95 protein-coding genes and 3 pseudogenes (2 of these 98 only partly in view) are annotated in these 112284 nt (G+C 62.2%); 36 read left to right on the top strand and 62 right to left on the bottom strand.

The window, feature by feature from the left end; translation table 11 throughout:
- The 7 genes from dxs to ACIN8IBEIGE_RS19955 all read right to left on the bottom strand — a co-directional run.
- Positions 1-1120: the 5' portion of a 1-deoxy-D-xylulose-5-phosphate synthase gene (dxs, locus tag ACIN8IBEIGE_RS19985; protein ID WP_160016189.1), read on the bottom strand. Its footprint begins 779 nt before the window's first position; 1120 of the gene's 1899 nt are visible here — the first part of the coding sequence; the start codon lies at positions 1118-1120; the stop codon falls past the left edge of the window.
- A 280-nt stretch (positions 1121-1400) separates the two neighbouring features.
- Positions 1401-4688, bottom strand: coding sequence for a carboxyl transferase domain-containing protein (locus ACIN8IBEIGE_RS19980; RefSeq protein WP_160016188.1), 3288 nt, complete (start codon positions 4686-4688; stop codon positions 1401-1403).
- A gap of 259 nt (positions 4689-4947) precedes the next feature.
- A complete protein-coding gene (gene ispA, locus ACIN8IBEIGE_RS19975) occupies positions 4948-5835 on the bottom strand; it encodes a (2E,6E)-farnesyl diphosphate synthase (RefSeq protein ID WP_160016187.1) in 888 nt (295 codons plus the stop codon).
- Positions 5832-6077, bottom strand: a complete 246-nt coding sequence (locus tag ACIN8IBEIGE_RS19970) for an exodeoxyribonuclease VII small subunit (protein ID WP_160016186.1) — start codon at positions 6075-6077, stop codon at positions 5832-5834. Before ACIN8IBEIGE_RS19970 ends, ispA begins: the two co-directional genes overlap by 4 nt.
- Positions 6078-6245: 168 nt before the next feature.
- Entirely contained in the window at positions 6246-6701 is a 456-nt protein-coding gene (locus ACIN8IBEIGE_RS19965; RefSeq protein ID WP_160016185.1) for a DUF2214 family protein, read from the bottom strand.
- A 27-nt stretch (positions 6702-6728) separates the two neighbouring features.
- Positions 6729-7757 carry a sensor domain-containing diguanylate cyclase gene (locus tag ACIN8IBEIGE_RS19960; RefSeq protein ID WP_160016184.1) on the bottom strand — a complete coding sequence of 343 codons (1029 nt, stop codon included), beginning with the start codon at positions 7755-7757 and terminating at the stop codon, positions 6729-6731.
- Positions 7744-9114: an MATE family efflux transporter gene (locus tag ACIN8IBEIGE_RS19955; protein WP_160016435.1), complete on the bottom strand. Its 1371-nt coding sequence runs from the start codon at positions 9112-9114 to the stop codon at positions 7744-7746. The genes ACIN8IBEIGE_RS19960 and ACIN8IBEIGE_RS19955 overlap by 14 nt, the downstream gene beginning before the upstream one ends.
- Positions 9115-9302: 188 nt before the next feature.
- Here ACIN8IBEIGE_RS19955 and ACIN8IBEIGE_RS19950 point away from each other — a divergent pair, with 188 nt between their 5' ends.
- Complete coding sequence (locus ACIN8IBEIGE_RS19950) at positions 9303-14228, top strand: alpha-2-macroglobulin (protein ID WP_160016183.1); 4926 nt, start codon at positions 9303-9305, stop codon at positions 14226-14228.
- 193 nt (positions 14229-14421) lie between these two features.
- On the opposite strand, the gene ACIN8IBEIGE_RS19945 is transcribed toward ACIN8IBEIGE_RS19950, so the two are convergent.
- Entirely contained in the window at positions 14422-14715 is a 294-nt protein-coding gene (locus ACIN8IBEIGE_RS19945; RefSeq protein ID WP_090377189.1) for a hypothetical protein, read from the bottom strand.
- Between the two features lie 154 nt (positions 14716-14869).
- Positions 14870-16357, bottom strand: coding sequence for a M4 family metallopeptidase (locus ACIN8IBEIGE_RS19940; RefSeq protein ID WP_160016182.1), 1488 nt, complete (start codon positions 16355-16357; stop codon positions 14870-14872).
- A 349-nt stretch (positions 16358-16706) separates the two neighbouring features.
- Between ACIN8IBEIGE_RS19940 and pbpC the strand changes: the two genes are divergently transcribed.
- From pbpC to ACIN8IBEIGE_RS21315, 4 genes and pseudogenes are all read left to right on the top strand, one after another.
- Positions 16707-19076 (top strand): peptidoglycan glycosyltransferase PbpC, encoded by a 2370-nt coding sequence (gene pbpC / locus ACIN8IBEIGE_RS19935; protein ID WP_160016181.1) that lies wholly within the window; start codon positions 16707-16709, stop codon positions 19074-19076.
- Positions 19077-19168: 92 nt separating this feature from the next.
- Positions 19169-20197, top strand: a complete 1029-nt coding sequence (locus ACIN8IBEIGE_RS19930) for a substrate-binding domain-containing protein (RefSeq protein WP_160016180.1) — start codon at positions 19169-19171, stop codon at positions 20195-20197.
- 131 nt (positions 20198-20328) lie between these two features.
- Positions 20329-21390, top strand: a pseudogene (locus ACIN8IBEIGE_RS21320) (cache domain-containing protein); the annotation flags it as partial.
- A 132-nt stretch (positions 21391-21522) separates the two neighbouring features.
- The gene (locus ACIN8IBEIGE_RS21315) at positions 21523-22260 is read left to right on the top strand and encodes a methyl-accepting chemotaxis protein (RefSeq protein ID WP_372240030.1); all 738 of its coding nucleotides are present in this window, start codon (positions 21523-21525) and stop codon (positions 22258-22260) included.
- 33 nt (positions 22261-22293) lie between these two features.
- Here the strand turns inward: ACIN8IBEIGE_RS21315 and ACIN8IBEIGE_RS19920 are convergent, their stop codons facing one another.
- Positions 22294-23415, bottom strand: a complete 1122-nt coding sequence (locus tag ACIN8IBEIGE_RS19920) for a GGDEF domain-containing protein (protein WP_160016178.1) — start codon at positions 23413-23415, stop codon at positions 22294-22296.
- Between the two features lie 191 nt (positions 23416-23606).
- Between ACIN8IBEIGE_RS19920 and ACIN8IBEIGE_RS19915 the strand changes: the two genes are divergently transcribed.
- From ACIN8IBEIGE_RS19915 to ACIN8IBEIGE_RS21075, 3 genes are all read left to right on the top strand, one after another.
- Positions 23607-24512, top strand: a complete 906-nt coding sequence (locus tag ACIN8IBEIGE_RS19915) for a tripartite tricarboxylate transporter substrate binding protein (protein ID WP_218579711.1) — start codon at positions 23607-23609, stop codon at positions 24510-24512.
- A gap of 164 nt (positions 24513-24676) precedes the next feature.
- On the top strand, positions 24677-25621 hold the full coding sequence (locus ACIN8IBEIGE_RS19910; RefSeq protein WP_160016176.1) for a tripartite tricarboxylate transporter substrate binding protein: 945 nt from the start codon (positions 24677-24679) through the stop codon (positions 25619-25621).
- A gap of 51 nt (positions 25622-25672) precedes the next feature.
- A complete protein-coding gene (locus tag ACIN8IBEIGE_RS21075; protein WP_160016175.1) occupies positions 25673-28405 on the top strand; it encodes an EAL domain-containing protein in 2733 nt (910 codons plus the stop codon).
- A gap of 32 nt (positions 28406-28437) precedes the next feature.
- Here the strand turns inward: ACIN8IBEIGE_RS21075 and ACIN8IBEIGE_RS19900 are convergent, their stop codons facing one another.
- The 5 genes from ACIN8IBEIGE_RS19900 to ACIN8IBEIGE_RS19880 form a co-directional block, all read right to left on the bottom strand.
- Entirely contained in the window at positions 28438-29289 is an 852-nt protein-coding gene (locus ACIN8IBEIGE_RS19900) for a universal stress protein (protein ID WP_160016174.1), read from the bottom strand.
- A 168-nt stretch (positions 29290-29457) separates the two neighbouring features.
- A complete protein-coding gene (locus ACIN8IBEIGE_RS19895) occupies positions 29458-30945 on the bottom strand; it encodes a SulP family inorganic anion transporter (protein ID WP_160016173.1) in 1488 nt (495 codons plus the stop codon).
- A 169-nt stretch (positions 30946-31114) separates the two neighbouring features.
- On the bottom strand, positions 31115-31564 hold the full coding sequence (locus tag ACIN8IBEIGE_RS19890) for a DMT family transporter (protein ID WP_160016172.1): 450 nt from the start codon (positions 31562-31564) through the stop codon (positions 31115-31117).
- Between the two features lie 63 nt (positions 31565-31627).
- Positions 31628-32326, bottom strand: a complete 699-nt coding sequence (locus tag ACIN8IBEIGE_RS19885) for an SDR family oxidoreductase (protein WP_090381450.1) — start codon at positions 32324-32326, stop codon at positions 31628-31630.
- Positions 32317-33189: an MBL fold metallo-hydrolase gene (locus ACIN8IBEIGE_RS19880; RefSeq protein ID WP_160016171.1), complete on the bottom strand. Its 873-nt coding sequence runs from the start codon at positions 33187-33189 to the stop codon at positions 32317-32319. Before ACIN8IBEIGE_RS19880 ends, ACIN8IBEIGE_RS19885 begins: the two co-directional genes overlap by 10 nt.
- Before the next feature lie 99 nt (positions 33190-33288).
- Here ACIN8IBEIGE_RS19880 and ACIN8IBEIGE_RS19875 point away from each other — a divergent pair, with 99 nt between their 5' ends.
- Positions 33289-34188 (top strand): LysR family transcriptional regulator, encoded by a 900-nt coding sequence (locus tag ACIN8IBEIGE_RS19875; RefSeq protein ID WP_160016170.1) that lies wholly within the window; start codon positions 33289-33291, stop codon positions 34186-34188.
- A 6-nt stretch (positions 34189-34194) separates the two neighbouring features.
- Here the strand turns inward: ACIN8IBEIGE_RS19875 and ACIN8IBEIGE_RS19870 are convergent, their stop codons facing one another.
- From ACIN8IBEIGE_RS19870 to ACIN8IBEIGE_RS19845, 6 genes are all read right to left on the bottom strand, one after another.
- Positions 34195-34683: a GNAT family N-acetyltransferase gene (locus ACIN8IBEIGE_RS19870; RefSeq protein WP_160016169.1), complete on the bottom strand. Its 489-nt coding sequence runs from the start codon at positions 34681-34683 to the stop codon at positions 34195-34197.
- A 16-nt stretch (positions 34684-34699) separates the two neighbouring features.
- On the bottom strand, positions 34700-35263 hold the full coding sequence (locus ACIN8IBEIGE_RS19865; protein WP_160016168.1) for a DUF4136 domain-containing protein: 564 nt from the start codon (positions 35261-35263) through the stop codon (positions 34700-34702).
- 24 nt (positions 35264-35287) lie between these two features.
- Positions 35288-35881 (bottom strand): DUF4136 domain-containing protein, encoded by a 594-nt coding sequence (locus tag ACIN8IBEIGE_RS19860; RefSeq protein ID WP_160016167.1) that lies wholly within the window; start codon positions 35879-35881, stop codon positions 35288-35290.
- A 171-nt stretch (positions 35882-36052) separates the two neighbouring features.
- Entirely contained in the window at positions 36053-36802 is a 750-nt protein-coding gene (locus tag ACIN8IBEIGE_RS19855) for a methyltransferase (protein ID WP_160016166.1), read from the bottom strand.
- Positions 36795-37115, bottom strand: coding sequence for a nucleotide pyrophosphohydrolase (locus ACIN8IBEIGE_RS19850; protein ID WP_160016165.1), 321 nt, complete (start codon positions 37113-37115; stop codon positions 36795-36797). The genes ACIN8IBEIGE_RS19855 and ACIN8IBEIGE_RS19850 overlap by 8 nt, the downstream gene beginning before the upstream one ends.
- Positions 37116-37220: 105 nt before the next feature.
- The gene (locus tag ACIN8IBEIGE_RS19845; protein WP_160016164.1) at positions 37221-38075 is read right to left on the bottom strand and encodes a MaoC/PaaZ C-terminal domain-containing protein; all 855 of its coding nucleotides are present in this window, start codon (positions 38073-38075) and stop codon (positions 37221-37223) included.
- Positions 38076-38259: 184 nt separating this feature from the next.
- On the opposite strand from ACIN8IBEIGE_RS19845, the gene ACIN8IBEIGE_RS19840 reads away from it, so the two are divergent.
- Positions 38260-39252 (top strand): AraC family transcriptional regulator, encoded by a 993-nt coding sequence (locus tag ACIN8IBEIGE_RS19840; protein WP_160016163.1) that lies wholly within the window; start codon positions 38260-38262, stop codon positions 39250-39252.
- 184 nt (positions 39253-39436) lie between these two features.
- Here the strand turns inward: ACIN8IBEIGE_RS19840 and ACIN8IBEIGE_RS19835 are convergent, their stop codons facing one another.
- The 7 genes from ACIN8IBEIGE_RS19835 to ACIN8IBEIGE_RS19805 all read right to left on the bottom strand — a co-directional run bounded on the left by ACIN8IBEIGE_RS19835 (position 39437) and on the right by ACIN8IBEIGE_RS19805 (position 48770).
- A complete protein-coding gene (locus tag ACIN8IBEIGE_RS19835) occupies positions 39437-40207 on the bottom strand; it encodes a sulfite exporter TauE/SafE family protein (protein ID WP_160016162.1) in 771 nt (256 codons plus the stop codon).
- A gap of 74 nt (positions 40208-40281) precedes the next feature.
- A complete protein-coding gene (gene hsdR, locus ACIN8IBEIGE_RS19830; protein ID WP_160016161.1) occupies positions 40282-42612 on the bottom strand; it encodes an EcoAI/FtnUII family type I restriction enzme subunit R in 2331 nt (776 codons plus the stop codon).
- Between the two features lie 94 nt (positions 42613-42706).
- Positions 42707-43900: a Fic family protein gene (locus ACIN8IBEIGE_RS19825; protein ID WP_160016160.1), complete on the bottom strand. Its 1194-nt coding sequence runs from the start codon at positions 43898-43900 to the stop codon at positions 42707-42709.
- 407 nt (positions 43901-44307) lie between these two features.
- On the bottom strand, positions 44308-45519 hold the full coding sequence (locus ACIN8IBEIGE_RS19820) for a restriction endonuclease subunit S (RefSeq protein ID WP_160016159.1): 1212 nt from the start codon (positions 45517-45519) through the stop codon (positions 44308-44310).
- Positions 45516-46976: an N-6 DNA methylase gene (locus ACIN8IBEIGE_RS19815; protein WP_160016158.1), complete on the bottom strand. Its 1461-nt coding sequence runs from the start codon at positions 46974-46976 to the stop codon at positions 45516-45518. The genes ACIN8IBEIGE_RS19820 and ACIN8IBEIGE_RS19815 overlap by 4 nt, the downstream gene beginning before the upstream one ends.
- 348 nt (positions 46977-47324) lie before the next feature.
- Positions 47325-47852 carry an inorganic diphosphatase gene (gene ppa, locus ACIN8IBEIGE_RS19810; protein ID WP_160016157.1) on the bottom strand — a complete coding sequence of 176 codons (528 nt, stop codon included), beginning with the start codon at positions 47850-47852 and terminating at the stop codon, positions 47325-47327.
- 78 nt (positions 47853-47930) lie between these two features.
- Positions 47931-48770, bottom strand: coding sequence for a zinc-dependent peptidase (locus ACIN8IBEIGE_RS19805; RefSeq protein WP_160016156.1), 840 nt, complete (start codon positions 48768-48770; stop codon positions 47931-47933).
- Between the two features lie 111 nt (positions 48771-48881).
- Between ACIN8IBEIGE_RS19805 and ACIN8IBEIGE_RS19800 the strand changes: the two genes are divergently transcribed.
- Entirely contained in the window at positions 48882-50480 is a 1599-nt protein-coding gene (locus ACIN8IBEIGE_RS19800) for a SpoIIE family protein phosphatase (protein WP_160016155.1), read from the top strand.
- Between the two features lie 43 nt (positions 50481-50523).
- On the opposite strand, the gene ACIN8IBEIGE_RS19795 is transcribed toward ACIN8IBEIGE_RS19800, so the two are convergent.
- The 5 genes from ACIN8IBEIGE_RS19795 to ACIN8IBEIGE_RS19775 form a co-directional block, all read right to left on the bottom strand.
- Positions 50524-50991: a GNAT family N-acetyltransferase gene (locus tag ACIN8IBEIGE_RS19795; RefSeq protein WP_160016154.1), complete on the bottom strand. Its 468-nt coding sequence runs from the start codon at positions 50989-50991 to the stop codon at positions 50524-50526.
- A 135-nt stretch (positions 50992-51126) separates the two neighbouring features.
- On the bottom strand, positions 51127-51939 hold the full coding sequence (gene eutC / locus ACIN8IBEIGE_RS19790; RefSeq protein WP_160016153.1) for an ethanolamine ammonia-lyase subunit EutC: 813 nt from the start codon (positions 51937-51939) through the stop codon (positions 51127-51129).
- 14 nt (positions 51940-51953) lie between these two features.
- Entirely contained in the window at positions 51954-53348 is a 1395-nt protein-coding gene (locus tag ACIN8IBEIGE_RS19785; protein ID WP_160016152.1) for an ethanolamine ammonia-lyase subunit EutB, read from the bottom strand.
- A 61-nt stretch (positions 53349-53409) separates the two neighbouring features.
- Positions 53410-54858: an ethanolamine permease gene (eat, locus tag ACIN8IBEIGE_RS19780; RefSeq protein ID WP_160016151.1), complete on the bottom strand. Its 1449-nt coding sequence runs from the start codon at positions 54856-54858 to the stop codon at positions 53410-53412.
- Between the two features lie 367 nt (positions 54859-55225).
- Positions 55226-56746 (bottom strand): aldehyde dehydrogenase family protein, encoded by a 1521-nt coding sequence (locus ACIN8IBEIGE_RS19775; protein WP_160016150.1) that lies wholly within the window; start codon positions 56744-56746, stop codon positions 55226-55228.
- Positions 56747-57050: 304 nt separating this feature from the next.
- Between ACIN8IBEIGE_RS19775 and ACIN8IBEIGE_RS19770 the strand changes: the two genes are divergently transcribed.
- The 4 genes from ACIN8IBEIGE_RS19770 (at position 57051) to ACIN8IBEIGE_RS19755 (ending at position 61538) form a co-directional block, all read left to right on the top strand.
- Positions 57051-58949 (top strand): sigma-54-dependent Fis family transcriptional regulator, encoded by a 1899-nt coding sequence (locus ACIN8IBEIGE_RS19770; RefSeq protein WP_160016149.1) that lies wholly within the window; start codon positions 57051-57053, stop codon positions 58947-58949.
- 166 nt (positions 58950-59115) lie between these two features.
- A complete protein-coding gene (gene mpl / locus ACIN8IBEIGE_RS19765) occupies positions 59116-60465 on the top strand; it encodes a UDP-N-acetylmuramate:L-alanyl-gamma-D-glutamyl-meso-diaminopimelate ligase (protein ID WP_160016148.1) in 1350 nt (449 codons plus the stop codon).
- 148 nt (positions 60466-60613) lie between these two features.
- Positions 60614-61246, top strand: a complete 633-nt coding sequence (ubiX, locus tag ACIN8IBEIGE_RS19760; RefSeq protein WP_160016147.1) for a flavin prenyltransferase UbiX — start codon at positions 60614-60616, stop codon at positions 61244-61246.
- Positions 61239-61538 (top strand): YceK/YidQ family lipoprotein, encoded by a 300-nt coding sequence (locus tag ACIN8IBEIGE_RS19755; protein WP_160016146.1) that lies wholly within the window; start codon positions 61239-61241, stop codon positions 61536-61538. Before ubiX ends, ACIN8IBEIGE_RS19755 begins: the two co-directional genes overlap by 8 nt.
- A 5-nt stretch (positions 61539-61543) precedes the next feature.
- Here ACIN8IBEIGE_RS19755 and ACIN8IBEIGE_RS19750 read toward each other — a convergent pair whose 3' ends face one another.
- The 6 genes from ACIN8IBEIGE_RS19750 to ACIN8IBEIGE_RS19725 form a co-directional block, all read right to left on the bottom strand.
- Positions 61544-64150 (bottom strand): EAL domain-containing protein, encoded by a 2607-nt coding sequence (locus ACIN8IBEIGE_RS19750; RefSeq protein WP_160016145.1) that lies wholly within the window; start codon positions 64148-64150, stop codon positions 61544-61546.
- 95 nt (positions 64151-64245) lie between these two features.
- Positions 64246-64857 carry a class I SAM-dependent methyltransferase gene (locus tag ACIN8IBEIGE_RS19745; protein WP_160016144.1) on the bottom strand — a complete coding sequence of 204 codons (612 nt, stop codon included), beginning with the start codon at positions 64855-64857 and terminating at the stop codon, positions 64246-64248.
- Between the two features lie 15 nt (positions 64858-64872).
- A complete protein-coding gene (locus ACIN8IBEIGE_RS19740; protein ID WP_160016143.1) occupies positions 64873-65223 on the bottom strand; it encodes a DUF5629 family protein in 351 nt (116 codons plus the stop codon).
- 28 nt (positions 65224-65251) lie between these two features.
- Positions 65252-65893: an oxidoreductase gene (locus tag ACIN8IBEIGE_RS19735; protein WP_160016142.1), complete on the bottom strand. Its 642-nt coding sequence runs from the start codon at positions 65891-65893 to the stop codon at positions 65252-65254.
- A gap of 61 nt (positions 65894-65954) precedes the next feature.
- Entirely contained in the window at positions 65955-67682 is a 1728-nt protein-coding gene (locus tag ACIN8IBEIGE_RS19730; RefSeq protein ID WP_160016141.1) for a C13 family peptidase, read from the bottom strand.
- Between the two features lie 139 nt (positions 67683-67821).
- Positions 67822-68277, bottom strand: coding sequence for a MaoC family dehydratase (locus tag ACIN8IBEIGE_RS19725; RefSeq protein ID WP_160016140.1), 456 nt, complete (start codon positions 68275-68277; stop codon positions 67822-67824).
- Between the two features lie 218 nt (positions 68278-68495).
- On the opposite strand from ACIN8IBEIGE_RS19725, the gene ACIN8IBEIGE_RS19720 reads away from it, so the two are divergent.
- The 3 genes from ACIN8IBEIGE_RS19720 to ACIN8IBEIGE_RS19710 are packed head-to-tail and all read left to right on the top strand — an operon-like array spanning position 68496 to position 70166.
- Positions 68496-68855 (top strand): CidA/LrgA family protein, encoded by a 360-nt coding sequence (locus tag ACIN8IBEIGE_RS19720; RefSeq protein ID WP_160016139.1) that lies wholly within the window; start codon positions 68496-68498, stop codon positions 68853-68855.
- A gap of 2 nt (positions 68856-68857) precedes the next feature.
- Positions 68858-69568, top strand: coding sequence for an LrgB family protein (locus ACIN8IBEIGE_RS19715; protein ID WP_160016434.1), 711 nt, complete (start codon positions 68858-68860; stop codon positions 69566-69568).
- Between the two features lie 10 nt (positions 69569-69578).
- Positions 69579-70166 (top strand): LON peptidase substrate-binding domain-containing protein, encoded by a 588-nt coding sequence (locus tag ACIN8IBEIGE_RS19710; protein ID WP_160016138.1) that lies wholly within the window; start codon positions 69579-69581, stop codon positions 70164-70166.
- Here ACIN8IBEIGE_RS19710 and ACIN8IBEIGE_RS19705 read toward each other — a convergent pair.
- A complete protein-coding gene (locus tag ACIN8IBEIGE_RS19705; RefSeq protein ID WP_160016137.1) occupies positions 70160-71476 on the bottom strand; it encodes a bifunctional DedA family/phosphatase PAP2 family protein in 1317 nt (438 codons plus the stop codon). The two genes, ACIN8IBEIGE_RS19710 and ACIN8IBEIGE_RS19705, sit on opposite strands and share 7 nt — an antisense overlap.
- Entirely contained in the window at positions 71473-72189 is a 717-nt protein-coding gene (locus tag ACIN8IBEIGE_RS19700) for a DNA-3-methyladenine glycosylase (protein ID WP_160016136.1), read from the bottom strand. The genes ACIN8IBEIGE_RS19705 and ACIN8IBEIGE_RS19700 overlap by 4 nt, the downstream gene beginning before the upstream one ends.
- A 108-nt stretch (positions 72190-72297) precedes the next feature.
- Between ACIN8IBEIGE_RS19700 and ACIN8IBEIGE_RS19695 the strand changes: the two genes are divergently transcribed.
- Complete coding sequence (locus ACIN8IBEIGE_RS19695) at positions 72298-73152, top strand: class I SAM-dependent methyltransferase (protein WP_160016135.1); 855 nt, start codon at positions 72298-72300, stop codon at positions 73150-73152.
- On the opposite strand, the gene ACIN8IBEIGE_RS19690 is transcribed toward ACIN8IBEIGE_RS19695, so the two are convergent.
- Entirely contained in the window at positions 73149-74378 is a 1230-nt protein-coding gene (locus tag ACIN8IBEIGE_RS19690) for an alpha/beta fold hydrolase (RefSeq protein WP_160016134.1), read from the bottom strand. The two genes, ACIN8IBEIGE_RS19695 and ACIN8IBEIGE_RS19690, sit on opposite strands and share 4 nt — an antisense overlap.
- 264 nt (positions 74379-74642) lie before the next feature.
- Here ACIN8IBEIGE_RS19690 and ACIN8IBEIGE_RS19685 point away from each other — a divergent pair, with 264 nt between their 5' ends.
- From ACIN8IBEIGE_RS19685 to lipB, 11 genes are all read left to right on the top strand, one after another.
- Positions 74643-75908 carry a glutamate-5-semialdehyde dehydrogenase gene (locus ACIN8IBEIGE_RS19685; protein WP_160016133.1) on the top strand — a complete coding sequence of 422 codons (1266 nt, stop codon included), beginning with the start codon at positions 74643-74645 and terminating at the stop codon, positions 75906-75908.
- A 13-nt stretch (positions 75909-75921) separates the two neighbouring features.
- Complete coding sequence (gene nadD, locus ACIN8IBEIGE_RS19680) at positions 75922-76581, top strand: nicotinate-nucleotide adenylyltransferase (RefSeq protein WP_160016132.1); 660 nt, start codon at positions 75922-75924, stop codon at positions 76579-76581.
- A gap of 37 nt (positions 76582-76618) precedes the next feature.
- Positions 76619-76990, top strand: a complete 372-nt coding sequence (gene rsfS, locus ACIN8IBEIGE_RS19675) for a ribosome silencing factor (RefSeq protein WP_160016433.1) — start codon at positions 76619-76621, stop codon at positions 76988-76990.
- A gap of 12 nt (positions 76991-77002) precedes the next feature.
- Entirely contained in the window at positions 77003-77470 is a 468-nt protein-coding gene (gene rlmH, locus ACIN8IBEIGE_RS19670; protein ID WP_160016131.1) for a 23S rRNA (pseudouridine(1915)-N(3))-methyltransferase RlmH, read from the top strand.
- Between the two features lie 13 nt (positions 77471-77483).
- Complete coding sequence (gene mrdA / locus ACIN8IBEIGE_RS19665) at positions 77484-79373, top strand: penicillin-binding protein 2 (protein WP_090381349.1); 1890 nt, start codon at positions 77484-77486, stop codon at positions 79371-79373.
- 38 nt (positions 79374-79411) lie between these two features.
- Positions 79412-80515 carry a rod shape-determining protein RodA gene (gene rodA, locus ACIN8IBEIGE_RS19660; protein WP_178124405.1) on the top strand — a complete coding sequence of 368 codons (1104 nt, stop codon included), beginning with the start codon at positions 79412-79414 and terminating at the stop codon, positions 80513-80515.
- Between the two features lie 17 nt (positions 80516-80532).
- The gene (mltB, locus tag ACIN8IBEIGE_RS19655) at positions 80533-81543 is read left to right on the top strand and encodes a lytic murein transglycosylase B (protein WP_160016432.1); all 1011 of its coding nucleotides are present in this window, start codon (positions 80533-80535) and stop codon (positions 81541-81543) included.
- The gene (locus ACIN8IBEIGE_RS19650) at positions 81543-82547 is read left to right on the top strand and encodes a septal ring lytic transglycosylase RlpA family protein (RefSeq protein WP_160016129.1); all 1005 of its coding nucleotides are present in this window, start codon (positions 81543-81545) and stop codon (positions 82545-82547) included. Before mltB ends, ACIN8IBEIGE_RS19650 begins: the two co-directional genes overlap by 1 nt.
- A 121-nt stretch (positions 82548-82668) precedes the next feature.
- Positions 82669-83844, top strand: a complete 1176-nt coding sequence (locus ACIN8IBEIGE_RS19645; protein WP_160016128.1) for a D-alanyl-D-alanine carboxypeptidase family protein — start codon at positions 82669-82671, stop codon at positions 83842-83844.
- 73 nt (positions 83845-83917) lie between these two features.
- A complete protein-coding gene (locus ACIN8IBEIGE_RS19640; protein WP_090255814.1) occupies positions 83918-84193 on the top strand; it encodes a DUF493 domain-containing protein in 276 nt (91 codons plus the stop codon).
- On the top strand, positions 84193-84846 hold the full coding sequence (gene lipB / locus ACIN8IBEIGE_RS19635; protein ID WP_160016127.1) for a lipoyl(octanoyl) transferase LipB: 654 nt from the start codon (positions 84193-84195) through the stop codon (positions 84844-84846). Before ACIN8IBEIGE_RS19640 ends, lipB begins: the two co-directional genes overlap by 1 nt.
- Before the next feature lie 82 nt (positions 84847-84928).
- Here lipB and lipA read toward each other — a convergent pair whose 3' ends face one another.
- The 8 genes and pseudogenes from lipA to leuS all read right to left on the bottom strand — a co-directional run bounded on the left by lipA (position 84929) and on the right by leuS (position 93543).
- Entirely contained in the window at positions 84929-85981 is a 1053-nt protein-coding gene (lipA, locus tag ACIN8IBEIGE_RS19630) for a lipoyl synthase (RefSeq protein WP_160016126.1), read from the bottom strand.
- A gap of 137 nt (positions 85982-86118) precedes the next feature.
- A pseudogene (locus tag ACIN8IBEIGE_RS21310) lies at positions 86119-86553 on the bottom strand (methyl-accepting chemotaxis protein); the annotation flags it as partial.
- A 105-nt stretch (positions 86554-86658) separates the two neighbouring features.
- Positions 86659-87435 (bottom strand): annotated as a pseudogene (locus ACIN8IBEIGE_RS21305) (PAS domain-containing protein); the annotation flags it as partial.
- A gap of 142 nt (positions 87436-87577) precedes the next feature.
- Positions 87578-88861 (bottom strand): lytic murein transglycosylase, encoded by a 1284-nt coding sequence (locus ACIN8IBEIGE_RS19620; protein ID WP_160016124.1) that lies wholly within the window; start codon positions 88859-88861, stop codon positions 87578-87580.
- 72 nt (positions 88862-88933) lie between these two features.
- Positions 88934-89092, bottom strand: a complete 159-nt coding sequence (gene arfA / locus ACIN8IBEIGE_RS19615) for an alternative ribosome rescue factor ArfA (RefSeq protein WP_090381403.1) — start codon at positions 89090-89092, stop codon at positions 88934-88936.
- A gap of 80 nt (positions 89093-89172) precedes the next feature.
- Positions 89173-90207: a DNA polymerase III subunit delta gene (holA, locus tag ACIN8IBEIGE_RS19610; protein WP_160016123.1), complete on the bottom strand. Its 1035-nt coding sequence runs from the start codon at positions 90205-90207 to the stop codon at positions 89173-89175.
- A gap of 39 nt (positions 90208-90246) precedes the next feature.
- Positions 90247-90858: an LPS assembly lipoprotein LptE gene (lptE, locus tag ACIN8IBEIGE_RS19605; protein WP_160016122.1), complete on the bottom strand. Its 612-nt coding sequence runs from the start codon at positions 90856-90858 to the stop codon at positions 90247-90249.
- Positions 90859-90930: 72 nt separating this feature from the next.
- On the bottom strand, positions 90931-93543 hold the full coding sequence (gene leuS, locus ACIN8IBEIGE_RS19600; RefSeq protein WP_160016121.1) for a leucine--tRNA ligase: 2613 nt from the start codon (positions 93541-93543) through the stop codon (positions 90931-90933).
- 226 nt (positions 93544-93769) lie between these two features.
- On the opposite strand from leuS, the gene ACIN8IBEIGE_RS19595 reads away from it, so the two are divergent.
- Both ACIN8IBEIGE_RS19595 and ACIN8IBEIGE_RS19590 read left to right on the top strand, forming a co-directional pair.
- On the top strand, positions 93770-94213 hold the full coding sequence (locus ACIN8IBEIGE_RS19595) for a hypothetical protein (protein WP_160016120.1): 444 nt from the start codon (positions 93770-93772) through the stop codon (positions 94211-94213).
- A 26-nt stretch (positions 94214-94239) separates the two neighbouring features.
- On the top strand, positions 94240-95013 hold the full coding sequence (locus ACIN8IBEIGE_RS19590) for a YdcF family protein (RefSeq protein WP_160016119.1): 774 nt from the start codon (positions 94240-94242) through the stop codon (positions 95011-95013).
- A gap of 27 nt (positions 95014-95040) precedes the next feature.
- Here ACIN8IBEIGE_RS19590 and ACIN8IBEIGE_RS19585 read toward each other — a convergent pair whose 3' ends face one another.
- From ACIN8IBEIGE_RS19585 to ACIN8IBEIGE_RS19555, 7 genes are all read right to left on the bottom strand, one after another.
- Positions 95041-96012: a peptide ABC transporter ATP-binding protein gene (locus ACIN8IBEIGE_RS19585; protein WP_160016118.1), complete on the bottom strand. Its 972-nt coding sequence runs from the start codon at positions 96010-96012 to the stop codon at positions 95041-95043.
- The gene (locus ACIN8IBEIGE_RS19580) at positions 96012-96986 is read right to left on the bottom strand and encodes an ABC transporter ATP-binding protein (RefSeq protein WP_160016117.1); all 975 of its coding nucleotides are present in this window, start codon (positions 96984-96986) and stop codon (positions 96012-96014) included. The genes ACIN8IBEIGE_RS19585 and ACIN8IBEIGE_RS19580 overlap by 1 nt, the downstream gene beginning before the upstream one ends.
- 10 nt (positions 96987-96996) lie before the next feature.
- Positions 96997-97899: an ABC transporter permease subunit gene (locus ACIN8IBEIGE_RS19575; RefSeq protein WP_160016116.1), complete on the bottom strand. Its 903-nt coding sequence runs from the start codon at positions 97897-97899 to the stop codon at positions 96997-96999.
- 10 nt (positions 97900-97909) lie between these two features.
- Positions 97910-98920, bottom strand: coding sequence for an ABC transporter permease subunit (locus ACIN8IBEIGE_RS19570; RefSeq protein WP_090377171.1), 1011 nt, complete (start codon positions 98918-98920; stop codon positions 97910-97912).
- A gap of 130 nt (positions 98921-99050) precedes the next feature.
- Positions 99051-100643, bottom strand: a complete 1593-nt coding sequence (locus ACIN8IBEIGE_RS19565; RefSeq protein ID WP_160016115.1) for an ABC transporter substrate-binding protein — start codon at positions 100641-100643, stop codon at positions 99051-99053.
- 212 nt (positions 100644-100855) lie between these two features.
- A complete protein-coding gene (locus tag ACIN8IBEIGE_RS19560) occupies positions 100856-102427 on the bottom strand; it encodes an ABC transporter substrate-binding protein (protein ID WP_372240029.1) in 1572 nt (523 codons plus the stop codon).
- Between the two features lie 268 nt (positions 102428-102695).
- Positions 102696-103259 carry a cupin domain-containing protein gene (locus tag ACIN8IBEIGE_RS19555; RefSeq protein ID WP_090377162.1) on the bottom strand — a complete coding sequence of 188 codons (564 nt, stop codon included), beginning with the start codon at positions 103257-103259 and terminating at the stop codon, positions 102696-102698.
- A 168-nt stretch (positions 103260-103427) separates the two neighbouring features.
- On the opposite strand from ACIN8IBEIGE_RS19555, the gene ACIN8IBEIGE_RS19550 reads away from it, so the two are divergent.
- Positions 103428-104654, top strand: a complete 1227-nt coding sequence (locus ACIN8IBEIGE_RS19550; RefSeq protein WP_160016113.1) for a Xaa-Pro peptidase family protein — start codon at positions 103428-103430, stop codon at positions 104652-104654.
- Positions 104655-104713: 59 nt separating this feature from the next.
- On the opposite strand, the gene ACIN8IBEIGE_RS19545 is transcribed toward ACIN8IBEIGE_RS19550, so the two are convergent.
- Positions 104714-106312 carry an ABC transporter substrate-binding protein gene (locus tag ACIN8IBEIGE_RS19545; RefSeq protein ID WP_160016112.1) on the bottom strand — a complete coding sequence of 533 codons (1599 nt, stop codon included), beginning with the start codon at positions 106310-106312 and terminating at the stop codon, positions 104714-104716.
- Positions 106313-106688: 376 nt separating this feature from the next.
- Positions 106689-107402 (bottom strand): SIMPL domain-containing protein, encoded by a 714-nt coding sequence (locus tag ACIN8IBEIGE_RS19540; RefSeq protein ID WP_160016111.1) that lies wholly within the window; start codon positions 107400-107402, stop codon positions 106689-106691.
- Positions 107403-107659: 257 nt separating this feature from the next.
- Between ACIN8IBEIGE_RS19540 and ACIN8IBEIGE_RS19535 the strand changes: the two genes are divergently transcribed.
- The 3 genes from ACIN8IBEIGE_RS19535 (at position 107660) to ACIN8IBEIGE_RS19525 (ending at position 110592) form a co-directional block, all read left to right on the top strand.
- Positions 107660-108913, top strand: coding sequence for an ATP-binding protein (locus ACIN8IBEIGE_RS19535; protein ID WP_160016110.1), 1254 nt, complete (start codon positions 107660-107662; stop codon positions 108911-108913).
- A gap of 12 nt (positions 108914-108925) precedes the next feature.
- Positions 108926-109486, top strand: a complete 561-nt coding sequence (locus ACIN8IBEIGE_RS19530; RefSeq protein WP_090377146.1) for a response regulator transcription factor — start codon at positions 108926-108928, stop codon at positions 109484-109486.
- 164 nt (positions 109487-109650) lie between these two features.
- Positions 109651-110592: an AEC family transporter gene (locus tag ACIN8IBEIGE_RS19525; protein ID WP_160016109.1), complete on the top strand. Its 942-nt coding sequence runs from the start codon at positions 109651-109653 to the stop codon at positions 110590-110592.
- A gap of 55 nt (positions 110593-110647) precedes the next feature.
- Here ACIN8IBEIGE_RS19525 and pcaC read toward each other — a convergent pair whose 3' ends face one another.
- The 3 genes from pcaC to ACIN8IBEIGE_RS19510 form a co-directional block, all read right to left on the bottom strand.
- Positions 110648-111022, bottom strand: coding sequence for a 4-carboxymuconolactone decarboxylase (gene pcaC / locus ACIN8IBEIGE_RS19520; protein ID WP_160016108.1), 375 nt, complete (start codon positions 111020-111022; stop codon positions 110648-110650).
- Between the two features lie 23 nt (positions 111023-111045).
- Positions 111046-112134 (bottom strand): calcium/sodium antiporter, encoded by a 1089-nt coding sequence (locus ACIN8IBEIGE_RS19515; RefSeq protein ID WP_090377138.1) that lies wholly within the window; start codon positions 112132-112134, stop codon positions 111046-111048.
- A 100-nt stretch (positions 112135-112234) separates the two neighbouring features.
- Positions 112235-112284, bottom strand: the final stretch of a protein-coding gene (locus ACIN8IBEIGE_RS19510) for a septal ring lytic transglycosylase RlpA family protein (protein WP_160016107.1). 322 nt of this gene lie beyond the right edge of the window; only the last 50 of its 372 coding nucleotides appear in the window; the start codon falls outside the window, past its right edge — the gene reads right to left on this strand; it ends in the stop codon at positions 112235-112237.

Below are 112284 nucleotides of genomic sequence, written 5' to 3'. Positions count from 1 at the left end.
CGTCGAAATAGCGCTCGGGATAGCGCTCGCTGAACGCCACCAGATCTGAGCCTTCCTTCATCGCTGGGGTAATGCCGACCAGGCGCGGGTCCTGCGCGGCCATATCACACAGCCATTGGCCAAAGACGCTGGAATATTTCGGCCCGGCGGCTTGCTTGGGTTGTGCTGCTGGCGCGTTGATCGGCTCCAGCTTGGTAATCGCGTGGTAGCCGATTGGGTCGGCTTCGGCCGGGGCGAAGCCCTTGCCCTTCTTGGTCACCACATGGAGGAACTGCGGGCCATCGAGGTCGCGCATATTGCGCAGGGTGGCGAGCAGGGTCGGCAGGTCGTGGCCGTCGATCGGGCCGATATAGTTCCAGCCCAGCTCCTCGAACAGGGTGCCGGGCACCAGCATGCCCTTGGCATGTTCTTCGGTCTTGCGCGCGATCTCCCAGGCGCCTGGCAGGCGCGAGAGGATCTTCTTGCTGCCCTCGCGCATGCTGGCGTAGGTGCGGCTGGAGAGGATCTTGGCCAGGTAGTTGGACAGACCGCCAACGTTCTTGGAGATCGACATATCGTTGTCGTTGAGGATCACCAGCATATTGGCGTTGACGTCGCTGGCGTGGTTCAGCGCCTCGAAGGCCATGCCGGCGGTCAGGGCGCCGTCGCCGATGACTGCCACGCTCTTGCGTTTGCTGCCTTGGATGCGCGCAGCGATGGCCATGCCGAGGGCGGCGCTGATGCTGGTGCTGGAGTGGCCAACGCCAAAGGTGTCGTATTCGCTTTCCGAGCGGCGCGGGAAGGCGGCGATACCGTCCTTCTGCCGTAGGCTGCCCATCTGTTCGCGGCGGCCAGTGAGGATCTTGTGCGGGTAGGCCTGATGGCCGACATCCCACACCAGGCGATCATCCGGGGTGTCGAAGACGTAATGCAGGGCCACGGTCAGCTCGATCACCCCGAGGCCAGCGCCGAAATGCCCGCCCGTCTGCCCGACCGTATACAACAGGTACTGACGCAGCTCGTCGGCCAGGGTTTCCAGCTCGGCTTCGCCCAAACGGCGCAGCTCGTCCGGCGTATTGGCGCGGTCTAGAAGGGGCGTCAGCGGGCGCTCACGGGGAATCTCGTGGAAGGTCGTCGGCATCAGGCAGATCGTTATAGGTGTAAAAGATGCGGCAGTTTACCCGAAAAAGCGGCTGCAAGCGGCAAGCCTCAAGCTGCAAACCAGGGCAAGCACATGAAACCAGGCGACCCCAAAGCTCGCCGCTGAGGCGCCTCCCACGCATGGGGGCGTCGCTGATCTGGCCAGCGGTGTCACACCTGGCGCTAAAACGTGGGAGGGGCTTCAGCCGCGACACGTGAGTCACCCATATGCGCTAGCCCTGAGCTGCAAGCGCCATCCACTTGCAGCTCAGGGCTTGTAGCTACCAGGTATCGACGCTGCGCTTTTTGCCTTCGCGTGGCGCGGGTCTGGGCGCGGCATTGAGGCCGCGCAGCACCCAGGCGCGGGTTTCCACGGGGTCGATCACTGCATCGATCTCCAGAAAGCTGGCCATATTGATGCCCTTGCCGTTCTCGTAGGCCTTGGCCACCAGCTTGTCGAACAGCTGCTGGCGCGCGGCGGGCTCCTCGACGGCGGCCAGCTCCTTGGCAAAGCCCAGGCGCACCGCGCCTTCCAGGCCCATGGCGCCGAACTCGGCGCTGGGCCAGGCGATGGTAAACAGCGGCGAATGGAAGCTGCCGGCGGCCATGGCCTGGGCACCGAGGCCGTAGCCCTTGCGCAGCACCACGGTAAAGAACGGCACGGTCAGGCTGGCGGCGGCGACAAACATGCGCGACACATGGCGCACCGTGGCCTGCTTCTCCGCCTCCGGGCCGACCATAAAGCCGGGGGTGTCGCACAGCGACAGCAACGGAATATCGAAGGCATCGCACAGCTGCATAAAGCGCGCGGCCTTGTCGCCGGCGACCGCATCGATGGCCCCGCCGAGGTGCGCCGGGTTGTTGGCCAGCAAGCCGAATGGCTTACCTTCGATGCGAATAAAGGCCGTGATCAGCCCTGGCGCAAACTCGCGGCGCAGCTCCAGCACAGAGTCCGTGTCCGCGAGCGTACTGATGACCTGGCGGATATCGTAGACGCGCAGGCGGTTTTCCGGGATCAAGTGGCGCAGCTCGCGCTGATCGGCGCAGGCCCATTCGCTGAGGGCCCCCTGAAAGTAGCTCAGGTACTGCTTGGCCACCTGCACCGCTGCGGCTTCGTCGGCCACCCGCACGTCGATAACGCCATTGGGGCCCTGCACGCTGACCGGGCCGACCTGTTCCGGTTTGAAGCTGCCCAGGCCGCCGCCTTCGATCATCGCCGGGCCGGCCATGCCGATGGTGGCGTCGTCGGTGGCGATAATTACATCGCAGCAGCCGAGCAGGGCGGCATTGCCGGCAAAGCAGCGCCCGGACACCACACCCACCAACGGCACCAGCCCGGAGAGCTTGGCCATGCCGACAAAGGTGTGGCAGTCCAGCCCGGCCACGCCGACAAAATCGGTATCGCCCGGCCGGCCGCCACCACCTTCGGCAAACAGCACCACCGGCAAGCGCCACTGCGCGGCGAGGCCGAGCATGCGGTCGGTCTTCTTGTGGTTCATCACGCCCTGGGTGCCGGCGAATACCGTGTAGTCGTAGGCGATGGCCATGCAGCGCGCCGCCTGGCTGCCGAATGCCTCGGCGTTGACCGTACCGGTGCCGGCCACCAGGCCATCGGCTGGGCTCTGCTCGATCAGCTCGGCCAGCGAGCGCCGGCGCCGTTGCGCAGCAATCGCCAGTGCGCCGTACTCGTTAAAGCTGCCGTCATCAAGCAGGTCTGCCAGGTTTTCGCGCACCGTACGCTGGCCAGTCTTGCGCCGCTTGGCCACGGCGGCAGGACGGCGTACATCGGTGAGGAGCGCGTGGCGTTCGAGGACTTCAGCCAAGTCCGCACGGATATGCTCGAGGTCCAGGCTCTGTTCACTCTGGCTAGCAGCGGCGTCGACTTCGGCAGGTTCGATAAACAGCAGCGCCTGGCCTTCATTAAGTGCGCTGCCGACCTGCACGGCCAGTTGGCGGACGATGCCACTGTGGCTGGCGGTGACGACAAACTCCATCTTCATCGCCTCCAGCACGGCGATGCTCTGGCCGACCGCCACCGCATCGCCTTCGGCCACCTCCAGGCTGACCACCAAGCCGGTGCTATGGGTCAGCAGCGGCAGGCAACCCGTGGGCGCATCCTGTACCGGCTTGGCGCTTTGGCTGGCCGCCTGCGCGCCGGCAAAGAAGTGATGCGGATGGGCCTGGGCTTGCGCGGCCAGCAGTTCACTTAGCTGGCTTTCGACAAAGCGCGTGGTCAGCTGATAGCTCGCCACTTGCGGTAGGCGCAGCAGGTTCTGCAGCAGGTGCAGATTGCTCGCCACGCCTTCCAGACGAAACTCGCAGAGCGCACGGTAGGCACGGTGCAGGGCGCTGGGGTAGTCCGGCGCATGGGCGATCAGCTTGGCCAGCATCGAGTCGTAGCTGGGGCTGACCGGGTAGCCGGCGTAGCCATAGCCGTCTACGCGCAGGCCGGGGCCGCTGGGCGGCTGGTAGGCGGTCAGGGTACCCGCGGCCGGGCGGGTGCTGCCATCGCTGCTCATGCTTTCCAGATTGATGCGCAGCTGTACGGCGCAGCCATTGAGGGCCGGCGGCGTGAGCAAACCCAGCTCGCGCAGGGAGATGCCTGCGGCCAGTTTAAGCTGGGTGTGCAGCAGATCGACACCGGTGACCTGCTCGGTCACGGTGTGCTCGACCTGAATCCTTGGGTTGGCTTCCATAAAGTAGAAGCGCTCGGGCTGCTCGGCATCCAGCAGAAATTCGAAGGTGCCCAGGCCCTGGTAGCGGGCCGCGCCGGCCAGTTGCAGCGCCGCCTCGATCATCCGTTCGCGGGTGGCAGCGGGGAGGTCCGGGCTGGGGGCGATTTCCACCAGCTTCTGCTGGCGACGTTGCAGGCTGCAGTCGCGCTCCCACAGATGGCTGACCGCGCCTGTGCTGTCGCCCAGTACCTGAATTTCGATATGCCGGGCGCTGCGCACCAGCTGCTCGATATACAGCGCGTTATTACCGAAGGCGCTTTGTGCCTCCGATTGGCAACGGGCAAAGGCTTCATCCAGCTCACTGGCAGCGAATACCGGACGCATGCCACGGCCGCCGCCGCCAGCCAGGGCCTTGAGCATGACCGCGCCATGCTCGGCGAGAAAACCATGGGCTTCGTCCAGGCTGATCGGCCGATTGATCCCCGCCACCAGCGGCACCCCACAGCGTTCGGCTAACTCCCGCGCGGCGGCCTTGTCGCCAAACAGTTGCAGCACCTCGGCGCTGGGGCCGACAAAGCACAGCCCGGCGGCCTGGCAGCGGCGGGCGAATTCGGCGTTCTCCGCGAGAAAGCCGTAGCCCGGATGCACGGCATCGCAGCCCTGCTCCTTAGCAATCTCGATCAGCTGCTGCATATCTAGGTAAGCCGCCACGCCCCTACCCTTGAGGGCTACTGCGCTATCGGCCTGGCGCACATGCAGGGAGGCAGCATCGTCTTCGGCGTATACGGCGACCGAGCGGATACCCAACTCACTGGCAGCGCGGGCGATGCGGATGGCGATTTCGCCGCGGTTGGCGATCAGCAGGGCGGCGAAGGGCGCGGATGTAGAGGGCATGGTGGCTCCAGATTTTTATTCTGCAGCCATCTTAGGCGCTCTGTGGGCGAGGTAAACCAAGCCTTAGCGGGTAAGTGTTGAGCTATTGATATGGGTGATAAGGGAGATTGCGGCCATCTGGCGTATGCACAATTTGTAGGAAGGGCTTTCGGCTCTGGCTCCTGCTTCGCTCTACCTCCTGCATCCATGCAGTCGTAGCCGCGACAATAGCGGTACAGCTCGCCGCTAAAGCGCCTCCCACATCGTTACGTGGAGCGGTTTAGCTGCGCCGTTCGACGATATAGCGCGCCAGATCACGCAGCGGCTCGGCGGCCTGGTCGAATGGGCGCAGGGCGTGCAGGGCCTGGTCGCGCAGTTCCAGGGCATAGGCCTTGGCGGCGTCGAGGCCGAGCAGGGCAGGGTAGGTGGGTTTGTCGTGGGCCTGGTCCTTGCCCTGGGTCTTGCCCAGGGTGGCGGTGTCGCTTTCCACGTCGAGGATGTCGTCTTGTACCTGGAACGCCAGGCCGACAGCCCGCGCATAGGTGTGCAGGGCTTTTAGTGCGTGGTCATCGGCCTTGCCACTGGCCAATGCGCCGAGCTGCACACTGGCTTCGATCAATGCGCCGGTCTTGTGTCGATGCATGATTTCCAAGGCGTTCTGGTCGAGAGTCTGACCGACTGAGCCGAGGTCGATGGCCTGTCCGCCGACCATGCCGGCCGGGCCAGCAGCGCGCGCCAGGGTGCTGAGCATGGCCAGACGCAACTCGGCGTCATGCGGGTTGTGTGTGGCATCGCTGAGCACTTCAAACGCCAGGCTCTGCAGGCCGTCACCGGCGAGAATCGCACAGGCTTCATCGAAGGCTATGTGGGTAGTCGGCTGGCCGCGGCGCAGGTCGTCATCGTCCATTGCCGGCAGGTCATCATGCACCAGGGAATAGGCGTGGATCAGCTCCACTGCGCAGGCTGCCGCGTTGGCCCGCTCAGGTTCGCCGCCGAGGGCTTCGCAGGCTGCGTAGGCGAGCAGCGGGCGTACGCGTTTGCCGCCATTGAACAGGCTGTAGCGCATGGCGGCGTAAAGACGTTCCAGTTCCGGACGTGGGCTGCTCAGGAGGTTTTCCAGGGCGGCATCGACGCGGCGTTGGCAGCTGCTCTGGTAGGCCGCAATCATGCCTGCTGGTCCGCGTCGAAGGGGGCTTCCTCCAGCTCGCCGTCGCGCTCCATGAGGATCTGCACTTTCTGTTCGGCCTGAGCCAGGGCAGTCTGGCAATCGCGGGTCAGGCGCACGCCCTGTTCGAAGGCGGTCAGCGAGTCTTCCAGCGACAGCTCGCCGTTTTCCAGACGCTCGACCAGGTTCTGCAGATCGGTCAGGGATTGCTCGAAGTCGAGCGCGGCTTTTTTGCGGGCGGCCATGGCGGATATCTCGGGGTAGATCGGGGAATCGGAACCGGCGCGACACTAGCAGAGCCATGCCGTGCGGGCAAATCAGCGGGCGCTTTCTGGGCTTGTGGGAGGGGCTTTAGCCGCGACATCCGTTTGCCGCTAAAGCGCCTCCCACAGGCTTGCTGGTCTGCTCAGGTGTCAGCCGATCACGCCATAACCGCGTGCCATCAGCACCGCCAGTAATGGGATGGCCAGTAGCAGCAACAGTTCCAGGCGAATCACCATGATCACCATCCGCGCCTTGGCGGGGCTGACCTGCGGCACTTCGCCGGCCTTGAGGCTGTTGCGCCAGTTGAGGAAGACGAAGGTCGGCACCACGGAGATCAGCCCGACCAGGATAAACAGGCCGACTTTGGCGTGAAACAGGCTGTTGCCCAGGTAGTAGTCCAGGCCCTTGCCGTACCAGAGTACGCGCGCCAGACCGGTGAACAGCACCAGGCCGGCGCAGATGCCGTAGGCGATGTCGGTGATAATCAGGCTGCGCGCGCGGCGCAGGTCCAGCGGCAGTTTGAATTGCACATGCTCGATGCTGAGCAGGGCGAACAGCAGGAAGATCGACAGATAATGCAGGTAGGCAGCAAGCGCTTGGCCCATAGGGTTTCCCTTGTCTGGTGTGGAGGGTCAGTTGGCGAGTTCGACTCGGTTGCGGCCATTGCCCTTGGCCTGATACAGCGCCTGGTCGGCGCGGTTCATGGTGGCAGTTGGTGGTTCCTGGGGGCTGCGCAGGGCTGCGCCGATGCTGATGGTCAGGTTGAGCTGCAACTCGTCGATGCTCACCGGCTCCTTATTCAGGGCGCTGCGAATGCGCTCGGCGATCAGCAGCAATTCATGCTGGTCGTGCACCTGCAGCAGCACCACGAACTCCTCGCCGCCGCTGCGCGTCACTACATCCTGAGGGCGTACGGCGGCGCTGATGCGCCGGGCGGTTTCCCACAGCACCTGATCGCCAGCGGCGTGGCCGTGGTTGTCGTTGACCTTCTTGAAGTAATCCAGGTCGCAGAACAGCACGCCGAGTTGCAAGCCCAGGTCGTCGGCCTGTGCCTGCTGCCTGGGCAGAAAGTGGTTGAGGCCGGCGCGGTTCCATAGCTGGGTCAGCGGGTCGAGCATGGTCTTGCGCTGTTCACGGCTCAGCGCCGCGCGCAGCTGCGCGGTCTGCTCGCTGACGTGGCGCAGCTTCAGGTAGCCCTCGACCAGGGTCGCCATGTCGATAAACAGGCGCACCTGCTTGCCCGTCAGCTGCCGTGGGGCTGGGTCGATCAGGCACAGGGTGCCCAGCGGCTGGCCTTCCTGGGAAAACAGCGGTTGCCCGGCATAGAAGCGGATCTGCGGGTTGTTGATCACCACCGGGTTGTCGTGAAAACGCAGGTCGTTATGGGTGTCTTCGACGATCAGTGGCTGGGTGCCGAGAATCGCGTGGGCGCAGAAGGAGATGGTCCGTGGAGTTTCGCTGATCTCCAGGCCGATGCGCGATTTGAACCACTGGCGGTCATGGTCGATCAGGCTGATCAGCACGGTTTTTACCGCGAAGACTTCGCGCACCACCCGCACCAGGGTATCCAGATAGGGGTCGGCAGGGGTATCGATCAACTCGTTGTCATCGAGGATCTGCTGGCGCAAGACTTCATCGCAGGGCATTTCAGGGCTGAGCATAAGGGGCTCCTGATTGGCTAGGGGCGAACCAGTGGTCGGCACGGGTCAGGCGGTAAGCATAGCCACCCAGGCACAGGCTGCGCAGTCCCATAAAGCTCAGGAAGGCCAGCCACAAGCCCTGATTGCCCAGTGGCTGCAGGGCCCAGGCCAGCGGCAGGCTGAGCAGCAGTGCCAGGAGCATGGCGTCGCGCATCTCGCGGGCGCGGGTGGCGCCGATAAATAGACCGTCGAGCAGGTAGCTCCAGACTGCGATCAGCGGCAGCAGGGCGAGGTACGGTAGGTAGACGAATGCGGTTTCGCGCACCGCCGCGATATTGGTCTGCAGGCTGATAAACCAGTGCCCGCCGAGTAGAAAGAACAGCGCAAAACCCAGGCTGGCGAACAGCGACCAGCCGCCGGCGACAATCAGCGTTCGGCGCAGTGCGCTGCGATCACGGGCGCCGAGGGCATGTCCGCACAGCGCCTCCAGTGCGTGGGCCAAGCCATCGAGGGCATGCGCGGCGAGGAGCAGGCCGTTGAGCAGCAGGGCGTTGGCAGCCACCGTGGCATCGCCCAGGCGGGTGCCTTGTACGGTGATCAGAAAGAACACCGCCTGCAGTGCCAGGGTGCGAATAAAGATGTCGCGGTTTACCGCCAGTAGCGGTCGCCAGTTCAACCAGCGACGCAGCGCCGCCCAGTCCAGCGTGCCGGCATAGGCACGCAAGGCGCGGCGGGCCAGGTACAGACCGAGCATCGCACCGCTCCATTCGGCAATCACCGAGGCCCAGGCCGCGCCGGCCACGCCCCAGTGCAGGCTGAGGACAAACAGCAGATCGAGGGCAACATTCAGCAGATTGGTGGTCAGCAGAATGGCCAGCGGCCCGCGCGCGTTCTGCGTACCCAGCAGCCAGCCAATCAGGGCATAGGTGGCCAGCGCTGCGGGTAGCCCGAGCAGGCGGATATACAGATAGCTACGCGCCATCTCATCGAGTTGCGCCGAGGGCTGCATCAGCGCCAATGCGGCACTGCTCAAGGGGATGGCCAGGCTGATCAAAACGAACGCCAGCAGCACGCCGAGCAGCAAACCCTGCAGCAGCACCTGACGCAGCGCGCCGCCATCAGCGCGCCCCGCCGCCTGGGCGCTGAAACCGGTGGTGCCCATGCGCAGAAAACCCACTGCCCAGGTCAGCAGGGTGTACAGGCTGCCGCCTACGGCCACGGCGGCCAATTGGTGGGCGTGCGGTAGATGGCCGATCACCGCACTGTCGACCAGCGCCACCAGCGGCACCGAAAGGTTGCAGAGGATCATTGGCGCAGCCAGTGCCCACACCCGTTTATGGGTAGGCGTGTGCTGCCAGGCATCGCGTACGGCGTTTATCAAATGTGCTCTCAAACTTGATTGGCGATGGTTGCAACGAAATGCGCGGGCGCATGTCACAGGCGGGTTATTAAACACTGATCGACTGGCGTGCGCTGCCCAGCAATTTTGCAGCTGCACACTTAGTGGTCGGTTAGCGCCTCGACTATAGTGTCAGGCCTCTGCACCTACCCTTGTTGGAGCCCGCAATGCCGAAGAATGGACTGCTTCTGGCACTTGTCCTGAGCCTGCTCAGCGCCTGTGATTCATCCACCTCTGGGCCCGCCGAAGTAACGGCGACCCAAGCCACCCCTGTCAGCAGCGAGACGGCCAAACCGACGGTTGACCGCAAGGCGCTGGCCGAGCGTTACGCCGGCCGCGAACTGACTGTGGTGGATGTCTCGGAAGTGCAGCTCGAAGGCGCCAGCACGCTGTCGATCAGCTTCTCGGTGCCGCTTGATCCCGAGCAGAAGCTCGCCGAGCGCATGCACCTGGTCGATAGCAAAAGCGGCAAGGTCGACGGTGCCTGGGAACTGAGCGACAACCTGATGGAGGTGCGCCTGCGCCATCTGGAGCCGCAGCGCAAGCTGGTGCTGACGGTGGATGCCGGGCTGCTCGGGCTGAATGGCAAAAGCCTCGCCGCCGAGCAGGTTACCCGCCTGGAAACCCGCGACCTGCAAGCCAGCGTCGGCTTCGCCAGCCGTGGCTCCTTGCTGCCCACGCGCCTCGCCGAAGGCCTGCCGGTAATCGCGCTGAACGTGGACAAGATCAATGTCGAGTTCTTCCGCATCAAGCCCGAGTCGCTACCGGCCTTCCTTAACCGCTGGGGCCGCTCGAGCAATCTGGATAACTGGGAAGCCCGCAGTCTGCTGCCGATGGCGGACCTGGTCTATGGCGGCCGCTTTGATCTGAACCCGGCGCGCAATACCCGCGAAACCCTGCTGCTGCCAATTGCTGGCCTGGAACCGTTCAAGCAGCCCGGCGTGTACCTGGCGGTGATGCGTGAAGCCGGCAGCTACAACTATTCACAGCCGGCCACGCTGTTCACCCTGAGTGATATAGGTCTGTCCGTACGGCGTTATCAGAACCGTATCGATGTGTTCACCCAGGCCCTGGCCGGGGGGGCAGCGCTGGGTGATGTGCGCCTGGAAGTCCTCAACGCAGAAGGCCAGGTGCTGGCCGAAGGCAAAACCGATGGTGCCGGCCATGGTGAACTGCCGCTGCCGCCCAAGGCCGAAATGCTGCTGGCCCACCAGGGTGAACAGACCAGCCTGCTGCGCCTGAACACCGCGGCGCTGGACCTGGCTGAATTCGACATTGCCGGGCCTGTCGCCCACCCGTTGCAGTTCTTCGTATTTGGCCCGCGTGATCTTTATCGCCCCGGCGAGACCGTGCTGCTCAACGGCCTGCTGCGCGATGCCGATGGCCGCGCGGTAAAAGCCCAGCCGGTAAATGTCGAAGTGCGCCGTCCGGATGAGCAGGTCAGCCGCAAGTTCGTCTGGCAGGCCGATGACGCCGGCCTGTATCAGTACCAGCTGCAACTGGCCGACGAAGCGCCGACCGGGCGCTGGCAGCTGCTGTTCGACCTCGGCGATGGTCGCCAGCAGCTGTATGAATTCTCTGTGGAAGACTTTCTGCCGGAACGTATGGCGCTGGAACTCAAGGGCAGTGAAGAGCCCTATACACCTGCGGAGAACGCCCAGTTCGAGGTCATCGGGCGCTATCTGTATGGCGCTCCGGCAGCCGGCAATCGCCTTAGCGGGCAACTCTATGTCCGTCCGCTGCGTGAGGCGGTGGCCAGCCTGCCGGGCTATCAGTTCGGTTCGGTTACCGAAGAAGAGCTGAGCGAGGACATCGAGCTGGATGAAACCAGCCTGGACGAGCAGGGCAAGGCCAGCCTGGATATCGAAAGCCGCTGGGCCGATGCCAAATCGCCGCTGCGTCTGATTCTGCAAGCCAGCCTGCAGGAGTCCGGTGGTCGGGCGATTACCCGGCGGGTTGTTCAGCCGGTGTGGCCGGCCGAGCGTCTGCCAGGTGTGCGCGGGCTGTTTGACGGCGAAGAAGAAGTGGACGCCGACAGCCTGGCCGAGTTCGAAGTGCTGGTGGCCGATGCCGAGGGTAACAAGCTGGCCGCCGATCAGCTCAGCGTGCGCCTGATTCGTGAACGCCGTGACTACTTCTGGAACTTCTCCGAGAGCGATGGCTGGAGCCATAACTACACCGAGAAATTCCTTACCCTCAACGAGGAAAACCTCAAGGTCGCTGCCGGCGGTACTGCCAAGATCAGTTTCCCGGTGGAGTGGGGCCCGTATCGCATCGAGGTAATCGACGGCCAGACCGGCCTGCTCAGCAGCATGCGCTTCTGGGCCGGCTACCGCTGGCAGGACAACGCCGACGGCGGCGCCGTGCGCCCGGATCAGGTCAAACTGGCGCTGGATAAACCGGCTTATATCGATGGCGACACCGCCCAGGTCACCGTTACCCCGCCTTCTGCGGGCAAGGGCTACCTGATGGTGGAATCCAGCGAGGGACCGCTGTGGTGGCAGGAAATCGAAGTGCCGGCCGAGGGCAAGAGCTTCGATATCCCGATTGCCAAGGACTGGGCACGCCATGACCTGTATGTCAGCGCCCTGGTGATCCGTCCCGGCGAGCGCAAGAACAATGCCACGCCAAAACGTGCGGTCGGCCTGCTGCACCTGCCGCTGGAACGTGCTCCGCGCAAACTGGCGCTAACCCTCACCGCTGCGGAAAAGATGCGCCCCAATCAGCCTCTGAAGGTCAAGGTGCAGGCGCGCAACGCCGACGGCAGCATCCCGAAACAGGCGCAGGTGCTGGTGGCCGCCGTGGATGTCGGCATTCTCAATATCACCGAGTACGCCACGCCCGATCCATTCGCCAACTTCTTTGGCCGTAAGGCCTACGGCGCGGATCAGCTGGATATCTACGGGCAACTGATCGAGGCAGGGCAAGGTCGGGTGGCCAAACTGGCCTTCGGTGGTGACGCGGCGCTGGCCGGTGGCGGCAAGCGCCCGGATACCAGCGTGCTGATCGTCGCCCTGCAGAGTGAGCCGCTGAAACTGAATGAGCAGGGTGAAGGCGAAGTCAGCCTGGCTATCCCCGACTTCAACGGCGAACTACGGCTGATGGCGCAAGCCTGGACCGATGAGCATTACGGTATGGGCGAAGGCAAGACGGTGGTCGCTGCGCCACTGATTGCAGAGCTGTCCGCGCCACGCTTCCTCGCCGGGGGCGATGAAACCACCCTGGCCCTGGACCTGAGCAACCTGTCCGGGCGTGAACAGAAACTCGATGTGCAATTGAGTGCCGAAGGTCAGCTGCGCCTTGCGCAGAACCCCGGTGCAGCGGTAGCACCAATTACCCTGGCCGATGGTCAGCGCACCATCCTGCGCATTCCGGTCACCGCCTTGGGCGGTTACGGCCAAGGGCGTGTCAAGGTCAGTGTCAGCGGCCTGGCCCTGCCCGGTGAGGATCTGCCGCCGTTCAGCCGAGAGTGGACCCTGGGCATTCGCCCGGCCTACCCGGCGCAGCTGCAGCATTTCCGCGCGGTGCTAAAAGGTGACAGCTGGCTGCTGCCGGCTGATGCCCTGAGCCGTTTCGAGGCTGCCGGTCTGGAAGCACGGTTGGCGATTTCCAGCAGGCCGCCGCTGAATCTTGGCGAGCAGATTCGCGCACTCAAGGCCTATCCGTACGGCTGTCTGGAGCAGACCACCAGTGGTCTGTATCCGTCGCTGTACGCCGATGCGGCCACGCTCAAGCGCCTGGGCGTGGAAGCTGAGCCGGATGAGCAACGCAAGCGCTCCATCGAACTGGGCATCGAGCGCCTGCTGAGCATGCAGCGCTACAACGGCAGCTTCGGTCTGTGGGGCGCGGACAGCGATGAGGAGTACTGGCTGACTGCCTACGTCAGCGACTTCCTCCTGCGCGCCCGCGAGCAGGGTTTCGGCGTGCCGGAAGAGGCGCTGAAAAAGGCCAACGAACGCCTGCTGCGCTACCTGCAGGAGCGTCACCTGATCGAGGTCAACTACAGCGACAACGCCAACCACAGCCGCTTTGCCGTGCAGGCCTACGCCGGTTACGTGCTGGCGCGCAGCCAACAGGCGCCGCTGGGTGCCTTGCGTAGCCTGTATGAACGGCGCAGCGATGCACTGTCCGGCTTGCCGCTGGTGCACCTGGCCGTGGCGCTGCAGAAAATGGGCGATCAGCCGCGTGCCGATGAACTGTTGAGCGCCGGCCTGGCCCGTGGTCGTGAGAGCAATAACTGGCTGGCCGACTACGGCAGCCCGCTGCGCGATCAGGCGCTGATTCTGGCGCTGCTCGAAGAGCATGATCTGGCGAAAAATCGCCGTGAAGAGCGGTTGTTCAACCTGGCTGACGAAGTGGCCGGGCAGCAGTGGTTGTCGACCCAGGAACGCAATTCGCTGTACCTGGCTGGGCGCAATCTGCTGAGCAAACCAGAGCCGAGCTGGAGCGCCGCGCTGCAAAGCGGCAGCCTGGCCTTCGAACTGAGCAATGCCCAGCCGGGCCTCAAGCTCGATGGCAGTGATCTGGCGGCGCCGCTGAGCATCAGCAATTCGGCGGAAAAACCGGGCGACACGCCGCTGTATCAGCAGCTGACGCTGTCCGGGTACCCGCGTCAGGCCCCTGCAGCCGGTGGCGAGAATCTCAGCATCTACCGCGAGTACCTGGGCATGGATGGCCAGCCGCTGGATCTGAGCAATCTGCAGAGTGGCGAGCTGGTGCTGGTGCACCTGGCCGTATCCGCCAAGCAGCGCGTACCGGATGCTCTGGTGGTCGACCTGTTGCCGGCGGGCCTGGAGCTTGAAAACCAGAACCTGGCGCAAAGTTCGGCCAGCCTGGACGATGCCAGCAGCGCGGTGAAAGCGTGGCGTGAGTCGATGCAGAACGCGGCGATCAAGCACCAGGAGTTCCGGGGGGATCGCTACGTCGCGGCGCTGGATGTAAACGGCTACGACACCACCCATCTGCTGTACCTGGCCCGCGCCGTTACCCCCGGCAGCTACCGCGTGCCGCCACCGCAAGTGGAGTCGATGTACCGGCCGAACTGGCAGGCCCTGGGTACCACGCCAGGGCGTCTGGTAGTTAAGGAGCGCTAGAACCAGTCTCGGATCTGCTGCGCGTCGGCGATACTGCGTTAAAAATGGCCTCGGAATGCACATTTACAGCACGTAAACTCCGCTTCCTCGGCCATTTTGCCTTGTCTCGCTCTAGCTCGCGGGATCCGAAACAGGTTCTTAGAGAGCACAAGGCCCGCCAAATTGGCGGGCCTTGTTGTTTCGCCTGAGTGACTTAGCTGATCAGACCGCTCAGCAACCATAAGCCGAGCACCAGCCAGATCACCCCGGCAATGATCGAACGGCGGATAAAGGCGCGCACCGCCAGGTACAGCAGCCACAGACCTGCCAACAGAACCACGATGCTGAGCAATGATGGCGTAACCCCCAAGGCCTTGGACATGCCTGTGATAAAGCTGCTGACCGCGCCGCCGAGCATGCCGAAGAAGCCGCTCAAGCCTTCGACGATAAAGCGGATCACCGAACCAACCGCCTCGCCCAGGGATTCAAAAAAACCTTCTACACCCATAGTTCTCGTTCCACTCGACTCTGCGTTGATTGCTGCTGCGCGCCAGTGTGCCAGTCATTGGGCGGAATGACAGCGCTACAGAGCATGAGCTACCAGCGCCGGGCATAGAAAAGCCCCTGCCTCAGCGAGACAGGGGCTTGTGGTGTAGCCCGTTTCAGTTCAGCAGGGTTGGGCAGCTGACACCCACTGCAGCAAAGGCGGCAATGGCATCGGCAGAGCCGTAGCTGCGGTTCTGCGCCGACTGGATCACGCCGCAGGCGCCGCGGTTGAAGTCGCTGGTTTCCGTCCAATAGAAACGGTTGGCGTCGACAAACACTTCAAACGCTTTGCGGGTATTCCAGCCGATTTTCTGGCTGAGCAGGTAGAACGCGCGGTTATACACTCCGCTTGAGTGGTGGACATCCATACCGGCACGGTACTTGTCGGCGTGGTCAATGGAGCGGCCATCACGGCTGGGTTGGTCCATATAGCGCAAGGCGCCGTCACCTTTGAAGATGTCGTAGCCGACCTTCCAGTCATTCTTGCCTTTCATAAAGTATTCGGCCGCTTCGCCAGCCATATCGGAGAACGCCTCATTGATGCCGCCGGACTGGTTGCTGTAGACCAATCCCGAATGCAGCTCGGTAAAGCCATGGCTGACTTCGTGGGCGGAAACGTCCAGCGATACCAATGGGTAGAAGCGATTGCGACCATCGCCGAAGGTCATCGCTTGACCGTCCCAGAAGGCATTTTCATAACCGTTGCCGTAATGCACTTTCATATACAGCTTGCGGTTGAGCAGCGGACGCAGGCCGCCAAACCAGTTGCCATACATCTGGAACACCACGTTGCCGAAATAGTGCGCGTCGTTCAGCGGCGAGAACGCGCCGTTGATGCTCTTGAAGTCGTTGAACGAACAGGCGAACTGGAAGGGCGTGGTGCTGCTGTTGTTCAGGCTGTGGTTGAGGTTGACGGTGATGACATTGCCGCTGTCCATCTGGCATTTTTTGTTGACCGAAAGATGTCCGTAGTCCGTGCCATACAGGTAGCGGCCACTTTTCAGGTTGCCGCCTGGGCCGGTTGCCTGCGCGTGATTGAGGCCTTCCCATTGATCGAGCAGCTCGCCGCTGTTGGCTTCGATCATAAAGAACGGGCGTGAAGGTTTGGTTCCAGGGACAAAGAACGACACCACGTATGCCAGCTGTGCGCGTTGCTGCGCATCGAGCCGCACAACCAGTTCGCTCTGTTCGTTCTCGCTCGGCAGGCCGCTGGCTTTCAGGCTTTTGGCCATTTCCAGGGCTTGTTTGGCGCTGAGCGTTGGCGTTGCATCGCGTACCAGGTCGCTGCTGATGTCACTCACCAGGCGGCCGCTGCGCAGGGGCTGGCTACCGTCGGTAAACTCGGTGATGGCTTCGCCCCACACCCGGATGCCCTTATAGAACTGCTGGTAGCGCACGACCTGGGCACCACCAGGCAGTTGCGCACTCAGGGTGGCGTTCAGCTCATCCGGCTGCAGCCCAAGGTCATCATGGATGTCGCCGGCACCGGCTATACCGGGGCGGATTGGCAGGGTTGAGAGATCAATCAGTTCTGCGGCGAAGGTGCCGGCGGGGGAAACCAGTGCGGCGAGTAGCAAGGTTTTCGGGAAGATCTTCCTGTGCATTGATGTAGCTCCATTGGGTAAGCGGAGGATGGCTCCGTGAATAGCCCGTTGCCTTATGGCGATAACGGTTTTTCACTGTTTTCGGTGCGGCGGGTAGCCAAGCGTTAACAGCGAACCCAAGGTATAGGCGTCAAAAATACGAATATCAAAAAAATGACGCAAAAAGATAACAATGGGCGCAAACAGCTCTAGCACGGTACTTTTGCTCGTATGTTCTGGCGGATATGGCCTGTTCTCCCGGGTGTTGTGCATCTGCGCGTTAGGTCGCGAGTTGCCAGCGGTGGCCAGAAATATTGGGCATTGCCGCGTATAGTGCGGCGCTTCAGGGATGTGTGTTGAGAGAGGCGCTATGCGTTCTGGGCAGGGTCGGTTGATAGCAGCGCGCGCTGTCGTGCTGAGGTGTTTGCGCCGTCCCTGGCTGGCTATTGCGCTGTGCCTGCTGCTGATTCTGCTAGTGGCCGACCGGCTGTTTCCACTGCCTTTGCCAGGCGATGATCTGGCCCGCGTGGTGCTGGCCGAGGACGGTGCGCCGCTGTGGCGTTTTGCTGACCATGACGGCGTGTGGCGTTATCCGGTCAGCCCCAGTGAGGTGTCACCCTATTACCTGGACGCGCTGCTGACCTATGAGGATCGCTGGTTCTATCAGCACCCTGGGGTCAACCCGTTGGCGCTGGGCCGCGCGGCCTGGCAGAACCTCAGTGGCGGGCGCGTGCTCTCGGGCGGCAGCACGCTGTCGATGCAGGTAGCGCGCCTGCTTGATCCGCATGCGCGCAGTTACAGCGGCAAGCTCAAGCAACTGTGGCGCACGCTGCAGCTGGAGTGGCACCTGTCAAAGGATGAAGTCCTCACCCTTTATCTCAACCGCGCGCCGTTTGGCGGCACGCTGCAGGGGGTGGCGGCCGCCAGTTGGGCTTATCTGGGTAAGGCGCCGAGTCAGCTAACCCGCGCCGAAGCCGCGCTGCTCGCGGTGCTGCCGCAGGCGCCCAGCCGTTTGCGTCCGGATCGTCATCCCGAGCGGGCCCAGGCCGCGCGCGACAAAGTGCTCAAGCGTCTGGCCAGTTTCCAGGTGTGGCCGCAATCGGCGATCAATGATGCGCTGGAGGAACCAGTGCTGCTGGCGCCGCGTCAGGAACCACGCCTGGCGCCGCTGCTGGCGCGACGGTTGAACTCCCGCAGCAGTCCGCCGCTGATTCGCACCACTATCGATGCCGGCTTGCAGCGCCGCCTGGAAGACCTGCTGCTGGGTTGGCGTGCACGGCTGCCGGAGCGCACCTCGGCGGCGATTCTGGTGGTCGAGCAGCCAAGCATGGCGGTGCGTGCCTACCTTGGATCGGTGGATATCGGCGATGCCAAACGCTTTGGTCATGTCGACATGATCAACGCCGTGCGCTCGCCCGGCTCGACGCTGAAACCCTTTCTCTACGGGATGGCGCTGGACGAGGGGCTGATCCATTCCGAATCTCTGCTGCAGGATGTGCCACGGCGTTATGGCGATTACCGCCCAGGCAACTTTGCCGCCGGCTTCAGCGGCGCAGTATCCGCCAGTGAGGCGCTGGCCACCTCACTCAATCTGCCTGCCGTGCAACTGCTGGAAGCCTATGGGCCGAAGCGCTTTGCCGGAGAACTGCGCAGCGCTGGGGTGCCCTTGCTGCTGCCACCGCTGGCCGAGCCCAACCTGGCGCTGATTCTCGGCGGGGCCGGCAGCCGGCTGGAGGAACTGGTCAGCGGATACAGCGCATTTGCTCGCGGCGGCATGGCCGCACGCCTGCGTTTTCAGCCACAGGATGGCTTGCATGAACGGCGCTTGCTGTCGCCCGGCTCGGCGTGGATCGTGCGGCGCATTCTCAGCGGTCAGGCGCGCCCGGACCGTGACCCGCGTGCGCAGTTGGTGCAGCGCCCGAGCCTGGCCTGGAAGACCGGCACCAGCTATGGCTTTCGTGATGCCTGGGCGATTGGCGTGGCGCCGCGTTACCTGATTGGCATCTGGATTGGCCGCCCCGATGGCACCCCGGTGTCTGGGCAGTTTGGCTTGGCGTCGGCCGCGCCACTGCTGCTGCAGGTGCATGATCTGTTGGTCAACCGCGACAGCCAGCGCGGTATTGCGCTGCCGATAGACCCGCAGCCGACCTCGGTCGGCGTGGCTGCGATCTGCTGGCCGCTGGGCCAACCGCTGGACAGTCGCGACCCCAACTGCCGACGCCAGCGCTTTGCCTGGACCCTTGACGGCACCACGCCACCGACCTTGCCAGCGCAGGATCAACCGCTGGGTTTGGGGCTGCAGGAGAGCATCTGGGTGAATGCCGCTGGGCTGCGCGTGGATGCCAGTTGCCCGGGGGCGACGGCACAAAGCCTGGCCTTGTGGCCTGCGCCGCTGGAACCCTGGTTGCCGCGCCGCGAACGTCGCAGTGCGCGCTTGCCGGCGGCTGATCCGCAGTGCCCGCCGCGGCATGCGCCAGTCGTTGCGCCGCTGTCGATTGTCGGCGTGCGTGAGGGTGATCATCTGCGTCGCCCGGCCGGCAGTAGCGAAGCGCTGCGCTTGCGCCTGTCGGCACTGGGCGGCAGCGGCCGGCGCTGGTGGTTTGTCGACGGTCAGCCGATTGCCGAAACCAGCGCCGATGCGCTGTTCAATCACGCCTTCGCGCGCAACGGGCAGTATCAGCTCAGTGTGCTGGACGAAAGCGGGCAGACCGCGCGTGTTGAGTTCAGTCTGTCGGACTGAAACGCGCGGCAGGGTGTCCTGGCCATGAGTGACTACGCTGTTAGGTGAAGGTTGGCACAGTCGTCTGCCGACCGGTCGCGCAGGGATATGCGATGGCGAGATATAGATACGCAGCCGCTATCTGCCTTAGTGGGCTGTTGTTCAGTGCACTGCTGATTGCGAGTGAGTGGGCCGGGCCGACACAGGCGCCGCCCGCACGCAGCGGCATGCAGGTGAGTTTTATTGCGGCGGATTTCCGCAACGGTGGGGTCGTCGGCGTGTACCGCAGCTTTGAACGCGCGGCCAAGTTGCTGGGTTGGCGGGTGCATGCGGTGGATGGCCGTGGCGATGTGGTGGAGATCAAGCGGCTGGCCGCTGAGGTGCTTGAGCGTAACCCCGATGGCGTAGTGCTCGGTGGCTTCGAGCCGGGTTACCTGGGGGAGTTGCATCAAGCCTTTCAAGACCGCGAGATCGCTTTGGTCGGTTGGCACGCCGGGGATCGGCCGGGGCCGACAGACAAGCTGTTCAGCAATATCACCAGCGACCCCCTGCAGGTGGCCGACCTGGCTGTCGAGTACGCCATGCGTGACGGCCAGATCGGTGTGGTGCTGTTCACCGACAGCCAGTTCGCCATTGCCACCGCCAAGACCCAACGCATGGTGCAACGTCTGGAAGAGTGCGTGCAGTGCAAGGTGCTGAGCGTCGAAGACCTGCCGATTGCTAGTGCCGGCAAGGGCATGGATGAGCGTGTGCGCTCGTTGCAGCGCCGCTTCGGTGCTGAGTGGAGCCATACCCTGGCAATCAACGATGTCTATTTCGACCATATCAACGTGCCGCTCAATGCCCTCGGGCGTAAGGACATCCGCAATATTTCCGCTGGCGATGGCTCGGCCAAGGCGCTGGGGCGCATCCACTCAGGGTTGTCCCAGCAGGTCGCCACCGTCGCCGAGCCGTTGGGCATGCAGGGCTGGCAGCTGGTGGATGAACTGAACCGAGCCTTTGCCGACCAGCCGCCGAGCCTGTTTGTCACACCGCCTCTGCTGATCACCCCGCAGGTGCTGCAGGAGTCGGACGACCTCAGCATAGAACTGGACTTCAGCCATGAAGATGCTTATCTGCGGCTTTGGCGGCAGGTGGACTGAGTTGTTCCCGGCGCTAGTTAAAGTCAGCAGCCGGTGCAGCCGATAGCGGTTATACGTCGCCGGATAATTGAGTTTGTATACAAAATTGTATTCAATCTGTGGTTTCAAATAATAACTAGAAGGTAATCTCCATGGGCTTGTGGAAACGCAGCATCCAGTGGCAGCTAATTCTCAGCATGGGCGCCGCCCTGCTCGCCAGCATTCTGATCGTGGTAGGCGTCTACTCCGCAGTGGTCAATCGCCTGACCGAGCGCTTCCTGGTCGAAGAGGCCTTGCCGGCGCGGGTGCTGGCGATTCGTAACGATCTGGAGCGGGTGCTGACCGCACCAATCACCGCCAATGCCGGAATTGCCGGCAACGCCTTTATCCAGGACTGGTTGGCGGCCGGCGAAGAGGAAGGCCAGCGCGATGCCGTGGCACGTTACCTGGAGGGCGTGCGCGAGCAGCAGAACGCCCTGACCACTTCGATTGCCGTGCTGGACAGCGGCAACTATTTCACCGGTGCGGGCCTGGCTCGGGTGATCAGCCGTGATCAGCCGGAGAACCAGTGGTTCTACAAACTGGTCGACAGCAGCCGCGACCAGGTGCTGGAAATCGACATCGACAAGGGCACGCGCCTGCCGACCCTGTTTATCAACCAGCGGATCAAGCAGGGCGGCAAAACCCTCGGCGTTTCCGGATTGGGCTTCAGCCTCAAGGCCATGTCGGAAATGATCCGCGACTTTCGTTTTGGTGAGCGCGGTCAGGTGTTTCTGATTGATGCCCAGGGCGAGGTCAAGGTGCACCCACAGGCTGACCTGAGCGGCAGTGGCCGCCTCGCCGAGCTGTTTGGCAAGGCGCCGGCTGATGAGCTGTTGGGCAGCGGTGGCAAGGCGGTACGCTTCGAGCGTGATGGTGAAACCTATCTGGCGGTGGCGCAGAAGCTCTCCAGTTTGGACTGGCTGTTGGTCAGCGAGGTGCCGGAAGCGGAAATCTATGCCGAGGCTCGCCAGGCGCTGCTGATGACCAGTGCTATCGGGGTGGGCGTGGCCTTGCTGTTCCTCGGCTTGGTGGTGCTACTGGCGCGTGGTCTGGTTCGGCCGATTCGTCAGGTGACCGCTGCACTGGTGGAGATTGGCGGTGGCGGTGGCGATCTGACCCGTCGCCTGGATGAGTCCCGCGAGGATGAACTGGGCGATCTGGCCCGTGGCTTCAACCGTTTTATCGGTGGTCAGCGCAGCCTGATCAGCGATGTGCTGGCGACCAGTGAGCGTTTGCGCGCGTCGGTCAGTCAGGTGGCGCAGGTGGTCGACAACACCGCCGGGCGCTCCAGTCAGCAACAGGAAATGACCGATATGGTCGCCACGGCGGTGCACGAGATGGGCCTGACCGTGCAGGAAATCGCCCGGAATGCCAGCAGTGCCGCACATGCCTCGCAGTCGGCGCGTGATGAAGCGCAGCAGGCGCGCAAGGTGGTTGGCCAGTCGATCAGCCATATCGAGAGTATGTCCGCCGATATCGGCGGTGCGGCGGCGGCGGTCAGCGAGCTGGCCGAGCAGGTGGCCTCGATTGATCAGGTGCTGGCGGTGATTCGCGGGATTTCCGAGCAGACCAACCTGCTGGCACTCAACGCCGCCATCGAAGCGGCGCGGGCCGGTGAGATGGGCCGTGGTTTTGCCGTGGTAGCCGATGAGGTGCGCACCCTGGCCAGTCGCACGCAGAGCTCCACCGATGAAATCCAGCAGATGATTCAGCGCCTTAAACAAGGCGCGGAAACGGCCGTGAGCTCCATGCACGCCGGGCAGAGCGCCACTGGCACCGGGGTCGAGGCCAGTCAGCGCACCGGGCACTCACTCAGTGCGATTACCGAGCAGGTTGAGCGTATCAGCGATATGAACACCCAGGTGGCCGCTGCTACCGAGGAACAATCGTCGGTGACCGAGGAAATCAACCGCAACGTGCAGGGTATTGCCGACCTGGCGCATGCCACTGCCGGTGAGGTACAGGTGTGTAAAGAGGACTGCCAGACCCTGCGCGGCCTGGCCGATGACCTGGCCAAGCAGATGAGCAGCTTCCGCCTTTAGGTGTTATCCGGCGGCACGTTTGTGCCGCCGCATTCAGGCCAGTTCCAGGCGATTGCGCCCGGCCGCCTTGGCCTGATACAGCGCATCGTCGACCCGCTTGAAGAACGCTTCGGCACTGCCGTCGCGCAGCATGTCATAGCAACCCACCCCCAGGCTCGCGGTCAGCGGCAGAATCGCTCCCGGTACATTGAAGCCTTCACGTTCCAGCTCCAGACGAAACTGCTCGGCCAGCAGACGTGCCTGTTCCAGTGGGGTGTTGGGCATCAGAATGCCGAACTCTTCGCCGCCCAGGCGCAGCAGCGCGTCGCTGTCGCGGCGGAAGTTCTGGCGCATGCGTTCGGCAAAGTCGCTCAGGCAGCTGTCACCGCAGGCATGCCCGTACTCGTCGTTGATCCGCTTGAAGAAGTCGATATCCAGCAGTACCAGCGACAACGGCTGGCTCTGCCGCTGGGCGTTGGCCACCATCACCGGGAACAGGCTGTTGAACTGATAGCGGTTACCCAGCTGGGTCAGGCTGTCGGTGCGGCTGAGGTGTTCGAGGCGTTCCTGCTGGTCGAGCAGCTGCAGTTCCATGGCCAGGGTGTTGTGGTACTCGCGGTGGCTGCGGTTCAGCACCAGCAGCAGGTAGCTCAAATAGAAACTCAGGGTGATCAGGATGGCGTACTGCTCGCGCCATGTCAGTGCCAGGGTCAGCAGCCCCGGCAGATAAATCAGCAGCAGAGCGAGCATTGCACGCTTTTTGCGCATAGCGAAGTTGAAGACCAGTGCGGTACTGAAGGCAATGGTGCTGAGGGTGGCGATGATCACCGAGCTGCTGAACAGCGGATTGTGCTGCGCCAGGGCGTGGGCCAGCCCCCAACCCAGCGCGGTGATCAGAATCAGGCTCCAGTGCAGGTTAAGCCAGCGACTGAGTGCTTCGTTGCTCTGCTCCTGAGGCAGGCGATGTAGCACGCGCAAGGCCAGCAGCAGGGCAAACAGAGCGATGCCGACAACGCCCGGCAGCACCAGTGCGCCTGGAGCATCGCTGAACATCCAGGTCAGCAGCCACGCCAGCAGGTAATAAATACCGCCAAGTGGCGAGCGGATGCGTGTGTCCTGCGCTTCGCGCCAGAGGGCGAAGGCGTCTGGCTGGCGGGGGACTTGGGCTTCAGTCATGGTCTGTGATCACAAAATAACGGCTTGATCGCAGCATAACCCTTTGCTTTTGAAAAAGCTGTCAGATTGCTATCGCGCCCCTGTGGGCTAAAACCATAGAACGGGGTTACAGCTTTTGCGACCTGCGTGCGGTATTGCCAGGTGTGGAGGTGGTGGTGATGAATAGACGCAGTTGTTGGGCGGTGTTGTGTATGTTTTTGGCTTTGAACAGCCAGGCATCGACCTTCCCTGAGCGGCCGCTGACCATGATCATTGGCTATGCCGCTGGTGGCAGCACCGATATTCAGGGGCGGGTGCTGGCCGACGTGCTGGCGGAGCAATTGGGGCAGCCGGTCAGGGTGAACAACCTGCCTGGTGCTGGCGGGGCGGTGGCGGCAGCCATGCTGGCCAGTAGCGCCGAGCAGGGTTATGTCTTCCAGTACGGTATTTCTTCGACCATCAGCTTTTCCCCATTGCTCGCGCCGACCTCCTACGATCTCGACAGCTTTACCTATGTAGCCGGCTTGTCACTGGATCAATCAGCCTATGTCACGGGAGGACAGAGCGGTTTTACCGATTGGCCGAGCCTGCTCCAGCACCTGCGTGATAACCCTGGCCAGGTGTATGTCACGCAAACTGCCGAGGACCGCTTGTTGACCCGCGCCATTGCCAAACGCGAGGGGTTGCAGCTGCGCATTGTGCCCACCTCTGGCGGTGCGGGCATGGCCCCGCTGGTGATTTCCGGCGAGGTGTTCTTTGCCTACAGCGGGGGCACTCATACCGGCTATACCGAATCGGGACAGATGCGGGTGCTGGCCAGCCTGGCCGAAGAGCGTCTGCTGGGCTATCCCGATGCACCAACCCTGCGCGAACTGGGCTATGACCTGGCCTTGCATGCGGTGCGAATTGTCACCGTACCGGCCGACACACCAGCGGAACAGGTGAGCATCCTGTTCAATGCTCTGGCGGCGGCGGTACGTGACCCGCGCTTTATCGAGGTGACCGAAACACGCATCCGCCAGCCTATTCGCTTTATGCCGGGCGGCGAGGTCAAGACCATGCTGAGTCAACAGGTGCAGGCTTATCGGCAATTGATCGAGGAGGTCGGTGCTCAGTAAAAGCCTGGCTGATGGGCGCGCAAGTTGCATCGCCTGGCGTACTGATCGTGCACCAACGGGCCTGCGGGTTGCTGGCCGATGTAAGGGCTGCAGGGTGCACCAAAAAGGTGCTGGGCGTGTTCCTGGCTGAGCGGGTGGTTGTTGATCAGTGCACGAGGTGAACCATGGCATTACTGCGTTTTCTGTTGTTGAGCGGCTGCCTGGGGTTGTTGCCGTGGCAGGTTCAGGCGGCAAGTTTTCCGGAGCGACCGCTGACCATGATCATCGGTTATGCCGCAGGTGGCAGCACCGATTTGCAGGGGCGGGTGCTGGCCACCGTGCTGGAAGAGCAGTTGGGGCAGAAGATCACCGTCAGCAACATTCCCGGTGCCGGCGGCGCGGCCTCGGCGTCGATGCTGGCCAGCAGTATTGAGCAGGGCTATGTGTTCCAGTTCGGCGGCTCGTCGGTGGTCAGCATTGCGCCGCTGCTGTCGCCAGCCTCTTATGATCCGGACAGTTTTACCTACGTGGCAGGGCTTTCGCTGGAGCAGCCGGCTTTTGTCACCGGTTCTAAGCGTGGCATCCAGGATTGGCCTGGGCTGCTGGCCTATCTGCGCGCCACGCCGGGGCAGATCTATGTCAGCCAGGCCGCGGAAGATCGTCTGATTATCCGCGCCCTGGCCAAGCGCGAAGGGCTGGAGTTACGCACTGTGCCGACCTCGGGCGGCGCTGGGATGGCACCCTTGGTGCTTTCCGGCGATGCCGTGTTTGCCTACAGCGGCGGCACCCATACGGGTTACACCGAGTCTGGCGAAATGCGGGTACTGGCCAGCCTGGCCGATACCCGCCTGCTGGGCTACCCCGATGCGCCGACTCTGCGCGAGCTGGGTTACGACCTGGGCCTGCATACCATGCGCATCGTTATGGTGCCGGCCAATACCCCGGCCGAGCAGGTTGAGATACTGGCCGATGCCCTGGCGGTCGCGGCCAAGGACCCGCGTTTTATTGAAGTCACCGAGCAACGCATTCGCCAGCCGGTGCTGTTTATGCGCGGCGATGAGATCAAGCCTATGCTGGTTAGGCAGATGCAAGAGTACCGAACACTGATTGATGACATCGGATTGCAGTAGGCACCGACAGGGATTAGCTGACTGTGTTGTGACCCTGAGGCGCGGATGCAGATGAGTAGTCGCAAGAATCACATGCCGAAAGCGGCACGTTGGGAGCTGAAGTTCTCGACGCGGATTGCCTTGCTGTTTGGCATGCTCGGCATGGTGGCGATCACGGTGGTGATGGTTTACGCGCTGCGCACGGCCGAGGCCAACCTGCAGAGTGAAATCCGCAATAGCTTGGCGCAATACCAGCGCACCACTGTCAGCCTGATCAATAACCGCCTGCAGCTGCTTGAGGTGTATCTGCACAGCGCTTCGGCGCGGCGTACCGTCAGCGCCTTGTCCGAGCAGGTTATGCCGGTTGAGAAAATCGCCGCAGACGTGGCCTTTATGTTTCAGGACGCCAACATTGATGCGCGCCTGGAGGTGTTCTTCCTGCTTGATCCGACCGGCAAGCTGGTGATGGATGCCGGCCTACCGCTGCATGACATCAAACCTTTGGTGGCGTCGTTACGCTCGCCGATTCATTACGCCCACGGCTGGACACTGGTGCAGGCCGGGGAGCAGAGCGCCTTGATCAAGGCCACGCCGATCTTCGATCCGGCCACCGTGCAGCTGCGCGGCTATCTGTTCGTCGGCCTGGCCCTAGGGCAGAACCGCACGTTTATTCGCGAGCTGAGTGCCAGCACCAAGCTCGATCTGCTAGTGCTCGGGCACGCCCAGCAGCCGTTGGTCTGGCAGGGCGACAGCGAGCTTGGGCTCACTGGTGATAAAGCCCTGGATGATCTGGCGCGCGATGGCCAGGGGCTTTATGTGCAGCGGTTTCCTATCCGCCTGGCGGGTGTCGAAGAGCCGTTCTGGCTGGTGCTGGGGGTTTCCGACAGCCGCTTTGCTTCGATCTACGACAGCTACCTGCAATCGTTTCTAATCCTCAGTGGCGGTTTTCTACTGCTGCTGCTGGCGGCCGCCTGGCTGCTGCGCATCAGCCATGATCGGGCGATCAACCAGTTGCTCGGCTTTATCGAAGCCACCCAGGCCGGCGGCCGGGGGTTGCGCTTTCAACCGACCGGCATCTATGAATACAACCGCGTTGGTGTGGCGATGCAGCACATGGTCGAAGACCTGCACGTCGCTGCCACGGTGTTCGAATCGGCCGAAGGCATGGTGGTCACCGATGCCGAGCATGTGGTGCTGCGCGCCAACCCGGCGTTCACCCGCATGACTGGCTACAGCGAACGTGAGGTGGTCGGCAGCACCCTGGATTACATGCTGGCGCAGGGCAGTTTCGACATCGTGCGTGATGCCATGCTCGCCGCGTTGGCGCATGACGGCGCCTGGCAGGGGGAAATGCCCGGGCGGCGCAAGAATGGCCAGGAATACCCGCAGTGGGTGAGCATTGCCGCGGTGCGCTGCGGCGCCGATGGGCAGCTGATCAACTACGTGATCACCCTGACCGATACCACCCAACGCAAAGCCGCCGAGCAGCGCATCGAACAGTTGGCCTATTACGATCCGCTGACCCATCTGCCCAACCGCCGTTTGCAACGCGAGCGCCTGGAGTACGCCTTGCTGGCCAGCCAGGACAGCGAGCAGCGCGGGGCGGTGCTGTTTATCGACCTGGACGACTTCAAAACGCTGAACGATGCTCGTGGCCACGATATTGGTGACCAGTTGTTGCAGCAGGTCGCCGAGCGCCTGACCAGCTGCGTGCGGCAAAGCGACAGTGTGGCGCGCATCGGCGGTGATGAGTTTGTCATCCTGCTGGAAAACCTCGGGCAGGAGCCGGTGCATGCGGCGCAGCAGGCCGAGGCGATTGCCAGCAAGATTCTGCTGGCCTTGCGGCAGCCGTTCCGCATGGGTGAGATCGAGCATTTCAGCACCCTGAGTATCGGCATCGCCATGTTCAACGGCACCGGCGAACCCTTGGATGACCTGCTGAAACAGGCTGACCTGGCCATGTACCAGGCCAAGGCGCAGGGGCGTAACACCTGCTGTTTCTTTGAACCGCAGATGCAGCTGCGGGTGGTGCAGCGCGCCAGCCTGGAAAGTGACCTGCGCCAGGGGCTGCTGAAAAGCGAGTTTGTGCTCTATTACCAGGCGCAGATCGATCAGCGTGAGGGGTTGCAGGGCGCGGAAGTGCTGCTGCGTTGGCAACACCCGGAGCGCGGCCTGTTGGCGCCGGGGGAAATCATTCCGGTGGCCGAGGGCAGCGGTCTGATTCTGCCGTTGGGCGAATGGGTGCTGGAAACTGCCTGCGCGACGCTGGCGCAGTGGGGGCGACGGGCGCAAACCCGGCACCTCAGTCTGTCGGTGAATGTCAGTACCAAACAGCTGCAGCAGGCTGATTTTGTCGAGCAGGTGTTGCATATCGTGCAGCGCAGCGGCTGCGACCCGAGCCGGCTAAAGCTGGAAATTACCGAGAGCATGCTGCTCGACGGTCGCGCGGCGGTGATCGCCAAAATGGCCCGACTCAAGGCTCACGGCGTGCGCTTTTCCCTGGACGACTTCGGTACCGGCTACTCGTCGCTGTCCTACCTCAAGACCCTGCCGCTGGATCAGCTGAAGATCGACCGTTCGTTTGTCTGCGACCTGTTGAGTGACCCGCTGGATGCGGATATTGCCCGCACCATCGTCTCGCTGGCCCATGCGCTGAAACTGGATGTGATTGCCGAGGGGGTGGAAACCCTGGAGCAGTCCGAGCGCCTGAGCAGCTTTGGCTGCACGCGCTTTCAGGGTTACTACTTCGGTCGTCCAGTGCCGCTGGAACAGTTGTTTGCAGGGCAGCCGGTCAACGCCAGCTAGGCGACTGGAAGCGGCCGCCCATTGCGCAACACCTAGCGCAGAATCAGCAGCGCGCTGTTGCTGGTGCGCAGTAGGGTACTGGTGGTGCTGCCGACCAGGAACTGGCGAATCCGCGAGTGGCCATAGGCGCCCATGGCCAATAGATCAATGCCTTGCTCGAGCTGGTAGGTGTGCAGGGTGGGTTCTACCTCTCCGGCGCGAATCGCCAGATACACTGCGCTGGCCGAGCCTTGCACGACACGTTCAGCGGCCTTGAGTTGTTCCCAGGCATCGCTGGTATCCGCGCCGATCATCACCAGATGGCACGGCAGGCCTTTGAGCAGCGGGCTGGCGGCAATCATTTCCAGGCTCTTGCGCGCGGTGGCGCTGCCGTCATAAGCCAGCATATAGCTTTGCGGTGCCTTGAATTCGCCGCAGCTGACCAGAATTGGTCGGTGCAGGGTTCGGATAACGTTCTCCAGATTGCTGCCGACCAGCTGGCTGAGGCTGTCGCTGGTCTTGCCTTGGCGGCCGATCACCAGCAGGCGGATATCGCTCTCCAGCTCGTGCAGGCAGTCGACCAGATCGCCATGGCGCTGGCGCAGTTGTGCCGGCTCCACACCATCGGCCTGCACTCGCTCGTGGGCTGCTTCGAGCATCAGCCGGCCTTGTTCCATGGCCAGCTTGTGACGTTGCTGATCAAGCTTGGCCAGCTCCTCGAGCAGGTGCTCGCGGCTGCCCAGGCCGATGTTGCCGGACAGGTCCGGGTTGGTTGGGTACTGCACCTCATCCAGCACGTGCAGCAGAGTCAGTGGCGCACTCAGACGCTGGCTGGCCCAGGCGGCGTAATCGCATACCGCGCGGGTGGATTGCGAACCATCAATGCATGCCATTACTTGGGTCATTGCTGTTCTCCTTGATTAGAGGGATTTAGAACCGTAGCGCGATGGTCAGGCAAGGCGAAATCAGCCGTAAAAGCGGAGTGTACGCGTCGTACATGAGCATTTTGAGACGCCGTGTCTCGGGCTGATTCCAACGCGGCATGGCCGAGCGCAGTCGCTTGTAAACCCCTCTTAGTGGCCGGACAGCAGGTCGGTGGCGTTGTCTTTGTCATGCACGCCGAAGCGGTCGATGATGGTCGCGCTGGCTTCGTTCAGGCCCAGCACTTCGACTTCGGTGCCCTCGCGGCGCAGCTTGAGTACGACCTTGTCCAGGGCGGCGACGGCGGTGATGTCCCAGAAGTGTGCGCGCGACAGGTCGATGATCACCTTAGCCACTGCCTCCTTGAAGTCAAAGGCGGCGATGAACTTGTCGGCGGAGCTGAAGAACACCTGACCGATCACCTTGTAGGTGCGCTGGCTGCCATCACTGTCAGCTTCGGAATTGATATAGAGGAAGTGGCCGATCTTGTTGGCAAAGAACATCGCCGCCAGCAGCACGCCGACAAACACGCCGTACGCCAGGTTGTGGGTATAGACGGTGACCGCCACGGTGGCGAGCATGACGATATTGGTCGAGAGCGGGTATTGCTTCAGGTTGCGCAGCGAGTCCCAGCTGAAGGTGCCGATCGACACCATGATCATCACCGCTACCAGCGCGGCCATGGGGATCTGGCGGACCCAGTCGCTGAGGAACACCACCATCAGCAACAGCACCACGCCGGCCACCAGGCACGACAGCCGGCCACGGCCACCGGATTTCACGTTGATCACCGATTGACCGATCATCGCGCAGCCCGCCATGCCGCCCATCAGGCCAGCGGCGATATTGGCTACGCCCTGGCCTTTGCATTCGCGGTTCTTGTCGCTGTTGGTGTCGGTCAGGTCATCGATGATGGTGGCGGTCATCATCGATTCCAGTAGACCAACCACGGCCAGGGCGGCGGCGTAGGGGAAGATGATCGCCAGGGTTTCAAACGTCAGCGGCACATCCGGCCAGAGGAAGATCGGCAGGGTATCTGGCAACTCGCCCATGTCGCCGACGGTGCGGATATCCAGGCCGAAATACATGGCCACTGCGGTCATCGACAGGATGCACACCAGCGGCGAGGGAATGACCTTGCCCAGCTTCGGCACGTAGGGGAACAGGTAGATGATGCCCAGGCCGGCGGCGCACATGGCGTAGACCTGCCAGGTGACGTTGGTCAGCTCCGGCAGCTGGGCCATAAAGATCAGAATCGCCAGGGCGTTGACGAAACCGGTGACCACCGAGCGCGAGACAAAGCGCATCAGCGAACCCAGCTTCAGGTAGCCGGCGCCGATCTGCAGCACGCCGGTGAGCAGGGTGGCGGCCAGCAGGTATTCCAGACCGTGGTTTTTCACCAGGGTGACCATGACCAGAGCCATGGCCCCGGTGGCAGCACTGATCATGCCTGGGCGGCCGCCGACAAAGGCGATTACCACGGCGATACAGAAGGAGGCATACAGGCCGACCTTGGGATCGACGCCGGCGATGATCGAGAAAGCGATGGCTTCCGGGATCAGCGCCAACGCCACCACCAGACCGGCGAGCACATCGCCGCGGATGTTAAAGAGCCAGGTGTTTTTCAGGCTTTGCAGCATGGTCAATTCCAAAGGCTGGGGCGCAGTGGCTAGCCAATAGGCACAACCGCGCCGGACGATGAGTCGGGCACATGACGGTTGGTATAGGCAGGGCAGGCAAGGCGCAGGGTAAAAACGCCGCGCACTTTAGCACAGCCGGTCCGCGCCCACGGCGCGCGGCGCTGGGCGGCTAGCTGCGGTGGATCAGCCAGATGCCGGCGACGATCAGCAACAGGCCGCCGATTTTGCCCGCGGTAATCGGTGCTTCGCGAAAGCCGGCCCAGCCGAAGTGGTCCAGGGTCAGGGCCATGCTCAGCTGTCCGGCGATCACCAGCACCATAAACAGCAGGGCGCCGACGCGTGGGCCAGCAAAGGCGGCAGTGGCGATAAACATCACGCCCAGCAGGCCGCCACTCCAGTGCCACCAGGTCAAACCTTTCAGCGCGCCGAAGCTGGGGAACTCGCGCTGCACCAGCACCAGAATCAGCAGCGCCAGGGTGCCGACGGCAAAGGACACCAGTGCGGCGGCCAGCACGCTGGACACCTGCTTGGCCAGTTGCCCGTTGATCCCGGCCTGCAACGGCAGGCAGGCGCCGGCAACGAAGGGCAGGGCCATCAACCACCAGATCGGGGCAGGCATGGGCGTATCTCCAGGCGGGCAGGGCGGGCGATTATGCCGCAAATGCGCAGCGCGCCGTCAGCCTTACCAGGGCAAGGTCTGGCCTTGGTAATCGAGGAATGTGCAGCGTCGGCGACCCAGCTCAGCGGTGATCACCTGATACAGCCCCGCGGCACTGTCCGCCACACTCAAGGGGGCATCCGCGCCGCCCATGGCTGTGCGCACCCAGCCCGGATGCAGAGCCAGCAGGCTCCAGGGCAGCTCGGCATAGTGGCTGCTCCAGCTCAGCAGCAGGCTGTTCAGCGCGGCCTTGCTGGCACCGTACAGCGGCATGTCGAGAGCGCGGTTGAGCTGCAGGCTGGCCATCTGCGAGCTGATAAAGGCCATCACGCCTCCGGCCTCGACTCGCCCGGCCAATTGTTGCGCCAGGCTGATCGGCGCGACCGCATTGGCCAGAAACAGCTGGCCGACCTCTGCGCTGTTGGCCTGGCGCGGATCCTGATGCATTGGGCCGTAGATGCCCGCATTGAACAGGGCGCAGGTCAGCGGTTGGTCACCCAGCGCGCGGTCGATCAGTTGGCCAGCCTCGCGCTGTAGCAAATCGCACTCAATCAGCTGCAGGCGTTGGCCATGTTGCGTGGCCAGCGTCCGCAGTTCGTGGCTGCTGGCCAAGTTGCGGCTCACGGCGTGCACTTGCCAGCCCGCCTGCACAAAGGCCTGGGTCAGACCCAGGCCAATGCCGCGTGAGGCGCCGGTGATCAGGATGCGGCGGCTTAGGGCCACTGCATTTCACCCTTGAGCACCTTGGCGCTCAGTTCCAGGCTGCTGGCGTCGAGCAGCTGCGGGTACTTGGCGTTCATGCTGTCGATCAGCGCCTGACTGTTCTGGGCGTTGGGCAGGGCCGCTTCCAGGTCATTGAGGTAGTTGCGGGTAAAGCGCAGGTCGTCCAGGTTCAGCGCCGGTTGGCCCATAAAGTGCCCAGGCACCAGGGTTTTCGGTTGCAGCGCTTGCAGCTCATCCAGCGATTTCAGCCAGGATTTACGTGCCTCTGCGGTTTGCGCATCGGCAATCCAGGGGTGGATGTTGGCGTAGGTCAGCACGCCGCCGACCACCGCCTTGATGCTCGGAATCCACAGGCTGGTGTGCTTGGGATCATGGCCGACCAGCTCGATGCGCTGGCCTTCCAGGCTCAAATGGTCGCCTTGCAGGGCGTGTGGCACCACTGTGCGGGCCGGGGCGCTGTCCTTGAGGATCGGGCCCCAGTAGGCCAGCTTCGGTGCGCGGCTTTTCTCGATATAGGCGATGGTCTGCGGCGTGGCCAGCACCTTGGCCTTGGGGAAGGCGCGGGTCAGGGTGTCCAGGCCAAAGTAGAAGTCCGGGTCGCCGTGGCTGATAAAGATGGTGGTCAGGGTCTTGCCGCTGGCCTGGATACGCTCGACCAGTTCATGCGCTTCACGGGTGGAGAACTGCGCATCGACCAGGATGGCCTCGCGTTCGCCACTGATCAGCGTTGAAGTTACCGAGAAGATGGCCTTGTCACCTGGGTTGTAGACGTCCAGGGTCAGCGGTTGGGCAAGGGCGGTGGTGGCCAGGGTCAGCAGGCTGGCGCTGGCGAGCAGGCCGCGCAGATGAGTGATGATCGACATGGGGAGCTCCTGTTGAGTGATTGAGCCCATCTTAGTTGCTTTAAATCGATCAAAAAGCCCCGTAATCTGCGCATATTTGTTGCATTAAGTGGGCTAATCATGGATCGCCTGACGGCAACTAGGGTCTTTGTCGAAGTGGTGGAGCGCGGCAGTCAGACCGCCGCCGCTGATGCGCTGGAGATGTCGCGGGCGATGGTGTCGCGTTACCTCGGCGAGCTGGAAACCTGGGTCGGCGCGCGCCTGCTGCACCGCACCACGCGCAAGCTGAGCCTGACCGGTGCCGGCGAGCAGTTGCTCGGTCAGTGCCGCGAGATGCTGGCCATGGCCGATGCCATGCAAAGTGTCAGCCGTACGGACGAGGCTGCGCCGCGTGGCACCCTGCGTATCGCCTGCAGCCAGTCGCTGGCCCAGGCCTGGCTGGTTTACGCGCTGGATGACTTCACCCGGCTGTATCCGCAGGTCAGTATCGACCTGCTGGTGGGCAGCCAGGCGGTCAATCTGGTGGAGGCGCGCATCGACCTGGCGCTGCGCATCACCAATCAGCTCGACCCCAACCTGATCGCCCGGCAGTTGGCGGTGTGTCGCTCGGTGGTGTGCGCCACCCCTGCGTATCTGGCCAGGCATGGCACGCCACTGCGGCCCGATGAGCTGGCGCAGCACAACTGCCTGAGTTACGCCTATTTTGGCCGTAGCATCTGGGAATTTACCCGCGCCGGTGAGCCGCATGCCGTGGCGGTCAGCGGCAACCTCAGCGCCAATGAATCCATGGTGCTGCTGGAAGCCGGGCTGGCCGATATGGGCATCAGCCTGCAGCCGCGCTATTCAGTCGGCGCGCATTTGCGTTCCGGGGCGCTGGTGCAGTTGCTGCCTGACTACGAGCCGCAGCAATTGGGTATTCACGCCCTGTATGGCACGCGCCGGCAAATGCCGCCGGCACTGCGCGCGTTGCTGGATTTTCTGATTGAGCGGTTTGCGGACCGGCCGGACTGGGATCTGTAAGCCGGCCTACAGCGGTTTGTTGAACTGGATCAGCGCAACGCGCTGGCCCTTGGGGTCGCGGCGCTCGACCACGCCACTTAGGGTATAGCCGAGCTTTGGGTAGAGCAGCAGGCCGGCACTGTTGGCGTTGAAGCACGATACCTGCATGCGTTTGGCGTGGTAATGCTCGCGCGCCAGCTGCTCCATCACCGCCACCAGATAGTGCGCCACGCCGTGGCCACGGGCCCAGGGGGCGACCATCAGATTGCCGAGGGCGCAGTGGTCGTCGTAGTGCCACTGGTAGAAGTTGGCAAAGCCAGCCACTCGGCCATCGAGCAGCACCACCGTGCTGTCTCGGCGTTCGGCCATGGCGGCGGCCAATTGACCGACACTCAGCGGCCAGTCGGCCTTGGGATAGCAGAAGAACAGCTCATCGGCGTTTTGTGGAAAGCCGACGATCTCGGCCAGGTCAGCCGCCGCTGCGGGGCGATGGCTGAGGTGTGGGGTGGGGTTCATGCAACATCCTTGTCGGTCAGCGGGGCGGGTATTGGCTTAATACGTCGGCGACTGTACGGCGTATTGCAGTCTCGCGCTCGCTGGGGCTGGGTTGGCGGCTGCGCAGGACCTGTTCGGCACTGCCACGCCAGACCAGTTTGCCGTCCTTGCCGTCGAGCAGGTCGATCTGCAGGGTGCCGACCTGATAGTCCAAAGTGCGGGTTTCCACATAACTCGGGCCGCCCCAGAAGCCACCGCCCCATGGGTCACCCCAGGTGCCGCCAAAGTGGGTGCTGACCTGCTGCTGGCGATTGTCGACGATCATCCACACCTGCACCTTGAGATCGCCTGTGTTGTTCGCTGGCGCGGGGCGCAAGCCGCGCTGGTCGAGCTGCTCGCTGACCGCGCTGCGAATGCGCTGGCCGGTGAGGTCGCTGTTGATGCGTGGGTCGTCGGGCTTGTATTGCACGGCCGGTTCCTGCCAGCTCCAGCTGCGGTAAGCAGCAAAGTCCCGATTGGGGTCGAAGTCGCGCTCCAGCTGCGGCGTCTGGCATGCGCTGAGGATCAGCAGCAGAGGCAGTAATAGCAGTGATGCACGCATGGGTGCTCTCCTCGGGTTCAGCAATCAGTGTGGCGGGTACGCCGCCAGGGCCTGTTGTAGCGCATTGCGTAATGCGGCGGCGCGTTCACTCTGGCTGCCGCTGCTGAGGGTTTCGGCGCTGGCGCTCCAGACCGGCTGACCATCCTGACCATCGAACAACTCGATGCGCACCACCATGACTTCTTCGGTATAGCTGCGCACCAGCGGCGCGCTACCCCACATGCCGTACTCATCGCCATAGCGACTATGACCGTAATGGCTGCCGTAGCGTTCGGTAACCTGGCGCAGGCGTTGCTCCAGGCGCAGCTCGGCGCTGACCTTCAGGTCGCTGGTTTTGCCGGCGCGATGTGGGCGCAGGCCACGTTGGTCGAGGGCATTGCTCAGGGCTTCCTGCACCTGCTCGGAACTGGCCCAGGCGCTGCCAGCCGGTAGCTGCTGCCAGCTCCAGGTGCGGTAGCGGCCATAGTCGCGTGGCGCGGCCGGGTAGGCGCTGCGATCCAGCTGTTGTGGCGAGTGCGCAGGTGCCGGCGGCAGCGGTTTGCTGTCGGCGACATAAGGATTCTGGCTCTGGCAGGCCGCGAGGGTGGCCAGTAGCAGTAAAATCCAGAGCTGTTTCATGCACTACTCCTGCTACTCGAATAGGGGCATGGCAGGCCGTTGAGAAACGTAGGCGAGGCCGGCAAGACAAGGCAAAAACAGGCGAGGAAGCGGAGTTTACTGTTGTAAATGAGCATTCCGAGCCTGTTTTTAACGCAGTATTGCCAACGCAGGTAGTTTTTCAACGGTCTGTCAGCGTGGCCGGCAGATCCAGTGTAAATAACGGCCCAGCCCGGCAAAGCTGGGGTGGCGACGGTAGGCCAGTTCCATTTCCAGCAGGTCGAGCAACTCGGCCTTGGCCTGGAAGGGTTGCGGCATATAGTCGTGAAATACCCGTACGCCACTCTGGCTTTCGACCTGCCAATTGGCTTCAAGTTGCGCCGCCAGCTCGCGCGGATCAAGCGGCATCTGTGGGGTCAGGCTCTGTTTTTCCCCAGCGAATTCGGCCTTGCGCAGTTTGCGGAAGTGGCCCTTGAGCAAATTGCGGTAGATCAGCGCATCCTTGTTGTAGAACGCCAGCGACAGCCAGCCGCCGGGCGCGCACAGCTGGTGCAGCACGGGCAGGATGCTGTGCGGCTCGGCCAGCCATTCCAGCACCGCGTGGCAGATCACCAGATCAAAGGGCTGCTCCAGCTGGCCGAGTAGGTCCTGCCAGGGCGCCTGGATAAAGGTGGCGTGTTGCCCTGCGGCGGCAAAGCGCTCGCGGGCGCCGGTGAGCATCGGCTCGGCGGGTTCGGTCAGGGTCACCTGGTGGCCACGTTCGGCCAGCCACAGCGACATATGGCCAAGGCCTGCACCAATATCCAGCACCCGCAGCGAGCGCTCGGGTAGCGCTTCGGCCAGGTCGGCCTGAAGCACGGCCAGGCGAATTGCGCCTTTGGCGCCGCCATAGATCTTCTCGGCAAAGCGCGTGGCCAGCTCATCGAAGTGCCGATCACTCATGGGCTGCGCTCCCGAGAAAGCGCTGTTCGTTGTCGGCCAGCTTGGCGCGCACCACCTGTTCCATGTCCAGGCCCAGCTCGCCGCACAGCAGTACCAGATAGAGGATCACGTCGCCGATTTCCTGGCCGGCATGGGTCAGTTTTTCCGGCGGCAATTGGTGTGATTGGGCCTCAGTCAGCCACTGGAATATTTCCACCAGCTCGGCCATTTCCACGCTGGCCGCCATGGCCAGGTTCTTCGGGCTGTGGAATGGCCGCCAATCGTTGTGGTCACGAATGGCGTGCATGCGGGTGGTCAGTTCGGCGAGGTTCATCAGGCGCTCCAGCAAAGAGGAGCATAGCATCGGGGGTTCATCTGCACTGTGCAAGCGGCTGCCGGACAGTTACCGGCAGCCGTCTGCTTTATTTCCGACGAGATTTCACTCCAGTGGCCGCCAGCTGCCGCTCATATGCACCAGCTCATCCTGGCCAAGCAGGCTGAACTGGCCATGGCTGCCGGGCTCGCTGGCCAGCAGGCGCACCTCGGCCGGCAGCAGCACCGGTTTCTGAAAGCGCACACTTACCGCATAACCGGCTGCGGGCAGGCGCGTGCCGAGTTCAGCCAGCGCGCGGCCCTTGTTCCACAGACCGTGAGCAATAGCGCGGGGAAAACCGAACAGCTTGGCCGTGGCGGCAAACAGATGGATCGGGTTGTAGTCACCGGCGATGCGCGCATAACGGCGGCCGATATCTGCCGGGGCGCGCCAGTGCACCAGGGTGGTTTGCGCAAGTGCGGTTTCGGCTTCGCGTTCGGTCGGCTTGCCGTCCAGGCGCAGGGCACGGCAGAGGATGCGGCTGTCGCCTTCCCAGAGCAGGCCGAGCTGGTCGTGCAGCTGGGTGATCAGGCTAAAGGTCACGCCCTTGTCATGGGGCTGCAGGTTCTGCACCTGCACGCTGACGGTAAACGGCCCGAGGCCGCCGAGCGGGCGCAGCACGCGAATATGGTTTTCCAGATGCACCAGGCCGAGCAGCGGAAAGGGGAAGCGTTTGTCGGTGAGCAACTGCATCTGCAGGGCAAACGCCAGAATATGCGGGTAGGTCGCGGGTAGCAGGTGATCATCGGCAAAGCCGCAGATCTGCCGATAGCGCGCCAGGTGTTTGGGGTCAACCGTAACCTGGCAGCGCACGCCCAGCTCAGGCAGGCTGCGGCCGGTCACACGGCGGCGCAACGCCGCGCGGGCAAACAGGCCAGGCAAGGCAGGTGGGGCGGGCAGGTCGAGCCAGTCGGTGGCCATGGGTAAACTCCTCAGAACGGTGGCAGCAGCTTAGTCGGCCACTCGCCTGGTGCATTGGCCGGCTCGCCTGGCTGTGCGGCAGGCCAGTCAATAGACCCGCGCAACACTGATTCACGCCTTGAGCGCAGAGCCCAAAGCTGCCTAAGATGGCCGCGCCTCGCGGATAACAAGAAACCAGAAGAATATGCGTGATCTAACCGACGACGTGGCGCTGATGCGCCCGGTGATCGACGCCTTGCGTGCCAGCGGTAACGACCCCGATCGGGTGCTGGCGCGTGTTGGCCTACCGCCCGGTGGTTTGCCTGCCGGACGCTTTCCCCATGCGGCCCAGGCCATGTTCTGGAAGGCCGCTATCGATGAATGCGGCGAGGAGCATGTCGGCCTCTATCTGGCCCAGCACCTGCCGGCCTTCCACGGCCTGTTGTTGGAATACCTGTTTCTCTCCAGTGAAACCTTTGGCGATGGGCTGCGTCATGTGCTGCGCTACGTACGGCTGCTCTCCGATACCCTGAATGCCAAACTGGACCTGCAGGGCGAGCGCGCGGTGCTGGTGCTTGGGTTGATTCCCGGAACGCCGCGGCACTTTCCGGAGATGCTTGCCGGTGCAGTGATCCGCCTGTTCGATGCGCTGACCGAGGGCGATTTCACGCCTTTTGAAGTGCAGTTTATGCATGCTTCTGGCGCGCCCGCCGAGTTGTATCAGCAGGTCTATGGCTGCCCCGCTCAGTTGGGTGGCGAGCGTTACGCGCTGGTATTCAATGCCTCGGTACTGGAGAAAACCTCGCGGCATGCCGCGCCAGAATTGCTGCGCATGCATGAGTCGCTGGCGCGTCGGCAACTGGCCGAAGTCGAGCGGCTGGACCTGGTGCGCAAGGTGCGTGAGTTGATCGGCGAGTTACTGGTCGACAGCGGTGCCACCCTGGAACAGGTGGCGGCACGGCTGAATATGCCGGCGCGGCGGCTGCGTGAGCGGCTGGCCATGGCCGGGGTGCGCTTCAATGATCTGGTCACCGACTACCGCTGCCGATTGGCCAAGGACCTGCTGCTCAACACCGATGAGCGCATCGAGGTCATCGTCGAGCGCACCGGTTTCTCAGAGCCGAGCACTTTCTATCGCGCCTTCAAGCGCTGGGTCGGCGAAACGCCCGTGGAGTTTCGCAAGCGCGGCAAAAACTGAGGGTCATCAATGCTTGTTGGCGCAGGTTGGGCACATCGTCGTTGATTCCGTTGGGCTTCGTCGCAAGCTCCTCAACGCCAACCTACAGCTGAAAGCCATTCGTAGGTTGGTGTTGAGCGTAGCGAAGCCCAACAGACGTTACATATGTGTCTGATTCGTCCGGTTCACTCACCGCCTGAGCAGGCTACTGGGCGAAATAAGTCGCCCAGAAGTAATACAGCGTCATGCCGCTGCCCACGCTGATCACTAGCAGACGCAGGAACTTGGCCGGCAAACGCTGGCCCAGCGCGCCGCCGACATAGCCGCCCAGGGTGGCACCCACCAACAGAATCACCAGCTCATACCAGCTGACTCGGCCGGCGATGATAAAAGTCGCCGTGGCGACGCTGTAGATCACCGCTGAAATCAGGTTCTTCAGGGCATTGGCGCGGGCCAGCGGGTGGCCTTCGATGGAGAACGCCGCCAATTGCAGGATGCCCATGCCGGCGCCGAAGTAGCCGCCATAGATCGATACGCCGATATGTGCACCCAGCGACAGCGGGCTGTGCGGTGGTTGTGCCGCCTCGGCGCGGCGCGCGGCCAGCCAGCGACTGAGCCAGGGGCTGGCGGCAAACAGCGCGGTGGCGGCCAGCAGCAGCCAGGGAATCAGCTTGGCAAACACCGCATCACCGCCAACCAGCAGCAATAGCCCGCCCAGCAAACCACCGGCCAGCCCCGCGGCCAACAACGGCAGCAGATAACGCCCCAGCGGCCGCAGCGAATCCCGCGCCGCCCAGGCGCCAGCCAGGCTGGCCGGCCACAGCGCCACGGCATTGGTGGCGTTGGCCGTCACCGGCGGCAGGCCTGCCGTGAGCAAGGCCGGAAAGGAGAAAAACGTGCCGCCGCCGGCCAGGGCATTCATTCCGCCGGCAGCAAAACCGGCGAGTACCAGCAGCAGAATCTCGAACACAGGCATGGCAAAGGCTCGGGCAAAAGGTCAGCAGCTTAACCAGCGCGCGCGGTGGGGCCAAGTCGACCAAGGTCGCTCGTCTACGGGTTTTGCCGTGTTGGCCCCTGGTACAGGTATTTCTGGAAGCCAAAGAACAGGTTTTTGATCAGATCGGGTTTGCCCAGGTCAGCGACCGCATCGGCGATGGCGTTGTTGTACTTGAGCTTGAGCAGGGGCGAGAGCTTTTCGCCATCCAGCTCGTCCACGCCTTCCTTCACGTAATGCGCCAGCACGAAGTCGATAAAGGCCTCCTGCTTGCTGCTGAACTGACCATGCAGACTGCTGCTGGCTTTGCTCGCGCGCTCTTCGCGGGTCAGTGGGTCACTGGCGAAGGCGGCATAGCTCAGCACGTCGAACAGATCGCTGTTCTCTGCGTCGATAATGCGCTGCATCTCCACCAGCACCTCGCGGCTAAAACCTCGCTCGGCCAAGCCTTGCAGCAGCGCCTTGCGCGTATCCGGCGCACTCCAGATGCTGCGCAGCTCGTCCTCGTCCTTGAAAAATTCAGGCAGGTTGCCAAACAGGTTTTCGAGGAACTGCGCCGCCGACATCGGCCTGCCATCGGCGCCGAGAAACAGGGTCGCCATCATGTTGCGGATACGCCGTACCGAGCCATTGCTCAGCTTGATCTCGACCACCTCGGGGCGTGGCGGACGCGGTGGCTTTGGCTCCTGCGGGTCGCCCTCATAGCCACCACGTTCTTCGCCAGTGCCAACACCGCCGGGTGTGGCGGGGTCTTCCGGTTCGCCATCCCACTCCGGGTCACTGAACAGGTGATGGGCTTTGACGAAGTCGTAGACGGTGAAATAGTCCTTGCCGTCGAACAGCCGCGTACCGCGCCCGATGATCTGCTTGAACTCGATCATATTGGTCACCGGGCGCAGCAGCACGATATTGCGCACGTTGCGCGCATCCACCCCGGTGGAGAGCTTCTGCGAGGTGGTGAGGATGGTCGGGATGTGCTTCTCGTTGTCCTGGAAGTAGCGCAGATATTCCTCGCCGCGCGCGCCATCGGCGGCCGTTACCCGCACGCAGTAATCCGGCTCGCGACTGCGCTTGTTCTGGTTGATCAGGTCGCGAATTTCCAGCGCATGCTGCTGGTTGGCGCAGAACACCAGGGTTTTATCGTTTGGGTTGATCTGCTGCATAAACAGCCGAACCCGATAGGCCTCGCGCTCGGGGATTTTGATCACGCGGTTAAAGTCGCCTTCAAGGTAGCGCCGGCCCGCTTCCACCTCGCCCTTGACCACCACACCATCGCCCGGCACATGCAGGTACTCGTCCAGCGTGGTGGCGATCTGCTTGACCTTGAACGGGGTCAGAAAGCCATCGTTGATGCCTTCCTTGAGTGAGTACACATACACCGGCTCGCCAAAGTAGGCGTAGGTGTCGACGTTATCCTTGCGCTTGGGCGTGGCGGTCAGGCCCAGCTGAACTGCCGGCGCGAAGTAATCGAGGATGCCGCGCCAGTTGCCTTCATCGTTGGCGCCGCCACGGTGGCATTCGTCGATGATGATGAAGTCAAAGAAATCCGCCGGGTACTCGCCGAAGTAGGGCGTATCGTTCGGCCCGCTCATAAAGGTCTGGAAGATGGTGAAGAAGATGCTGCCGTTCTTCGGCACCTTGCCCTTCTTGCGAATATCGGCCGGGTCGATGCGTACCAGGGCGTCTTCCGGGAAGGCGGAAAACGAGTTGTAAGCCTGGTCGGCGAGGATATTGCGGTCGGCGAGAAACAGAATACGTGGCTGGCGCTGGGCATCACGCTTGAGGTTCCAGCGGCTTTTGAACAGCTTCCAGGCCAGCTGGAAGGCGATAAAGGTTTTGCCGGTGCCGGTAGCCAGGGTTAACAGGATGCGTTGGCGCTCGGCGGCGATGGCCTCCAGCACGCGGCTGATGGCGATGTCCTGGTAGTAACGCGCGCCCCAGGTGCCGCCCTTGTCCTCGAAGGGGATCGCGGCGAAGCGCTCGCGCCACTCATTCTGCTCGCTAAAGGTCTGCTCCCAGAGCTGCTCGGGGCTGGGGAAGCTGGCCACATCGCCTTCGGCGCCACTGCGCATATCGATGGCGTAGATCGCCTGGCCGTTGGTTGAGTAGGTAAAACGCACCGCCAGCTTTTGCGCATAGCCTTTGGCCTGCGCCACACCTTCGCTGTAATGCTTGCCCAGGGCCTTGGCTTCGATCACCGCCAGCTTGGTGTTGCGGTACACCAGCACATAGTCGGCAATCTCCGCCTTGCCGCGCTTGCCAGCCCCCTGGATACGTCCATGGGTGATCGGATATTCGCGCTGGATACGGCTGCCCTCGACCATGCCCCAACCTGCTGCGCGCAAGGCCGGGTCGATCAGTTCGGCACGGGTTTCAGCTTCGTTCACGGCAATATCCTTTTGGCATCATGGCCGGATAGTAACCGTTGCCGCTGCGCGAGTAGAAGGCCAAAGCGCAGCCACGACGCAACGGCCGCAGGCCCTAGATAAACCGCCGATGCAGATCGGGGAAAATTTCCTGGGCAAACCATACCGGCAGGCCGGGCTCCACGTCCCGTGACTTGGGTGTTGGGCTAAGCACAATGCCCAGCTCGATCAGGCGCTTGAGTTCTTCAATCGCCAGGCGCTCGCTCAGGCCGAGAAAGGTCTTGAAGGTCGCGCGCGGCATGCTGCCCATACTCAGCAATGCATGCACCGCCGCCGCCGAGCCGGGGCGGATTTTCGCGGCGCTGATGCGCTCATGGTGTTTAAACAACCGCTCGATGCGTTCGCGCATATTGGCTGGGTCAACCGCCTCGGTCATATAGTCGATCTGGTCGATACACACATCCAGCATAAAGCGGATAAAGCCTAGGTAATGCTTGAGCGAGAGCTGGCCGCGACCGTCCAGATCGCCTTCGCGCGGCCGGTCGGCATTAGCCATCACCGCGTAATACTCGGTTTGCCGCCGCGCCAGGCCCCGTGACAGCGACCACAGGTTGGGCCGCAAATCCAGATACACCAGTTGCAGATGGGTAATCAGCCGTACCAGCCGGCCATTGCCATCCATAAAGGGGTGAACCCAGGCCAGGCGATGGTGGTAGGCCAGGGAGGCAATCAGTCGGGTGCGCGGGTCGTTGTAGCTGCCCAGCTGCTGTTGCAGTAACTCCAGCATGGGTTGCACCACCTGGGCGTCGGGTGCCAGATGGTTGCCTACCACTACCTGCTCGTCCGGCTCCGTGCGTAATTTGCCTGGCACTAAATAGCGCTCACTGTTATGCAGTTTGAGCTGCTCTACAGGCGCGTATTTGAACAAGGCCCGATGCGCCTGCTGGGCGAGCCAGGGGGAAAGCATCGCCGGCCATGCAATATCCGCATCCCAGCGCTGCATAAGGCGTTCAAAGCTGGTTTGCACGCCGAGCTGCTGCATAGCCAGATCGGCCAGCTGTTTGCGCTCGCGTTTCGGCGCTGCCTGGGCGCGCTGCATATCGGCTGGGGCCGAATACTGCCCTTCGATCAGATTGGAGTAATAGGTATTGGTCACCTCCAGCAGTGCGGCCAGCCTGGCTCGGGTGGACGGTGCCAAACGGCCATCGAGAAACGCCGCCTTGGCCGGCAGCAGCGAGGCCTTTTGCAAAATATCCGCTGGCAGCTCGCCGGGTAGTGCCGGGAGCAGGTAGTTCTTGTCGCTAATCATCGCTGCCTTCTGCACATTTTTCTGCAGATTGTGATAACCCGCAGAAGCCTTGCAAAGACTAGCCTAAAGCAGAAAGTGCGGGCTTTGTTTTAAGCTGTTTTTGCACATTTTTCTGCAGATTATGTCGAGTTTGCCTGGCGCGGCTAGGCAAGGGCCATTGGCAGCGGCGCTGTTCGGGGAAGTGGATGCTGGATTATGTGGGCGGGGTTTTAGCCGCGGCGGCCTGGAATGCCCTGCAAGGATCGCGACTAAAGCCCCTCACACTTAGCCCTGAGGCGGCTTAGCGGCGATCTGCCTATTACCAGAAGATCGAGTGGCGGGCATTTTGTAGGCGCACGCCATGCGTGCGAAATCTCGCGGGCATGGCCCGCTCCTACGCCAAGCGACAGTGCGACGGTAATGCTGCGCTAGAGATTACCGCTAAAGGCCTGGTGCAGCAGGGACTGCTTTAGCTCGTCTAGGGCGTCGAGTTTTTGTTGGTAGATGGATTCGAGGCGTTGGACCTCGGCATTCAAGTCACTCAACTGGCCAACAATCTGTTTTTGCACAGTTAAATCAGGGAAGTAGAAGGGTTCGTTTTCAAAGGTGGCGAGATTGATATTGTCCTGTGCGCTGCCTTTACCTTTGGCTTTCAAACTGGCTTTTACCGACTGCAATAGGTATTCAAGAAAGCTATTGCTGGTCTGTTTCGGATCAACCACAACACCAATGACGCTGTCTGGAAAACAACTGTCAAAACCCAAAATGCCAGTCTCAGCAATATTCGCTGCGATGGTTATGCACAGTGTGCCCTTTGGCCACAGTTTGCTTTGGGCAAGGCCGGCCTCACTGTAGGTCTGGTTGAACTCGGTGATCAGATGTTCACATCCGCGAACATCTCCAGTTTGAATAAATGGGTAAGGTCCACCATAAAGTTTCGGATCATTACGAGGGCGATGCTTTGATTTCCCACGGCCAAAGTCCAGAGAAACCTGTCTGAGTGTTTTTCCTTCCCAGCCGGGCTGCTTGGCAAGTTTTGATTGCAGGTGGCTTTCAAACAAGGTACGGGCGTTCTGGAGGTTCTTTTCGGCGATGGTGCGGGCCTTGGCTATGCCATCGAAGGCTTTGTTGAGGATGGCTACGATACGGTGCTGTTCAGGAAGCGAGTCAGGGAACTCTATAACGAACTCCTGAAGCTGAGCCTTTGTAATCGCCTGACGGGTTGATCCACCTTCTTCGCCTGTGTGCAAGAGGCGGCCCTTGTAGATATTTGATATCAGAAGGTAGTGGAGAAAATCAGGGTCGAGCTTCTCTTTAATGGGGCGGATGATTGAAACGTGCTGATTCACGCGGGCAGGCAAGAAGTCAGCTGGCACACGGCAGCATCGGGCAATTGATGCTCCAGTGATGTTCAATAGCACGTCGTGTGATTCGACAACGACATTGGAGAGATCGGCGGCTTGTTCATCATCGATACGCGCCAGCTTCGCTTCGCGGAAGCCGCCGTCATAGACATTCAAGCTGCGGATTAGTGAGATGCCCTCTGCTTTGTAAGACTCGCCACCTCCACGAGGAGTAGCGCCACTACCGATTTTTGTAGTCACCTCGCAGAGGCGCCTTGTCAGCCACCCCTTCTTCATAACAACGCCCTGATAGTCGCCAGTACTTCCGTACTTTCAGCATCCAGTACTACGATCTCGTCCATGATCTCCTGTGGACGGCGATGGATGACTTCTTCGCCCCCCTTCGGGTTCTTCACAGAAAGGTCGTAGGTCGCTGTATCGATCGTGGCTATATCAACGATCCAGCTTTTATCGGTATCAGCCCTAGTCTTTTGCAGCTCGATAAATTCGGCCAGATCGGCGTCATTAAGTGGGTTGGTTTTACCCATATTGCGGCCGGGGTCGAGCTGGTAATACCAGACCTGTCGCGTCGGCGCGCCCTTGGTAAAGAACAGCACCACGGTTTTAACCCCGGCGCCTTGAAAGGTGCCGCCGGGGCAGTCAAGCACGGTATGCAGGTTGCAGCTTTCCAGCAGTTGCTTGCGCAGGCTGACTGCTGCGTTATCGCCGTTGCCGTTACTGAGAAAGGTGTTCTTGATCACGATGGCGGCTTGGCCGCCGGCCTTGAGCATCTTTATAAAGTGCTGGAGGAACAGAAAGGCGGTTTCCCCGGTTTTGATCGGGAAATTCTGCTGCACCTCTTTGCGTTCCTTGCCGCCAAAGGGCGGGTTGGCCAGCACGATGTCGTAACGGTCCTTGTCCTGAATATCCGCCAGGTTTTCGGTCAGGGTATTGGTGTGGATGATATTGGGCGCTTCGATGCCATGCAGAATCATATTCATGATGGCGATCACGTAGGCCAGGCTCTTTTTCTCCTTGCCGTAGAAGGTGTGCTTTTGCAGGGTTTCCTGCTGGCGTGTGCTAAGGCCGGGTTGGCTGCTGAGGTAGTCGAAGGCTTCACACAAGAAGCCGGCCGAGCCTACTGCGCCGTCATAAATACGCTGGCCAATCTGCGGTTGCACCACCTGGATCATGGCGCGGATCAGCGGGCGCGGGGTGTAGTACTCGCCGCCGTTGCGCCCGGCGTTGCCCATATTCTTGATCTTGGCTTCGTAGAGGTGGGACAGCTCATGCTTCTCGGTCTGCGAGCGAAAGCGCAGGCCGTCGACGATTTCCAGCACTTCGCGCAGGTTGTAGCCGCTCTGGATCTTGTTGCTGATCTCGCCAAAGATCTCGCCGATCTTGTACTGGATGGTGTCCGGGCCTTCGGCCTTTTCTTTGAAACCCTTCAGGTAGGGAAATAGCTTGAGGTTGACGAAGGCCTTGAGGTCATCGCCGGTCAGGGCGTTGTCATGGTCGAAGTTGCCATCGGCCTTCTTCGGCGCGGCCCAGCGTTCCCAGCGGTAGGCCGGGTCGAGGATATACAGGTAGTACTTGCCTTCCAGCTCGGCCTCCATGGCCTTGTCCTGCTCCAGGGCATCGAGGTATTTGAGAAACAGCAGCCAGGAGGTTTGCTCGGTGTAATCCAGCTCGCTGCTGGCACCGGCATCCTTGTGCAGGATGTCGTCGATGTTTTTGAAGGCTTGTTCAAACATGGCGGACTTCTTATCCCTGGCGCGGGCGGCTAAATGGTTTGGCGGGCGGCATTATGCTTTTTTGCGCGGGCTGGCGCACGCGGCGCATGGTGGTTGTCTGCGCCGGGTGTGCTGCGGCGTTTTATATGCGGGTTGCCTTAAAAAGACGATGCCCGGTTGGCTGCTCGCCCCTGTAGGAGCGGGCTTGCCCGCGAATCGCGGTCAGCAGAAAAGCATCGCGGACAAGTCCGCTCCTACGGGTTTCGTAGAGCCAGCAAGCGCGGTTGTAGGCACGCAATTAAGACTTAGCCATAAATCGCAGACATAAAAAAACCGGCTTGTGGCCGGTTTTTAGGGGGTGGGCACTACTTATTTTTGGTAAGCAGCGACCGCCTTGTTAATCAGGTTGCGGGCCTCGTCGGCGCCAGCCCAGCCTTCAACCTTGACCCACTTGCCCTTCTCAAGATCCTTGTAGTTCTCGAAGAAGTGCTTGATCTGCTCGATCAACAGCGGGGGCAGGTCGGTGTATTCCTGTACGTCTTTGTACAGCACGGTGAGTTTGTCGTGCGGTACGGCAACCAGCTTGGCGTCGCCGCCGGCTTCGTCGCTCATCAACAGTACGCCAACTGGACGGGCGCGGATAACCGAGCCTGGTGCCACTGGGTATGGAGTGACAACCAGCACGTCGAGGGGGTCACCGTCGTCAGCCAGAGTGTGCGGGATAAAACCATAGTTGGCCGGGTAGAACATCGGGGTGGCCATGAAACGGTCGACCATCAGGCAATCGCTGTCGTGGTCGATTTCGTATTTGATCGGCGCGTGGTTGGCCGGGATCTCGATGGCGACGTAGATGTCGTTCGGCAGGTCTTTACCGGCTGGGATCTTGCTGTAGCTCATGGGGCGACTCCCGAGGGGTGGGCCAAAAAAGTGGCGCGATTATAGGCATATTCCCCTGGTGTTGCTACGGCGGGATGCCTAGCCATTGGTCGCGAACTCACGGTCTTCGGTTCTGACCTGATAGTCCGGGTTGCTCGCCTGCAACTGCTGCAGGCGGGCCAGCGGGTCCTGCCGATAGAACAGCGCCAGTTGCGCGTACACCGCCGGGAAGGCGCCGGCGAGCAGGTCCGGGGCGCTGAAGAAGTATTCGCTGGTGACGGCGAAGAATTCTGCCGGATTTTCCGCCGCATAAGGGTCGATGGCGGTTTCGGCCTCGGGGTTGGCATCCAGTTCTGCGTTCAGCTGATCGAAGGCGCTCTGCATGGCCTTGGCCCACTCCTGCACGGCCATGTTGCTGTGCAGCGGCGGCAGGCCGTTGGCGTCGCCGTTAAGCATGTCCAGCTTGTGCGCCAGCTCGTGGATCACCAGGTTATAGCCATCCCATTGGCCGCTGGCCTGCACGCCGGGCCAGGCGAGGATCACCGGGCCTTGCTGCCAGGCTTCGCCGCTGTGCTCGGCGTCCCATTCGTGCACTACGCCGCTGGCGTCACGGTGGCGCTGCGGGCTGACGAAGTCATCCGGGTAGAGGACGATTTCATGAAAGCCCTGATACCAGTTGAGGTCGGCCAGGTGCAGCAGCGGCAGTTCGGCCTGTACCCCCAGCAGCAGACGCTCCTGGGTGTCCAGCTCCACACCGGGCAGGGCGCTGAGGTGTTTGTGATGCAGAAACAGCACGGCACGTTCGCGCAGGCGCTGCTGTTCGGCGTCATTCAGGCCGTCGAGGATCGGCAAGTGCTGCAACACCGCCTGCCATTGGGCACTGCTGACGGGATGACGGGCAAGGATGCGCTGGCGACGCCAGGCGCGGAGCGACCACATGGACTCTGCTCGGACGGTGGAAAGCGCCCACCATAAGCCGGGTGTCAGTGCTGGGCAAGTCGGCACAAAGGCTGCAACGGCATGCTTATCCTCGACCTGGGAGGGCTGCCAATGTCGATCGAACGTCTGCATCATCCCACCGTGCAATTGCTTTGCGGTCATGGCCTCGACCTGCCAAGCCAGGCCGCACGGGCCCGCGCGACCTGGCTGCCGGGGCGGGAAGGACGGCCGGCGGTGCTCCTGGTAGCGCTGCTCTGGGCGCGTGAATGCACCGATGTGGTGCGCACCCTGGACTCCTACCTGGATGGCCTGCTGGCCGATTGTTGTTGCACGCCTGGTTGCTGGAGCGAAGCTCAGGCGGCGCGGCAGGTGCTGGCAGCATTCAACCAGCAGTTGTTTCGTCAACGTCAGGCTGGACGCAGCATTGCGCAACTGAATGCCGGCTTGTTACTGCTGCAGAACGGCGAGGCGCAGTTTCTTCAGGCTGGGGCCATCGGTTTGCGGCGCTACCAAGGCGGCACCACGCAGAACCTGATCGGTCGCGATGGCTTGCAGTTGGGGGCGCAAGCCGAACTGGCGCTGGTGCAGCACAGCCTGACCCTGAGCCCTGGTGAGCTGTTGCTGCTGGCTCCACAGCCGCTGCTGGATGTGGCGGACTTGCAGGGCTTTCACGGTGCGGGAGATGGGGCGGGAAGTGATCCATTACCGGTGCTGCTTGCACCCTTGCTGCAAGCCCCCGGCGCAGCTGTTTTATTGCTGCCGGGCGAGGTGGATAGCGCGCCTGAATTGGCCCCGCGCAAGCCCTGGCGCGCGGTGGTCAATCCGCAACCTGGTTTGCAGCTGGATGGCTGGGTACTGCTCTCGGCCTGTCCCTACGGCCCGCCGGGGCGGGTGTTTCGCGCCACCGATGCGCGGGGGCGTGAGGCCATGCTGTGGCTGGCCGAACAGGATGCCGACGAAGCTTTCTGGCAGCGCGAGTGGGTGCTGCGGCGCAGTTCGCTGACCAGCCTGGCGCAGGTGATGTCTTCGCATCAGCCGCGTGAGCATGCCTTCTGGCTGTTCGAGCCTGCGGGCAAGGGCATGCGCAGCCTGATTGACTGGGTGGCGGCCCACGGCCCGGTCGATGGTTTGACGGTACTGGCCGTGCTCGAACAGTTGATCGCCGCCGTGCGCGGTTTGCAACGGCGCGGCATGCAAGGGCTGTGGCTGGACCCACGGAATATCCTGGTAAGTGACGGCGGCCGTGTGCTGCTGTTGCCTGAGCATGCTGCGCTGATTCCCGGTGTCGCGCAGCAGGCGCTGCCGGCTCAGGCCGTGCCGCTGGCCCCCGAGGCGCGTGCTGGGAGGGTGGTGGATGGTCGCGCCGATCAGTTCGCTTTAGCGGCGCTGGCTTACTGGCTGCTTTGTGGGCGCTGGCCTGAGGCGGCGCAGGCGGATGCCGACGGTCATAGCCGTTATGTGCCGTTGGCGCAGTTCAGTGTGCAGGTGCCAACCGGCTGGGATGGTGTGCTGGCACGGGCGCTGGCGCCGAGGCCTGACGCGCGCTTCGAGGCACTGTCGGAGTTTGCGCAGGCGCTGCGTCAGCCGTTACTGCATCAGCCGGCCCCCTTGCGTCGCACACGGCACTATCGGCAGAGCTGGCATCTGGCGGCGCTGGCTCTGCTGGTGCTGCAACTGGGCTTGGGTTTGTGGCTTAGCCTGGAAGGCTGAGGGGCTGAGCCAGCGACGCGCTGTGCGTTGCTGGCTGGGCAGGTTACGGCGCGGTGAAATCTTCGGTGATCGGCAGGACAAAGCTCTTGAACTCGGTGTCTTCCTTGAAACCGATGGACTCGTAGAGCTTGTGGGCCACCTCGTTATCAACGCTGGAGGCCACGCGCAGGCGTACGGCGTTGGTTTCCTTGGCCATCTGCTTGGCGGTCTGGATCAGGCGGTCGGCCACCAGCTGGCGGCGTGCGTCCTGGCAGACGTAGATGTCGTTGAGAATCCACACGCGCTTGAGCGACAGCGAGGAGAAACTCGAGTAGAGCTGGCAGAAGCCGAGAATCTTGTCCTCGTCATCGGCCATGGCCAGGTAGATCACCGACTCCTTGCGGCTGATGCGCTTTTCCAGAAAGGCACGCGAGGAATCAGGGTAGGGCAGCTGGCCGAAGTGTTCGCGGTAATTGACGAACAGGGGGGTCAGTTGATCCAGATGCTCCAGGGTCGCTTGGACGATGCGCATGGTGAGCCTCTACTTAAAAGTCATGTGGATGGCTTCGGCAACACGGCAGCGCTGCCTGCGAACGATCCCGATGCTGCCTAAAGCTTTTGGAAAGTGCAATCCAAACAAGCGTTTGCCCGTAATGCCGCGTCGCACTTAGCCCAGCAGGAAGTTTTCGCGCTGCGCGCCACCTGTTAGCAGCGGCACTTCGGCTTCATCCTTGAGGTTGACCCCCGACAGCTGGCGGCGGCAGGCCTCGCGCATCAGATACAGCAGGCGGTGGCTGGCCATGGCGTAGCTCAGGCCTTCCTGGCGCACGTTGGAGATGCAGTTGCGGTAGGCATCGGTCAGGCCGACCCTGGGAGCGTAGGTGAAATACAGGCCCAGGCTGTCCGGTGAGCTCAGGCCTGGGCGTTCACCAATCAGGATCACCACCATGCGTGCGCCGAGCAATTCGGCCACTTCATCGGCCACCGCCACGCGGCCCTGGCTGACCAGGGCGATGGGCGCCACGCTCCAGCCTTCGGCAGCAGCGTGTTCCTCGATATGCGCCACCATGGGCAGGGCATTGCGGTGTACGGCCAGGGCCGACAGGCCGTCGGCGATGACGATGGCCAGGTCGTAGCCATCCGGGTTGTTTTCGCGGTGCTGGCCCAGCAGCTCGGCAGATTCGTGACTTAAGCGCCGACCCAGATCCGGGCGTTGCAGGTAGGTGTCGCGGTCCTTGGCGGCGCTGTGCAGCAACAGGCTTTGCCGATGCTGGTGAGTCAGGCCTGCGGCCAATGCGCCGTGGTCAAATGGCAGATGAACGGCATCGCGGGCCTGGGCGTGGGCGAACTGGAAATCCAGCTGCGCGCGGGTCGGCATACTGGTGCCGGCGCGACCCAGAGCGATACGCGCCGGGGTGAGGTTGCGCAGTTGCTGCCAGGGATTCTCGCTGGCGCCACTGAGTGAGCTGTCATCGTACATAAGTGGCTCCCTGATCAACCAAGCTGCGCCAGCGCCTGACGAAACGCCGGCGGCAGGCTGTTACCCATGCGCGGGCGACCATCGGCCTGGGTGAAGATGCCCATGCGCTGCAGCCAGGTTTCGAACTCGGGGGCCGGTTTCAGCCCCAGGCTCTGCCGGGCGTACAGCGCGTCGTGGAAGGAAGTGGTCTGGTAATTGAGCATCACGTCGTCGGAACCGGGGATGCCCATGATGAAGTTGATCCCGGCCACACCGAGCAGGGTCAGCAGCACGTCCATATCGTCCTGATCGGCTTCTGCGTGGTTGGTGTAGCAGATGTCGCAACCCATCGGCAGGCCCAGCAGCTTGCCGCAGAAGTGGTCTTCCAGGCCGGCGCGGATGATCTGCTTGCCGTTATAGAGATACTCCGGGCCGATAAAACCGACCACGGTGTTCACCAGAAACGGTTTGAAATGCCGCGCCACTGCATAGGCGCGGGTCTCGCAGGTCTGCTGGTCGAGGCCATGGTGCGCGCCGGCGGACAGCGCGCTGCCCTGACCGGTTTCGAAATACATCAGGTTGTCGCCGAGGGTGCCGCGTTTGAGGCTCAGGCCTGCGTCGTAGCCTTCCTGGAGAATGTTCAGGCTGACGCCGAAACTGGCGTTGGCTGCCTCGGTGCCGGCAATCGACTGGAACACCAGATCCAGCGGTACGCCCCGGTTGATCGCCTCGATCGAGGTGGTGACGTGGGTCAGTACGCAGGCCTGGGTGGGAATTTCATAACGCTGGATGATGCCGTCGAGCATCTTCAGCATGTCGCAGATCGAACTGATGCTGTCGGTGGCCGGGTTGATGCCGATCATGGCGTCGCCGTTGCCATACAGCAGGCCGTCGAGAATGCTCGCGGCGATGCCGGCCGGTTCATCGGTCGGGTGATTGGGTTGCAGGCGGGTGGACATGCGCCCGCGCAGGCCGACGGTGTTGCGAAAACGGCTGACCACGCGGATTTTCTGCGCCACCAGCACCAGGTCCTGCACGCGCATGATCTTCGATACGGCCGCGGCCATTTCTGGCGTCAGGCCCGGTGCAAGGGCGCGCAGGCTGGCTTCATCGGCGCTGTCGCCGAGCAGCCAGTCGCGAAAGCCGCCGACCGTGAGGTGGCTGACCGGGGCAAAGGCCGCCGCATCATGGCTGTCGATAATCAGCCGGGTGACCTCATCAGTCTCGTAAGGAATCAGCGCCTCGGTGAGGAAATGCTTGAGCGGAATATCGGCCAGGGCCATCTGCGCCGCGACCCGTTCGCCGGCATTGCTTGCCGCCACGCCCGCTAGATAGTCGCCGGAGCGTGCCGGGCTGGCCTTGGCCATGACCTCAGCGAGGCTGTCGAAACGGTAGGTTTCACCGCCTACCGTATGCTGAAAACTGGACATTGCGTGTCTCCCAAACGTCACGTTGGCGCAGCACGATCATGCTGCGCCAACGTGACGGGTATTACTTGAGCGCGGCCTCGGCTTTACCGATGGCGACGAATTCTTCTTCCGGCGTACCGGCCACCAGGTGATGGCGACTGTACAGGGCGAAGTAGGCGATCAGCACGGCGTAGATAATCGCGGCACCAATCACCACCCGTGGGTCGACCAGGAAGCCGGCCACCACGGCCACGCAGGCCAGCACCAGGGCGATGCCCGAGGTGACGATGCCACCTGGGGTGCGATACGGGCGATGCATTTCCGGACGGCGCACGCGCAGGGTGATGTGCGCGGCCATCATCAGCACGTAGGAGATGGTGGCGCCAAACACCGCGACCAGAATCAGCAGGTCACCCTGGCCCGTCAGCGATAGGGCAAAGCCGATCAGGCCGGGCACTATCAGCGCCAGCACCGGGGCCTTGTTCTTGTTGGTCAGCGACAGCGAGCGCGGCAGGTAGCCGGCACGTGACAGGGCGAAGATCTGCCGGGAGTAGGCGTAGATGATCGAGAAGAAGCTGGCGATCAAACCGGCCAGGCCGATCAGATTGACGAAGCTGCTCATCCAGGTGGATTCGCCGTAGGCAATGGTCAGGGCTTCCACCAGTGGGTTGCCCGACGCCATCAGCGCCTTGGCGCCGGCGCCGCCTGGGCCAATCAGCAGAATCAGCAGGGCAAAGGCCAGTAGTACCAGCATCGCGCCGATTAGCCCGCGTGGCATGTCGCGCTGCGGATTGCAGGTTTCTTCAGCGGCCAGTGGTACGCCTTCAACCGCGAGGAAAAACCAGATCGCATAGGGGATCGCCGCCCACACGCCGACATAGCCGAACGGCAGGAAACTGCTGGCGCCTGCGGCTTCGGTCACCGGAATGTCGAGCAGGTTGGCCACCGAGAAGTGCGGCACCATCGCGACGATAAACACGCCGAGGGCAATCGCTGCCACGGCGGTGATGATAAACATCAGCTTCAACGCCTCACCGACGCCGAAGATATGGATGCCGATAAACAGCACATAGAAGGCCAGGTAGATCGCCCAGCCGCCAATGCCGAACAGCGACTCGCAGTAGGCGCCGATAAACACCGCAATCGCCGCTGGTGCAATGGCGTATTCGATCAGGATCGCCGTGCCGGTAAGAAAACCGCCCAGGGGGCCGAAGGCGCTGCGGGCAAAGCCGTAGCCGCCGCCTGCGGTGGGGATCATCGAGGACAGTTCCGCCAGGGAGAAGCACATGCACAGGTACATCAGTGCCATCAGCAGGGTGGCGAGAAACATACCGCCCCAACCGCCCTGGGCTAGACCGAAGTTCCAGCCGGCATAGTCGCCGGAAATCACGTAGGCCACGCCCAGACCGACCAGCAATACCCAGCCTGCTGCGCCCTTCTTCAATTGCCTGCTTTGGAAGTAATCGGCATCGACCTGCTCTAAATCGGTGCCTTGCGGTAGACCTACCGCACTGATTTGTTCTGCTGCCATGGGAATTCCTTATCAACACGCTGGCCGCAGCGCAGGCCCGGCCAGGCGTGTAGCTATTTGAGGGAAGAGTGTTACCCAGTGGATCAGCAACCGCTGTGCCAACTACGCCTCTGGTCTAGACCTGGGCGCGGGCTGGCAGGCCGATGTCGTTTCCGAGCATCGGCTGCGGTTGCGCAGCTTCTCGTAGGGTGGGTTAGGCGCATGACCACGGGCTATCTGTCGATGCCTAATCCGTTGCGCCGTAACCCACCAGCGGTGCCAAGCCGATTACCGCTTGGTGGGTTACGTGGCGCACAGGTTCTGCAGTGCTTCGCTAACCCAACTCCGCGCCACTAACCACCCTACAATTGCTGCTTGCACGGCATGCCTAGAAAAAGCCGAGTGGGTTGGTGTCGTAGCTCACCAACAGGTTCTTGGTCTGCTGGTAGTGGTCGAGCATCATCTTGTGGGTTTCGCGGCCGACGCCGGACTTCTTGTAGCCACCGAAGGCAGCATGGGCGGGGTAGAGGTGGTAACAGTTGGTCCACACGCGACCGGCCTTGATCGCCCGGCCCATGCGGTAGGCGCGGTTGATGTCGCGGGTCCACAGGCCGGCGCCGAGGCCGAACTCGGTGTCGTTGGCAATCGCCAGGGCTTCGGCTTCGTCCTTGAAGGTGGTGACGCTGACCACCGGGCCGAAGATTTCCTCCTGGAACACGCGCATCTTGTTGTGGCCCTTGAGCAGGGTCGGCTGGATGTAATAACCGCCGTCCAGAGTGCCGCTGAGTTTTTCTACGCTGCCTCCGGTAAGCAGTTCGGCGCCTTCCTGCTTGGCGATTTCCAGGTAGCTGAGGATTTTGTCGAACTGCTGCTCGGACGCCTGGGCGCCGACCATGGTGTCGGTGTCCAGCGGGTCGCCGCGTTTGATCTGCTCGACCTTCTTCATCACCTCTTTCATAAAGGCCGGGTAGATCGATTCCTGCACCAGGGCGCGGGATGGGCAGGTGCACACCTCGCCCTGGTTGAAGAAGGCCAGCACCAGACCTTCGGCGGCTTTTTCGATAAAACTTGGCTCGGCCTGCATGATGTCTTCGAAGAAGATGTTCGGCGATTTGCCGCCCAGCTCCACGGTGCTCGGGATGATGTTCTCGGCGGCGCATTTCATGATGTGCGCGCCCACCGGGGTCGAGCCGGTAAAGGCGATCTTGGCAATGCGCTTGCTGGTGGCCAACGCTTCGCCGGCCTCCTTGCCAAAACCCTGCACCACGTTGAGCACGCCCGGCGGCAGCAGGTCGCCGATCAGCTCCATCAGCACACTGATGCCCAGCGGCGTTTGTTCTGCGGGCTTCAACACCACGCAGTTGCCGGCGGCCAGGGCCGGGGCGAGTTTCCAGGCGGCCATCAGCAGCGGGAAGTTCCACGGGATGATCTGCCCGACCACGCCCAGCGGCTCATGGATGTGATAGGCCACGGTGTTGCCGTCGATCTCGGCAGCAGAGCCTTCCTGGGCGCGCAGGCAGCCGGCGAAGTAGCGGAAGTGGTCGGCGGCCAGCGGGATGTCGGCGTTCAGCGTCTCGCGCACGGCCTTGCCGTTGTCCCAGGTTTCGGTGATGGCCAGTACTTCCAGGTTGGCTTCGATGCGGTCGGCGATCTTCAGCAGGGTTAGCGAGCGCTCCTGCACCGAGGTGCGGCCCCAGGCATCGGCGGCGGCATGGGCTGCGTCCAGCGCCTTGTCGATATCCTCGGCGGTGGAGCGCGGGAACTCTGCAATCGGCAGGCCGTTCACCGGCGAGGTATTGGTGAAGTACTGGCCTTTGACCGGCGCAACAAACTCACCGCCGATGTAGTTGCCATAGCGGGATTTAAAGGAAACGAGGGCACCTTCGGTACCGGGATGGGCGTAACGCATGCTGAATATCTCCTGGTTCTTATGCTTGTTCTGGTGATGCAGCGAACGGCGCGCTGTGGCGCTTGTGCAGAGACAGAGCAAGGGCTGGGCCAGGCGTGCGTGATTCCCGTTTTAGAGCGGTTGCGTGATGTGCGCTGGGAGGTTGTGCTGCACGGGTTGTGTCGCCCCTGAGACAGCTCGCGTGACACTGTGTACCAGGAGCGATACAGCGCGGTGACTCGCCGGTCAGTGCGTCTTGCAATGGCCGGAAAGCTGGTGGATGCTCGGTTATCACGTGCACCTCCTAGAGCGGAGAACAATAACAATGCACAACCCAGCAAGCCGCCACGCCCAGCAGGTGCTGACCGTGGCCCAAGGCCGTGGACAACACGCTGGCCCCGCTGCCGATTCCTCGGTGGCACGCTCCTGGCTGCGTTGCCTGCAGCAGCATCACCTCGACCCTGCGCAGAACATGCCGCCGGCGGTGATCGAGCATGCGCGCATGCTTGAGCGCCGCGAGCAGTTGCAACAGGTGCTGGAGATTTCCAGCAACGAGATGAACAGCCTGCACCGCCAACTGGCCGGTTCTGGCCATGCCGTGTTGCTCACCGATGCCCGTGGGGTGATCCTCAACTGCGTCACCGAGCAGGCGGAGAAACGCACTTTCGAGCAGGCCGGGCTGTGGCTTGGCGCCGACTGGAGCGAGGCCTGCGAAGGCACCAACGGCATCGGCACGTGTTTAGTCGAGCGCCAGCCGTTGACCATCCACCAGAATGAACATTTCCGCAGCCGGCATACCGGGCTGACCTGCTCGGCCAGCCCGGTATTCGACCCGCATGGCGAGCTGCTGGCGGTACTGGACGTGTCCTCGGCGCGGCATGACGTATCGCGGCAGAGCCAGTTCCACACCATGGCCCTGGTCAACCTGTCGGCCAAGGCCATCGAGGGATGCCATTTCCTGCGCAGCTATGAAGGGGAATGGTTGCTGCGCTTCCACGCTCAGGCCGAATACATCGGCCAATTCAGCGAAGGCCTGCTGGCCTTCGATGGCGATGGCCGCGTCAGCGCGGTCAATCAGAGCGCGATCAACCTGCTCGGCCTGTCGCGGCGGCAACTGCTCGGGCGCACCTTGATCGAGGTATTTGACTGCCGCCTGGATGACCTGCTGGGCCGCGCTTCGGCGCAGCCCAGCGCCAGTTGGCCGCTGTATACCCAACGTGGCCAGTTGCTGTTTGCCATGCTGCGCGGCCAGCCGCGGCGCAGTGCTCAGGCGCTATCTGCGGCGAGCTTGGCAACGCCGGGGTTGTGTCTGGCTGATCCGGGTTTGCAGAGTGATTTCCGCCGCGCCCTGCGTGTTTACGAGCGTGATGTACCGCTGCTGATCGGCGGCGAAACCGGCACCGGCAAGGAGGCCTTCGCGAAGGCCTTGCATCAGGTCAGCTCGCGCGGCGGCAAGCCCTTTGTCGCGCTGAACTGCGCGGCGATTCCCGAGAGCCTGATCGAGAGCGAGCTGTTCGGCTATCGCGGTGGCAGTTTTACCGGCGCGCGCAAGGAAGGCATGCGCGGCAAGTTGCAGCAGGCCGATGGCGGCACGCTGTTTCTCGATGAAATCGGCGATATGCCGCTGGCGCTGCAAACCCGCCTGCTGCGCGTGCTGGAAGAGCGTCGGGTCGAGCCAATTGGCGGTGAAGCCCAGGCCATCGATGTGCGGGTGATCAGCGCCAGCCACCGCGACCTGAATGAACGAGTGGCCAACGGCGAGTTTCGTCAGGACCTGTTCTATCGCCTCAATGGCCTGGTGATCGAGCTGCCGCCATTGCGTGAGCGCAGCGACAAGCTGGCGCTGCTGGATTTCCTTCTTGGTGAAGAGGCGCGCGGGCAACTCGTGCGCCTTGATGATGCGGTCCGCGAAGCGCTGCTCGCCTACCCCTGGCCGGGCAATGTGCGCCAGCTGCGCAATGTGCTGCGTACCCTCTGCGCGCTGTGCGAAAACGGCGTGATCAGTCACGCCGACCTGCCCGCCGAGATTCGCCATACACGCTCCGCATTTGCCCTATTGCCTGCGGCTAAACCCGACCAGCTGGGCGACGCCGAACGCACCGCGCTGCTCGCGGTCCTAGAAACGCAGCACTGGCAGATGAGCCGCAGCGCCGAACAGCTGGGCATCAGCCGCAATACCCTGTACCGCAAACTGCGCAAGCACGGGATTGCCCGGCGAGGCTAAAGCCGTAGGTTGGTGTTGAGCGTAGCGAAGCCCAACAGGCTGCCCGCGTTGTTGGGCTTCGGCGCACGACCCAACCTACGGAAATGGCCAAGGGGGCTGTGCTAATCTGCGGCCAGTTTTTATCCCGCCTTATTCACCGGCTCTGACGACGCCTGCAAGGTAAATCATGCATATCCATATTCTCGGCATCTGCGGCACTTTCATGGGCTCGCTGGCCGTGCTGGCCAAGGAACTCGGCCACCGCGTGACCGGTTCCGACGCCAACGTCTATCCGCCCATGAGCACCCAGCTGCAAGCCCAGGGCATCGAATTGACCCAGGGCTATGACGCCGCCCAGCTCGACCCCGCGCCGGATCTGGTAGTGGTCGGTAACGCCCTGTCGCGTGGCAACCCGGCGGTGGAATATGTGCTGAATAAGGGCCTGCCCTACGTCAGCGGCCCGCAGTGGCTGGCCGACCATGTGTTGCAGGGCCGCTGGGTGTTGGCGGTGGCCGGTACTCACGGTAAGACCAGCAGTTCGAGCATGCTGGCCTGGGTGCTGGAACATGCCGGCATGAGCCCGGGCTTTCTGATTGGCGGCGTGCCGCAGAACTTTGGTATCTCCGCACGTTTGGGCGGCACGCCGTTCTTTGTGGTCGAGGCCGACGAGTACGACAGCGCCTTCTTCGACAAGCGCAGCAAGTTCGTCCACTACCGGCCGCGCACCGCGATCCTGAACAACCTGGAGTTCGATCACGCGGACATCTTCCCGGATCTGGCAGCGATCGAGCGGCAGTTCCATCATCTGGTACGCACCATTCCGGGCGAAGGCCTGATCATTCATCCGACCACCGAGCCGGCGCTCAAACGGGTAGTCGAGATGGGCTGCTGGACCCCGGTGCAGACCACCGGTGAAGGCGGCCAATGGCAGGCCAATCTGCTGAGCACCGACGGTTCGCGCTTCGAGGTAAGTTTCGAAGGCAAGGTGGCTGGCACGGTGGATTGGCAACTGACTGGCCAGCACAACGTGGCCAATGCCCTGGCGGTGCTGGCGGCGGCGCGGCATGTTGGTGTAGTGCCGGAGTTGGGCATCGCCGCGCTGTGCGGCTTTATCAACGCCAAACGGCGCATGGAGAAGGTTGCCGAAGTGAATGGCGTGACCATCTTCGATGACTTCGCTCACCATCCAACTGCGATTGCCACCACCCTTGATGGCCTGCGCAAACGTATCGGCGGTGCCAAACTGATCGCCATTGTCGAGCCGCGCTCCAATTCGATGAAGCTCGGCGCGCATCGCGATGGTTTGCCCGAATCCGTGGTGCAGGCGGACTCGGTGTACTGGTACGCGCCGCCGAATCTCGGTTGGGACCTGGCCGGCACTGTGGCCACCTCGACCGTACCGACCCAGGTTTGCGACTCGCTGGAAGCGATCATTGCCGGGGTAAAGGCCGAAGCCGCACCCGGCACCCAGGTGGTGGTAATGAGCAACGGCGGCTTCGGCGGCCTGCATGGCAAGTTGGCTGCGGCCCTTTTATAGAGAGCCAAAATTCGCGCTCAAAGCGTCGCGAGCGCAGATTAGGCAAGGCGAAAGCCTGCGAGGAAGCGGAGTTTACAGTTGTAAATGAGCATTCCGAGCAGGCTTTCAACGCAGCATAAGCAAGCGCAGCAGCTTTGAGAGTGAATTTATGAGCGGTCCTGAACGTATTACCCTGGCCATGACCGGCGCCTCCGGCGCTCAGTACGGCCTGCGCCTGCTCGACTGCCTGGTGCAGGAAGAGCGCGAGGTGCACTTTCTGATTTCCAAGGCCGCGCAGCTGGTGATGGCCACGGAAACGGATGTCAGTCTGCCGAGCAAGCCGCAGGCCATGCAGGCGTTCCTGAGCGAGTACACCGGCGCTGCAGCGGGGCAGATTCGCGTGTACGGCAAGGAAGACTGGATGGCTCCGGTGGCCTCCGGCTCCGGTGCGCCCTCGGCGATGGTGGTGGTGCCGTGCAGTACTGGAACGTTATCGGCGATTGCCACCGGGGCCTGCAATAACCTGATCGAACGCGCTGCTGATGTCGCCCTCAAGGAGCGTCGTCAGCTGATTCTGGTGCCGCGTGAAGCGCCGTTCTCCAGCATTCATCTGGATAATATGCTCAAGCTGTCGAACCTGGGGGCGACCATCCTGCCGGCCGCTCCGGGCTTCTATCATCAGCCGCAGACCATCGATGATCTGATTGATTTCGTGGTGGCGCGCATCCTCAACTGCCTGAATATCCCCCAGGACATGCTGCCGCGCTGGGGCGAGCACCATCAGATCACCCCGGATGAATAAGCCTCTGGCCCGCGCGGCCGTCTGCCTGCTGCTGAGCCTGACCCTCAGCGGCTGCGCTACGGTGCGCACCCTGGATGCCGCCAAGCCCGAGGCGCCGGTGGTGTATGCGGGTACGCGGCTGAACCTGTATGCGTTGCAAGGCGGTTGCTGCGCCACTGAGCGCTTCGGCGCCGAGGCGCCGGCTTACCCGGCCGCCGATCTGCCGGTTAGCGCATTGCTCGATACCCTGTTGCTACCACTGTCTCTGGCCACCGCCATTGGCCTTAATCTGGGCATCAGCGGCGGGTTGTAAGGGCGTCAGGCGTCCGGAATGCTGGTTTCTTTACCCTGCCAAGTCGTTGCCAAGGGCCAATGCTCAAGGTTCTGCGCCGGCCCCGGTTTGGCAAACAGGTAGCCTTGGAAGCGCCGGCAGCCCATGCGCTGCAGGGCGTCGTACTGCTCCTGGGTTTCCACCCCTTCTGCGGTGACCGCCAGGTTGAGGTTGGCGCCTAGCGCCAGGATGGTGCGCACGATGGCGGCGTCGCTGGGTTGCTCGAGCAGGTCGCGAACGAAGGACTGGTCGATCTTCAGTTGGTCCAGCGGCAGGCGTTTGAGGTAGTTGAGCGAGGAATAGCCCGCGCCGAAATCGTCCAGCGCCAGGTGCACGCCGCGCGCTTTCAGTTGGCTCATCTTGCCGATAAGCACTTCAACATCTTCCACCAGCTGGCTTTCGGTCAGCTCCAGTTCCAGGCGTTGCGGGTTGGCGCCGCTTTCGGCGAGGGTGGCGAAGACGTCTTCGACAAAGTCGGGATGGTGGAACTGCCTGGCACTGACATTCACCGCCAGGGTCAACTGCGCCAGTTGCGGGTGCGCGGCCCAGGTCACCAGTTGCTGGCAGGCGCTGTGCAGGATCAGGCGGCCCAGGGGCAGAATCAGCCCAGTACTTTCTGCCAGCGGAATAAACTCTCCCGGCGGCACCAGCCCGCGTGTGGGGTGTTGCCAGCGCACCAGTGCTTCGGCGCCGACCAGCTGTCCTTGAGCATCCACCTGGGGTTGGTAGTGCAGGATAAAGTCGCGCTGGCCGAGGCTCTGGCGCAGATCGCTTTCCAGGCTGGCGCGGGCGCTGACTTCGGCCTGCATCTTCGGGTCGAAAAAACACATGGCGTTGCGGCCGGCGCCTTTGGCTTGATACATGGCCATGTCGGCGCGCTTGAGCACTTCATCGACCGTGCTCTGCTCGTTGGGGAATAGTGCGATGCCGATGCTGGCCGTGCTGATATGGCTGCGGCCTTGCAGGGCATAGGGCGCGGCCAGCGCCTTGATGATCTTTTTGCCGACGCTCTCGACCTGCTGGCCGGCCTGCACAGCTTTCAGGCTAAGGCCTTCAAGCATCAGCACAAACTCATCGCCGCCGAGGCGGGCCAGAGTGTCTTGGGCGCGCACGTGGCTGCTCAGGCGCTCGGCGACCTGTTTCAGTAACTGGTCGCCCATGTCATGGCCGAGGGTGTCGTTGAGGTCCTTGAAGTTATCCAGATCGATAAACAGCAGCGCACCCTGTTGCAGGCCGCGCGCATGTTTGGCCAGAGCCTGTTGCAGGCGGTCGAGTAGCAGGCGGCGATTGGGCAGGCCGGTGAGCGGATCGTAGAAGGCCAGCTGGTTGATCTTTTCCAGGTTCTTCTTGTGTTCGGTGATGTCGGTGGAGATGCCGCACAGCGCGTAGATCTTGCCATGGCCGTCGCGCAGCGGCAGCTTGACCGAGAGGAAGGCGTGCTGGGTGCTGCCATCCAGGCTGCGGTTGATCTCCTCGGTCTGTACTCGTTCACCGAGTTTGAGCACGCGGCGGTCGTTATCGTGCAGGTTGGTCGCTGTGTCGATATCGAAGAACTGTTCATCGGTCTTGCCGATCACCTGATCCAGGCTCTGGCCGAACAGTTCGCAGACCTTGCGGTTGGCGTACTGGTAACGCAGCTGCGCATCCTTGATGTAGATATAGGCCTCGACGCTGTCGAGGATGGTATTCAGGCGTTCTTCGCTGGCCAGCAGGTGATGGGTTTTCTCGCGTACCTGGCGGCGCAGCAGCAGCGCACCACCGAGTGCGGCGATCAGCAATAGGGCGAGGGTGCTCAGTCCCCACCAGACGCTGGTGGGGATCAGCAGGCGTGGCCGTTCACCGCCCCAGCGTTGCAGGCTCTGGTAGTAGATCGAGGAGGGCGAGTCCTGCCAGCTCGACAGGTGTTTGTCTATGGCGCTTAGCAAGTCGGCGTTCTGTCCCTTGCGTGTGGCATAGAACAGCTGCGCCGGTTGAAACATGATTGAGGAGCTTTGCAGTTGATAGCTTGGCGCATGGAAATCGCCAAAACGCTGGTTGGCCACCACTGCGTCGGCCTGCCCGCTTGCCACTAATTCAAAGCCCTGAGGCAGGCTGGGTACGCCGATCAGCTGGGCTTTCAGACCAAAACTGGTAAGCAGCCCGCGTAGGTATTCCTCCTGCACCGAGCCTTGCAATACGGCAATGCGCAGGCCTTTGAGTTCAAGTATCGATTTGAGCTGCAGGTCTTCGCTGCTGTAGAGCTGCGACCAACTGAAGAGCGAGGGCACCTTGTGAAAATCGAGTACCTGGGCACGGCTGTCGTTGTAGGCCACATCCGGCATCAGGTCGATTTCACCGCTCTGCGCCAGTTCCAGGCACTCCTGCCATTCGCATGGCCTGGGACGCAGTTGCCAGTCTTCCTGGCGCGCGATTTCATTTAGCAGTTCGCCGAGGATGCCGGAGAGTTTGCCGTCTTGGCCGAGGAGGATTTTCGGTTCGTTGGCGTAAACCCCGACATTCACTTGGCGCGATTGTGCGTTGCTCAGCGTGGCGACCGTGAGGGCTGAAGTGGCGAGTAGAACGGTGGCGAGGTGGCGAAATGACAGGCGCTTCATGCGTGGCCAACTTCCATACGAGAGTCCATGAACTAACGATAGCCAGAATATGGAGATGGCGCCGGCTGGTAATGGCGATTGGCTATTTCTGACCGCTAGTCAGCCCAGCCCTGGTAGATATAGGTCATGGGCCGAGGTCCCTTGAGGTAGCGATTGCTTAGTTCGCCAATCTGAAAACCGCCTGCGGTGATCAGCGCCTGGATATCGCGATTGAGGTGACAGCCGCCGGCCAGTGGTTTCCACAGCGGCGTCAGGCGGTTCTGCCAGCGCAGCACGGGCAGCTCCGGAGCCAGGCCGTGCTCGCAGAACAGCAGGCGCCCGCCGGGCTTGAGCACGCGGCGCATTTCCTTCAGCGCCGCCACGGCGTCGGGGATGGTGCACAGGGTAAAGGTGCAGACGATGCTGTCGAAGCTGGCGTCGTCGGCCTGAATCTGTCCCAGTTCGAGGGCAATCATTTCCACTGGCGTGCTGATCGCGGCGGCCCGTTGCCTGGCCAACCTCTGCATATCGGCGCTGGGGTCGACACCGATGATCACGCTGACCTTTGCCGCGTCATAGAACGCCAGATTAAGGCCGCTGCCGATACCGATTTCCAGCACCCGGCCATGGGCCTGGGGCACCAGTTGCGAGCGGGCTTTCATCACCGCGCCCATGCCGCAGGCGAAGTCGATCAAATGCGGCAGCAGATAGCGGTCATACAGGCCCAAGAATTTTTCCTCGCGCTACTCCGCGTCGTTGCTGGCGTCGTCTGGCAGGTCGCTGTTGTCACCGCTGACGGCGGCAAAGCACTTGATCAGGTGATTTCCAGCAGTGCCGCTGATGTTCCAGGCGTCGGCTTCACCGTCAAAGCGCGCGGCCATGACCTGGGCCAGGCTGAAGTGCCATTTGCGCAGGGCGCGGCCATCCATGCATTCGATGCTTAGCAGCGGCGCGTCGTCAGCAGGCGGGGTGCCTGTCTGGTGCTGGGCCAATTGTTCCGTGTTGAGGTTGAACTGCCAGGCATGCAGGTCGTCGATTTCCAGCATGTCGGCTTGGCTCAGGGCGCTGATCAGGTCGTGCGGGGTGGTGCTCATAGGTCGATGGCTTCTTGATTAACAGCAGTTAGCGGCCGAGGCGGCGCAGTTGGTCTGATTCGATTACCCGAGTGCCGGCATCTTCTTCTAGGGCCAGACGCCACAGGGCGCGGGCTAGGACGGTGGCTTCGATGCCACGGTACTTGCCCGGCAGCCAGCGCATAAAGGGCGCGGCCAAGCGCTCGCCAAGGCGGAATTCCTGGCGTGCGCCAAGCAGTAACGAAGGGCGGGCGATGGTTAGCTGCGGCCAGCCCTGCGCGCGCAGGGCCTGCTCCATTTGGCCTTTGACCTTGTTGTAGAACACGGTGGAATTGGCATCCGCGCCGAGGGCGCTGATCACCAGCAGGTGACGTGCACCGAGGGCGCGGGCGCGCTCGGCGAAGGCGATCACCAGGTCATGATCGACCGCGCGAAAAGCCTCTTGCGAGCCGGCCTGTTTGATCGTGCTGCCCAGGCAGCAGAAAGCTGTATCGACCTTGCCCGTCAGTTGCGGCAGCAGGGCCAGCAGTTCGCCCTGCGGGTTTTCCAGGTGTGCGTGCGCGGCCAGAGGGCGGCGGCTGGGGGCCAGTACGCGAGCGACGGTGGGCTCGTTCAGCAGGCGGTCCAGCAGGTGCTCGCCGGTCAGTCCGGTGGCGCCTGCGAGAAGGATGTGCTGTGGCGTCAAATACATAGTGTGAAGTTCTCCGCTGATATCAATCAGCTTATCAGGCCGTTGGTGGCGTGCATGGCTGTTATGGGTTGACCGCAGATTGCGCCTCAAGTGCATTGTTCAGGGCGCGCTCGGCCTGCTGTTCGCGCAGCTTGCGCCACTGTGCGAGCACCGCCTTGGCTGGCCAGATCTGCGGCTCGGAGGCTTCGAAACCGTCGGCCTTTTCGCGTTCGGCAACACTGGTCTGGGCCAGCTTGAAGGCGCGCTGCAGGTCATCGGTCTGCTGCAGGGCTTCGGCAAACAGCGCACGGCCGAAGTAGGTGAAGTCGTTTTCCTCCGAGCAACCGAAGGACACCCGATCGGCCCGTGCGGCAGTGATCACCAGAGTCTTGTCATCCTGCAGCTTGGGGATAAAGCCACCGGAGTAGCAGGCTGAGATCACCAGCACCTTGTGGCGATCTTTCAGCGGCTCGAGCAGGGCAGCGAGTTCACTGGCGGGCAGGTCGTTGAGCTGCAGGCGCGGCTGGTCGAGGTTTAGCTCGTGTCGAGCCGAGCCGTGGCTAGTCAGGTAAATAAAGATCAGGTCTTCCTCGCCGCTGCGTTCGGCCAGGGCCTTAACGCTGCGGCCCAAGCTGGCGCTGGTGGCCAGCGGACGATCCGCCAGGTGGTCACGGTGGTTGACTAGGGTAATCAGGCCATGGGCGGCGAAGCGATCCTGCAGCAGGTTGCCGACATAATCGGCCTCACGCATAAATACGCTCTGCTTACCGTCGCCGGCCAGGGTCAGGGCGTAGAGTTCGATGTCCGGGGTCGAGGCAGGCAGCTTGGCGATGGCGGTATCGAGCAGCCGGCCTTGTTCCAGCAGGCCGGTGGCCAGATCGTCGGGTATGGCGTTGCCTTGAGCATCACGTGTCAGTCGGCCGTTCTGCCAGGTGCCGCTTTGCTGGCTGCCATCGACCAGCGTCAGGCTGCCGGTACCCTGGTATTGGCCGTAGGCAAAGTTGCCTTGATAGATGCTGCCATCGGCCAGGCTTAGGCGGCCTTCGCCGTGGTAGCTCCAGTCGCTGAACTGGCCAGCGTAATGGCTGCCGTCGCTGCCCTTGAATTCGCCTTTGCCGGTGAGGCTGCCATGGGTGAAGCGTCCGCTCCAGACTTCGCCATCGGCACTTTGGTAGCGACCCTTGCCGTGGAATTGGTTGTCACGGAACTGGCCACTGTAGAGGTCGCCGTCGAGATTCTTGAAGCTACCCTGGCCATTAAGCTGGCTGTTGTCGAAGGTGCCGGTGTATGCATTGCCTTCCGCGTCGGTCAGTACGCCCTGGCCGTCGGGTTCGCCCTTTTTGAACTGGCCCTGGAAGCTGGCGCCGTTGCTCCACTGCAGCTTGCCCAGGCCGTTGTATTGACCTTTGCTAAATTCGCCGCGGTATTCCAGCTGGCTGCTTTTCAGGTGGCCTTCGCCGCTGGGCATGCCGTTGACAAAGCCACCCTCGTAACGGCTGCCGTCGCTGTAGGTGAGGTTGCCCTGGCCGTGGAAGTCGCCGCCTTGAAACTCGCCGCGGTAGAGCTCGCCGTGCTTGCTGCGCCATTCCCCCTGGCCGTTGAACTGGCCGTCCTTGAATTGCCCCTGGTAGTAGCTGCCGTCGTTGTAATCCAGGCGACCAGGACCTTGCAGCAGGCCGTCGATAACTTCGCCACGGTAGCGCCCACCATCGGGTAGCACGGCATCCGGTGGCAGCAAGGGTTCGCCATCGCCACAGGCGACAAGCAGCAGGGCGAGGCTCAGTGGAGCCAGAAGGGAGAGGCGGCGCATGCAGAAAATCCAGGCTGGAAGGTCGTTGCCGAGTATGCCTTAAAGTGCTCGAAGTGCCGTGATTGAGCGCACCGGCGCAAGCATAAAAATAAAAAGGCGCACTGGCAGATGCCTGTGCGCCTTTGTCCAGTGGCTGCGATCAGACGAAGCAGAGGGTCAACGGTTCGGCGATATAGGCGGGTTTTTCCGAACCTTCAATCTCCAGCACGACCTTGGCCTTGAGCAGCCATTGGCCAGGGTTCTTCTCGTGGGCGTCGGTCAGGCTGACCACCAGGCGGACGTTGGAGTTGACCTTCACCGGCTGGATAAAGCGCACGCTGTCCAGACCATAGTTGACGGCCATCTTCAGCCCTTTGGGCATGATCATGATGCCTTCCATCAGCTTGGGCACCAGCGACAGCGAGAGGAAGCCGTGGGCGATGGTGGAGCCGAACGGGGTGAGCTTGGCTTTTTCCGGGTCGACGTGGATGAACTGATGGTCGCCCGTGCATTCGGCGAACTGGTTGATGCGTTCCTGGTCGATGGTCAGCCATTCGGAGCGACCGAGTTCTTTACCGATATAGCTGGGCAATTCGGCGGCGGGTACTGATGTCATGGTTTCTCCTTGAAGACGCAAGTGTTGTTTTTTTTGGGGCGTAAATCCTTCTGCCCTAAGATCATCATGGGTTTGCCGCAGGGTCAAGTGCCTATTGCGGGCTGCGTCTGTGCCCGGCTTGATCTTTCGCGACCGCTGTAAACCGGCCCTTGCCGGGCGCTTCTGCTTATAATGCGCGGCACTGTGTCTGGGATCATACGATTCGGAGATTACCCATCATGCTGCTACGCGGCCTTTCCTGGCTGGTGCTGTGCCAGTTGCTCGGCACTGCGCTGAATGTCCTGCTGATCCCGATCCTGCCGGGTCCGATCATCGGCATGCTGCTGTTGTTCGGCTTTCTGCTGCTGCGCGGTGAGGTGGGCGAGCCGTTGCATCTGGCCTCCACCAGCCTGTTGAAATACCTGCCGCTGTTGTTGGTGCCTCCAGCGGTGGGGGTGATGGCCTATGCCGAGGATATCTTTGCCGACTTCTGGGCGATTGCCGGTGCGCTGCTGCTGTCGCTGCTGATCTCCATCGTGTTCGCCGGCTGGTTGATGCAGAAGTTGATCGATCGTCAGCAACGTCGGGAGGACGCATGACGCTGGAATGGCACGCCGCCTGGCAGGCGCTGATTCACCATCCGTTGTTTGGCGTGGGCATCACCCTCGGTGCCTACCAGCTGGCGATTGCCGCCTATGAGAAAACCCGCTGGGTGTTTCTGCAGCCGGTGCTGCTGTCGATGCTTACGGTGATCGGCATTCTTCTGGCCTGCGGTTTGACCTTTGCCGAGTACAAGGACAGCGCGGCGGCGCTGACGCTGTTCCTCGGGCCGACCACGGTGGCGCTGGCGGTGCCGCTGTTCCTTAATCTGCGGCGAATTCGCCAGCTGTTCTGGCCGACGCTGATCACCCTGCTGGTGGCCGGCGTGGTTGCGACTGTATTGGGGATTACCCTGGCCTGGGTCTTCGGTGCCGAGCAGATCATGCTGATGAGCATGGCACCCAAATCGGTGACCTCGCCGATTGCCATGCTGGTGGCCAATCAGATTGGCGGGATTGCCGCCCTGGCGGCGGTGTTTGTGATGATCACCGGGATTATCGGCGCGATCATCGGCCCGGCGCTGCTCAAGCGCTGTGGCGTGCAGCACCCGGCTGCGCTGGGCATGGCCCTGGGCCTGACTGCGCACGCGGTCGGCACCGCCCGCGCGCTGCAGGAAGGCGAGGAGTGCGGCGCGTTCTCCGCCCTGGCAATGAGTCTGATGGGCGTATTCACTGCCGTGTTGCTGCCGCTGGCTATTCTGTTGTGGTTATAAGGAGGCGCCTGTGACCCTACCGCTATTTCCACTGAATACCGTGCTGTTTCCTGGCTGCATGCTCGACTTGCAGATATTCGAGCCGCGTTATCTGGACATGATCAGCCGCTGCATGAAGCAGAGCCAGGGCTTTGGTGTGGTCTGCATTATTGACGGCGCTGAGGTAGGCGAGGCCGCCGGGCAGTTCTCGGCGATAGGCTGCGAGGCATTGATCCGTGATTTCCAGCAGCGCCCCAATGGCCTGCTGGGGATTCGCGTCGAGGGTGGTCGACGCTTCCGCGTGCAGCGCGCGCAGGTGTTATCGGATCAACTGACCGTGGCGGAAGTCGAGTGGCTGGACGAGCAACCAGAACAGCCGCTGGAAGCTGAGCATGCTGACCTGGTGGCATTGCTCGGTGCGCTAAGCGCTCACCCGCTGGTGGCGTCGCTGGGCATGTCGAGCGAGCCGATGGGGCAGGAGGCATTGGCTAATCAGCTGGCCTATCTGTTGCCGCTGGACGCCGAGCAGAAGCTGCAGTTGCTTGAAACCCCCGAGGTGCAGCTGCGTCTGGAGCTGCTGCAGCTGCTGCTGGAACTGCTGCAGGGCGAGCGTCAGTAACGGTACAGCAGCACCCCGGCGGACAGCTGCCAGGTGGTGATGCCGCCGAGCAGGGCGATAATCGCCGGCAGCAACAGCCACCAGACTTTCCCCGACAGCGCCGGCAGTGGCGTGCGCCATTGCACCAGGGCCAGGCTCAGCGCACAGAAACAGGCCGCCAACATGGCCCCGGCGATGATGTCGCTGGGCCAGTGCACCCCCAGGTATATCCGCGAGCCGGCAATCGCTGCGGCTGGCAGGCAGGCCAGCAGCAGCCAGGTCAGGCGCATACGTGTCGGTTGCCCGCGGCCGGCCAGCACCCCGAGTAGCAGAAAGAACGCGAAGGCCGCCGAGCTGTGCCCACTGGGAAAACTGAAGCTGTTCAGCGGCTCCAGCAGCACGTCGGGGCGGCTGCGGGCGAAGAATGCTTTCAGCGCGCCGTTGGCCAGGGCGGTGCCGAGCAGGCTGCCAATCGCCAGGCAGAGCGCGCGCCATTGCCGGGTCGCCAGCAGAATCAGGCACAGCAACACGGCCGCCGCCAGTTGCGTGCGCATATCGCCGAGGCGGGTGACCAGCACCATCAGGGTGTCCAGCGCCGCGCTGCGATGCTCCTGCACCAAGGTCAGCAGGCCTTGATCGAGCTGACTCAGGTGTGGCCAGCTGAGCATCAGGCCCATCAGCAGAGCCAGGCTTGCCGCCGCGGTCAGCAGGCTGGCGTGCCGTTGTCCACGCAAGCTGCCTTGCACGCTGATGCCCACTACCAGTGCCACACCGGCGGCAATGGCCCCGGCCTGGGTCCAGAACCCTTCTGGCAGCGGCAGGCGCAGGGCTGCACCCGTGGCCCAGCCGGGCAGCATATAGGCGATGGACCAACCAACCCCAGCCAGCAGGCTGACGCTAAAAAAACGCACGAAGGGCATGTCGAACATGCCGGCGACCATCGGCAGCATGGGTCGCAGTGGACCGATAAAACGCCCGACCAGCAGGCTGGCGACGCCGTAGCGCACAAAGTAGCCGTGGGCGCTGTTCAGCCATTGCGGGTGATTACGCAGTACCGGCAGTCGGCCGATGTCCTGATGAAAATGGCGCCCCAGTCCATAGGACAGGCAATCGCCCAGTAGCCCGCCGCAAAACGCCAGCAGCAGGGTTTCACCCAGGCCCAGCGCGCCGTTACCGGCCAACGCAGCGACGGCGAACAGCAATACGGTGCCGGGTACGAGAATGCCGACAATCGCCAGGCATTCGCCGCAGGCCAGCAAAAAAATCGCCAGGCCCAGCCATTCGGGGTTGGCGCTTAGCCAGAGGGTCAAGGTGTCGAACCATTGGCTCATTGGTGGTCATCCATGGGGGTTAGCAGGTGATAGTCCTGGCCGATCAGCTGTCCGCGTCGTAACGGGTTGCGGGTGCAATGGCGGGCAAAGGCGGCGTCGACAAAACGGTAGGGCAGCTGTTCGTCACGGCCGTGGGGGATGCCCAGGCGCGCACATTGCACGATTTGCCGCGGGCGCTCACTGAGGTCTTCGACAAACAGGTGTTGCTCATCGAATGCCTGCGCATCCCAATCCGGTACTTTCAAACCAAGCGATTTGCACAGCAGGGTTTGCCCGGCACAGAGGGTTTCGCGGCGGCGTGGTCTGCCCTGGGCGTCGGGGTTATTCGCCTGCATCTGCGCCACGGCATCTGCACCGCTGTGTTCGTCCTGCCAGGGATAGGCGGATTTGATCAGTACCGCATTGCCGGGGCCCTGGGCGCTGAAATTCAGTGAATCGCCGCCCCGGGCGTAATACATATAGATGTGTCCGCCATCCATAAACAGTGCGCGGCGTTTATGGGTGTAGCCAAGGGAGGCATGGCTGCCTTTCTCGCTCAGGTAGTAAGCCTCGGTCTCGATAATTCGCGCGCTCAGCCAGCGCTCGCCCTGTTTATGGCGGATCACCTTGCCGAGCAGCTCGCGTGCCAGCAGGCGCGCGTCGCGGTCAAAGAAGCTTGCCGGCAGTGCGCGGCATTGAGGCCAGGGCAAACTTAGGTTGGGATCGGCTGGCATGCGGTGTTGTGCTTACTCGGCAGGGCATAGGCTGGGGCTGTTGCCGTTTCGGGCACTCAGTTGAGCGTCGTTAAGCGGCCAGTGATCATAACAATAAGAGTCTGAATCATGTCTGAACGTGCCCGCGTCAGCAGCGCCCATATCAGCCCTAGTGCCCATTACACCGGCTATATCTGGTATCGCCACCAGTTGGCAGATGCGGCTTTTGCCACCGGTTTCGGGCGTTTTGTGCATGGTCTGCTCAGCCCCATTACCTGGGGCGCGCGGGTCGGTTTCGGCCTGGATATTGAGCAATTTCTGCTGCAACGGCATCTGCAGATTGATGCCCAGCTGACGGCGGCGATTGAGCAGGGCGGCGTGTCTCAGGTGGTAGAGATCGCCTGCGGCCTGTCGCCGCGTGGCCGCCGGTTTACCGCGCGGTACCCGCATGTGCGCTACGTCGAGGCTGATCTGCCGGTGATGGCCGCGCGTAAACGCCTACTGCTGAATGCCGAGGGCTGGCTGGGCAGTCAGCATCAGGTGCGCGCCGTGGATATCCTCGCCGAGGAGGGTGGCAAAAGCCTGGCGGCGCTGTTCGCCGAGCTGGATCACGGCAAACCGGTGGTGGTGATTACCGAGGGATTGGTGAATTACTTTGAGCTGGCGCTGATCGAGTCGTTCTGGACGCGCCTGGCCGAGCAGCTGCGCGAGTTTCCCCAGGCCGCCTACCTGACCGAACTGTACCCGGACCTGCGCGAGCACCCACGTTACCGCCAGTTGCGCTGGGGCGTCGGCCTGATCGGCCGGCTGACCCGTGGCAACTACCCGCTGCATTACCGTAATGACCAGGAGATTGTGCAGGGCTTTGAGAAGTGTGGCTTCAGTCGGGTTGCAGTATTTGACCCGAGCCGTACGGCCCAGGCGCTTGGCCTGGCGCCATCGCGCAATGCCGGGCTGGTGCGGGTGATCGAGGCGCGGGTTTAAGCGCAGGCCGCTGCTGGTAGCGGCTGCAGCTGGAACTGTGTCGCTAGCGCCTGGCTGGCCTGCTGATCGCTGTGCGGGAAAACGAAGGCCAGGCCGTTTGGATCCTGGCGCAGGGGTAGCAGAGGCTGGGCGGGTAGATCCTTGCACAGCAATTGCCAGCCACGCGTGCCGCTAATAGCCGGCAGATCAGCGTGCAGCAAGCCGCCAAAGAAACCCAATTCGCTGAGCTCTACCGTCCATTCCCCACCATCACGATGCTGCAGGCGAGCGTGGCGCTGGCTGGGCGGCAGGCGCGTTTCATGGCGTTTTTCAAGCTGCAGCAGTTGCGATTGGGCTAGCAGGCTACTGCCTGGACTGCGGCTTGGCAGGGCGTCACCGCGCAGAAACGGGTTGTACAGATTGGCGCAGGCGTCGCGCTGTTCGAATTGCGCGAGGTGATCGGCGTTGTGGATCAGGGCGCAACTGGCCTGGGCGCAGGCGGCAGCAAAGTGTGCGTGCTCCCAGGGTTGAGTGAAGTGGTCATACTCGCCTGCCAGCACCAGGGTCGGGCAGCTGGAGTGTTGTTGGAAACCCTGGAAGTCCAGCAGGCGCTGGCTGTTCTGCCGGTAGCGTTCGATATCGGCGGCTGACAAGCGCTGGATCTGCCGCAGCAGTGCCTTGCGAAATACCGGGGCTACGCCAGTCTGTTCCAGGCGCAAAGGGTTGAGCAGGCCGGTCAGCGCACCATGGGCAAAGGCCTCGCAGCGCCCTTCGGCGAGTAATGCCAGGCCCTCCTGCAGCAGCAGGCGTGCACCGGGGCGGCCGAAGGCAGTGATCCCGGCCAGCAATACGCGGGCGCAGTGCTCGGGGTGGCGGGCGGCGAACAGCGCGGCCAGGGCCGAGCCGTAGGACAGGCCGATTGGCATCAAGGGCGGTAGGTCGAGTTCATCGGCGAAGGCGGCAATCAGATCAGCCAGCTGTTCCAGGCTCAGGTCGGGCACCAGTTGCAGGTTGCCGCCTTGGCTGGGCAGGTCGAGCAGGATCACCGGGTGTTCGCTGAGCAGCTCGCTGACCTCGGCGGCAAACGAGCGAAAGCTCTGGAACGCGCCACCCAGCAGCAGTACCGGCGGGCGCGGGTCATGGCTGCGGCAGGCGTAGGCCTGGTAGTGCAGGCGCAGGTCGCCGAGGTGCAGCACCTGTGGGGCTTCGCTGAGTTGTGCGGAGCAGTAGTCGGTACGGTAATGCATGCTGATCCCACCCCGGCGGTCGGCCGTCTGTCTTGCTTTTAATGGCAAGGTAAACATTCGGACGGTTTTTGTTTACCTAACCTTCGGGCGGCTGATGCTCTGTGGTGTCACTGTTTCTCGGTGCGGCTGATGGGGCGGCGTTTGCCGGCGTTACCACAGGATGCGGCGAACGCGCTGTATACCGTCCGCCGCGCAGCGCTGGGCGTGGAGCGGCGCGACCGTTATACTCAGCGACTTTTTTCAACCGCCAGACCTGCCAAGACCATGACTGAGTCCGTGCTCGACTATATGACCCGCCTGGGACAGGCCGCCCGCAGCGCTTCGCGCGTGCTGGCGCGTGCCAGTACCGCGCAGAAAAACCGTGCCCTGCAGGCCGCCGCAGCCGCGCTGGATGCGGCCCGCAGCGATTTGACTGCCGCCAACGAGCTGGACCTGGCCGCCGCGCGCGCCAATGGTCTGGAGCCGGCCATGGTCGACCGTCTGGCGCTGACGCCGGCGGTGATTGACTCGATGATCGAAGGCCTGCGTCAGGTCGCCACGCTGCCCGATCCCATTGGCGAGATCCGCGATATGCGTTACCTGCCGTCGGGTATTCAGGTCGGCAAGATGCGCGTGCCACTCGGCGTGATCGGCATCATCTATGAGTCGCGGCCGAACGTGACCATCGACGCCGCGAGCCTGTGCCTGAAGTCCGGTAACGCGACCATCCTGCGTGGCGGCTCCGAGGCGATTCACTCCAATCAGGCGATTGCTCGCTGCATCCAGCTCGGCCTGGCCGAAGCCGGATTGCCCGCCAGTGCCGTGCAGGTGGTGGAAACCACCGACCGCGCCGCCGTTGGTGCGCTGATCACCATGCCGGAATTTGTCGATGTGATCGTGCCGCGTGGTGGCAAGGGCCTGATCGAGCGCATCAGCCGTGACGCCAAGGTGCCGGTGATCAAGCACCTGGATGGTGTGTGCCACGTCTATATCGACGTCGCCGCCGACCTCGACAAGGCCATCCGTGTTGCCGACAACGCCAAGACCCAGCGCTATTCGCCGTGCAACGCCATGGAAACCCTGCTGGTGCATGCCGCCGTGGCCGCTCAGGTGCTGCCGCCGTTGGTCGCCATCTACCGCGACAAGGGTGTTGAGCTGCGTGGCGATGCCGCGACCCGCGCGCTGCTGGGCAGCGATGTGCTGGAAGCGAGCGAAGATGACTGGTTTGCCGAGTACAACGCGCCGATTTTGGCGATTCGCATTGTCGACTCGCTGGATGCGGCCATTGAACACATCAACCATTACGGCTCGCAGCACACCGACGCGATCATCACCGAGAACTTCAGTGATGCGCGGCGTTTCCTCACCGAAGTGGATTCCGCCTCGGTGATGGTCAACGCGTCGACCCGTTTCGCCGATGGCTTCGAGTACGGTCTGGGCGCGGAGATCGGCATTTCTACCGACAAGCTGCATGCACGTGGCCCGGTCGGCCTGGAAGGCCTGACCAGCGAGAAGTACGTGGTGTTCGGCGACGGGCACATTCGTACCTGATGGGGCGTACCTGATGGCCCGACGCAGCGACGCCCGACGCATCGGTCTGCTTGGCGGCACCTTTAATCCGGTGCATATCGGCCATCTGCGCAGCGCCGTGGAAGTGTCCGATGCGCTGCAGCTCGATGAGTTGCGCCTGATCCCTAGTGCGCGGCCGCCGCACCGCAGCGCACCAGAGGTCAGTGCCGAGGATCGCCTGGCCATGGTTCGGCTGGCGGTAGTCGATGCCGGGGTGCTGCAGGTGGATGATCGCGAGCTGCTGCGCGACAAACCGTCCTACAGCATCGACACCCTGGAGTCGCTGCGCAGCGAGTTGGCAGTGGACGATCAGCTGTTTCTGCTGCTGGGCTGGGATGCTTTCTGCGGTTTACCCAGCTGGCAGCGCTGGGGCGAGTTGCTGCAGCACTGCCATATTCTGGTGCTGCAACGGCCCGATGCCGACAGTGAAGCGCCCGAGGCGCTGCGCAATCTGTTGGCGGCGCGCAGTGTGAGTGCCCCGTCGGCCCTGAGTGGGCCGAGTGGGCAGATTGCTTTTATCTGGCAGACACCTCTGGCGGTGTCGGCTACCCAGATCCGTTCGCTACTGGCGAGCGGAAAGTCGGCACGTTTTCTGGTGCCTGACGCGGTACTGGCCTATATCCATGCCCACGGACTGTACCGTGGCGCGAATTGAACACGAGGCAAACGAGTTACTTATGACTAAGGCAAAAATGCAGAGCGAAGAGTTGGTCAAACTGGCCATCGCAGCCCTGGAAGAGATCAAGGCGCAGGACATCACCACCATCGATGTGCGCGGCAAGACCAGCATCACCGATTTCATGCTGATCGCCAGCGGCACCTCCAGCCGCCACGTCAAGTCGCTGGTCGACAACGTGCTGGAGAAGGTCAAGGAGCAGGGCGTACGGCCGATCGGCACTGAAGGCATGGATACCGGCGAGTGGGCACTGCTCGACCTCGGCGACATCGTGGTTCACGTGATGCTGCCAACCGCTCGCCAGTTCTATGACCTTGAGCGTCTGTGGCAAGGTGCTGAGCAGAGCCGTGCGCAGTTCAGCGCCGAGCCTGGCCCTGAACAGGAATAAGGACGCGCAGCGGTGCGGATCAAACTGATCGCCGTCGGCTCGCGCATGCCACGTTGGGTGGAAGAGGGCTGGCAGGAATATGCCAAGCGCATGCCCAGCGAGTTGTCCCTGGAACTGGTGGAAATTCCGTTGACCACCCGCGGCAAGAATGCCGATGTGGCGCGGATGATTCGTCAGGAAGGCGAGGCCATGCTGGCCAAGGTTGCACCAGGGGAACGCATTGTCACCCTGGAAGTCGAAGGGCGACCCTGGAGTACCGAGCAGCTGGCGGTCGAGCTCGACAAGTGGCGCCTGGATGCGCGCACCGTCAACCTGATGGTCGGGGGGCCGGAAGGGCTGGCGCCCGAGGTGCAGGCGCGCAGTGAGCAGCGCTGGTCGCTGTCGCCGCTGACCTTGCCGCACCCCTTGGTGCGGATTCTGATTGGCGAACAGATGTATCGTGCTTGGACCGTGTTGTCCGGCCACCCCTACCACAAATAACCAGCAGCCATCGATGCCGCAACCAATCCGCCTCAAAGACCACGAGAAAGACGGCCGCCTGATCCGCAAACGCGCGGTGGTCGGTGCTGTGGTGGTTTTGCTGCTGACCTCGGTGCTCGTGGCGCGCATGTATTACCTGCAGGTGGTGCAGTTCGAACATCACACCACCCTGGCGGAAAACAACCGCATTCACGTGCAGCCGATCCCGCCGAACCGCGGGCTGATCTATGACCGTAACGGGGTGATCATCGCCGATAACCGGCCCAGTTTCAGTCTGACCCTGACCCGTGAGCGCGCCGGTGACTGGCCGCAGGTGCTCGATGTGATTGTCGAAGTGCTGGAGCTGGGGCCGGATGAGCGTGCGCTGTTCGAACGGCGTGTGCGTCAGGGGCGGCGACCGTTCGAACCGGTGCCGGTGCTGTTCGAACTGAGCGAGGAGCAGATCGCGCGCATCGCGATCAATCAGTTCCGCCTGCCTGGCGTTGAGGTCTCCGCGCAGCTGGTGCGGCATTACCCGCAGGGCGAGCATTTTGCCCATTCGGTAGGCTATGTCGGGCGGATCAACGAGAAAGAGCTGAAAGAGCTCGATCCGGTGGCCTACAGCGGCACACACCATATCGGCAAGACTGGTATCGAGCGCTTCTATGAAGACGAGCTGCACGGTGAGGTGGGGTACGAGGAAGTCGAAACCAATGCCCGCGGTCGCGTGCTGCGTGTGCTCAAGCGCACCGACCCGTTGCCCGGCAAGGACATCGTACTGAGCCTCGATATTCGCTTGCAGGAGGCCGCCGAAAAGGCCCTGGCCGGTCGTCGTGGCGCGATTGTGGCGATTCAGCCGCAGACTGGCGAAGTGCTGGCGATGGTCAGTCAGCCGAGTTTTGATCCCAACCCCTTTGTTACCGGTATCGGCTTCAAGGCCTATGCCGATCTGCGTGATTCGATCGACCGGCCGTTGTACAACCGAGTGTTGCGCGGCCTCTATCCGCCGGGCTCGACGATCAAGCCGATGGTCGCGGTGGCGGGGCTGGATGCTGGTGTCGTCACGCCGCAGACCCGGGTATTCGACCCCGGTTTCTATCAGCTGCCCAATCACAGCCACAAGTACCGCAACTGGAACCGTAGTGGCGACGGCTGGGTGGATATGGACCTGGCGATTGCCCGCTCCAACGACACCTATTTTTACTCGTTGGCGCACAAGATGGGCATCGACCGCATGCATGACTACATGTCCCGCTTCGGCCTGGGGCAGCGCGTTGCGTTGGACATGTTCGAGGAAACGGCCGGGCTGATGCCGTCGCGGGACTGGAAGCGGGCGCGTTACCGTCAGGCCTGGTACCCCGGTGAAACGCTGATTCTCGGCATCGGTCAGGGCTATATGCAGACCACGCCACTGCAACTGGCTCAGGCCACGGCGCTGATGGCCACACGCGGCAAGTGGATTCGCCCACACCTGGCCAAGACCATTCAGGGCCGTGCGCCAGTCGACCCGAACCCGCTGCCGGATATTGTGCTGCGTGATCCGGCGTTCTGGGATAACGGCCGTCATGGTATGGAGCAGGTGATGCACGGCCCGCGTGGCACCGCGCGCAAGGTTGGCGATGCCGCGCTGTACCGGATGGCCGGCAAGAGCGGTACCGCCCAGGTGGTGGCGATCAAGCAGGGTGAAAAATACGACCGCAGCAAGGTCGCCGAGCGCCACCGTGACCACGCCCTGTTCGTCGCCTTTGCGCCTGCGGATAACCCGCAGATTGCCGTGTCGGTAATGGTCGAGAACGGCGAGTCCGGCTCCGGCGTTGCCGCGCCTGTGGTCAAACAGGTGATCGATGCCTGGTTGCTGGATGAAAACGGTCAGTTGAAAGCCGAATATGCTCCGCCTGTGGCGGCTGAGGTCGCTGCGCCATGAACAGTAATTTTGACCGCAACCTGTCTTCCGAAGACCTGCTGCGTCGCCGCGCGACCATCCTGCAGCGTCTGCATATCGACGGCATTTTGCTGCTGTTGTTGCTGGTGCTGGCCACTGGCAGCCTGTTTATCCTGTATTCGGCTAGTGGCAAGAACGTCGACCTGCTGATGAAGCAGGCCACTTCCTTCGGTATCGGCCTGGTCGGTATGTTTATCATCGCCCAGTTCGAACCGCGCTTTATGGCCCGCTGGGTGCCGCTGGCCTATGTCGGCGGTGTGGCCTTGCTGGTGGCCGTGGATGTCATGGGGCATAACGCCATGGGCGCCACGCGCTGGATCAATATCCCCGGAGTGATCCGTTTCCAGCCCTCGGAATTCATGAAAATCATCATGCCGGCAACAATCGCCTGGTACCTGTCCAATCGCAGTCTGCCGCCGCGCCTCAAACATATCTGCATCAGCCTGGCGATGATCATCGTGCCCTTTGTGCTGATTCTGCTGCAGCCTGATCTGGGCACGTCTTTGCTGATCATCGCTTCGGGTGGCTTTGTGCTGTTTATCGCCGGCCTGCAGTGGCGTTGGGTGATCGGCGCGGTTGCGGCGGTGGTGCCGATTGCCATCGGCATGTGGTTCTTCGTCATGCATCAGTACCAGAAACAGCGCGTGCTGACCTTCCTCAACCCGGAAAGTGACCCGCTGGGCAGTGGCTGGAACATCATCCAGTCCAAGGCGGCGATTGGATCGGGCGGAGTGCTCGGCAAAGGCTGGCTGCAGGGTACTCAGTCGCACCTGGATTTTCTGCCGGAGAGCCACACCGACTTCATCATCGCCGTGTTGGCCGAGGAGTTCGGCCTGGTTGGCGTGTGTTTGTTACTGCTGGTGTACATGCTGTTGATCGCGCGTGGCCTGGTGATTACCGTGCAAGCGCAGACGCTGTTCGGTAAGCTTCTCGCCGGCGCGCTGACCATGACCTTCTTCGTTTATGTCTTCGTCAATATCGGTATGGTCAGCGGCCTGCTGCCGGTAGTGGGTGTACCGCTGCCATTCATCAGCTATGGCGGCACTTCGCTGATTACCTTGCTGGCGGGATTTGGAATTTTGATGTCGATCCACACTCATCGTAAGTGGATGACACAGGCTTGATTGGGATTATGAATTCAATGCAAAACGCGCGTGGTTGGATGGTACGTACTGCACCTTGGCTGGCGTTGGCCGGGGTGTGCGCAGTGGCTCAGCCCGCGCTGGCCGGGGATTATCAGCAGTCGCCGCAGGTAGCTGAGTTTATCGGCGAAATGACCCGTGACTATGGCTTTGCCGGCGAGCAGCTGGTCGAGCTGTTTGCCCAAGTCGAGCGCAAGCAGGCGATCCTTGATGCCATCTCGCGTCCGGCAGAAAAGGCCAAGCCGTGGAAGGATTACCGGCCGATCTTTATCACCGACAAGCGCATCAGCAAGGGCGTCGAGTTCTGGAAGCAGCACGAGGAAACGCTGGCCCGTGCCGAAGCCGAGTACGGCGTGCCAGCCCAGGTAATCGTTGCGATCATCGGTGTGGAAACCTTCTACGGCGGCAATACCGGCAGTTGGCGTGTGATGGATGCACTGTCGACCCTGGCCTTCGATTACCCGCCGCGTGCACCGTTCTTCCGCAAGGAGCTGCGCGAGTTCCTCCTGCTGGCCCGTGAAGAGCAGGTTGAGCCGCTGAACATGACCGGCTCCTATGCCGGCGCCATGGGGCTGCCGCAATTTATGCCGAGCAGCTTCCGCGCCTACGCCGTGGACTTTGATGGCGACGGCCATATCAATATCTGGAATAACCCAGTCGATGCCATCGGCAGCGTCGCCAGTTACTTCGAGCGCCACCACTGGCAGTCGGGGCAACCGGTAGTCAGCGCCGCCACCATCAAGGGGGAGCAGGCTGAACAGGGTCTGACTGTTGGCCTGGACCCGGTGAAGAATGTCGGTGAGCTGCGTGCGTTGGGTTGGGCCAGTGCCGACCCGCTGGCCGACGATTTGCCGGTGACTGCCTTCCGTCTGGAAGGTGCTGATGGCGCCGAGTACTGGTTGGGCCTGCCTAACTTCTTTGTGATCACCCGCTACAATCGCAGTGTTATGTATGCCATGGCGGTCAATCAGCTGGCCGAGTTGCTGGTTGATGCACGGGGTAAGAATTGATGTCGCGTTTGCCTTTCAAATTAGCTGCCTATGGCAGCCTGGCGCTGTTGCTGGCCAGCTGCTCGTCCACCCGTGCGCCGCAGCCGGTTGCGCCAGTGCAGCCTGGCGGGGCGATTTCCGGGCCGGGTGATTTCAGCCGGCCGCACAAGGACGGCGCGCCCTGGTGGGATGTTGATGTATCGCGGATTCCCGATGCGGTGCCGATGCCGCACTACGGCCCGGTCAAGGCCAGCCCCTACACCGTATTCGGCAAGCAGTATTACCCGATCCCCGATGCTCGTCGTTATCAGGCGGTTGGGCCGGCGTCTTGGTATGGCACCAAGTTCCATGGCCAGGCCACCGCCAACGGTGAAACCTACGACCTGTATGGCATGACCGCCGCACACAAAACCCTGCCGCTGCCGAGCTATGTGCGTGTGACCAACCTGGAAAACGGCAAGAGCGCGATTCTGCGGGTCAATGACCGCGGGCCGTTCTATTCCGACCGGATTATCGACCTGTCCTTTGCTGCCGCGAAGAAGCTCGGCTATGCCGAAAGCGGCACCGCGCGGGTCAAGGTCGAAGGCATTGATCCGCATGAGTGGTGGGCTCAGCAGGGCCGCCCAGTGCCGATGGTATTGGCTGCGCCGCAGCAAGTCGCCCAGTCCCAGCCGGTGGCACAGCCTATCGCGCAGCCGGTTGAGCACTATTCACCTCCCCCGCAGCAGCATGCCGCCGCGGTGCTCCCCGTGCAGATTGACGCAAAAAAAAACGCTTCAGTCGGAGCCTCTGGCCTGTATCTCCAAGTGGCCGCCTTCGCCAATCCGGACGCTGCGGAGCTACTCCGGTCGAAGCTGAGCGAAACAGTGGCTGCGCCAGTGTTCGTCAGCTCAGTGGTGCGCAACCAGCAGATATTGCACCGCGTGCGTCTGGGGCCGCTGAGCAGCCAAAGCGAGGCTGAGCAGCTGCAGAGCAGCGTGCGTCTGGCCAATCTCGGTGAGCCGACCCTGGTCAAGGCAGACTGACAGGGCACTTATGCTTCTTCTGCGTGACTAAACAAACAACTCCGGCCAGCCAGCGGTTGGCCGGGGGATCAGCACCTTATGCCCACTGGGCCTGTTCACCATCAGCAATCTAGAGAGACGGATGAATATCACCAGCTTTACGCAACGCGTTTTCCTATCACTTTGCCTTCTCAGTGCATCGACTGCCTGGGCCAGTCAGCCAGCAATTCCTTCGGCACCACAGTTGGCGGCCAAGTCCTATGTGTTGCTGGATGCCGCCAGCGGCAAGGTGCTGGTGGAAAACAATGGTGATCAGCGTCTGCCGCCTGCCAGCCTGACCAAGCTGATGACGGCGTATATCGCCACCCTGGAAATCCGCAAGGGCAAGATTGGCGAGCAGGACCTCGTGCCAGTCAGCGAGCACGCCTGGCGTACCGGTGGTGCCGCATCCGGTGGCTCGACCATGTTCCTGCCGCTGAACAGCCAGGCAACAGTGGATGATCTGTTGCATGGCGTGATCATTCAATCCGGCAACGACGCCAGTATTGCCCTGGCCGAGTACATCGCCGGCAGTGAAGATGCCTTCGCCGACATGATGAACGAGACCGCTGCGCGTCTGGGCATGAGCAACAGCCACTTTATGAACGCCACCGGTCTGCCGCATCCGGAGCATTACTCCAGCGCCCATGACATGGCCATTCTGGCTCGCGCCATCATCAACGAAGACCAGCAGCACTATGCGATCTACGCGCAGAAGGAGTTCCTCTGGAACAACATCAAGCAGGGCAACCGCAACCTGCTGCTGTGGCGTGACAAGACCGTTGACGGCCTGAAGACTGGCCACACCGAAGAAGCCGGCTACTGCCTGGTGGCTTCGGCTGTACGTGATGGCGCGCGGATGATTACCTCGGTATTCGGCACCGTCAGCGAGTCGGCTCGTGCTGCAGAAACCCAGAAGCTGCTGACCTATGGCTTCCGTTTCTTTGAGACCCGCACCTTCTACAAGCAAGGCCAGGAACTGGCCCAGGCCCAGGTGTGGAAAGGCGCTGTGCGTCAGGTCAAAGCCGGTCTCGGCGCTGATCTGAGCCTGACGCTGCCGAAAGGTCAGCTGGAAAAACTGCAGGCCGGCATGATGCTCAACCCGCAGCTGACCGCCCCGATTGCCCAGGGTGATGTGATCGGCAAGGTTGAAGTGAAACTGGGTGAAGAAGTGGTGCACAGCGCCGATCTGATCGCTCTTGAGGCTGTTGAGGAAGGTAGTTTCTTCCGCCGCCTGTGGGATAGCATCAGCCTGTTCTTCTTCGGATTGTTCAACTGATAGCGTGACCAGCGCGCCCTTGCCGACCTGCAGGGGCGTTGTTGTTGCCACGGCTTACGAGGCCGTTACTGCCATGAATCAACCAGACGTCAAATCGCACAAAATCGAATTCCCCTGCGCGGACTACCCGATCAAGGTCGTCGGCGACAGTGGCGACAACTACAAAAGTACGGTGATCGAGATCCTTAGCCAGCACGCCAAGGTCGATCTCAGCACCCTGGCCGAACGCCAGAGTAGCAACGGCAAGTACACCACCGTACAGCTGCATATCGAAGCCACCAGCGAAGATCAGTTACGCGATATCAACAGCGCCCTGCGCGCGACCGGTATCGTGCACATGGTGCTGTGATGGACCTGCCGCTCGGCTTTCGTGAGCTGGGCCAGGTCGACTATCAGCCTACCTGGCATGCGATGCAGCGCTTTACCGACAGCCGTGGCGCGGATACGCCTGACGAAATCTGGCTGCTCGAACACTCCCCGGTATTCACTCAGGGCCAGGCCGGTAAGGCCGAGCATGTGCTGTTTCCCGGGGATATTCCGGTGGTGCAGGTCGATCGCGGTGGGCAGGTGACTTACCACGGTCCGGGTCAGCTGGTGGCTTACCTGCTGCTGGATGTGCGCCGCAGCGGCATTGGTGTGCGCGAACTGGTGAGTCGTATCGAACGCAGCCTGATTGATCTGCTCGCCAGCTATGGTGTCAGCGCCAACGCCAAGCCGGACGCGCCGGGCGTGTATGTGGATGGCGCAAAGATCGCCTCGCTCGGCCTGCGTATTCGCAATGGCCGTTCCTTTCATGGTCTGGCCTTGAACGTGGATATGGATCTGCAGCCGTTCCAGCGTATCAACCCCTGCGGCTATGCCGGTATGGCCATGACTCAGTTGGCCGATCAGGTGGCGGGGCCGATAGAGCTGTCCGAGGTCAGCGCGCGGCTGCGCGAACAGCTGGTCAAGCACCTTGACTATGCACAGCAGCAGAACTTGGCGGGCGCAATAGACTGCTAGAGCTGGCAGGGCAGAAAGGCAGAGCAGATACACAAACGCCTGACCGCAGGCAAAGCCCAAGGTCAGGCGTCGTGTGGCTCAATCAGTTCAGATTGAGGGCGGGAATCAGGCTGTTATCGAGCGGTTGGCCCGGCACGGGCACCGGGGCTGCCAGGCCTAGGTTGTTTTTCTCGAACACCTTGTCGGCGCGATAGCTGGAACGTACCAGTGGGCCGGCGGCGACTTCCATAAAGCCCTTCTGCAGGCCGATTTCGCGCAAGCGATTGAACTCTTCCGGGCTGACCCAGCGCTGCACCTTCAGGTGGTTGCGGGTCGGTTGCAGATATTGGCCGAGGGTGAGGATATCGACGTTGATGGCACGCAGGTCATCCATGGTTTGGATAATCTCTTCATCCGTCTCGCCAAGGCCCAGCATCAGGCTGGTTTTGGTCAGCACATCCGGGCGGTGACGCTTGGCGTGAGCCAGCACGTTCAGGGTTTTTTCATAGCCGGCACGCGGGTCACGCACTACATGGGTTAGGCGTTCAACCGTTTCGACGTTTTGCGCGAACACCTCAAGGCCGGAATCCACCACGCGTTCGATGGCCTGCAGATCGCCGTCGAAGTCGGGGGTTAGGGCTTCCACCACCACATGTGGGGTATTGTCCTTGATCGCCCGTACGCAGGCCGCGTAGTGGCTGGCGCCGCCGTCATCCAGATCGTCGCGATCCACCGAGGTCAGCACGATATAGCGCAGGGCCATCAGCTCCACCGACTTGGCGGTGTTCTGCGGTTCTTCCAGGTCCAGCCAGCCATTGGGGTTGCCGGTATCCACCGCGCAGAAGCGGCAGGCGCGGGTACACACCGAGCCCATCAGCATGATGGTCGCGGTACCGTTGGACCAGCATTCGCCCATGTTCGGGCAGTGGGATTCCTGGCACACGGTGCTCAGACGGTGTTCGCTGACATTGCGTTTGACCGCCTCGAAGCGGCTGCCGCCAGGCGCCTTGACCCGTAGCCACTTGGGTTTGGGCTCGAACACCTGAGGCTCACTGGAGGCGCGGCGCTTTTGCCCGTCCTTGATCGCGGTGATGCCTTGGGTGGTACGGAATTTTTCGCCACTGGCGACGGTTTTAGGCGGGGAGGTATCGGACATCGGCAATCTGGGCTCCGCTAGAGGCTCCGTGAACGAGGCGGCTTGTGGCCGCCGCGCAGCTTATCACAGAAGCTGACCGTTCAGTCCGGCGGGCGCCGTGCGGTTCAGGCGGGCGGCTCGCGGGCAGCTGCAGGGGGTTATTGCTGCAACTGGTTGGCGAACTGTTCAACGGCCTGTACCACCTGCTTGGCGCCTTCCTGAATCTCCACAATGACCGTGCCCGCCTCATTGGCCAGGTTCAGGCCTTGCTCTGCCTGCTGGCGGCTGCTGGCCATACTGCTCACTGCCTGCTGGGCCAGGCTCTGGTTTCTTTGCACCACGTCGACGATTTCCTCGGTGGCCTGACTGGTGCGGCCTGCCAGTTGACGGACTTCATCAGCCACCACGGCGAAGCCTCGGCCCTGATCACCGGCTCGCGCGGCTTCGATGGCAGCGTTCAGGGCCAGTAGATTGGTCTGTTCGGCAATGCCGCGAATGGTCTGCATGATGGTGCTGATCAACTGCGACTGCTTGTCCAGGGCCTCGATGCCTTCGCTGGCGTCCTGCATTTGCCGGGCAATGCGCTGCATGACTTCGACGGTTTGGCTGACCACGTTGGCACCCTTGTTGGCGCTGGCGTCGGTTTGTTGTGAGATGCTGTAGGCCATGTTGGCGGCATTGGCCACGGCCTCTTCCTGATTGACCTGGTCGGTGATCACGGTGGCAAACTTGACCACTTTGTAGAGCTTGTTGTGGTTATCGACGATGGGGTTGTAGGAAGCTTCCAGCCAGACCGTGCGACCTGCACTGTCGATGCGCTTGAAGCGTCCGGCGATAAACTCGCCGCGGTTAAGCCTGGCCCAGAAGGCTTGGTAAGCCTGGGAGTTGTACTCCTCGGCTTCGCAGAACTGGCGATGATGCTTGCCTTTGATCTGCTCCAGGCGATAACCCATGCCATCGAGAAAACGCTGGTTGGCGGTAAGTACTTCGCCGGCCAAGTTGAATTCAATCACTGCGGTGGAGCGCAGCAGTGCATCGATCAGGCCTTCGTGCTCGCGCGACGTGGTGATGGTACGGGTCAGGTCGGTGGCGAGACAGGCGAAATAGAGCAGCTCGCCACGGCCATTCAGTACGGGCTGCCAAACGGCGCGGAGCCAGGCTTCCTGACCATTGCCGCGGAGCAAGCGAAAGGCTCCGTTGAGGTGTTCGTGCTGGCGCAAGGCCTGCTGCAGGCTCCGGTAGTTGGGCTCGTTGTGGAACGATGCAGGGATCAGCGATTCCAGTGTACGACCCAGCAGGGTGCTGCGCTCGTAGTGCATTTCGCGGAGAAAATCGTCGTTGGCGTGGCGAATCGTGCCATTCGGGTCGATCTCTATTACCAGCATTTCACTGTAAATCGAGTCGCGGATCTGCCTCAGGCTGGCCAGCTCTTCACGCAGCTCGGCCAGTTCTTCTTTCAGTTTGTTGTTGAACATCGCAAGGCACCTTGTAAAAAGGTTGGCTGACCCCTGAGTGAATTGGGCATGTCATTAGCGGTTGTCGGCAGCAGGCGCCGCTACTCAAGTGTAGTTGAGCAGCGGATTGCCGCGGACTTAGCGTCTTGCGTTGCGCGGGTGCTTACCTGAGCTGCTGCAGCAGCTCATGGCTGGGGTAGCCATCGGCAGGTTGCCCCTTGGATTGCTGAAAGGCGCGTACGGCCTTGCGCGTGTTGGCGCCGATAATGCCGTCCGCCGGGCCTGGCTCGTAGCCTTTGCTGGCCAGCAACTCTTGCAGTTCGATGCGTTCGCTACGCCCCAGCTGACGATCATTGCGTGGCCAGGCGGCCTGAACGCCGGGGTTACCGTCCAGGGCGTCACTGAGCAGGCCGATGGCCAGTGCGTAAGCGGTGGAGTTGTTGTACTTGAGAATGCTGCGGAAGTTATTCAGCAGAAGGAACGCGGGACCGCGATAGCCGGCAGGCAGAAACAGCGTGGCCTGGCTTTGCTCGTTGGCATCAATGGCTCTGACCGGGTTGATCCCAAGGGTACGCCACTGCGCCAGGCTGCGGCGCACTTCCGGGTCGGCCAGGGCATAATCGAAACCCTGCGGTAAATTCACTTCAAAGCCCCAGGGCTGACCATTTTCCCAGCCAGATGCCTGTAGGTAATGTGCGGCAGAGGCTAGGGCGTCAGGCGTTGAGGTCCACAGGTCACGGCGGCCATCGCCATCAAAATCCACGGCATGCTGGTTAAACGTGGTTGGCATAAATTGGGTTTGTCCCATGGCGCCCGCCCATGAACCGATCAGTCCCTGTGTCGGGGCGTCGCCGGCTTGCAGGATCTGCAGTGCGGCCAACAGCTGGCTGCGCCAGAACACCTGGCGGCGGCCATCGTAGGCCAGGGTGGCGAGGGAGCGGATGACGTTATGGCTGCCGATATTGCTGCCGTAATTGCTTTCCATGCCCCAGATCGCGATCAGTACTTCGTGGTCCACCGCGTAGGCGCTACGAATGGCTTTCAGGGTTGGCCGATGCTGTGCCTTGAGCAGGCGGCCCTGGGCGATCCGCGAGACGGAAACGGCGCCATCGATGTAGTCCCACACCGGGCGGGTAAACTCCGGCTGGCTGTTGTCGGAGGTCACCACTCTTGGGTCCAGGGTGATGCCGGCGAAGGTGCGATCGAACAGATCGGCATCGATACCGGCGGCGATGGCATCGCTGCGTAGCAGCATGCGCCATTCATCGAAGCTGAGTAGCAGGGTTGGGCTGCTGACCACGCTGGCGGTTGGGACTGCAGGGGCTGTGCTGGTTGTAATTGGCGCGGCTGCAAGCGGCTGGGCCGGCGCTTCGGCGCAGGCAGTCAGAAGCAACAGGATGCAGGCGGTGGCGCTATGGGACAGGCCCCGAAGAAGCAGGTAAGGCATGGTGGTCTCGGCACATTTTGCAGGCCGTAACCTTAGCATGATTGAGGCGCTATGCGGGCTGTGGCGGGCTTTTCAGGCCGCCAGAAAGTATGAAGCCTCCCAGTTTTGCTGGGAGGCTTCGCGGCGGTAGCTGCCTTTGCCTTTGCTGGGTGTTTCCTGGCGTGAGCGAAACAGCGGTTGGGCTATCAGGGATTTGGCCTTGTTAGGGCCGCGTTTGGCTTTCTTCGCCATGACGTTTCCTCGGCAAATGACCTGCACGTCGCAGGCGGGCGAAGCATGATCCGCACACTGCCAAAAGTCCAGAGTCTGCGCTAGCGGGATAGACCCAGGCGTTGGCCACAGATGGCTAGCGTCAACAGGCTCAGGCCGCTCCAGGGGTCGCCGGCCGCCTGGCCTTTGATCTGCGCATCGATCTGCTGTGCATCCTGCAGCAGCGCTGCCCAGCGGTTGGTTGAGAGTCGTTGCAGGGCTTTGCTGACCAGGGGGCGGCGTTTGTCCCAGACCGGTGGACGGGCGGAACTGAAGGCTTTATCCAGCGGCATGCCCTGGCTGTACTGCTGGGCGATGGTGGCCAGCAGGCGAATTTCCCGGGCCAGGGCCCAGAGAATTACCGGAGGTTCGACGCCTTCACCGCGCAGCCCTTCGAGCATGCGCAGGGCATGGGCGGCTTCGCCATTGAGGGCCGCATCGATCAGGCCGAATACATCAAAGCGTGCACTGTCGGCGACCGAGGCATGTACGGTGTCGACGTCAATCTGTGTGCCTTCGGCCAGCAGTTTGAGTTTTTCGACTTCCTGGGCGGCGGCGAGCAGGTTGCCTTCGACGCGCACGGCAATCATGTCCACAGCTTCGGCGCTGGCGCTGAGGCCCGATTGCGCCAGGCGCTGACGAATCCATTGCGGCAGCTGGTTTGCATCCACCGGCCAGATCTGCACGAACTGCGTTTGCGCGCCTTCGATCAACGCCTTGCCCCATTTGGTCTTCTGCGCGCTGCCGTCGAGTTTCGGCAGGCTGATCAGCAGCACGGTGTCTTCGGCGGGGCGGGCGAGGTATTCCAGCAGCGCGGCGGCACCCTTGTCGCCGGGCTTACCGTTGGGCAGGCGTAGCTCCAGCAGGCGTTTGTCGGCAAACAGCGACAGGCTGGCACCGGCTTGCAGCAGGTTGCCCCAGTCGAAGTTGTTGTCGGCGTTGAACACCTGGCGCTCGCTAAAACCCTGCTGGCGGGTGGCGGCGCGAATAGCGTCGGTGGCTTCCTGGCAGAGCAGCGGCTCATCGCCACTGACCACATAGACCGGGCTCAGGTTGCCCTGCAGGTGTTTGCCGAGTTGTGCGGAATTAAGTTTCATGGAGGCGCAGAGCGGGGCCGCTGGCGCGGCCCGGCGAGCTTACTGGGCGGGAATCGGCAGCTGAATCGGCGACTGCTGCGGTTGCGCGGCCTGTTGCTGGCGAGCGGCCTCCAGGGCATCGGCTTCGGCCTGAGCCTTGGCTTCTGCGGTTTGCTGCAGTTGGTCCAGTTGCGCTGGGCTGATCTGCTGCAGGCGCTGGACCAGTTGCTGGATCAGTTCGCGGTTCATTTCCTGGCGAATCTGCGCGGCTTCCTGGTCACCGCCAATCAGGTTGTTGCCGTCCTGGGTGTAGAAGCTTTGGGCTTCCAACTTGTCGCTGATCAGCAGCAGGTCTTTGCTGCCACGGATCTCGTATTCGAGGGTTTTGTTCAGCTCGTACTCGGCGGTGCGGGCCGAGCTGGTAAAACTGGCGGCGCGGCGATTTTCCTGCTCGTTACTCAATACCAGACGGTATTGTGCGCCTGGGTAGACCTTGACGCCGTTGTTCTGCAGCACGTCGCGTACTTCGTTGACGGTTTCGCCATAGGCGTTGCGTGCGCTGACATGCAGTTCCTTGAGGGCGAACTGCACGTCACCGGTGCCGCGCAGCTGGAAGCCGCAAGCGCTGAGCAGGGTAGCCAGGCCAATTACCAACAGATTCCGTTTGATCATCTTTTATCCCCTTGGCGTGTCTTGCGGCGCGCCGTTGTGCGGTCGCGCCGAGCTTAATCAGTTGGCGACTAGTCAGTTGGCAACAATGTTGACCAGTTTGCCTGGCACCACGATGACCTTGCGAATGCTCAGGCCCTCAGTAAAACGCAGCACGTTCTCGTTGCTGCGGGCACTGGCTTCGACATCTTCGCGGCTAGCACTGGCCGGCACTTCAATCTGCCCGCGCAGCTTGCCGTTGACCTGGATCACCAGGGTCAGGCTGTCCTGTACCAGGGCAGATTCATCCACCTGTGGCCAGGTGGCGTCGATGATGGCTTCGTCGTGGCCCAGTTCCTGCCATAGCTGATGGCTGATATGCGGCGTGATTGGCGCCAGCAGCAGAGCCACGGCTTCCAGACCTTCCTGCAGCAGGGCACGGTCTTGTACTGTGGTTTGTGCGGCTTTCTCCAGCACGTTCATCAGCGTCATCACCTGGGCGATGGCGGTGTTGAATTTGTGATGCTGGCCAATATCGAAGCTCGACTGTTTGATCGCCAGATGAATCGCCCGGCGCACGGCCTTCTGCTCGTCATTCAGGCTGGCCAGGTCGAGTGCACCGGCGATGCCCTGGTTGACGTGGTTTTGCGCCAGGCGCCAGACGCGGCGCAGGAAGCGGTTGGCGCCTTCAACGCCAGCGTCAGACCATTCGCAGCTCATGTCCGGAGGTGAAGCGAACATCATAAACAGACGGCAGGTGTCGGCGCCGAACTGATCAATCATCGACTGCGGGTCGACGCCGTTGTTCTTCGATTTGGACATCTTCTCGGTGCCGCCGATTTCCACCGGCAGGCCGTCGCTCTTCAGTTTGGCACTGATGACCTTGGCTTTTGCATCACGCTCCAGCTCGACGTCGGCCGGGTTGAACCAGTCCTTGCCGCCGTTTTCCAGGGTGCGGTAGTAGGTCTCGGCGACCACCATGCCTTGGGTCAGCAGGTTCTTGAACGGCTCATTGGAGGACACCAGGCCTTCGTCACGCATCAGCTTGTGGAAGAAGCGCGCGTACAGCAGGTGCAGGATCGCGTGTTCGATACCGCCAATGTACTGATCCACAGGCAGCCAGTGGTTGGCCGCTTCAGGGTCGACCATGCCGCCGTTGTAATGTGGCGAGGCGTAGCGCGCGTAATACCAGGACGACTCGACGAAGGTGTCCATGGTGTCGGTTTCACGCTTGGCCGGTGCGCCGCATTTCGGACAGCTGCATTCGTAGAACTCCGGCATACGCGCCAGCGGGCTGCCGGCACCGTCCGGCACTACGTCTTCGGGCAGTACCACCGGCAGCTGGTCTTCCGGTACCGGTACGTCACCGCAGCTAGTGCAATGGATGATCGGGATCGGGCAGCCCCAGTAGCGCTGACGGCTGATGCCCCAGTCGCGCAGGCGGAACTGGGTCTTGCGTGCGCCGTGGTCGTTGGCTTCCAGATCGGCGACGATGGCGTCGAAGGCGGCGCTGAAGTCGAGGTTGTCGTACTTGTCAGAGTTGATGCTGGTCAGCCCGGTCTTGTCGCCGTACCAGTCATGCCATTGAGTGGCGTCGTACTCTTTGCCTTCGCCGGTGTAGACCTGCTTGATCGGCAGGTCGTACTTGCTGGCGAACTCGAAGTCGCGCTCATCGTGCGCTGGCACGGCCATGACTGCACCTTCGCCGTAGCCCCACAGCACGTAGTTGGCGACGAATACCGGCAGCTTGTCGCCGGAAAGCGGATGAATAACGTATTGCCCGGTGGCTACGCCCTTCTTCTCCATGGTGGCCATGTCGGCCTCGGCCACGGAGCCGGCTTTGCATTCGGCGATAAAGGCAGCGATAGCCGCATTACTCTCGGCAGCGCGCTGGGCCAGCGGATGCTCGGCGGCGACGGCGACGTAGGTCGCGCCCATCAGGGTGTCGGGGCGGGTGGTGTAGACCTTGAGCTGGCCATCGATACCGACACTGGCCTGGTCATAGTCGAACACCACATCAGCGCCGAAGCTCTTGCCAATCCAGTTGCGCTGCATGGTCTTGACCTGTTCCGGCCAGCCATCCAGTTCGTCCAGGCTACTCAGCAGCTCTTCCGCATAGGCGGTGATCTTGAAGTAGTACATGGGGATTTCGCGCTTTTCGATCACCGCGCCCGAGCGCCAGCCGCGGCCGTCGATAACCTGCTCGTTGGCCAGTACGGTCTGATCCACCGGGTCCCAGTTGACGCTGCCGTTCTTGCGGTAGATCACGCCTTTTTCGAACAGGCGGGTGAACAGCCACTGTTCCCAACGGTAGTAATCGGGTTTGCAGGTGGTGACTTCGCGAGTCCAGTCCACGGCCAGGCCCAGCGACTTGAGCTGGGTCTTCATGTACTCGATGTTTTCGTAGGTCCACTTGGCAGGTGCGACCTGATTCTTCATCGCGGCGTTTTCTGCCGGCATGCCGAAGGCGTCCCAGCCCATGGGCTGCAGCACGTTCTTGCCGAGCATGCGCTGATAGCGGGCGATCACGTCACCGATGGTGTAGTTGCGCACATGGCCCATGTGCAGCTTGCCGCTCGGGTAGGGGAACATCGACAGGCAGTAGAAGGTCTCCTTGCCCGGCTGTTCGCTCACTACAAAGGATTTCTGCGCGTCCCAATGGGACTGCGCGGCGGCTTCGATTTCACGGGGCGAGTACTGTTCTTGCATGGCTACCGGCGCTGGGAATAAGGGCTTGCGGGAAACGCCGTAGCATACATGAGCCCCGCTTATTCAGGGAAACCCTGATTGCGCCGCGCGCCAGTGATGGCGGCCCGGTCATGCTCGTCTGCGGCGCCTGGCTGGCTAAGCCGTTTGTCGCGAGGTACTGCCGGTTAAAGCGCGAACGCTAAGCTTGCTATATGGAGCGGCAGCCTGCTCCGGGGCGAGGTGAAGGATGGCGGAGTTTCGGCGTGGTGCAGCGGGGGGCGGGCTCTATGAGCGGCTGCTGCAGCGTCTTGCCATGGCGTTGGATGAGGCGGATAGCGTGAGTGCGCTGTCCGCACAGCCGCCGCTGGAACTGGAGCTGCGCGGCCTGACGGCGGCGGAAATGGAGTTGATTCGCGCCTATCTGAATCGCGACCTGGACTGGCTGCGTGGCTGGCATGCGGCCGCGCAGGAAATGGCGCAAATCGAACAGCTGCCGAGCTCACGCAAGGTCGGCCGCACCGGTCATAAACCCACGGCGGCGCTGCCCAACAAGGTCAAACCCCTGCTAAAACGTCGTTTACAGCTTTGCTGCGCCCTGTGTGGCACTCTTGCGGGCTGGCAGTCCGGCAATGGCGTACAGGCCTGTAAAGCCTGCGGCTCGCAGTTGTTTCGGGCGAGTAATCATCGGTAGGCTGCGCGCACCCATGGAGGTGCTCAATGCCGATTCGCTACATCCTCAAACAGTTCTTTCTGCCGCCAGGCCTGTTCCTGCTGTTGCTGCTGGTCGCCTGGTGGCTGCGTCGGCGCTTCCCGCGCTTGGCGGCGGCTTGCCTGGTCGTTGGCTTGGGCGGTATGTGGCTGTTTAGCCTGCCGGTGGTGGTCGAATACTCGGCGCGAGTGCTGGAAAGCGAGCCGGCATTGGATGAGCGGCAATGGGCTGATCTGGCTCGGCAGGCGGACGTGATTGTGGTTCTGGGGGGCGGGCGTGAGCTGGCTGACCCCGGTTGGGGCGCAGATCAGCCCAGCCTGCTGGCGTTGGAGCGGGTGCGTTTCGCCGCTCGTCTGGCTAAGGCCTCGGGTCTGCCACTGCTCACCAGTGGCGGGCTGCACTTTGGCGCACCGCCCAGTGAGGCGGCCTTGATGGCCGAGGTGCTGGCGCGTGATTACGCTTTGCCGGTGCGTTGGCAGGAGGGCGCAAGCCGCACCACCTGGGAGAATGCGACCCACAGCGCTGAATTGCTGAAGCAAGCAGGTATTACCCGCGTGGTACTGGTGACCCAGGCCTGGCATATGCCCAGGTCTCGCTGGAGTTTTGAGCAAGTGGGTTTGCAGGTGATCAGCGCGCCCATGGGGTATCTCGGCACGCCCAATGGCCGGCCGGCCGGCGGCTGGTTGCCGGAAAGCAAGGCCGTCTGGCAGAACGGTTTGCTGCTTAATGAGGCTATTGGTTTGCTGGCTTATCGGTTGTTCTACCGGGCTGCGCAGGAATAAGCCCCGGCTGGCCGGGGCTTGCATACTTCAACTGTTGATCTGCTCGGCATGGTGACACGCCACTTGCCGCGCATCGAGCAGGCGCAGCGCCGGCTGTTCAGCTTTGCAGCGTTCGCTGGCATGTGGGCAGCGCTGGTGGAAGGCGCAGCCGCTGGGGGGCGACAGCGGGTTGGGCAGCTCGCCGCTGATCTTGATCTTCGGTTTGCTCGGGTCAGGGTGGATGGTCGGTGTCGCTGACAGCAGTGCCTGGGTGTAAGGGTGCAGCGGGCGGTTGTAGATCAGCTCGCTGGGGCCCATTTCCACTGGGCGGCCGAGGTACATCACCAGTACATCATCGGCAACGTGGCGCACCACCGAGAGGTTGTGCGAGATAAACACGTAGCCGGTGTTGAACTGCTCCTGCAGGTCCATAAACAGGTTGAGCACCTGGGCCTGGATCGACACGTCCAACGCCGAGGTCGGCTCATCCGCCACCAACACCTTGGGTTGCAGCATCATCGCGCGAGCCAGGGCGATGCGCTGACGCTGGCCGCCGGAGAACATATGCGGGTAGCGCTGGTAATGCTCGGGGCGCAGACCGACCTGCTGCATCATTGCCTGCACCCGCTCGCGCCGTTCCGGCTGCGACAGCTGAGTATTAATCAGCAGCGGCTCGCCCAGCTGGTCGCCGACCTTCTGCCTTGGGTTGAGCGAGGCGTAGGGGTTCTGAAAGACCATCTGCACATCACGGCGCAGCTGCTTGCGCTGCGCCTTGTTGGCGCCAGTCACTTCCTGCCCGGCGATCTGCAGCGAGCCTGAGCTGGGTTGCTCAATCAGCGTCAGGGCGCGGGCCAGGGTGGACTTGCCGCAGCCGGACTCGCCGACCACTGCCAGGGTCTTGCCCGCCTGTAATTCAAAGGACACGCCATTCAGCGCCTGCACCTGGGCATTGGGCTGAAACAGGCCGCGGGATATTTCGTAGTGACGGGTGAGGTCGCGAGCAGTCAGGACGGCGCTCATCAGGCCACCTCCGCAGTCAGGTTGAGCGGGTAGAAGCAGCGCGCCGCGCCACGTTCATGGGCATCCAGGCTCGGCCGTTGTTCACGGCAGTGGGCCTGGGCGTAGGGGCAGCGTGGTGACAGCAGGCAGCCTGTCGGGCGGTCATAGCGGCCGGGAACGATACCGGGCAGGGTGGTCAGGCGGCGCTGGCCCTGGCTGTGCTCGGGGATCGCCTTGAGCAATGCTTCGGTATAAGGGTGTGTTGGCGCATTGAACAGCTGCGGCACGCTGCCGATTTCCACCGCCTGGCCGGCATACATTACGCAGACCCGTTGCGCGGTTTCGGCGACCACGGCCAGGTCGTGGGTAATCAGTACCAGGCCCATGTCCTCTTCGCGTTGCAGGTTGACCAGCAGATCCATGATCTGCGCCTGAATGGTTACATCCAGCGCCGTAGTCGGTTCGTCAGCGATCAGCAGCTTGGGCTCGGCGGCAATTGCCATGGCAATCGCCACCCGTTGGCTCATGCCGCCGGACAGCTGGTGCGGGTAGGCATTCAGGCGGCTGGCAGCGGCAGGGATTTCCACCCGGTCGAGCAGCTGCAGCGCGCGCTGACGGGCAGCCTGGCCTTTGAGGTTCAGGTGCTGGCGCAATACCTCCTCAATCTGGAAGCCCACGGTAAAGCTGGGGTTGAGCGCGGTCATCGGGTCCTGAAAGACCATCGACAGGTCTTTGCCGACGATATGCCGACGCTGGCGGCCCTTGAGACGCAGCATATCGGTGCCGTCAAACTGCAGGCTGTCGGCGGTGACGATGCCGGGGGCGTCGATCAGGCCCATCAGCGCCATCATGGTCACCGATTTGCCGGAGCCGGACTCGCCGACAATCGCCAGCACTTCACCCTTTTCCACGCACAGGTCGAGGCCGTCGACCACCGGGATTGCAGTGGCGTCGCCGAAGCGCACGCTGAGGTTTTTGATATCTAACAGGCTCATGCGGGGTTCCTCACTGCGCATTCTTGAGTTTCGGGTCGAGTGCATCGCGCAGCCCGTCGCCCATCAGATTGATCGCCAGCACGCTGAGCAGAATGGTCAGGCCCGGCAGGCTGACCACCCACCAGGCGCGCTCGATATAGTCGCGCGCCGAGGCCAGCATGGTGCCCCACTCAGGCGTCGGCGGTTGTACGCCGAGGCCGAGAAAGCCCAGGGCAGCGGCATCGAGAATCGCCGAGGAGAAGCTCAGGGTGGCCTGCACGATCAGTGGAGCCATGCAGTTGGGCAGCACGGTGATAAACATCAGTCGTGGCAGGCTGGCGCCGGCCAGGCGTGCGGCAGTGACGTAATCGCGGTTCAGCTCGCCCATCACCGCGGCGCGGGTCAGGCGCACATAGGACGGCAGCGAGACGATGGCGATGGCAAAGATGGTGTTGATCAGCCCTGGGCCGAGGATGGCGACGATGGCCACCGCCAGCAGCAGCGAGGGCAGGGCCAGCATAATGTCCATCAGGCGCATGATCGACGGGCCGAGCAGGCGCGGAAAGAAACCGGCGACCAGCCCGAGAAGAATGCCGGGGATCAACGACATCAGTACCGAGGCCAGACCAATCAGCAGCGACAGCCGCGCGCCATGGATCAGCCGCGACAGCAGGTCGCGGCCCACTTCATCGGTGCCCAGCAGAAACTGCAGCTGGCCACCTTCCAGCCAGGCCGGTGGGGTGAGCAGAAATTCGCGGTATTGCTCGCTGGGGTCGTGCGGGGCGATCCACGGCGCAAACAGCGCGCAGATCACCAGCAGGATCATAAACGCCAGCCCGGCGACTGCGCCCTTGTTGTGGGCGAAGGCTTGCCAGAATTCCTTGAGCGGTGAGGGGTAGAACAGCGATTGGTCGAGTGTGGCTTGCGTGGTCATTGGGCTCTCCTTAGCGCTGATGGCGGATGCGTGGGTTGGCCAGGCCGTAGAGGATGTCCACCACGAAGTTGACCAGAATCACCAGGCAGGCGATCAGCAAAATGCCGTTCTGCACCACCGGGTAGTCACGCGCGCCAATCGACTCGATCAGCCATTTGCCGATGCCCGGCCAGGAGAAGATGGTTTCGGTCAGTACCGCACCTGCCAGCAGCGTACCGACCTGCAGGCCGAACACCGTGAGTACCGGGATCAGTGCGTTGCGCAGGCCATGCACGAACACCACGCGGGCCGGCGACAGGCCCTTGGCGCGTGCAGTGCGCACATAGTCCTCGCGCAGTACTTCGAGCATCGCTGAGCGAGTCATCCGTGCGATGACCGCCAGTGGAATGGTGCCGAGCACGATAGCCGGCAGGATCAGATGGCGCAGGGCGTCGACAAATGCACCCTCTTCGTCGCTGAGCAGGGTGTCGATCAGCATAAAACCGGTGACTGGCGGGATGTCGTAGAGCAGATCGATACGCCCGGACACTGGCGTCCAGCCCAGCCACACCGAGAAGAACATGATCAGCAGCAGACCCCACCAGAAAATCGGCATGGAGTAGCCGGCCAGCGAGATGCCCATCACCCCATGGTCGAACAGTGAGCCCCGTTTCAGTGCAGCAATCACCCCTGCGATCAGCCCCAGGGTGCCGGAGAACAGCAAGGCGGCGAGGGACAATTCCAGGGTGGCGGGAAACAGCGTGGTGAATTCATCCCAGACGCTGGTGCGGGTGCGCAGCGACTCACCCAGGTCGCCCTGGGCCAGCTGGCCGATATAGTCGAAATACTGCGCATACAGCGGCTTGTTCAACCCCAGGCGTTCCATGGCCTGGGCGTGCATTTCCGGGTCGACCCGGCGTTCGCCCATCATCACTTCCACCGGGTCGCCGGGGATCATGCGGATCAGCGCGAAGGTCAGCAAGGTAACGCCGAAGAAGGTGGGAATCAGCAATCCCAGGCGGCGTGCGATAAAAGCAAACATGGGGTTTTGTTACTCCGCATCAGTTCATTCGCGCCAACGGCTACGTGGGCCGCTGGCATATTGTGTCGATCTGCTACTGGCGCGCGGCTGGTGCGCGGCAGTAGCCCTGTTTTGAGTGCTGCTTGCAGAATCAGTGCCGCTTTATCTTGGCGTAATTGTTCGAGCCCATGGGGCTGAGGGTAAAACCCTCGACATCACGGCTGACCGCGCTGAATTGCTTGGGGTGAGCCTGGGGAATCCACGGTGCTTGTTGGTGGAAAATCGCCAGTGCCTGGCGGTAGAGCGCAGCGCGCTGCTGTGGCTCGGTGGTTTCCCGGGCCTGGATGATCAGCCGGTCGAACTCGGCATCACACCAGCCGGCCTGGTTCTCGCCGCTCTGCGCGGCGGCGCAGGACAGGTTGGGGGTGAGGAAGTTGTCCGGGTCGCCGTTGTCGCCGGCCCAGCCCATAAAAACCAGGTCATGCTCGCCATTTTTCGCCCGTTTGATCAGCTCGCCCCACTCCATCACGCGGATGTCGGTTTTGATGCCGACCGCTGTCAGGTCGGCTTGCAGCATCTGTGCGCCGAGTGATGGGTTGGGGTTGGTGGGGCCGCCGCCTGGGCGGGTCCAGATCGACAGGCTGATGCCATCCGCGTGGCCAGCCTCTGCGAGCAGCTGACGGGCGCGCTGAGGATCATGGGGCCAGCCCTCAAGCTGATTGTCATAGCCAAGCAGTGTCGACGGGTAGGGGGCGATGGCCGGGCTGGCACCCTCGGCGCCGAATTGCGCGCCGAGGTAGGCCTGCTTGTCGAAGGCCAGGTTGATCGCCTGGCGCACGCGCACATCGTCCAGTGGTTTGTGGCGCACGTTGAGGGCTACGTAGGCGGTCAGCAGCGAATCAAGCTCCAGCACCTTCAGCTTGTCATCGGCCTTGAGCGCCGGAATATCGAAGGGGCGTGGATACAGGGCAATGTTGCAGGCTCCGGAGCGCAGCTTCTGGATGCGCACATTGGGATCGGTGGTAATGGCAAACAGCAGCTTTTCCGAAGCCGGTTCGCCATCCCAGTAGTCCGGATGGCTGGTGTAGCGCACTTGAGCATCCTTGGCGTAGCGCTGCAGCACGAATGGCCCGGTGCCGACCGGTTGGCTGTTGAGCAGTTCCTGCTTGCCGGCTTTGAGCAGCTGCTCGGCATACTCGGCGGAATAGATCGAGGTAAAACCCATGGCCAGATCGGCGAGGAAGGGCGCCTGCGGCTGATTGAGTACAAAGCGCACGCTGTGCTCGTCGAGTTTTTCGATGCGGTCAATCAGCTTGCCGAACTCCATGGCCTCGAAATACGGAAAGCCGCGGTTGGCCTGAGCATGCCAAGGGTGCTTGGGGTCATGCTGGCGCTGGATGCTCCACAGCACATCATCGGCGTTCATCTCGCGGCTGGGGGTAAACCAGGGCGTGCTGTGGAATTTCACCCCTTTGCGCAGGTGAAAGGTGTAGCTCAGTCCGTCCGGGCTTATGTCCCAGCGCTCGGCCAGGGCCGGTTCGATTTCGGTGGTGCCGGGCTTGAAGCGCACCAGGCGATCAAACAGTGCTTCAGACGTCGCATCGGCGGTTACCGCCGTGGTGTATTGCACGATATCGAAGCCTTCCGGCGCTGCCTCGGTGCACACCACCAATGGTTTTGCCTGGACGGCCGCGCAGGCGAAGGCGAGGCTCAAAACAATGCTGGCGCGAAGGGCGAATGTCATCTGTTGGCTCCTGTAACGGCTTTTGATCAGGCAAGGAGTGCTTTGCAGACTATCTGTCGCCGGGGCGAAACAGCCTCGGCAACACTTGGGAAGCGCACTCTTGCTAACGTTTTGGCAGCTACGAAACACTCAGCCGGTGGTTGCCGGAGGAGGAATACAGTCGTTCTTATTAGGTGTTCGGCGGGCGCTCAGGCCCGCCGTTGATGCCACTCTCAGCGCGTGTTGCTGACGCCGTAGAAGCTGTTGCGCCCGAAGGGGCTGATCTCGAAGCCTTTTACGCTGTTGCGCATGGGCTGGTAGACCGTTGAGTGCGCGATCGGGGAGATCGGCAGTTGTTGCAGGATGATCTGCTGCGCCTGCTGATACAGCTCGCTGCGGGCGTTGCGATCGGTAACGGCCTTGGCCTGCTTGACGATCTTGTCGTAGCCGGCATCGCACCATTTGGAGAAGTTGTTGCCATTGACCGAATCGCAGCCATACAGGGTGCCCAGCCAGTTGTCCGGGTCACCGTTGTCGCCGGTCCAGCCGATCAGCATGGCGTCGTGCTCGCCGGCATGGGCGCGCTTGATGTACTCGCCCCACTCGTAGCTGACGATCTCTGCCTGGATGCCGACCTTGGCCCAGTCGGCCTGGAGCATTTCGGCCATCAGTTTGGCGTTGGGGTTATACGGGCGCTGTACGGGCATGGCCCACAGGGTGATCTTGGTGCCTTCGGCCACGCCAGCCTGCTTGAGCAGGGCCTTGGCTTTTTCGATGTCTTGCGGGATGGCATTGATGCTTTCGTCATAGGACCACTGGGTCGGCGGCATGGCGTTGACCGCCAGTTGCCCGGCACCCTGGTAGACCGCGCTGATGATCGCCGGTTTATCGATGGCCATGTCCAGCGCCTGACGCACTTCGACTTTGTCGAATGGCGCGCGGGTCACGTTGTAGGCGATGTAACCCAGATTGAAGCCAGGCTGGCTGGGCACCTGCAGGTTAGGGTCTTTCTGCAGTGCGGCGAGATCCGCCGGGCGCGGGTTCAGGGTGATCTGGCATTCGCCAGCCTTGAGCTTTTGCGCGCGCACCGAGGCGTCGGTGTTGATGGCGAAGATCAGGTTGTCGATCTGCACATCTTCCGGCAGCCAGTAGTCCTTGTTGCCCTTGAAGCGAATCTGCGCATCTTTCTGGTAGCGGTTGAAGACAAAGGGGCCGGTGCCGATTGGCTTCTGGTTGATGTCGGCGGCTTTGCCGGCCTTGAGCAACTGGTCAGCGTATTCGGCGGAGTGGATGGCGGCGAAGTTCATCGCCAGGTTCTGGATAAAGGCCGCGTCCACATTGTTCAGGGTGAAGCGCACGGTGAGGTCGTCGACCTTCTCCACCTTGGCGATGTTCTTGTCCAGGCCCATGTCGGTGAAGTACGGGAACTCGGTCGGGTAGGCCTTACGGAACGGATGATCCTTGTCGAGCATGCGCTGGAAGGTGAACACCACGTCATCAGCGTTGAAGGTGCGGCTGGGGGTGAAGTACTCGGTGCTGTGGAATTTCACCCCAGGCCGCAGCTTGAAGGTGTAACTCAGACCGTCTTCACTGGCCTGCCACTCGGTAGCCAGGGCCGGTACGGCCAGGGTGCTGCCGCGCTCGAACTGGGCTAGGCGGTTGAACAGGGTTTCCGAGGCGGCGTCGAAGTCGGTGCCGGTGGTGTATTGGCCTGGATCGAAACCGCCGGGACTGCCTTCGGAGCAGTACACGAGGTTGCTGGCGGATGCGTATGTCGAGCCGAGAAGCAGTCCGGCGACGAGCATGGCCTGGATGGACGTGTGAGTGCGCATGAGTACCTCATTTATTCTTTTTTTGGGCGTCATTGAGGGTCAGCCTCGTGGGCTGTGATCAGCACCGCTGCGTTCCGGCCTATTGGGTGAAGAGGCCGGCCCAGAGCTGCGGTGGAGCGAAATCGCTCAGCAACCTGTCGCGCTCGAAATTAAGTCATGCTGAAATTGAGGTCAACAAAAATTAAGCGCTACTAACATTGGTTGTCGCGACATTGTGCTAGAGCAGTAGCAGTGCGCGGGGTCAGGGCGTGCTGTGGTCGTCGAACAGGCTCAGGGTGGTGATGGCCAGCATTTCCGCTACGTCGCTGCCGACATTGGCCAGGCGGTGGGCTTTGCCGGCATCGAAGTGCACCGAGTCGCCGGCGCTCAATGGGTATTGGCGGCCGTCGATGGTGTAGAGAATCTTGCCGGACAACACGTAGGCAAATTCGGCACCTTCATGGGCGATCAGTTCGGATTGATAGCCGACTGGCATGCTCATTTTCACCGCGTTCAACTGGTTGCCTGGAAAGCTGCTGGACAGCCGCTCATAGGCCAGGGGCTGGCCTTCGATGGTGTAGCGCACCCGCTCGCCCTGGTGGGAGTCGGGCTCGGGTTGCGGCGGTTGGTCGAACAGCACATTGAGCGGAATATCGAGTGACTTGGCGATGCTGGCCAATGAGGAAATCGAGATGCCGGTCAGGTTGCGCTCGGCCTGGGAGAGGAAGCTGGCGGTAAGCCCCGACTCGCTCGCGACTTCATTCAGGGTCTTCTTCGCGGCCCGCCGATAGCGGCGCAAACGTTCTCCGATGCGATCTGCGGTCATAACCCTGGCTCATGCTGAAAGAGCGTCAGTATACCGTTCGGCATCGTGCAGGAAAGTCGTCGGACAATGCTTTGGAATTTAAGTGTTACTAAAATAATCGTTGCGCTCTATTTAAGTCGGACTTAAATTTCGCGCAGCCAAATCACAATCCATACAAAGGAGCGCGAGATGACCCTCGGTGTCGGAGGTTGTACGCCGCAACAGGCGCTTGCCGGGCTGCACAACATGATGGATGGCGCGCAACCCATCGCGCTTGGTGAATACCAGGCACGAGTGAGTCGTGCCCAGGCGCGGATGCAGGCCGAAGGTATTGCCGCGATGTTTATCAATGCCGGTAGCAATCTGCAGTATTTCACTGGTGTGCGCTGGCATCCCAGTGAGCGCATGGTGGGGGCCATCCTTCCCGCTGATGGGCCGTTGGAGTATCTGGCCCCGGCGTTCGAGGTCGGGACGATTCGCGATTTTCAGGTGCTTGCTGGCGACATCAATACCTGGCAGGAGCACGAAAGCCCCTATCAGTTGTTGCTCGACACTCTGCGGCGGATGGGCATCACGGCCGACCCAGAGCAGCCAGTGAAAGTCGGCCTCTGTCCTACCCTGGCGTTCTTTATGGTCGATGGCATACGCCGTCTGGCCCGGGGCTACGAGTTTGTCGATGGCGCGGTGATCAGCGCTTACTGCCGGCAGCGCAAATCAGCGGCGGAGCTGGCCCTGATGCAGCGTGCCAAGGATATGACCCTCGAGGTGCATAAAGCCGTCGCCAGTATGCTGCATGAAGGTATCAGCACCACGGCGGTTGCTGAGTTTATCCAGCAGGCGCATCGCGCTGTCGGCGCCGCAGGTTCGACGTTCTGCATCGTGCTATTTGGCCCGGCCAGTGCCTTTCCCCATGGGGTCAAACACGCGCAGACCCTCAAGCAGGGCGACATGGTGCTGATCGACACCGGTTGCCAGGTGCATGGCTATCTGTCGGACATCACCCGCAGCTATGTCTTCGGCGAGCCCAGCCAGCGTCAGCGCGACTTCTGGAATATCGAGAAAGCCGCGCAGCTTGCGGCATTCGAGGCCGCGCAGCTCGGTCAGCCCTGCCAGGCGGTAGATGCTGCGGCGCGGCGCACCCTGGAAGCGGCGGGTCTGGGCCCGGACTACAAATTGCCGGGGCTGCCGCATCGCACTGGCCACGGTATCGGCCTGGATATCCATGAGGGGCCGTATCTGGTGCGCGGCGATCTGACGCCGTTGGCCGAGGGCATGTGCTTCAGCAATGAGCCGATGATTTGCGTGCCGGGCGAGTTCGGCGTGCGTCTGGAGGATCACTTCTACATGGGTGCCGATGGGCCGCGCTGGTTCACTGCGCCGAGCCATTCGCTGGATGATCCGTTCGGTTTGGGATAAGTGCTGTTGCAGTAAATAAAAACGGCGGCCATTGGCCGCCGTTTTTATTGCCGAGGTGGTTACTTGACGCCGACGCCGTAGAACGAGTTCAGCGCGAACGGGCTGATGCGGAAGTCCTCAACCTTTTTGCTCATTGGTTGATAGACCGTGGAGTGAGCGATCGGGGTGATCGGCACTTCACGCTTGAGAATCACCTGAGCCTGCTTGTACAGCTCGGTGCGCTCGGCCACGTCGGTGGTGCGCTTGGCGGCCTTGATCAGCTTGTCGTAGTCCTCGAAGCACCACTTGGAGAAGTTGTTGCCGTCCACTGCGTCGCAGCCGTAGAGTGTGCCCAGCCAGTTGTCCGGGTCACCGTTGTCGCCGCTCCAGCCGATCAGCATGGCGTCGTGTTCGCCGGCCTTGGAGCGCTTGAGGTACTCGCCCCACTCGTAGGTGACGATCTTGGCCTTGACGCCGACCTTGGCCCAGTCGGCCTGGAGCATCTCGGCCATCAGTTTGGCGTTGGGGTTGTACGGGCGCTGCACCGGCATGGCCCACAGGGTGATTTCGGTGCCTTCCTTAATGCCGGCGGCCTTGAGCAGTTCCTTGGCCTTCTCCGGGTTGTAGGCGGGGTCCTTGATGCTGTCGTTGTAGGACCACTGGGTCGGCGGCATGCCGTTGACCGCCAGCTGGCCGGCGCTCTGGTACACCGCGTCGATGATGCCCTGCTTGTTCACCGCCATGTCCAGCGCCTGGCGCACTTCGAGTTTGTCGAACGGCGGGTGGGTGACGTTGTAGGCGATATAGCCGACGTTGAAGCCGGCCTGCTCGGGCATGTCCAGGTTCGGGTCTTTTTTCAGCGCATCCAGATCCGCCGGACGTGGGAACAGGGTGACCTGGCATTCGCCGGCCTTGAGCTTCTGCATGCGCACCGAGGCGTCGGTGTTGATGGCGAAGATCAGGTTGTCGATTTTCACCTCATCTGGTTGCCAGTATTCCTTGTTGCCCTTGAAGCGGATCACCGCGTCCTTCTGGTAGCGGCTGAACACGAACGGGCCAGTGCCGATGGGCTTTTGGTTGATATCGGCGGCCTTGCCGGCCTTGAGCAGGCTATCGGCGTATTCGGCGGACTGGATCGAGGCGAAGCTCATCGCCAGGTTCTGGATAAAGGCGGCGTCGACTTCGTTAAGGGTGAACTTGACGGTCATGTCGTCGAGTTTTTCGATCTTGGCGATGTTCGCGTCCATACCCATATCGGTGAAGTAGGGGAACTCTGACGGGTAGGCTTTGCGGAACGGGTGATCCTTGTCGAGCATGCGCTGGAAGGTGAACAGCACGTCATCAGCGTTGAAGTCGCGGCTCGGCGTGAAGTATTCGGTGGTGTGGAATTTCACCTTCGGGCGCAGGTGAAAGGTATAGCTCAGGCCGTCTTCGCTGATGTCCCACTTCTCGGCCAGGCCGGGGATGACTGCAGTGCCGCCACGCTCGAACTGGCTCAGGCGGTTGAACACGGTTTCCGCTGCAGCATCGAAATCGGTACCGGTGGTGTACAGGCCCGGGTCGAACCCGGCAGGGCTGCCTTCGGAGCAGAACACCAGGTTGCCGGCGGCGCTGGCAAGTGGCGTGCTGGCGATCAGCCCAGCGGCGAGTAAAGCCTGGATGACGGCGTTCTTACGCATAGTGACCTCATGGTTATTGTGGTTGTGATCCTGAGGAGCCTCTTATGGAGGCCTTGGAAGAAGCTATGCAGGGCGTATGCCGTAGGCAAGTGACATGTCGCAGAGAGAACAGGAATGACGACGCAACAGTATGTTGGTGTCGCATATCTATAAAAGTACGAGAAAAGCATGGCAAGGCGCCGCTATCGTCGGATAACGGCGCTGCTTTTGTTTGTAGCAGCTGATGCTTTTCTTTGGGGCCTGCTCAAAGTCTTGCGAGCTAGAGTCATGCAAGGCAAAAACAGGTGAGGACGCGGAGTGTACGAGCTGTACATGAGCATTCCGAGCCTGTTTTTAACGCAGCAGGGCCGACGCGCAGCAAACTTTGCGCTGGTCCTCAGGGCATCTGTACTTCGATTACGCCATCGGCGTTGATGTTGACCTGGCTGGTGCCGGCTTCGATCTCCGGCGTCACCGCCGCATCCATCATCGCCGCACCTTTCATAGCCTCCATACGCATCGGCATCGGTGGCTGGAAGCCACCGGTGTTGAGGCTCAGGCTGACCAGCTTGTAACCGCTGCCGCCGAGGGCTTCGGTGGCCAATTGTGCGCGGGCCTTGAAGGCTGCCACGGCGTCCTTGAGCAAGGCGTCTTCGTGGGTCTTGCGGGTGTCCGAGGCGATGCTGAAGTTCATTCCACCCATTTTCAGGGTTTGCAGCATTTCCCCGGTGAGCTTGGACAGTGCGCTGAAATCGGCGCTTTCCAGGCGCAGCTCAGCGCGCTCGCGCCAGGCAGTAATTTTCTGGCCCTTGTCGTCGTACACCGGGTAGCTGTTGCGGCTGCCGGAGGCGACGCTGACGCCTTTGACCTTGCGCGCCTGGGCGATGCTGGCATTCAGGGTCTTGCTGATCTGCGCGGCGAGGGCGGCTGGGTCGCTGTCCTGGGCTTCGCTGTAGAGGGTGACGTGCATCAGGTCGTGGGCAATTTCCTGAGTGACCTCGGCGCGCAGTGCGACCTGGTTATAGCGCGCTTCTTCGGCCATGACCGTGGCGCTCAGCAGGGTGGTGGTGCTCAGCAGCAGGGCGGTGGCGAGGCGGGACAATGGCAGCATGACGATTCCTTTATATGTTGGGCGCATGGGGTATGCGCGGCTTTCCAGAGGGTAGACGTAGCTATCAGACTGAACGGGTTAAATCCGGTTCCACATTTTTACGGCCGGTTATTTATAGCGGTCACCTTGCACGCTATTGAACGTGGCTCCGTGCAATTTGCCTTGCAGCTGGCTTGCTGCGGCGTGTTGCCGCAGCTGGCTGTACAGAGGCTTGGTTATACTCCTGCGGCTCGCTGAATGAGCAACTTGGAGATTCTATGCTCGCACCTGTGCAGCTACTGTCGGCGAGCCGGCAAAACCTCTGGCGCCTGACCCTGATCCGTATTCTGGTGCTGGCCGCGCAGGCCGGTTCTGTGGGGCTGGCCTACAAGTCTGGCGCGTTGCCGCTGCCCTGGCTGGAGCTGAGTGTCACCCTCGGTATTTCCCTGGTGCTGTGTCTGCTGACCGCCCTGCGTCTGCGTGGGCCCTGGCCGGTGACCGAGCAGGAATATGCGGTGCAGCTGGGCTGCGACCTGATCATCCACAGCCTGCTGCTGTATTACTCGGGTGGCTCGACCAACCCCTTCGTCTCCTATTACCTGGTGCCGCTGACGATTGCCGCAGCGACCTTGCCCTGGCTCTACACCATCATCCTGTCCGGCCTGGCGCTGGGTGGGTACACCTTTCTGCTGGTCTGGTCGCACCCGCTGGAGTTGCCGGCGGGGCCACGGGAAAGCCTGTTGATCTACGGTATGTGGCTGAGCTTTGCCCTGGCCGCTGGGCTGATCACCTTCTTCGTGGCGAAGATGGCCGAGGAGTTGCGCCATCAGGAAGAACTGCGCGCCGAGCGCCGTGAAGAAGGCTTGCGTGACCAGCAGCTGCTCGCCGTGGCGACTCAGGCCGCTGGAGCTGCGCATGAGTTGGGTACGCCGCTGGCGACCATGAGCGTGCTGATCAAGGAGTTGCGCCGCGAGCATCAGGAGCCGACTCTTCAAGAGGACCTGGCGGTGCTGCAGGAGCAGGTCAAGCTGTGCAAGGAAACCCTGCAACACCTGGTGCGTGCCGCTGAAGCGGATCGCCGTCAGGCGGTGATTGAGCTGTCGTCAGTCGAGTGGCTGGAAACCACCCTCAATCGCTGGCACCTGATGCGCCCGGAAGCCAGTTATCGCTACCAGTGTCTGGGCCGTGGCGTCCCCCCAAAGATGATGCCGCCGGCCGATCTGACTCAGGCTCTGCTCAACCTGCTGAATAACGCGGCCGACGCCTGCCCGGACAAGCTGGACATTCGCCTGGACTGGGATCACCAGTGGCTGCGCCTGAGCATTCGTGACTTTGGCGCCGGTGTGCCGCTGGCGATTGCCGAGCAACTGGGGCGGCCTTTTTTCACCACCAAGGGCAAGGGTTTTGGTCTGGGCCTGTTCCTCAGCCAGGCCAGCGTCACCCGTGCCGGCGGCACGGTTAAACTGTATAACCACGAAGAAGGCGGCACGCTCACCGAGCTGAAATTGCCGCGCGCCTATGGCCGAGCTTAAGGAACTACGCGAATGAGCGACGAAGTGCTGTTCGAAGGCGAAGAGCAACCGCACCTGCTGTTGGTCGACGACGATCCGACTTTCACCCGCGTGATGGCTCGCGCCATGAGTCGGCGCGGCCTGCGTGTGTCCACCGCCGGTTCGGCGGAAGAAGGCCTGGCTCTGGCTGAGCAGGATCTGCCGGATTACGCGGTGGTTGATCTGAAGATGGAAGGCGACTCCGGTCTGGTGCTGCTGCCCAAGCTACTGGAGCTGGACGCCGAAATGCGCGTGGTGATCCTGACCGGCTATTCGAGCATTGCCACCGCGGTGGAGGCGATCAAGCGTGGCGCCTGCAACTACCTGTGCAAACCGGCCGATGCCGATGATGTGCTGGCCGCGCTGCTGACCCAGCATGCCGATCTGGAAAGCCTGGTGCCGGAAAATCCGATGTCGGTGGATCGCCTGCAGTGGGAGCATATTCAGCGCGTGCTCAGTGAGCACGAAGGCAATATCTCCGCCACCGCCCGCGCCCTGGGCATGCATCGACGCACCTTGCAGCGCAAGTTGCAGAAGCGTCCGGTACGCCGTTAAAGGCTGTTTTTAAGCCTGCCTTCTAGTGACGGTCACCCTGCGGGCCGTCGCTGTATGAAGTTAAAAGCACGCCCTGCGTTTTTTCTTGCATGAAAGGTTGCTGAAAGCTTTCCGTCGGTAAGCCTTGTTACATTAGCCCCCTATCTAACTGGTCAGGGGCTGCCATGCTCGCCGTCGTTCAGCAAACCATCAGCGTTACCGCTCCGGTGTTCTCCATGCTGTTTCTTGGCGTGGGGCTCAAGCGTCTGGGCTTGATTGATACGGCCTTTATCAACACCGCATCGGCGCTGGTTTTTCGCGGTACGCTGCCCACCCTGTTGTTTCTCGGGATTGTAAAAGCCGACCTGAATACTGCGTTACAGCCGGCGTTGTTGCTGTACTTCGTGTTGGCGACCCTGGGCTGCTTTCTGCTGGCTTGGGGCTGGGCAATCCTGCGTTGCCCAGAGGCGGATCGCGGCATCTACACCCAGGGCGCATTTCGCGGCAACAACGGCATTATCGGCCTGGCGCTGGCCACCAGCATGTACGGTGATTACGGCCTGTCGGTCGGCGCGGTGCTCGGCGGGGTGGTGATCCTCAGCTACAACACCCTGTCGGCGATTGTGCTGGCGATCTACAGCCCAGAGGCCAAGACCGATGTCTGGAGCCTGACCAAGAACATCCTCAGCAATCCGCTGATCATTGGCGTGCTGGCGGCCATTCCCTTTGCCGCCTGGCAGATTCCCCTGCCGGCCTGGTTGCTGACCTCCGGGGAATATTTTGCGCAGATGAGCCTGCCGCTGGCGTTGATCTGCATTGGCGGCACCCTGACCCTGGAATCGCTGCGCGAGAGCAGTGGCATGGCGATCAGCTCAAGCCTGATGAAGGTGCTCTGGCTACCGCTGCTGGCCACCCTGGGCGCCTGGCTGTGGGGCTTTCGCGATGCTGATCTGGCGATTCTCTTTCTCTACTTCGCCAGTCCCACGGCGGCGGCCAGTTTTGTCATGGCCAAGGCGGTGGGCGGCAACCATCAGTTGGCGGCGGCGATCATTGTGCTGACCACTCTGGCCACGGTACTGACCACCAACCTAGGGTTATTTGTGTTGCAGTGGGCGGGTTGGATCTAGCCGCCGCACAGGCATAAAAAAGCCGGGCAATTCCCGGTTTTTTATTGTGCTGCAATCAGGCCTGTTGCTCGGCGATCACTTCCTGGGCCGCACGAAAGGCATCAATGGCGGCCGGCACGCCGGCATACACCGCGCAGTGCAGCAGCGTTTCGCGGATTTCTTCGACCGTGCAGCCGTTGTTCAACGCGCCGCGCACGTGGCCCTTGAGTTCCTGTGGGCATTTCAGCGCGGTCAGCGCCGACAGGGTGATCAGGCTGCGGGTCTTGCGATCCAGGCCTTCGCGGGTCCACACGCCGCCCCAGGCGTGTTCGTTGACGAAGTCCTGTAGCGGCTGGGTGAAGTCCGTTGCGTTATCCAGGGCGCGGTCGACAAAGGCGTCACCCATCACCTCACGGCGGACTTTCAGGCCTTGCTCGTGGCTGTTACTCATGCGGCTTTCCTCCTGATGGGCCGTCAGGCTTTCTGCTTGTGCCAGGCGCGGCCGGCGATGATCACCAGAGTCACGGCGGTCAGAGGCAGGGCGTAACCGAGCAGGGCATCACCGAACACTTCGGCGAACGGCCGGCCAGTTGACGACAGCACCAGGTAGACCGTGTAGGCCACGTAATAGGCAAGGAACAGCAGACCTTCCCAGCGGTTGATGCGGTAGCCGGCGAAGAAGATCGGCAAACAGGCCACGGCTACTGCAATCATCACTGGGAAGTCGAAGGCCAGGGCGTTGGCGGCGACGTTGATCGCCTGCGGCGAAACCAGCGAAGCCAGGCCCAGTACGCAGAGCAGGTTGAAGATATTGCTGCCGACGATATTGCCCACGGCGATATCGCGCTCGCCCTTGATGGCCGCCATGATCGAGGTGGCCAGTTCTGGTAGCGAAGTGCCGATTGCGACCACGGTCAGGCCGATCACCAGCTCCGAAATGCCCAGGGCGCGAGCCATGGTCACCGCGCCTTCAACCAGGAAGTTGGAGCCGCTGACCAGCAGTACCAGGCCGGCAATGATCAGGCCCAGATTGATGGCCCAGGCGTAGGGCTTGGCCGGCTCGTTGAGACCGAACTCCTTGGCGAACTCGTCGTCCTCATTGCTGCTCTTGTCGCGGCGCGAGCTGACAATCAGAAAGCCGGTGTAGGTCACTACACCGGCAAACAGCAGGGCGCCATCGAGGCGGCTGAGGCTACCGTCCCAGGCCAGGGCATAAACCACCAGGCTGGCACCGATCATGATCGGCACGTCCAGGCGGATCAGCTGGCGCGAGACGATCAGCGGCGCAACCACTGCAGTCAGGCCGAGAATCAGCAGCACGTTGGCGATATTGCTGCCGATTACGTTACCAATGGCCAGGTCGCCGCTATTGTTGAAGGCCGCTTGCACGCTGACGGCGGTTTCCGGGGCGCTGGTACCGAATGCCACTACGGTCAGGCCGATAATCAGCGGTGGAATACCAAACTGTGCGGCGAGTTTGGCCGCGCCGCGTACCAGTACCTCGGCGCCGGCGACCAGCAGCACCAGGCCGGCGATCAGATAAACAAAGGTCATCAGGGTCATTGCAAGGGGCTCCATAAAAGTCGCGCTAGTTTAATCATCGGCTTGCGCGGCGCCAGAGGCTGAGCGGTGCTGTCTACGGCTTCTTTGTAAACAGCTGTGTTCAGTCGGCCAGTTGTTCCACGCGCACCGGCACCACGCCGTCGCGCAGCA

Origin of the sequence: Pseudomonas sp. 8BK, assembly GCF_902506475.1 — a bacterium.
In the GTDB taxonomy this organism is placed as follows: domain Bacteria; phylum Pseudomonadota; class Gammaproteobacteria; order Pseudomonadales; family Pseudomonadaceae; genus Aquipseudomonas; species Aquipseudomonas anguilliseptica.
This window is presented reverse-complemented; position numbering and strand designations above follow the sequence as displayed.

Bases quoted from the DNA above. Each gene is read 5' to 3' on its own strand.
- ACIN8IBEIGE_RS19980 (WP_160016188.1), bottom strand. From the start codon at position 4,688: ATGCCCTCTACATCCGCGCCCTTCGCCGCCCTGCTGATCGCCAACCGC.
- ppa (WP_160016157.1), bottom strand. From the start codon at position 47,852: ATGAGCTACAGCAAGATCCCAGCCGGTAAAGACCTGCCGAACGACATC.
- ACIN8IBEIGE_RS19575 (WP_160016116.1), bottom strand. From the start codon at position 97,899: ATGACCACGCAAGCCACACTCGACCAATCGCTGTTCTACCCCTCACCG.
- ACIN8IBEIGE_RS19930 (WP_160016180.1), top strand. From the start codon at position 19,169: ATGGCGAGATATAGATACGCAGCCGCTATCTGCCTTAGTGGGCTGTTG.
- leuS (WP_160016121.1), bottom strand. From the start codon at position 93,543: ATGCAAGAACAGTACTCGCCCCGTGAAATCGAAGCCGCCGCGCAGTCC.
- ACIN8IBEIGE_RS19825 (WP_160016160.1), bottom strand. From the start codon at position 43,900: ATGATTAGCGACAAGAACTACCTGCTCCCGGCACTACCCGGCGAGCTG.
- ACIN8IBEIGE_RS19875 (WP_160016170.1), top strand. From the start codon at position 33,289: ATGGATCGCCTGACGGCAACTAGGGTCTTTGTCGAAGTGGTGGAGCGC.
- mpl (WP_160016148.1), top strand. From the start codon at position 59,116: ATGCATATCCATATTCTCGGCATCTGCGGCACTTTCATGGGCTCGCTG.
- ACIN8IBEIGE_RS19550 (WP_160016113.1), top strand. From the start codon at position 103,428: ATGACCCTCGGTGTCGGAGGTTGTACGCCGCAACAGGCGCTTGCCGGG.
- ACIN8IBEIGE_RS19705 (WP_160016137.1), bottom strand. From the start codon at position 71,476: ATGAGCCAATGGTTCGACACCTTGACCCTCTGGCTAAGCGCCAACCCC.
- ACIN8IBEIGE_RS19555 (WP_090377162.1), bottom strand. From the start codon at position 103,259: ATGACCGCAGATCGCATCGGAGAACGTTTGCGCCGCTATCGGCGGGCC.
- ACIN8IBEIGE_RS19775 (WP_160016150.1), bottom strand. From the start codon at position 56,746: ATGCGTTACGCCCATCCCGGTACCGAAGGTGCCCTCGTTTCCTTTAAA.
- rsfS (WP_160016433.1), top strand. From the start codon at position 76,619: ATGCAGAGCGAAGAGTTGGTCAAACTGGCCATCGCAGCCCTGGAAGAG.
- ACIN8IBEIGE_RS19720 (WP_160016139.1), top strand. From the start codon at position 68,496: ATGCTGCTACGCGGCCTTTCCTGGCTGGTGCTGTGCCAGTTGCTCGGC.
- mrdA (WP_090381349.1), top strand. From the start codon at position 77,484: ATGCCGCAACCAATCCGCCTCAAAGACCACGAGAAAGACGGCCGCCTG.
- ACIN8IBEIGE_RS19800 (WP_160016155.1), top strand. From the start codon at position 48,882: ATGTCGATCGAACGTCTGCATCATCCCACCGTGCAATTGCTTTGCGGT.
- ACIN8IBEIGE_RS19895 (WP_160016173.1), bottom strand. From the start codon at position 30,945: ATGCTGCAAAGCCTGAAAAACACCTGGCTCTTTAACATCCGCGGCGAT.
- holA (WP_160016123.1), bottom strand. From the start codon at position 90,207: ATGAAACTTAATTCCGCACAACTCGGCAAACACCTGCAGGGCAACCTG.
- pbpC (WP_160016181.1), top strand. From the start codon at position 16,707: ATGCGTTCTGGGCAGGGTCGGTTGATAGCAGCGCGCGCTGTCGTGCTG.
- ACIN8IBEIGE_RS19525 (WP_160016109.1), top strand. From the start codon at position 109,651: ATGCTCGCCGTCGTTCAGCAAACCATCAGCGTTACCGCTCCGGTGTTC.
- ACIN8IBEIGE_RS19755 (WP_160016146.1), top strand. From the start codon at position 61,239: ATGAATAAGCCTCTGGCCCGCGCGGCCGTCTGCCTGCTGCTGAGCCTG.
- ACIN8IBEIGE_RS21315 (WP_372240030.1), top strand. From the start codon at position 21,523: ATGACCGATATGGTCGCCACGGCGGTGCACGAGATGGGCCTGACCGTG.
- lipA (WP_160016126.1), bottom strand. From the start codon at position 85,981: ATGTCCGATACCTCCCCGCCTAAAACCGTCGCCAGTGGCGAAAAATTC.
- ACIN8IBEIGE_RS19860 (WP_160016167.1), bottom strand. From the start codon at position 35,881: ATGAAACAGCTCTGGATTTTACTGCTACTGGCCACCCTCGCGGCCTGC.
- ACIN8IBEIGE_RS19590 (WP_160016119.1), top strand. From the start codon at position 94,240: ATGCCGATTCGCTACATCCTCAAACAGTTCTTTCTGCCGCCAGGCCTG.
- ispA (WP_160016187.1), bottom strand. From the start codon at position 5,835: ATGATTGCGGCCTACCAGAGCAGCTGCCAACGCCGCGTCGATGCCGCC.
- ACIN8IBEIGE_RS19535 (WP_160016110.1), top strand. From the start codon at position 107,660: ATGCTCGCACCTGTGCAGCTACTGTCGGCGAGCCGGCAAAACCTCTGG.
- ACIN8IBEIGE_RS19740 (WP_160016143.1), bottom strand. From the start codon at position 65,223: ATGAGCACCACCCCGCACGACCTGATCAGCGCCCTGAGCCAAGCCGAC.
- ACIN8IBEIGE_RS19730 (WP_160016141.1), bottom strand. From the start codon at position 67,682: ATGCGCCGCCTCTCCCTTCTGGCTCCACTGAGCCTCGCCCTGCTGCTT.
- ACIN8IBEIGE_RS19855 (WP_160016166.1), bottom strand. From the start codon at position 36,802: ATGAGTGATCGGCACTTCGATGAGCTGGCCACGCGCTTTGCCGAGAAG.
- ACIN8IBEIGE_RS19580 (WP_160016117.1), bottom strand. From the start codon at position 96,986: ATGAGCCTGTTAGATATCAAAAACCTCAGCGTGCGCTTCGGCGACGCC.
- ACIN8IBEIGE_RS19750 (WP_160016145.1), bottom strand. From the start codon at position 64,150: ATGAAGCGCCTGTCATTTCGCCACCTCGCCACCGTTCTACTCGCCACT.
- ACIN8IBEIGE_RS19585 (WP_160016118.1), bottom strand. From the start codon at position 96,012: ATGAGCGCCGTCCTGACTGCTCGCGACCTCACCCGTCACTACGAAATA.
- ACIN8IBEIGE_RS19865 (WP_160016168.1), bottom strand. From the start codon at position 35,263: ATGCGTGCATCACTGCTATTACTGCCTCTGCTGCTGATCCTCAGCGCA.
- ACIN8IBEIGE_RS19840 (WP_160016163.1), top strand. From the start codon at position 38,260: ATGCGTGATCTAACCGACGACGTGGCGCTGATGCGCCCGGTGATCGAC.
- ACIN8IBEIGE_RS19530 (WP_090377146.1), top strand. From the start codon at position 108,926: ATGAGCGACGAAGTGCTGTTCGAAGGCGAAGAGCAACCGCACCTGCTG.
- ACIN8IBEIGE_RS19850 (WP_160016165.1), bottom strand. From the start codon at position 37,115: ATGAACCTCGCCGAACTGACCACCCGCATGCACGCCATTCGTGACCAC.
- ACIN8IBEIGE_RS19690 (WP_160016134.1), bottom strand. From the start codon at position 74,378: ATGCATTACCGTACCGACTACTGCTCCGCACAACTCAGCGAAGCCCCA.
- ACIN8IBEIGE_RS19595 (WP_160016120.1), top strand. From the start codon at position 93,770: ATGGCGGAGTTTCGGCGTGGTGCAGCGGGGGGCGGGCTCTATGAGCGG.
- ACIN8IBEIGE_RS19650 (WP_160016129.1), top strand. From the start codon at position 81,543: ATGTCGCGTTTGCCTTTCAAATTAGCTGCCTATGGCAGCCTGGCGCTG.
- ACIN8IBEIGE_RS19945 (WP_090377189.1), bottom strand. From the start codon at position 14,715: ATGGGTGTAGAAGGTTTTTTTGAATCCCTGGGCGAGGCGGTTGGTTCG.
- ACIN8IBEIGE_RS19950 (WP_160016183.1), top strand. From the start codon at position 9,303: ATGCCGAAGAATGGACTGCTTCTGGCACTTGTCCTGAGCCTGCTCAGC.
- ACIN8IBEIGE_RS19880 (WP_160016171.1), bottom strand. From the start codon at position 33,189: ATGTCGATCATCACTCATCTGCGCGGCCTGCTCGCCAGCGCCAGCCTG.
- ACIN8IBEIGE_RS19695 (WP_160016135.1), top strand. From the start codon at position 72,298: ATGTCTGAACGTGCCCGCGTCAGCAGCGCCCATATCAGCCCTAGTGCC.
- lipB (WP_160016127.1), top strand. From the start codon at position 84,193: ATGGACCTGCCGCTCGGCTTTCGTGAGCTGGGCCAGGTCGACTATCAG.
- ACIN8IBEIGE_RS19820 (WP_160016159.1), bottom strand. From the start codon at position 45,519: ATGAAGAAGGGGTGGCTGACAAGGCGCCTCTGCGAGGTGACTACAAAA.
- ACIN8IBEIGE_RS19540 (WP_160016111.1), bottom strand. From the start codon at position 107,402: ATGCTGCCATTGTCCCGCCTCGCCACCGCCCTGCTGCTGAGCACCACC.
- ACIN8IBEIGE_RS19900 (WP_160016174.1), bottom strand. From the start codon at position 29,289: ATGACCCAAGTAATGGCATGCATTGATGGTTCGCAATCCACCCGCGCG.
- ACIN8IBEIGE_RS19920 (WP_160016178.1), bottom strand. From the start codon at position 23,415: ATGACTGAAGCCCAAGTCCCCCGCCAGCCAGACGCCTTCGCCCTCTGG.
- ACIN8IBEIGE_RS19685 (WP_160016133.1), top strand. From the start codon at position 74,643: ATGACTGAGTCCGTGCTCGACTATATGACCCGCCTGGGACAGGCCGCC.
- ACIN8IBEIGE_RS19700 (WP_160016136.1), bottom strand. From the start codon at position 72,189: ATGCCAGCCGATCCCAACCTAAGTTTGCCCTGGCCTCAATGCCGCGCA.
- lptE (WP_160016122.1), bottom strand. From the start codon at position 90,858: ATGATCAAACGGAATCTGTTGGTAATTGGCCTGGCTACCCTGCTCAGC.
- ACIN8IBEIGE_RS19870 (WP_160016169.1), bottom strand. From the start codon at position 34,683: ATGAACCCCACCCCACACCTCAGCCATCGCCCCGCAGCGGCGGCTGAC.
- ACIN8IBEIGE_RS19560 (WP_372240029.1), bottom strand. From the start codon at position 102,427: ATGCTCGTCGCCGGACTGCTTCTCGGCTCGACATACGCATCCGCCAGC.
- ACIN8IBEIGE_RS19620 (WP_160016124.1), bottom strand. From the start codon at position 88,861: ATGCCTTACCTGCTTCTTCGGGGCCTGTCCCATAGCGCCACCGCCTGC.
- ubiX (WP_160016147.1), top strand. From the start codon at position 60,614: ATGAGCGGTCCTGAACGTATTACCCTGGCCATGACCGGCGCCTCCGGC.
- ACIN8IBEIGE_RS19795 (WP_160016154.1), bottom strand. From the start codon at position 50,991: ATGCGCATCGTCCAAGCGACCCTGGAGCATCTGGATCAACTGACCCCC.
- pcaC (WP_160016108.1), bottom strand. From the start codon at position 111,022: ATGAGTAACAGCCACGAGCAAGGCCTGAAAGTCCGCCGTGAGGTGATG.
- ACIN8IBEIGE_RS19835 (WP_160016162.1), bottom strand. From the start codon at position 40,207: ATGCCTGTGTTCGAGATTCTGCTGCTGGTACTCGCCGGTTTTGCTGCC.
- eat (WP_160016151.1), bottom strand. From the start codon at position 54,858: ATGGCAGCAGAACAAATCAGTGCGGTAGGTCTACCGCAAGGCACCGAT.
- ACIN8IBEIGE_RS19815 (WP_160016158.1), bottom strand. From the start codon at position 46,976: ATGTTTGAACAAGCCTTCAAAAACATCGACGACATCCTGCACAAGGAT.
- ACIN8IBEIGE_RS19915 (WP_218579711.1), top strand. From the start codon at position 23,607: ATGTTTTTGGCTTTGAACAGCCAGGCATCGACCTTCCCTGAGCGGCCG.
- ACIN8IBEIGE_RS19805 (WP_160016156.1), bottom strand. From the start codon at position 48,770: ATGTGGTCGCTCCGCGCCTGGCGTCGCCAGCGCATCCTTGCCCGTCAT.
- mltB (WP_160016432.1), top strand. From the start codon at position 80,533: ATGCAAAACGCGCGTGGTTGGATGGTACGTACTGCACCTTGGCTGGCG.
- eutC (WP_160016153.1), bottom strand. From the start codon at position 51,939: ATGTACGATGACAGCTCACTCAGTGGCGCCAGCGAGAATCCCTGGCAG.
- nadD (WP_160016132.1), top strand. From the start codon at position 75,922: ATGGCCCGACGCAGCGACGCCCGACGCATCGGTCTGCTTGGCGGCACC.
- ACIN8IBEIGE_RS19965 (WP_160016185.1), bottom strand. From the start codon at position 6,701: ATGGGCCAAGCGCTTGCTGCCTACCTGCATTATCTGTCGATCTTCCTG.
- ACIN8IBEIGE_RS19970 (WP_160016186.1), bottom strand. From the start codon at position 6,077: ATGGCCGCCCGCAAAAAAGCCGCGCTCGACTTCGAGCAATCCCTGACC.
- ACIN8IBEIGE_RS21075 (WP_160016175.1), top strand. From the start codon at position 25,673: ATGAGTAGTCGCAAGAATCACATGCCGAAAGCGGCACGTTGGGAGCTG.
- ACIN8IBEIGE_RS19785 (WP_160016152.1), bottom strand. From the start codon at position 53,348: ATGTCCAGTTTTCAGCATACGGTAGGCGGTGAAACCTACCGTTTCGAC.
- arfA (WP_090381403.1), bottom strand. From the start codon at position 89,092: ATGGCGAAGAAAGCCAAACGCGGCCCTAACAAGGCCAAATCCCTGATA.
- ACIN8IBEIGE_RS19845 (WP_160016164.1), bottom strand. From the start codon at position 38,075: ATGGCCACCGACTGGCTCGACCTGCCCGCCCCACCTGCCTTGCCTGGC.
- ACIN8IBEIGE_RS19645 (WP_160016128.1), top strand. From the start codon at position 82,669: ATGAATATCACCAGCTTTACGCAACGCGTTTTCCTATCACTTTGCCTT.
- ACIN8IBEIGE_RS19890 (WP_160016172.1), bottom strand. From the start codon at position 31,564: ATGCCTGCCCCGATCTGGTGGTTGATGGCCCTGCCCTTCGTTGCCGGC.
- ACIN8IBEIGE_RS19770 (WP_160016149.1), top strand. From the start codon at position 57,051: ATGCACAACCCAGCAAGCCGCCACGCCCAGCAGGTGCTGACCGTGGCC.
- ACIN8IBEIGE_RS19545 (WP_160016112.1), bottom strand. From the start codon at position 106,312: ATGCGTAAGAACGCCGTCATCCAGGCTTTACTCGCCGCTGGGCTGATC.
- ACIN8IBEIGE_RS19515 (WP_090377138.1), bottom strand. From the start codon at position 112,134: ATGACCCTGATGACCTTTGTTTATCTGATCGCCGGCCTGGTGCTGCTG.
- ACIN8IBEIGE_RS19570 (WP_090377171.1), bottom strand. From the start codon at position 98,920: ATGTTTGCTTTTATCGCACGCCGCCTGGGATTGCTGATTCCCACCTTC.
- ACIN8IBEIGE_RS19565 (WP_160016115.1), bottom strand. From the start codon at position 100,643: ATGACATTCGCCCTTCGCGCCAGCATTGTTTTGAGCCTCGCCTTCGCC.
- ACIN8IBEIGE_RS19910 (WP_160016176.1), top strand. From the start codon at position 24,677: ATGGCATTACTGCGTTTTCTGTTGTTGAGCGGCTGCCTGGGGTTGTTG.
- ACIN8IBEIGE_RS19735 (WP_160016142.1), bottom strand. From the start codon at position 65,893: ATGTATTTGACGCCACAGCACATCCTTCTCGCAGGCGCCACCGGACTG.
- ACIN8IBEIGE_RS19960 (WP_160016184.1), bottom strand. From the start codon at position 7,757: ATGCTCAGCCCTGAAATGCCCTGCGATGAAGTCTTGCGCCAGCAGATC.
- ACIN8IBEIGE_RS19725 (WP_160016140.1), bottom strand. From the start codon at position 68,277: ATGACATCAGTACCCGCCGCCGAATTGCCCAGCTATATCGGTAAAGAA.
- ACIN8IBEIGE_RS19640 (WP_090255814.1), top strand. From the start codon at position 83,918: ATGAATCAACCAGACGTCAAATCGCACAAAATCGAATTCCCCTGCGCG.
- ACIN8IBEIGE_RS19940 (WP_160016182.1), bottom strand. From the start codon at position 16,357: ATGCACAGGAAGATCTTCCCGAAAACCTTGCTACTCGCCGCACTGGTT.